At 56.3% G+C, this 115,343-nt stretch carries 99 protein-coding genes, 1 tRNA gene and 1 pseudogene (2 of these 101 only partly in view); 64 read left to right on the top strand and 37 right to left on the bottom strand.

Annotation, left to right across the window (positions count from 1 at the left end; translation table 11 throughout):
* On the top strand, window positions 1–18 hold the end of the coding sequence (locus A3466_RS19405; RefSeq protein ID WP_063451969.1) for an SDR family oxidoreductase. The gene continues 969 nt to the left of window position 1, outside the view; the window shows 18 of its 987 coding nt (coding positions 970–987); its start codon lies beyond the left edge, outside the window; its stop codon occupies window positions 16–18.
* Here A3466_RS19405 and A3466_RS19400 read toward each other — a convergent pair whose 3' ends face one another.
* The 7 genes from A3466_RS19400 to A3466_RS19370 all read right to left on the bottom strand — a co-directional run bounded on the left by A3466_RS19400 (window position 19) and on the right by A3466_RS19370 (window position 6,373).
* Window positions 19–1,644 carry an alpha-amylase family protein gene (locus A3466_RS19400; RefSeq protein WP_063451968.1) on the bottom strand — a complete coding sequence of 542 codons (1,626 nt, stop codon included), beginning with the start codon at window positions 1,642–1,644 and terminating at the stop codon, window positions 19–21. It abuts the gene before it with no gap.
* Between the two features lie 8 nt (window positions 1,645–1,652).
* The gene (gene cydB, locus A3466_RS19395; RefSeq protein ID WP_063451967.1) at window positions 1,653–2,663 is read right to left on the bottom strand and encodes a cytochrome d ubiquinol oxidase subunit II; all 1,011 of its coding nucleotides are present in this window, start codon (window positions 2,661–2,663) and stop codon (window positions 1,653–1,655) included.
* On the bottom strand, window positions 2,663–4,066 hold the full coding sequence (locus A3466_RS19390) for a cytochrome ubiquinol oxidase subunit I (RefSeq protein WP_003862857.1): 1,404 nt from the start codon (window positions 4,064–4,066) through the stop codon (window positions 2,663–2,665). Before A3466_RS19390 ends, cydB begins: the two co-directional genes overlap by 1 nt.
* A 70-nt stretch (window positions 4,067–4,136) precedes the next feature.
* Window positions 4,137–5,009, bottom strand: coding sequence for a manganese catalase family protein (locus A3466_RS19385; protein WP_063451966.1), 873 nt, complete (start codon window positions 5,007–5,009; stop codon window positions 4,137–4,139).
* Between the two features lie 17 nt (window positions 5,010–5,026).
* A complete protein-coding gene (locus A3466_RS19380) occupies window positions 5,027–5,533 on the bottom strand; it encodes a ferritin-like domain-containing protein (protein WP_063451965.1) in 507 nt (168 codons plus the stop codon).
* 63 nt (window positions 5,534–5,596) lie between these two features.
* Window positions 5,597–6,094, bottom strand: coding sequence for a ferritin-like domain-containing protein (locus A3466_RS19375; protein ID WP_063451964.1), 498 nt, complete (start codon window positions 6,092–6,094; stop codon window positions 5,597–5,599).
* A gap of 90 nt (window positions 6,095–6,184) precedes the next feature.
* Window positions 6,185–6,373 (bottom strand): general stress protein, encoded by a 189-nt coding sequence (locus A3466_RS19370; protein ID WP_022651794.1) that lies wholly within the window; start codon window positions 6,371–6,373, stop codon window positions 6,185–6,187.
* A gap of 453 nt (window positions 6,374–6,826) precedes the next feature.
* Between A3466_RS19370 and yjdI the strand changes: the two genes are divergently transcribed.
* The gene (yjdI, locus tag A3466_RS19365) at window positions 6,827–7,057 is read left to right on the top strand and encodes a 4Fe-4S mono-cluster protein YjdI (RefSeq protein ID WP_003862849.1); all 231 of its coding nucleotides are present in this window, start codon (window positions 6,827–6,829) and stop codon (window positions 7,055–7,057) included.
* A gap of 10 nt (window positions 7,058–7,067) precedes the next feature.
* The gene (locus A3466_RS19360) at window positions 7,068–7,340 is read left to right on the top strand and encodes a GNAT family N-acetyltransferase (RefSeq protein WP_063451963.1); all 273 of its coding nucleotides are present in this window, start codon (window positions 7,068–7,070) and stop codon (window positions 7,338–7,340) included.
* A gap of 33 nt (window positions 7,341–7,373) precedes the next feature.
* Here A3466_RS19360 and A3466_RS19355 read toward each other — a convergent pair whose 3' ends face one another.
* Both A3466_RS19355 and A3466_RS19350 read right to left on the bottom strand, forming a co-directional pair.
* Window positions 7,374–8,603, bottom strand: coding sequence for an amino acid permease (locus A3466_RS19355; protein ID WP_063451962.1), 1,230 nt, complete (start codon window positions 8,601–8,603; stop codon window positions 7,374–7,376).
* Between the two features lie 116 nt (window positions 8,604–8,719).
* Window positions 8,720–9,184 carry a multidrug/biocide efflux PACE transporter gene (locus A3466_RS19350; RefSeq protein WP_003862846.1) on the bottom strand — a complete coding sequence of 155 codons (465 nt, stop codon included), beginning with the start codon at window positions 9,182–9,184 and terminating at the stop codon, window positions 8,720–8,722.
* Window positions 9,185–9,285: 101 nt separating this feature from the next.
* Between A3466_RS19350 and A3466_RS19345 the strand changes: the two genes are divergently transcribed.
* The 3 genes from A3466_RS19345 to A3466_RS19335 all read left to right on the top strand — a co-directional run bounded on the left by A3466_RS19345 (window position 9,286) and on the right by A3466_RS19335 (window position 12,425).
* Window positions 9,286–10,152 carry a LysR family transcriptional regulator gene (locus tag A3466_RS19345; RefSeq protein ID WP_063451961.1) on the top strand — a complete coding sequence of 289 codons (867 nt, stop codon included), beginning with the start codon at window positions 9,286–9,288 and terminating at the stop codon, window positions 10,150–10,152.
* 92 nt (window positions 10,153–10,244) lie between these two features.
* A complete protein-coding gene (locus tag A3466_RS19340) occupies window positions 10,245–11,423 on the top strand; it encodes an acetyl-CoA C-acetyltransferase (RefSeq protein ID WP_063451960.1) in 1,179 nt (392 codons plus the stop codon).
* 318 nt (window positions 11,424–11,741) lie between these two features.
* Window positions 11,742–12,425: an oligogalacturonate-specific porin KdgM family protein gene (locus A3466_RS19335; protein WP_063451959.1), complete on the top strand. Its 684-nt coding sequence runs from the start codon at window positions 11,742–11,744 to the stop codon at window positions 12,423–12,425.
* Window positions 12,426–12,562: 137 nt separating this feature from the next.
* Here A3466_RS19335 and A3466_RS19330 read toward each other — a convergent pair whose 3' ends face one another.
* Window positions 12,563–13,738 (bottom strand): oligogalacturonate lyase family protein, encoded by a 1,176-nt coding sequence (locus A3466_RS19330; protein WP_063451958.1) that lies wholly within the window; start codon window positions 13,736–13,738, stop codon window positions 12,563–12,565.
* 300 nt (window positions 13,739–14,038) lie between these two features.
* Between A3466_RS19330 and kduI the strand changes: the two genes are divergently transcribed.
* The 3 genes from kduI (at window position 14,039) to araE (ending at window position 17,427) form a co-directional block, all read left to right on the top strand.
* Window positions 14,039–14,875, top strand: coding sequence for a 5-dehydro-4-deoxy-D-glucuronate isomerase (kduI, locus tag A3466_RS19325; RefSeq protein ID WP_063451957.1), 837 nt, complete (start codon window positions 14,039–14,041; stop codon window positions 14,873–14,875).
* Window positions 14,876–14,938: 63 nt separating this feature from the next.
* On the top strand, window positions 14,939–15,700 hold the full coding sequence (gene kduD, locus A3466_RS19320) for a 2-dehydro-3-deoxy-D-gluconate 5-dehydrogenase KduD (RefSeq protein WP_063451956.1): 762 nt from the start codon (window positions 14,939–14,941) through the stop codon (window positions 15,698–15,700).
* A gap of 311 nt (window positions 15,701–16,011) precedes the next feature.
* Window positions 16,012–17,427 carry an arabinose-proton symporter AraE gene (araE, locus tag A3466_RS19315; protein WP_063451955.1) on the top strand — a complete coding sequence of 472 codons (1,416 nt, stop codon included), beginning with the start codon at window positions 16,012–16,014 and terminating at the stop codon, window positions 17,425–17,427.
* A gap of 71 nt (window positions 17,428–17,498) precedes the next feature.
* Here araE and A3466_RS19310 read toward each other — a convergent pair whose 3' ends face one another.
* Genes A3466_RS19310 through A3466_RS19295 form a run of 4 tightly spaced genes read right to left on the bottom strand, consistent with a single transcriptional unit; the run spans window position 17,499 to window position 21,724 of the window.
* The gene (locus A3466_RS19310; protein WP_063451954.1) at window positions 17,499–18,785 is read right to left on the bottom strand and encodes an ABC transporter substrate-binding protein; all 1,287 of its coding nucleotides are present in this window, start codon (window positions 18,783–18,785) and stop codon (window positions 17,499–17,501) included.
* 13 nt (window positions 18,786–18,798) lie between these two features.
* Window positions 18,799–19,926 (bottom strand): ABC transporter ATP-binding protein, encoded by a 1,128-nt coding sequence (locus A3466_RS19305; protein WP_063451953.1) that lies wholly within the window; start codon window positions 19,924–19,926, stop codon window positions 18,799–18,801.
* Window positions 19,927–19,938: 12 nt separating this feature from the next.
* Window positions 19,939–20,841, bottom strand: coding sequence for a carbohydrate ABC transporter permease (locus tag A3466_RS19300; protein WP_063451952.1), 903 nt, complete (start codon window positions 20,839–20,841; stop codon window positions 19,939–19,941).
* Window positions 20,834–21,724, bottom strand: a complete 891-nt coding sequence (locus tag A3466_RS19295) for a carbohydrate ABC transporter permease (RefSeq protein ID WP_063451951.1) — start codon at window positions 21,722–21,724, stop codon at window positions 20,834–20,836. The genes A3466_RS19300 and A3466_RS19295 overlap by 8 nt, the downstream gene beginning before the upstream one ends.
* 544 nt (window positions 21,725–22,268) lie before the next feature.
* Here A3466_RS19295 and wzz(fepE) point away from each other — a divergent pair.
* Complete coding sequence (gene wzz(fepE), locus A3466_RS19290; RefSeq protein ID WP_063451950.1) at window positions 22,269–23,405, top strand: LPS O-antigen length regulator Wzz(fepE); 1,137 nt, start codon at window positions 22,269–22,271, stop codon at window positions 23,403–23,405.
* A 33-nt stretch (window positions 23,406–23,438) separates the two neighbouring features.
* Here the strand turns inward: wzz(fepE) and A3466_RS19285 are convergent, their stop codons facing one another.
* The gene (locus tag A3466_RS19285) at window positions 23,439–23,762 is read right to left on the bottom strand and encodes a cupin domain-containing protein (RefSeq protein WP_063451949.1); all 324 of its coding nucleotides are present in this window, start codon (window positions 23,760–23,762) and stop codon (window positions 23,439–23,441) included.
* A gap of 135 nt (window positions 23,763–23,897) precedes the next feature.
* On the opposite strand from A3466_RS19285, the gene A3466_RS19280 reads away from it, so the two are divergent.
* A complete protein-coding gene (locus A3466_RS19280; protein ID WP_063451948.1) occupies window positions 23,898–24,590 on the top strand; it encodes an aspartate/glutamate racemase in 693 nt (230 codons plus the stop codon).
* Here A3466_RS19280 and A3466_RS19275 read toward each other — a convergent pair.
* A complete protein-coding gene (locus tag A3466_RS19275) occupies window positions 24,585–25,511 on the bottom strand; it encodes a LysR family transcriptional regulator (RefSeq protein WP_063451947.1) in 927 nt (308 codons plus the stop codon). The two genes, A3466_RS19280 and A3466_RS19275, sit on opposite strands and share 6 nt — an antisense overlap.
* 120 nt (window positions 25,512–25,631) lie before the next feature.
* On the opposite strand from A3466_RS19275, the gene lysA reads away from it, so the two are divergent.
* Window positions 25,632–26,894, top strand: a complete 1,263-nt coding sequence (lysA, locus tag A3466_RS19270; protein WP_063451946.1) for a diaminopimelate decarboxylase — start codon at window positions 25,632–25,634, stop codon at window positions 26,892–26,894.
* On the opposite strand, the gene A3466_RS19265 is transcribed toward lysA, so the two are convergent.
* A complete protein-coding gene (locus A3466_RS19265) occupies window positions 26,864–27,901 on the bottom strand; it encodes a LacI family DNA-binding transcriptional regulator (protein ID WP_063451945.1) in 1,038 nt (345 codons plus the stop codon). The two genes, lysA and A3466_RS19265, sit on opposite strands and share 31 nt — an antisense overlap.
* A gap of 299 nt (window positions 27,902–28,200) precedes the next feature.
* On the opposite strand from A3466_RS19265, the gene A3466_RS19260 reads away from it, so the two are divergent.
* The 4 genes from A3466_RS19260 to A3466_RS19245 all read left to right on the top strand — a co-directional run bounded on the left by A3466_RS19260 (window position 28,201) and on the right by A3466_RS19245 (window position 32,286).
* Window positions 28,201–29,526 carry a PTS sugar transporter subunit IIC gene (locus A3466_RS19260; protein ID WP_006811828.1) on the top strand — a complete coding sequence of 442 codons (1,326 nt, stop codon included), beginning with the start codon at window positions 28,201–28,203 and terminating at the stop codon, window positions 29,524–29,526.
* A 7-nt stretch (window positions 29,527–29,533) separates the two neighbouring features.
* Window positions 29,534–30,961 carry a glycoside hydrolase family 1 protein gene (locus tag A3466_RS19255; protein ID WP_063451944.1) on the top strand — a complete coding sequence of 476 codons (1,428 nt, stop codon included), beginning with the start codon at window positions 29,534–29,536 and terminating at the stop codon, window positions 30,959–30,961.
* A 78-nt stretch (window positions 30,962–31,039) separates the two neighbouring features.
* The gene (locus A3466_RS19250) at window positions 31,040–31,813 is read left to right on the top strand and encodes a GntR family transcriptional regulator (protein WP_063451943.1); all 774 of its coding nucleotides are present in this window, start codon (window positions 31,040–31,042) and stop codon (window positions 31,811–31,813) included.
* Window positions 31,810–32,286, top strand: a complete 477-nt coding sequence (locus A3466_RS19245; protein ID WP_063451942.1) for a GNAT family N-acetyltransferase — start codon at window positions 31,810–31,812, stop codon at window positions 32,284–32,286. The genes A3466_RS19250 and A3466_RS19245 overlap by 4 nt, the downstream gene beginning before the upstream one ends.
* Here A3466_RS19245 and galR read toward each other — a convergent pair.
* Window positions 32,241–33,263, bottom strand: a complete 1,023-nt coding sequence (gene galR, locus A3466_RS19240; protein WP_063451941.1) for an HTH-type transcriptional regulator GalR — start codon at window positions 33,261–33,263, stop codon at window positions 32,241–32,243. The genes A3466_RS19245 and galR overlap by 46 nt on opposite strands.
* Window positions 33,264–33,880: 617 nt before the next feature.
* Here galR and aas point away from each other — a divergent pair.
* A complete protein-coding gene (gene aas / locus A3466_RS19235) occupies window positions 33,881–36,040 on the top strand; it encodes a bifunctional acyl-ACP--phospholipid O-acyltransferase/long-chain-fatty-acid--ACP ligase (protein ID WP_063451940.1) in 2,160 nt (719 codons plus the stop codon).
* The gene (lplT, locus tag A3466_RS19230; protein WP_063451939.1) at window positions 36,033–37,226 is read left to right on the top strand and encodes a lysophospholipid transporter LplT; all 1,194 of its coding nucleotides are present in this window, start codon (window positions 36,033–36,035) and stop codon (window positions 37,224–37,226) included. Before aas ends, lplT begins: the two co-directional genes overlap by 8 nt.
* Before the next feature lie 105 nt (window positions 37,227–37,331).
* On the opposite strand, the gene A3466_RS19225 is transcribed toward lplT, so the two are convergent.
* The 4 genes and pseudogenes from A3466_RS19225 to A3466_RS23745 all read right to left on the bottom strand — a co-directional run.
* The gene (locus A3466_RS19225) at window positions 37,332–38,372 is read right to left on the bottom strand and encodes an NADP(H)-dependent aldo-keto reductase (protein ID WP_063451938.1); all 1,041 of its coding nucleotides are present in this window, start codon (window positions 38,370–38,372) and stop codon (window positions 37,332–37,334) included.
* Window positions 38,373–38,503: 131 nt separating this feature from the next.
* A complete protein-coding gene (locus A3466_RS19220) occupies window positions 38,504–38,722 on the bottom strand; it encodes a YgdI/YgdR family lipoprotein (RefSeq protein ID WP_003862794.1) in 219 nt (72 codons plus the stop codon).
* 128 nt (window positions 38,723–38,850) lie between these two features.
* Window positions 38,851–39,543: a DNA mismatch repair endonuclease MutH gene (gene mutH / locus A3466_RS19215; protein ID WP_063451937.1), complete on the bottom strand. Its 693-nt coding sequence runs from the start codon at window positions 39,541–39,543 to the stop codon at window positions 38,851–38,853.
* A gap of 154 nt (window positions 39,544–39,697) precedes the next feature.
* A pseudogene (locus A3466_RS23745) lies at window positions 39,698–39,772 on the bottom strand (hypothetical protein); the annotation flags it as partial.
* Window positions 39,773–40,226: 454 nt separating this feature from the next.
* On the opposite strand from A3466_RS23745, the gene rppH reads away from it, so the two are divergent.
* The 12 genes from rppH (at window position 40,227) to recD (ending at window position 58,610) form a co-directional block, all read left to right on the top strand.
* The gene (gene rppH, locus A3466_RS19210; protein ID WP_063451936.1) at window positions 40,227–40,757 is read left to right on the top strand and encodes an RNA pyrophosphohydrolase; all 531 of its coding nucleotides are present in this window, start codon (window positions 40,227–40,229) and stop codon (window positions 40,755–40,757) included.
* 12 nt (window positions 40,758–40,769) lie between these two features.
* Entirely contained in the window at window positions 40,770–43,016 is a 2,247-nt protein-coding gene (gene ptsP, locus A3466_RS19205) for a phosphoenolpyruvate--protein phosphotransferase (protein ID WP_063451935.1), read from the top strand.
* A gap of 249 nt (window positions 43,017–43,265) precedes the next feature.
* A complete protein-coding gene (gene lgt, locus A3466_RS19200) occupies window positions 43,266–44,141 on the top strand; it encodes a prolipoprotein diacylglyceryl transferase (protein WP_063451934.1) in 876 nt (291 codons plus the stop codon).
* 6 nt (window positions 44,142–44,147) lie between these two features.
* A complete protein-coding gene (thyA, locus tag A3466_RS19195) occupies window positions 44,148–44,942 on the top strand; it encodes a thymidylate synthase (RefSeq protein WP_063451933.1) in 795 nt (264 codons plus the stop codon).
* A 184-nt stretch (window positions 44,943–45,126) separates the two neighbouring features.
* Window positions 45,127–45,591, top strand: coding sequence for a prepilin peptidase-dependent protein (locus tag A3466_RS19190; protein WP_063451932.1), 465 nt, complete (start codon window positions 45,127–45,129; stop codon window positions 45,589–45,591).
* Window positions 45,582–46,142, top strand: coding sequence for a prepilin peptidase-dependent protein (locus A3466_RS19185; protein ID WP_063451931.1), 561 nt, complete (start codon window positions 45,582–45,584; stop codon window positions 46,140–46,142). Before A3466_RS19190 ends, A3466_RS19185 begins: the two co-directional genes overlap by 10 nt.
* The gene (locus tag A3466_RS19180; protein ID WP_063451930.1) at window positions 46,139–46,537 is read left to right on the top strand and encodes a DUF2509 family protein; all 399 of its coding nucleotides are present in this window, start codon (window positions 46,139–46,141) and stop codon (window positions 46,535–46,537) included. The genes A3466_RS19185 and A3466_RS19180 overlap by 4 nt, the downstream gene beginning before the upstream one ends.
* A complete protein-coding gene (locus A3466_RS19175; protein WP_063451929.1) occupies window positions 46,522–46,845 on the top strand; it encodes a prepilin-type N-terminal cleavage/methylation domain-containing protein in 324 nt (107 codons plus the stop codon). The genes A3466_RS19180 and A3466_RS19175 overlap by 16 nt, the downstream gene beginning before the upstream one ends.
* A 12-nt stretch (window positions 46,846–46,857) precedes the next feature.
* On the top strand, window positions 46,858–50,232 hold the full coding sequence (gene recC / locus A3466_RS19170; protein ID WP_063451928.1) for an exodeoxyribonuclease V subunit gamma: 3,375 nt from the start codon (window positions 46,858–46,860) through the stop codon (window positions 50,230–50,232).
* Window positions 50,233–50,371: 139 nt separating this feature from the next.
* Complete coding sequence (ptrA, locus tag A3466_RS19165; protein WP_063451927.1) at window positions 50,372–53,254, top strand: pitrilysin; 2,883 nt, start codon at window positions 50,372–50,374, stop codon at window positions 53,252–53,254.
* Window positions 53,251–56,793 (top strand): exodeoxyribonuclease V subunit beta, encoded by a 3,543-nt coding sequence (recB, locus tag A3466_RS19160; protein ID WP_063451926.1) that lies wholly within the window; start codon window positions 53,251–53,253, stop codon window positions 56,791–56,793. Before ptrA ends, recB begins: the two co-directional genes overlap by 4 nt.
* Entirely contained in the window at window positions 56,790–58,610 is a 1,821-nt protein-coding gene (gene recD, locus A3466_RS19155; protein WP_063451925.1) for an exodeoxyribonuclease V subunit alpha, read from the top strand. The genes recB and recD overlap by 4 nt, the downstream gene beginning before the upstream one ends.
* Before the next feature lie 34 nt (window positions 58,611–58,644).
* Here the strand turns inward: recD and argA are convergent, their stop codons facing one another.
* Complete coding sequence (gene argA / locus A3466_RS19150) at window positions 58,645–59,976, bottom strand: amino-acid N-acetyltransferase (protein WP_006811807.1); 1,332 nt, start codon at window positions 59,974–59,976, stop codon at window positions 58,645–58,647.
* A gap of 227 nt (window positions 59,977–60,203) precedes the next feature.
* Between argA and amiC the strand changes: the two genes are divergently transcribed.
* On the top strand, window positions 60,204–61,457 hold the full coding sequence (amiC, locus tag A3466_RS19145; protein ID WP_063451924.1) for an N-acetylmuramoyl-L-alanine amidase AmiC: 1,254 nt from the start codon (window positions 60,204–60,206) through the stop codon (window positions 61,455–61,457).
* 88 nt (window positions 61,458–61,545) lie between these two features.
* Here the strand turns inward: amiC and A3466_RS19140 are convergent.
* Window positions 61,546–61,622, bottom strand: a tRNA-Met gene (locus A3466_RS19140).
* A gap of 208 nt (window positions 61,623–61,830) precedes the next feature.
* Here A3466_RS19140 and mltA point away from each other — a divergent pair.
* Together mltA and tcdA are read left to right on the top strand one after the other, a co-directional pair.
* Window positions 61,831–62,928, top strand: coding sequence for a murein transglycosylase A (gene mltA, locus A3466_RS19135; protein WP_063451923.1), 1,098 nt, complete (start codon window positions 61,831–61,833; stop codon window positions 62,926–62,928).
* Window positions 62,929–63,003: 75 nt separating this feature from the next.
* Entirely contained in the window at window positions 63,004–63,810 is an 807-nt protein-coding gene (gene tcdA, locus A3466_RS19130) for a tRNA cyclic N6-threonylcarbamoyladenosine(37) synthase TcdA (protein WP_006811804.1), read from the top strand.
* On the opposite strand, the gene csdE is transcribed toward tcdA, so the two are convergent.
* Both csdE and csdA read right to left on the bottom strand, forming a co-directional pair.
* A complete protein-coding gene (gene csdE / locus A3466_RS19125; protein WP_063451922.1) occupies window positions 63,801–64,247 on the bottom strand; it encodes a cysteine desulfurase sulfur acceptor subunit CsdE in 447 nt (148 codons plus the stop codon). The genes tcdA and csdE overlap by 10 nt on opposite strands.
* On the bottom strand, window positions 64,247–65,452 hold the full coding sequence (csdA, locus tag A3466_RS19120; protein ID WP_063451921.1) for a cysteine desulfurase CsdA: 1,206 nt from the start codon (window positions 65,450–65,452) through the stop codon (window positions 64,247–64,249). The genes csdE and csdA overlap by 1 nt, the downstream gene beginning before the upstream one ends.
* Before the next feature lie 191 nt (window positions 65,453–65,643).
* Here csdA and A3466_RS19115 point away from each other — a divergent pair, with 191 nt between their 5' ends.
* The 4 genes from A3466_RS19115 (at window position 65,644) to rlmM (ending at window position 68,666) form a co-directional block, all read left to right on the top strand.
* Complete coding sequence (locus tag A3466_RS19115) at window positions 65,644–65,871, top strand: YgdI/YgdR family lipoprotein (protein ID WP_015571738.1); 228 nt, start codon at window positions 65,644–65,646, stop codon at window positions 65,869–65,871.
* A gap of 349 nt (window positions 65,872–66,220) precedes the next feature.
* Window positions 66,221–67,138: a glycine cleavage system transcriptional regulator GcvA gene (gene gcvA, locus A3466_RS19110; RefSeq protein WP_063451920.1), complete on the top strand. Its 918-nt coding sequence runs from the start codon at window positions 66,221–66,223 to the stop codon at window positions 67,136–67,138.
* 39 nt (window positions 67,139–67,177) lie between these two features.
* A complete protein-coding gene (locus A3466_RS19105; RefSeq protein WP_003862756.1) occupies window positions 67,178–67,573 on the top strand; it encodes a DUF423 domain-containing protein in 396 nt (131 codons plus the stop codon).
* Window positions 67,566–68,666 (top strand): 23S rRNA (cytidine(2498)-2'-O)-methyltransferase RlmM, encoded by a 1,101-nt coding sequence (rlmM, locus tag A3466_RS19100; protein WP_063451919.1) that lies wholly within the window; start codon window positions 67,566–67,568, stop codon window positions 68,664–68,666. Before A3466_RS19105 ends, rlmM begins: the two co-directional genes overlap by 8 nt.
* 56 nt (window positions 68,667–68,722) lie before the next feature.
* On the opposite strand, the gene xni is transcribed toward rlmM, so the two are convergent.
* From xni to queF, 5 genes are all read right to left on the bottom strand, one after another.
* Window positions 68,723–69,478: a flap endonuclease Xni gene (xni, locus tag A3466_RS19095; RefSeq protein ID WP_063451918.1), complete on the bottom strand. Its 756-nt coding sequence runs from the start codon at window positions 69,476–69,478 to the stop codon at window positions 68,723–68,725.
* A gap of 112 nt (window positions 69,479–69,590) precedes the next feature.
* A complete protein-coding gene (locus tag A3466_RS19090) occupies window positions 69,591–70,958 on the bottom strand; it encodes an L-serine ammonia-lyase (RefSeq protein ID WP_022649219.1) in 1,368 nt (455 codons plus the stop codon).
* Window positions 70,959–71,020: 62 nt separating this feature from the next.
* Entirely contained in the window at window positions 71,021–72,310 is a 1,290-nt protein-coding gene (gene sdaC, locus A3466_RS19085; RefSeq protein ID WP_063451917.1) for an HAAAP family serine/threonine permease SdaC, read from the bottom strand.
* Window positions 72,311–72,814: 504 nt separating this feature from the next.
* Window positions 72,815–74,179, bottom strand: a complete 1,365-nt coding sequence (gene ppnN, locus A3466_RS19080) for a nucleotide 5'-monophosphate nucleosidase PpnN (protein ID WP_063451916.1) — start codon at window positions 74,177–74,179, stop codon at window positions 72,815–72,817.
* A gap of 116 nt (window positions 74,180–74,295) precedes the next feature.
* Window positions 74,296–75,138 (bottom strand): NADPH-dependent 7-cyano-7-deazaguanine reductase QueF, encoded by an 843-nt coding sequence (gene queF, locus A3466_RS19075; protein ID WP_063451915.1) that lies wholly within the window; start codon window positions 75,136–75,138, stop codon window positions 74,296–74,298.
* Between the two features lie 69 nt (window positions 75,139–75,207).
* Between queF and syd the strand changes: the two genes are divergently transcribed.
* The 8 genes from syd to A3466_RS19035 all read left to right on the top strand — a co-directional run bounded on the left by syd (window position 75,208) and on the right by A3466_RS19035 (window position 83,542).
* Window positions 75,208–75,753: a SecY-interacting protein gene (gene syd, locus A3466_RS19070; RefSeq protein WP_063451914.1), complete on the top strand. Its 546-nt coding sequence runs from the start codon at window positions 75,208–75,210 to the stop codon at window positions 75,751–75,753.
* Window positions 75,754–76,385: 632 nt separating this feature from the next.
* Entirely contained in the window at window positions 76,386–76,715 is a 330-nt protein-coding gene (locus A3466_RS19065) for a YqcC family protein (RefSeq protein ID WP_063451913.1), read from the top strand.
* Window positions 76,712–77,497, top strand: coding sequence for a tRNA pseudouridine(65) synthase TruC (gene truC / locus A3466_RS19060; protein ID WP_063451912.1), 786 nt, complete (start codon window positions 76,712–76,714; stop codon window positions 77,495–77,497). Before A3466_RS19065 ends, truC begins: the two co-directional genes overlap by 4 nt.
* Before the next feature lie 15 nt (window positions 77,498–77,512).
* A complete protein-coding gene (locus A3466_RS19055) occupies window positions 77,513–77,962 on the top strand; it encodes a flavodoxin (RefSeq protein WP_063451911.1) in 450 nt (149 codons plus the stop codon).
* A gap of 308 nt (window positions 77,963–78,270) precedes the next feature.
* Entirely contained in the window at window positions 78,271–79,626 is a 1,356-nt protein-coding gene (gudP, locus tag A3466_RS19050) for a galactarate/glucarate/glycerate transporter GudP (protein ID WP_063451910.1), read from the top strand.
* Entirely contained in the window at window positions 79,626–80,966 is a 1,341-nt protein-coding gene (locus tag A3466_RS19045; protein ID WP_063452024.1) for an enolase C-terminal domain-like protein, read from the top strand. Before gudP ends, A3466_RS19045 begins: the two co-directional genes overlap by 1 nt.
* A gap of 15 nt (window positions 80,967–80,981) precedes the next feature.
* Window positions 80,982–82,319 (top strand): glucarate dehydratase, encoded by a 1,338-nt coding sequence (gene gudD, locus A3466_RS19040; protein WP_063451909.1) that lies wholly within the window; start codon window positions 80,982–80,984, stop codon window positions 82,317–82,319.
* 77 nt (window positions 82,320–82,396) lie between these two features.
* Entirely contained in the window at window positions 82,397–83,542 is a 1,146-nt protein-coding gene (locus tag A3466_RS19035) for a glycerate kinase (protein ID WP_063451908.1), read from the top strand.
* 50 nt (window positions 83,543–83,592) lie between these two features.
* Here the strand turns inward: A3466_RS19035 and barA are convergent, their stop codons facing one another.
* Window positions 83,593–86,352 carry a two-component sensor histidine kinase BarA gene (barA, locus tag A3466_RS19030; RefSeq protein WP_063451907.1) on the bottom strand — a complete coding sequence of 920 codons (2,760 nt, stop codon included), beginning with the start codon at window positions 86,350–86,352 and terminating at the stop codon, window positions 83,593–83,595.
* Between the two features lie 57 nt (window positions 86,353–86,409).
* Here barA and rlmD point away from each other — a divergent pair, with 57 nt between their 5' ends.
* The 5 genes from rlmD (at window position 86,410) to eno (ending at window position 94,091) form a co-directional block, all read left to right on the top strand.
* Window positions 86,410–87,708, top strand: a complete 1,299-nt coding sequence (gene rlmD / locus A3466_RS19025) for a 23S rRNA (uracil(1939)-C(5))-methyltransferase RlmD (protein ID WP_063451906.1) — start codon at window positions 86,410–86,412, stop codon at window positions 87,706–87,708.
* 51 nt (window positions 87,709–87,759) lie between these two features.
* Complete coding sequence (gene relA, locus A3466_RS19020; protein WP_063451905.1) at window positions 87,760–89,991, top strand: GTP diphosphokinase; 2,232 nt, start codon at window positions 87,760–87,762, stop codon at window positions 89,989–89,991.
* Window positions 89,992–90,057: 66 nt separating this feature from the next.
* Complete coding sequence (mazG, locus tag A3466_RS19015; protein WP_063451904.1) at window positions 90,058–90,849, top strand: nucleoside triphosphate pyrophosphohydrolase; 792 nt, start codon at window positions 90,058–90,060, stop codon at window positions 90,847–90,849.
* A gap of 223 nt (window positions 90,850–91,072) precedes the next feature.
* A complete protein-coding gene (gene pyrG, locus A3466_RS19010) occupies window positions 91,073–92,710 on the top strand; it encodes a glutamine hydrolyzing CTP synthase (protein ID WP_063451903.1) in 1,638 nt (545 codons plus the stop codon).
* A gap of 82 nt (window positions 92,711–92,792) precedes the next feature.
* A complete protein-coding gene (gene eno, locus A3466_RS19005) occupies window positions 92,793–94,091 on the top strand; it encodes a phosphopyruvate hydratase (RefSeq protein ID WP_013098515.1) in 1,299 nt (432 codons plus the stop codon).
* Between the two features lie 52 nt (window positions 94,092–94,143).
* On the opposite strand, the gene A3466_RS19000 is transcribed toward eno, so the two are convergent.
* The gene (locus A3466_RS19000; protein ID WP_063451902.1) at window positions 94,144–94,968 is read right to left on the bottom strand and encodes a MurR/RpiR family transcriptional regulator; all 825 of its coding nucleotides are present in this window, start codon (window positions 94,966–94,968) and stop codon (window positions 94,144–94,146) included.
* Window positions 94,969–95,136: 168 nt separating this feature from the next.
* On the opposite strand from A3466_RS19000, the gene A3466_RS18995 reads away from it, so the two are divergent.
* From A3466_RS18995 to queE, 3 genes are read left to right on the top strand one after another with little or no spacing between them, the layout of a single operon-like run.
* Window positions 95,137–96,696 (top strand): PTS transporter subunit EIIC, encoded by a 1,560-nt coding sequence (locus A3466_RS18995; protein WP_063451901.1) that lies wholly within the window; start codon window positions 95,137–95,139, stop codon window positions 96,694–96,696.
* Entirely contained in the window at window positions 96,696–97,403 is a 708-nt protein-coding gene (locus A3466_RS18990; protein WP_063451900.1) for an N-acetylmannosamine-6-phosphate 2-epimerase, read from the top strand. Before A3466_RS18995 ends, A3466_RS18990 begins: the two co-directional genes overlap by 1 nt.
* A 54-nt stretch (window positions 97,404–97,457) precedes the next feature.
* The gene (gene queE / locus A3466_RS18985; protein WP_006811780.1) at window positions 97,458–98,129 is read left to right on the top strand and encodes a 7-carboxy-7-deazaguanine synthase QueE; all 672 of its coding nucleotides are present in this window, start codon (window positions 97,458–97,460) and stop codon (window positions 98,127–98,129) included.
* Between the two features lie 17 nt (window positions 98,130–98,146).
* Here the strand turns inward: queE and A3466_RS18980 are convergent, their stop codons facing one another.
* Window positions 98,147–99,544, bottom strand: a complete 1,398-nt coding sequence (locus tag A3466_RS18980) for an MFS transporter (protein ID WP_063451899.1) — start codon at window positions 99,542–99,544, stop codon at window positions 98,147–98,149.
* Between the two features lie 26 nt (window positions 99,545–99,570).
* A complete protein-coding gene (locus tag A3466_RS18975) occupies window positions 99,571–100,740 on the bottom strand; it encodes a M20 aminoacylase family protein (RefSeq protein WP_063451898.1) in 1,170 nt (389 codons plus the stop codon).
* Between the two features lie 172 nt (window positions 100,741–100,912).
* Here A3466_RS18975 and A3466_RS18970 point away from each other — a divergent pair, with 172 nt between their 5' ends.
* A complete protein-coding gene (locus A3466_RS18970) occupies window positions 100,913–103,267 on the top strand; it encodes a helix-turn-helix domain-containing protein (RefSeq protein ID WP_063451897.1) in 2,355 nt (784 codons plus the stop codon).
* On the opposite strand, the gene queD is transcribed toward A3466_RS18970, so the two are convergent.
* Window positions 103,252–103,617 carry a 6-carboxytetrahydropterin synthase QueD gene (queD, locus tag A3466_RS18965; RefSeq protein WP_006811776.1) on the bottom strand — a complete coding sequence of 122 codons (366 nt, stop codon included), beginning with the start codon at window positions 103,615–103,617 and terminating at the stop codon, window positions 103,252–103,254. The two genes, A3466_RS18970 and queD, sit on opposite strands and share 16 nt — an antisense overlap.
* A gap of 303 nt (window positions 103,618–103,920) precedes the next feature.
* On the opposite strand from queD, the gene cysJ reads away from it, so the two are divergent.
* From cysJ to cysH, 3 genes are read left to right on the top strand one after another with little or no spacing between them, the layout of a single operon-like run.
* Complete coding sequence (gene cysJ, locus A3466_RS18960) at window positions 103,921–105,726, top strand: NADPH-dependent assimilatory sulfite reductase flavoprotein subunit (RefSeq protein ID WP_063451896.1); 1,806 nt, start codon at window positions 103,921–103,923, stop codon at window positions 105,724–105,726.
* Complete coding sequence (gene cysI, locus A3466_RS18955; protein WP_063451895.1) at window positions 105,726–107,438, top strand: assimilatory sulfite reductase (NADPH) hemoprotein subunit; 1,713 nt, start codon at window positions 105,726–105,728, stop codon at window positions 107,436–107,438. The genes cysJ and cysI overlap by 1 nt, the downstream gene beginning before the upstream one ends.
* A gap of 15 nt (window positions 107,439–107,453) precedes the next feature.
* The gene (gene cysH, locus A3466_RS18950) at window positions 107,454–108,188 is read left to right on the top strand and encodes a phosphoadenosine phosphosulfate reductase (RefSeq protein WP_063451894.1); all 735 of its coding nucleotides are present in this window, start codon (window positions 107,454–107,456) and stop codon (window positions 108,186–108,188) included.
* 93 nt (window positions 108,189–108,281) lie between these two features.
* Here the strand turns inward: cysH and A3466_RS18945 are convergent, their stop codons facing one another.
* Window positions 108,282–109,325: an aminopeptidase gene (locus A3466_RS18945; protein ID WP_063451893.1), complete on the bottom strand. Its 1,044-nt coding sequence runs from the start codon at window positions 109,323–109,325 to the stop codon at window positions 108,282–108,284.
* Between the two features lie 237 nt (window positions 109,326–109,562).
* Here A3466_RS18945 and cysG point away from each other — a divergent pair, with 237 nt between their 5' ends.
* The 7 genes from cysG to ispD all read left to right on the top strand — a co-directional run.
* Window positions 109,563–110,921, top strand: coding sequence for a siroheme synthase CysG (gene cysG / locus A3466_RS18940; RefSeq protein WP_063451892.1), 1,359 nt, complete (start codon window positions 109,563–109,565; stop codon window positions 110,919–110,921).
* A gap of 9 nt (window positions 110,922–110,930) precedes the next feature.
* On the top strand, window positions 110,931–111,839 hold the full coding sequence (cysD, locus tag A3466_RS18935; protein WP_008499613.1) for a sulfate adenylyltransferase subunit CysD: 909 nt from the start codon (window positions 110,931–110,933) through the stop codon (window positions 111,837–111,839).
* 9 nt (window positions 111,840–111,848) lie between these two features.
* Window positions 111,849–113,273 carry a sulfate adenylyltransferase subunit CysN gene (gene cysN / locus A3466_RS18930; protein ID WP_063451891.1) on the top strand — a complete coding sequence of 475 codons (1,425 nt, stop codon included), beginning with the start codon at window positions 111,849–111,851 and terminating at the stop codon, window positions 113,271–113,273.
* Window positions 113,273–113,878, top strand: coding sequence for an adenylyl-sulfate kinase (cysC, locus tag A3466_RS18925; RefSeq protein WP_063451890.1), 606 nt, complete (start codon window positions 113,273–113,275; stop codon window positions 113,876–113,878). The genes cysN and cysC overlap by 1 nt, the downstream gene beginning before the upstream one ends.
* A 58-nt stretch (window positions 113,879–113,936) precedes the next feature.
* Window positions 113,937–114,263 carry a DUF3561 family protein gene (locus A3466_RS18920; protein ID WP_063451889.1) on the top strand — a complete coding sequence of 109 codons (327 nt, stop codon included), beginning with the start codon at window positions 113,937–113,939 and terminating at the stop codon, window positions 114,261–114,263.
* Window positions 114,264–114,342: 79 nt separating this feature from the next.
* Complete coding sequence (gene ftsB, locus A3466_RS18915; protein WP_003862095.1) at window positions 114,343–114,654, top strand: cell division protein FtsB; 312 nt, start codon at window positions 114,343–114,345, stop codon at window positions 114,652–114,654.
* A gap of 19 nt (window positions 114,655–114,673) precedes the next feature.
* Window positions 114,674–115,343 carry the 5' portion of a 2-C-methyl-D-erythritol 4-phosphate cytidylyltransferase gene (gene ispD / locus A3466_RS18910; protein ID WP_063451888.1) on the top strand. 41 nt of this gene lie beyond the right edge of the window, so only the first 670 of its 711 coding nucleotides appear in the window; its start codon is at window positions 114,674–114,676; its stop codon lies off the right edge, out of view.

Genomic DNA, 115,343 nt, shown 5'->3' with positions numbered 1-115,343 from the left:
CTTTCCCGGAGACGCTAATCAGCGCAACGCGGTACGATCGGTCCAGAACCAGCGGTAGCCGTAGCCGCTGAGGTTAAGCTCAACGGTTTTACCGCAAATCAACGCGTCGTCGTAGCGTTTGTCCGCCAGGCAGGCGGTCCAGGTGGCGTGTCGGATCCCTCTGGCGGTAAAATTAACGGGCTTATCGCTGAAATTAACGAAGGTCAGGATGCTGCGCGTATCGGTTTCGTAATAGATCCCCAGCACCGCATCGCTGTCGATAGTGATAAGGCGAAATGGCGCGACGCCGATTTCAGGGAACTCGGAGCGCGTATTGGCGATGTCGATAATGCGGTGCAGAAGCGAGCTGCGGTGCAACAGGGAGTCCGCCACGTTGATTTTCTGGTAGCGGTACGGACCGTGGTCAATGATCGGGGCGATAAAGGTATCCGGGTCGGCATCTGAGAAGCCGCCGCCTTGCGATCCGGCCCACTGCATCGGAGTGCGGACGGCGTAACGCTCTTCCAGATCCAAATCATCCCCCATGCCAATCTCATCCCCGTAGCGCATGACCGGTACGCCCGGCAGTGAAAATAAGACCGCATGGCAAAAGGCCAGCCGCTTTCGATCGCCATTAAGCATCGGCGCCAGACGGCGGCGGATCCCACGCTGATACACGCTCATCTCTTCATCCGGGGCAAAGGCATCAACGACGGTCTGCTTCGCTTTTTTTCCTATCCCTTCCAGGTCCAGCTCATCATGATTGCGCAGCCAGTTGGCGAAACAGCAGGAGTCTGGCGGCACAATCATCTTCTTTACCGCGTTGCGCAGCGGTCGCGCGCTTTTCTCCGCAAGGCTGACGTAGAAGTACTTATTGAGCCAGAAATTCAGCACCAGATTCAGCCGATCGTTCTGCCCAAAATACGCTTTGTAGGCTTCGACCTCCACGTCGACTTCGCCGAGCAGGATCGCGTCCGGGTTACGCTGCTCGATAAGACGGCGCAGGTGTTCCAGGATCCACAGCCCGCGTTTTTCATCCCCACGCCCGGCCTGTTTTGTCAGGTGCGACGCCGCATCCAGACGAAAGCCCGACACCCCGAGCTTTAGCCAGAAGATGATGATGTTCTCAACTTCCTTCAGCACCGCAGGGGAAGCCAGATTAAGATCCGGCTCGTGGCGATAGAACATATGCCGGTAGTATTGCCCCGCCTCGTCGTCCCATGTCCAGACGCTCTTTTCCACGCCAGGGAACATCGGGGGCGTATCGTCCTCGTCCGTGTCGGACCAGAGGTAATAGTCCCGGTAGGGTGACTGCGGGTTGCGGCGGGCCTGCTGAAACCAGGGATGCGCATCCGAGGTATGCTGGATCAGCAGTTCAATAATGACCTTCATCCCCAGCTCCCGCGCCTGCTCAATGAAGGCGATAATATCGTTGAGCTTGCCGAAGCGGGGATCGACCTGCAAATGGTCGCTCACGTCATAGCCTTCATCGAGAAAAGGTGTGAGGTAAAACGGGGTGATCCAGATAACCGTCGCGCCCATCCGGCGAATGTAGCGCAGCTTCGCGGCGATCCCGGCGATGTCGCCGCAGCCATCGCCGTTAAGATCGTAAAACAGGGCGGTATCAATCTGGTAAATAATGGCGCGTGTATGCCAGCCTGCCATAGCAATCCTTAGTGATAACCTTCGGTATCAGACACTTTGCCCCGGAAGACGTAGTAGCTCCAGGCGGTGTAAACCAGGATCACCGGAACGATGAGCAGCGTGCCGATCAGCATAAACAGCTGGCTGGCAGGCGGCGCGGAGGCTTCCCACAGGGTAATGTGCGGCGGAATAATGTGTGGCCACAGGCTGATGCCCAGCCCGCTAAAGCCGAGAAAGATTAAGCCCAGCGTCAGCAGGAACGGGCGGGCGTGGCTGTCGGGATTGCGCGTCAGCCGCCAGATCCACAGGCTGAATACCGCCACCAGTACAGGGACCGGCAGGAACCAGAAGAAGTTGGGCAGGGTGAACCAGCGCTCGGCGACAAACTGCCAGCCGAGTGGCGTCCAGATGCTCACCACCGCAATGACGGCGATCAGCGCCAGCAGCACGTGACGGGTCAGCTCGCGCATCCGGTTTTGCAGCGCCCCTTCGCTTTTCATGATTAGCCACGTGGTGGCCAGCAGGGTATAGGCGACAATTAAGCCCAGCCCGCAGAACAGGTTGAACGGCGTGAACCAGTCCAGCGAGGAACCGACAAAGCGTCGGCCTTCGACGTCAAAGCCGTTGATCATCGCGCCGACCACGATCCCCTGGCTGAAGGTCGCGAGCAGGGAGCCGCCAGCAAAGGAGTAGTCCCAGAACTTGCGGTGGGAAGGGGTTGCCTTGAAGCGAAACTCAAACGCGACGCCGCGGAAAATCAGCCCGATCAGCATGGCCGTCAGCGGGATGGTCAGGGCATCGATAATCACCGCGTAGGCCAGCGGGAACGCGCCGAACAGCCCCGCGCCGCCGAGAACCAGCCAGGTTTCATTTCCGTCCCAGACCGGGGCGACGCTGTTCACCATCACGTCGCGCTCTTTGGCATCTCCCACAAAGCTGAACAGCATGCCGATACCGAGATCGAAGCCGTCCATGATGATGTACATCAGCGTGGCGAAGACAATAATGGCAAACCAGATGACCGGGATATCGACGCCCATCAGATCTTCTCCTCTTCCGGAACGGACTCGGCGGCGGACAGCGGACGGGCAGGGGTGCCCGACGTGTTAGACGTCAGCGTGCCGACAGGCTGTGGCCCTTTCTTAATTAACCGGGCGAGATACACATAGCCCACGCCAAACACCGAACAGTAAACCACGATAAAGGCCAGCAGGCTGATGCTCATCTGCAACGTGCTGTGCAGAGACACCGCGTCTATCGTGCGCAGATAGCCGTAGACGACCCACGGCTGACGGCCCACCTCGGTGGTGACCCATCCGGCGAGCAGCGCGAGCAGTCCGGCTGGCCCCATGCAGAGGGCAAACCAGTGGAATGGCCGGGAGTGGTAAAGCCGACGGCGATAGCGCAGCCAGACGCTCAGCACGCCAAGCGTAATCATCAGCAGGCCCATGCCGACCATAATGCGGAAGGACCAGAAGACGATGAGCGAGTTCGGACGGTCCTCTTTCGGGAAATCTTTCAGCGCAGGCACCTGTTTATCCAGGCTGTGCGTCAGGATCAGGCTGCCGAGGGCCGGGATTTCAAGCCCGTATTTGGTGCGCTCTTCTTCCATATCCGGTACGCCAAACAGCAGCAGCGGGGTGGCCTCGCCCGGCGGATTTTCCCAGTGGCCTTCAATCGCGGCGATTTTGGCCGGCTGATGCTCAAGCGTATTCAGCCCGTGCATATCCCCGACCACGGCCTGAATAGGCGCGACCAGCAGCGCCATCCACATGGCCATGGAGAACATCTTGCGGATCGCGGGCGTATCGTTACCGCGCAGGAGATGCCACGCCCCGGACGCGCCCACAAACAAGGCGCTGCACAGGAAGGCGGCAATGGACATATGGATCAGGCGGTAAGGGAAAGAGGGGTTAAAGATGATGGCCAGCCAGTCTTCGGGAATAACCTGTCCGTTCTGGATACTGAAGCCCTGCGGGGTGTGCATCCAGCTGTTGGAGGCGAGGATCCAGAAGGTGGACATCAGCGTGCCCAGCGCCACCATGCAGGTGGCAAAGAAGTGCAGGCCGGGGCCAACCTTGTTCCAGCCGAACAGCATCACGCCCAGGAAACCGGCTTCCAGGAAGAAGGCTGTTAAAACTTCATAGGTGAGAAGGGGGCCGGTTATGCTGCCCGCGAACTGGGAAAAGCCGCTCCAGTTAGTGCCAAACTGGTAAGCCATCACCAGCCCGGAAACCACGCCCATGCCAAAATTCACGGCGAAAATCTTTAGCCAGAAGTGGTATAGCGAGCGCCAGACATCGTTTTTTGTGCGAAGCCACATGCCTTCGAGTACCACCAGATAGCTCGCAAGCCCGATGGTGATCGCAGGGAAGAGAATATGAAAAGAGACGGTAAAGGCGAACTGGATCCTGGCCAGATGAAACGCATCGAGCTCGAACATGCTCCGTACCTCTGGAACTGATAGCGCACATGGTATTGCCAGGCAGCCTCAGGCGGCCTGGCAAAACCGGTTACGGTTTTTTCTTACCCGCACCAAGCTCGGCGCCGGTAAGCGGATCGGCATCAGGATCGGATTTCGTGCGCGCGCACATCGCTTTGACCAGCGTGGCCTGCTCTGTTGTGAGCTTCACGCTTGCGCCACCGTCACCACCATCGACCGCTGGCTGAGGAGATTCCACGTAGTCGAAGTGCTTATCGCTGTTCCAGCTGCCGCGAACTTCTCCCCCCTCAGACATATTGTAGTACTTGTTGGTGTACTCTTCGATTGGCGGCAGTTTACCCGGTGGGAAATTGTTACGGATCGACTGGAGTGCCTTCTCAAATGAGAGCTGGTGCGCTGCCTCACGCGTCATTAAAAACGCCAGCGCATCTTTAACACCCGGATCGTCCGTTACGTTAATCAACCGCTCGTAGATAATCTTGGCGCGCGCCTCTGCCGCTATGTTAGAGCGCAGGTCGGCTGTGGGTTCGCCAATGGTATCTACATAGGCTGCCGTCCAGGGCACGCCCGCGGAGTTGGTCAGCGGCGTGCCGCCACCGTAGAGCAGGGAGGTGATATGACTGTCGTTGCCGTTCTCGGTCATGGACCGGTACAGCTCCGCTTCATTCTCAACGCCTTCCGCCAGCTCACCTTTCGCACCCTTATTCAGCATACCCACCAGGGTGCCGATAATTTCCAGGTGGCTTAACTCCTCGGTCGCGATATCCATCAGCATATCTTTACGACCGGGATCGTCGTCGCTCAGTCCCTGCGTAAAGTAACGACATGCCGCGGCAAGTTCGCCCTGTGGCCCGCCAAACTGCTCAAGCAGCAGGTTGGCCAGGCCCGGATTCGGTTCGGCTACGCGGACCGTGTATTGCAGCTGTTTTACGTGTCGAAACATAGGTTCTCCCTCTTCCGTTATTTTTTCGCTTCAACGCCGTCTGCGTCGGAACGCAGCAGGAACTGTTCCGTCGTCTGGGGAATATGTTGAATCAGCCAGTCCGCCATCTGGCGCTCTTCTTCCAGAATGGACTCAATGGCAGGAATGGAGGCGGTATCGCCCGCTTTTTTGGCCGCAGCCAGCAGGGAGGTGTAGCAGGCAATTTCAAACTGCTCAAAAACGTAGCCGCTGATAGAGCCTTTAACAATTTCATCGGAAGGGAACATGCCGCCAATGGACTGGCCAAGTGCCGCCATTTTGCTCATAGAGTCTTTGATGACCGAACGGGAAATATCGTTGCGGTCGAGAATTTCTTCCAGCACGGTAATTTGATGCTTAGTCTCATTAACGTGTTGTTCAATTCGTGCACGTAAGTCGGGATAATTATCAATACGGCTGGCCATTGATTCCAGCATTGATTCGGCTTGCTTTTCCATCGCATGGGCATCGCGTAGCCAATCATGGTAGTGTTCTACATGATTCATAATTAACTCCTGGTAGTTTATATTCTGGTTAATTTTTGGTGCTGATGCTCATCAAATTAGTATTTATCCTTTCTGGGCTTTTTGATTAATATTGCCGACAGCCAGATCGGTTAATTTGAGATCGGTTTCTTTTTCTTCTTCCAGCGTTTCGGCAAGAAGTTTAACGGCTTTTTTATAGCCTAATTGTTCTGCCAGGGTGGCCAGGGTGCCGTAGCTGGCAATTTCGTAGTGCTCGACTTTCTGCGCAGCGGCAATTAAGGCGGCATCACGAACTTCATTTTTCTCTGTGCTCTCAATCACTTCGTTGGCTTCTTCAATTAAGCCTTCCATCGCAACGCATTTCATGCGCTTGAGCTTGAGGCCAGATTCCTGCTCAATAATCTGATCGATACGTTCGATCTGTCCCTGCGTCTCTTCGAGGTGAGCCGTGAACGCGGCGCTCAGCTTCTCGCTGGATGCGGCGCGGGCTAATTTGCTCAACGCGCGGGTCAGCTGCTTCTCAGCGCTGTAGGTGTCGGATAACAGGTGTATAAATACATCTTCAACACTTTTCATATTCATATATTCGCTCCAGTGAAATAAAGGGAAGGTACTGCGAGCCGACGGGCCCGCAGCATGCTCTCGGTATATTTATAAGAGCTTTAAATAAGATCAGGAGTTGTCAGATTTACGGCCTCCGCCGTGACTGTTCTGTCCCCCTTTCTTACCCGCTTCAGATGCGCGTTGCGGATCGTTTTTGAAATTACCGCCGCTGTGCTGGCCGCCTTTACGTCCAGCTTCTGATGCTTTCTCACGGTCTTCAGCGAAATTACCGGAACCACCACGATGTTGCTCTGCCATATATCAACCCTCATGTTGCGTTTATGTCAGGAGATACGATAAGTAATTCGTATCAGTTGTCGTTCAGGAATTAACATTAGTCGTTATGTGAGAAGAGTCAAATTTCCTGTCTGGGTTGTTTTGCGCTATTTCCAGAGGGGCGGCGAAAATACCGCTTCGTTATGGATTTTGAAAATCGGAAGTAAATCCATTGCTTAGAGGGAAATAACTTGTGTCGTTAGGATTCCGCTTAGCTAATAATCTTAATGTGAACGCGGCGAGAATTATTACAAGAATTGACGTAGCGCAAAAATATATCTTGCTGACCAGCGTCTTTTTATTCGGAATAGTCTTAAGTGTGGAGCGAAATAACGAGTCGAAAACAACGTGTCCGATCGTCGTTTTTGACGTGGTCAGCCGGAACGGGTGAGGGTATGCTGCATTTGTCACCACAATAATTACAGAGGCAATGTCATGGATCAGGAGCTACTGGATGCGGGATACCGGGCCTACACCGGTGAGAAAATCGATGTCTACTTCAACACCGGGATCTGCAAACACTCGGGCAACTGCGTGCGTGGCAGCGCGGCGCTGTTCGACCTGAAGCGTAAACCGTGGATCGCACCGGATGAAGTGGATGCAGAAACTGTCGTACGCGTAATTGATACCTGCCCGAGCGGTGCGCTGAAGTACCGCCAAAAATAAGCGAGGAACCATGGATATTCTTGAAGGCCATAACAAGTTTTACGTCAACGACGCCGAAGGTAATCAGGTGGCGGAGATCGTCTTTGTCCCGACCGGCGAGCATCTGAGCATTATCGAGCACACCGATGTGGATCCGAGCCTGAAAGGGCAGGGTGTCGGTAAGCAGCTGGTGGCAAAAGTGGTGGAGAAGATGCGCGGTGAGAGCCGTAAAATTATCCCGCTGTGCCCGTTTGCGAAGCATGAATTTGATAACACGCGGGAGTATGACGATATTCGGGCGTAAAACCGATGCCCGGCATTGCGCCGGGCAGCGTACTCAACCGACAAACATCACCGACACGCACAGCATGCCAACAATCAGCGTCAGCAGGTTGCCGATGGAGCGGTACGGTTTTAGCGACGGGATCAGGTACGTCGACAGCGTCGGCATGATGAACAAAATCATGGCGATAAGCGGACCGCTGATGGCGTAAATCATCGAGATCGCGTTCGGGTTGATGCAGCAGACCGCAAAGGTAATCAACGACACGCCAAGAATGGAAACGGCGCGGTTAAAGGCGCGGCTTTTCTTCACCCCCACCTGATTCAGCGACGACCTCACAATCTCCGTTGCCCCTTCAATCACGCCAAAATAGGTGCCGAGGAACGATTTCGACATCGCAATAATCGCCACGATAATGCCGGAAATGCCCAGCCATGCCGGGGACGACGGCATCATCGACAGCGCGGACAGGATCGTCACCCCTTCCTCTTTTGCCGCCACGATATAGGACGGTGGAATCGAAAGCAGGCAGCTGAAGACAAAGAACAGCACGCTAAGGCAGATGATCAGGTACGCCACTTTCATGATTTTTTTGCATTTACCCATGGCCTCTTCACCGTATTTCTCGCGACGGTCTACGGCAAACGTCGAGATAATCGGGGTATGGCTAAAGGCGAAAACCATCACCGGTATGGAAATCCACACCTGATGCAGCGTGTGCCGATCGACGGCCATCTGGCTGGTCAGCAGCGACGGCTGCCAGCTGCCCGTCAGGTACAGCGAGACAAACAGGAAATAGGCAATCAGCGGGAAGACCAGGAATCCCATCACCTTAAGGGTAATGTGCCGCCCCATCAGGAAGATGAGGTTCAGGATCAGCACCACGCCAAAGCTCACCAGCATCCGCACGCCGGTATCCACCGTCATCCGTTTCGCCAGCTGCTCAGTGAGCGAGTTGGTTATCGCCACCGCGTAAATCAGCACCACAACAAAGAAGGCGACGAAATAGAGTGTGGTGATCAGGTTGCCGATCTTTTTACCGTAGTAGTGGGTCACGGCACCGGTGATCCCTTCACTGCCTTTCGTTTTCGATGACAGAATGAACTGCGCCAGCGCCTTGTGCGGCCAGTAGGTTAAGGGATACGCCACAAGGGCGGTGATCAGCAGGACAATCGCGCCAGCAGAGCCGAGCTGAATGGGCAAGAACAGGGTTCCTGCGCCCACGGCAGTGCCGTAGAGGGCGAAACTCCAGAGAGTCTCTTCTTTTGACCAAATTTTCGACATTAGAGCAACGTATCAACTATAAAACGAACAAAAAGGAGTGCAATTTACCATAATTATGCGTTGAGGTCGCCGTTGCTTCGCAGGTGAAGGGCCGGAGAACGCCTCCGGCCCGAGGATCATTCGCTTGCCAGCGCGCGTCGCTGCTGGCGCCGCTTGATGATTTTCTCCCGCAAAGTGTCGTACGCCCAGTTGTAGAACATGGTGTACGGCAGGAAGAACAGGAAGAAACCAATTTCCAGCGTGAATGCCTGAAGCAACGTCACTCCCAGCACGGCAGCAACGATGGTTACGCCAATCACGATAAAGCCGCATTCAAAACCCAGCGCATGCAGGGCGCGCACTTTCGCCGTGCGCTTCACCCGCTGTACGGGCCAGAAACGGTCGAAGCCAAAGTTGTAGATAATGTTCCAGAGCATTGCCGTGGTCGCCAGAATAATGGTAAGCCCTCCCATTTCCACCACCGAGCGCTGCATGAGCCACGCGGCCGTCGGGGCGAGGATCGCCGTAGCAATGCCTTCAAAACAGACGGCATGGAAGATCCGCTCCGGCAATTTACGTTGGAGTGCATCCTGATGTTGCATAGTTACCTCATGAATTCGCCAGTAGGGGCGTGAATGGCGCCTATTCTTATCGCTTAAGGTGATATATAAAAGATGGTATCCATCGATAAAGTAGATACTTCATGCGTTATTCTCCTGAAGCCCTGACCGCGTTTGTTGAAACCGTCGCCGCAGGTTCGTTTTCCGCTGCGGCTCGACGGCTGCGCAAAAGCCAGTCCACCATCAGCACCTCCATCGCCAACCTTGAAGCTGACCTGGGGTTTGAGCTGTTCGACCGTTCGGCGCGTCACCCGGTATTAACCCCCCAGGGTGAACAGGTGCTGGGCTATGTCCAGTCGATCCTCGCTGCCAGCGCGCGCCTCGACGAGCTGGCCGTATCCTTAACGGCGCAAACGGAGGCACGTTTTACCTTTGTTCTCTCCGATACGCTCAACCCGGCCGTGCTGGAAGAGATGATGAGCCAGTTCGACCGGCGTTTTCCGCACACGGAATTCGAGTGTCTGATTGGGGAAGAGGAAGACGTGATTGACCTGCTGCAAAAGGAGAGGGCGCAAATTGGCCTGACGGAAGCGCGCGACAGCTACCCGACCGATATTGGCGCGACCCGTCTGCCCGTGCAAACGCGGATGGCCATCTACGTCTCTGCCGGACATCCTCTGGCAGCGCAGCATGAGACGCAGGCGGACGAGCTGCACGGCTGGCGCGAGCTGCGGCTGAGTACCTATCTCGAACGGGAAGCCACCCTTGCGCGCGGGCCGGTCTGGTCCGCGCCGAATTATCTATTACTGCTGAGCATGGCGGTACAGGGCTTTGGCTGGTGCGCGTTGCCCTGCGCGCTGGTGGATGAATTTGCCGCATCGAAATCGCTGGTGCAGCTGAACGTGCCGGGCTGGCCGAGGTCGATTGCTATCGATCTGTTATGGAACAAACGAACCCCGCCCGGCGTCGCCGGAAGCTGGCTGCGCCAGTACTTGCAGGACGCACGCTAATCCTGTGACTAAACTCACTAATTTTAAACATTTGCGTTAATTGTTGATAACAATCCTCTACTATCGTCATGTCATTTTGCACAGAGGTCGTGATGAAAGATGTCGTTATAGTGGGTGCGTTACGTACGGCTATCGGCTGTTTTCAGGGAGCGCTTGCGCGTCACTCTGCGGTTGATCTTGGCAGCGTGGTGGTAAAAGCGCTGGTAGAACGCAGCGGGATTGCCGCACATGAAATTGATGAGGTGATCCTGGGCCAGGTGTTGACCGCGGGCGCGGGACAAAACCCTGCGCGTCAGGCGGCGCTGAAGGGCGGCCTGCCTAACACCGTTTCGGCGATCACCATCAACGACGTCTGTGGATCAGGTCTGAAGGCGCTCCATCTTGCGACGCAGGCCATCCAGTGCGGTGAAGCGGACGTGGTCATTGCCGGCGGGCAGGAGAACATGAGCCGCGCTCCGCACGTGCTGACCGACAGCCGGACCGGCGCGCAGCTCGGAAACAGCCAGCTGCTCGACAGCCTTGTTCACGATGGGCTGTGGGACGCCTTTAACGATTACCATATGGGCGTGACGGCGGAGAACCTGGCGCGGGAATACGGTATCAGCCGCGAGCTTCAGGATGCGTATGCCCTAAGCTCGCAGCAAAAAGCGCGCGCGGCGATCGATTCCGGGCGCTTTCGCGATGAAATTGTCCCGGTCAGCACCCTGCGCCAGAACGGCGAAGCGCTCATCGTTGATACCGACGAGCAGCCGCGCACCGATGCCAGCGCGGAAGGGCTGGCAAAACTCGATCCCGCCTTCGAAACGTTGGGTTCTGTGACGGCAGGCAACGCCTCTTCCATCAACGACGGTGCGGCGGCGGTGATGATGATGAGTGAAAGCAAAGCCCAGGAGCTGGCGCTACCGGTGCTGGCGCGCATCAAGGCGTTTGCCAGCGTGGGCGTTGATCCGGCGTTAATGGGGATTGCTCCGGTCTATGCCACGCGCCGCTGTCTGGAGCGGGCGGGCTGGCAGCTGAGCGACGTGGATCTGATTGAAGTCAACGAAGCCTTTGCTGCACAGGCAATCTCTGTCGGGAAAATGCTGGAATGGGATCCGCTACGGGTCAACGTTAACGGTGGGGCAATCGCGCTGGGTCATCCCATTGGCGCTTCTGGCTGCCGTATTCTGGTGTCTTTAGTTCACGAAATGAAAAAGCGTAACGCCCGAAAAGGAATTGCAACCCTCTGCATTGGCGGAGGGCAAGGGGTGGCGCTGGCTATTGAACGGTAATTTCCCTCTCTGCACACAGCAAGCCTCCCTACGGGAGGTTTTTTTTATCCCGCTGAATCCTTTTTTAATACATTTGCGTTCTTTCTTAAGCCCGCAATATTCATTGCGCGGTTAATTATTCGCATTGCGAAGTGCTTAGTGTGATCTCACTCCTGGAATTTACGTGTAATACGCCTTTTTTGTTGATGAGGTTCACGTCGATCTTTGCCAAAAAAAATGAAACAAATAATTTCGATCTTTGTCACTAAAATAGCGGTGCATAAAAAATAAACTCAAGTTTCATAAAAACGAAACAATATTTTAATTGAGGGTTTATTCATGTTAAAAAAATCTCTGGTCCTTGCCTCTCTTATTACCAGCACGTTTGCGGCCCACGCTGTGACCGTCGATCTGCGTCACGAATATATCGACAGCGGCTCGAATGCTGACCGTGTTGCCGTCTCGCACCGCTTTGATAATGGCTTCGGTTTTTCCGTTGAAGCGAAGTGGAAATCCGGCGGTGACAAGGCGGATCAGCCTTTTGCCGACGTGGTGGGGAACGGTCATGAAGATCAGATTAGCTGGCGCTGGAAAGCGACGGACAATATCGCCCTGACCCCTGCGTTTACGATTGAAAGCACAGACAGCCGCACCATTTATAAACCGAATCTGCATGTACAATATAGCTTCGATAATGGCTTCTACGTCGCCGCGCGTTACCGTTACGAATATACCCGCTACCCGTCAAGCTCAAATAAGGACGATGATAAAGTTAACCGTGGCGATGCGTGGGTCGGTTGGGTATTAGGTGACTGGCGTACCGAGCTAAATTATGTTTACGCGAAAAGCGCTGAAGGGATGGCCCGAAATAACAATAAAGATTATTCCAACGAATATAACGCCAAGCTGGCCTATAAATGGGATAAAAACTGGGCGCCGTATGTTGAGGTGGGTAACGTGGGGGTTAAAGAGACCGACGAACGACAGACCCGCTTCCGTGCAGGCGTGGCGTATTCCTTCTGATAATCCACCTTCTTCGCTAAAAACCGCCGGGTGGCGCTCACGCTTACCCGGCCTACAACTCTGTTAATCCACCTTCTTCGCAAAAAAAAGCCCTCCGAATCGGAGGGCAAGGCCAGTTACAGAAACATTTACTCAAATCAGGCATGCAACATTTCAGGTTGCTCGGGGAGTTTCGCGATATAGAGGGCTGGTTTGCCGTCTTTATCGGAACTGTACAGCACCGCTTTTTCGTCCGGCGTAAAGGACGGATGCGGGTGGGTTACCTGGCGGCTGTTCGCCACCGTAGCCCAGGAGGTATCGTGACGGGCGATACGGAAAAACGCTTTCTTCGCCACGTCAAAGGCATACAGATAAGGATCGTTATCAATGGTGTAGCCGCCGGTGTCTTTCACATCGACAGGCGTGCCGGAACCGTCGCCGACGAGCAGGGTGCCGTCAAAATTGCTCATCAGGTGCGAGCAGGCGGGCATGTTCATAACCGCTTCATTAATGCCGGTGTCCGGGTTGAAGCGGGAGATGGTGCGACCCTGCTGGCCCTTCAGATAAGAGACGTAGATCAGCGCGGAGCCGTCCGGCACCCAAAATTCATGCGTGCAGCTTTCACCTTCCGCGTGGGTTTTCACTTTCCGCACGTTGCTGCCGTCTTCGTTGACCAGCCACATGCGGGCGTCAACCAGGTCGTGCGGTCCTTCATGGCAGAAGGCCACAGTATTGTCATCGAACGGACGATAAATGGGATGCCCCAGCCAGATCTTCTCGTCATGAATGGTGGTGCTTTCACCCGTTTTCAGATCAACGCGCAGCAGGCGGCAGTGCGGTCCTTTGTGGAAAAAGTCGTGGAAAATTTTCCAGTCGTTGAGCGGGGTCCAGTCTCGTTTTGCAATTTCAATGCCCACCAGCCTGGTGCAGTCGCTGTTCGCAACCCAGGTACCGTATCCGACCCACTCTTCCGGGACGCGATACACTTCGCGCTCTGCCAGCGTCTGTAAATCCACCTCCAGCAGGGTGCGATCGTTCTTCACATAGTAGAAGGATTTATCGTCCGGGGAGAGGAAGCCGCCAAAAGTGTTATCCCCCGCGCCTTCAGTTAACTGTACCGCTTCGGCGTTTTTCAGGTCCAGCAGGTAATAGTTCCAGTGACCGTCGAACTCCCCGGCGAACAGCAGATGGCTGCCATCGTTAAAGAAGCACTTCTGGTAAAAGTAGTTGCGATGACAGGTTACTTCCGGTGGGGTCAGGCGGGTGACTTCCACGCCTGTATCCGGATCGCGGCTGACCTCGTAGTTCAGCTTGACCCGCATACCTTTAGCCATAATGCACTCCTTTGAACGCCTATTGTGGATTGAAAACTGGGTGTTAAATTATCAAAACAATGTTTCAGTGTGTGTGACTGACAGCGCAATTTATCAGTTTCATGGATAAGAAGACCGTCCTTATAGATTTATCGTGATCGAAACACCATTTCCGGCATAAATCCGCAGAAAAAATGAAACGATGTTTTAAATGCAATTGAAAACCGCTGTGGCAGGGGATAATATGTGCTCATCACGAAAACGGAACGTTGTTTCGTTAATTATCTTTGCCTTCGGGCACGATCCATTCTGGAGGTTGATGTGGAAGTCAGACAAAGCATCCACAGCGCGCACGCAAAAACGCTGGATACCCAGGGGCTGCGCGGTGAGTTTTTAGTTGAGCAGGTGTTCGAAGCCGATAAGTACACCATGGTCTACAGCCATATTGACCGCATTATTGTGGGCGGGATTATGCCGGTGGCGAACACCGTCTCCGTGGGCGGTGAAGTGGGCAAACAGCTGGGCGTGAGCTACTTCCTTGAACGCCGCGAGCTGGGCGTGATTAACATCGGCGGACCGGGCACCATTACCGTCGATGGTCAGTGCTACGAGATCGGCCACCGCGACGCACTGTACGTCGGTAAAGGCGCAAAAGAAGTGGTCTTTGCCAGCGTCGACGCCAGCAAACCGGCGAAGTTCTACTACAACTGCGCCCCGGCACACACCCACTACCCAACCAAAAAAGTGACGCCTGCGGACGTTTCCCCGGTGACCCTTGGCGATAACCTCACCAGCAACCGTCGCACCATCAACAAATACTTCGTTCCGGACGTGCTGGAAACCTGCCAGTTGAGCATGGGGCTGACCGAGCTTGCGCCGGGCAACCTCTGGAACACCATGCCGTGCCATACCCACGAGCGTCGCATGGAAGTCTACTTCTATTTCAACATGGATGAAGATGCCTGCGTGTTCCACATGATGGGACAGCCTCAGGAGACGCGCCATATCGTTATGCATAACGAGCAGGCGGTCATTTCGCCGAGCTGGTCTATCCACTCTGGCGTGGGAACGAAAGCCTATACCTTCATCTGGGGTATGGTCGGTGAAAACCAGGTCTTCGATGATATGGACCACGTCGCTGTTAAGGATCTGCGCTAGCCGCAGGCAGTTAAGCATAAATCTGCCTGTTGGTGACAGGCGCTGAACGATTAAGGAACAAACATGATTCTGGATGCATTTTCTCTGCAAGGTAAAGTGGCTGTCGTTTCCGGTTGTGATACCGGGCTGGGGCAGGGTATGGCGTTAGGCCTGGCGGAAGCGGGCTGTGATATCGTCGGGATTAACATCGTTGAGCCAACGGAAACCATCGAGCGCGTCACCGCGCTGGGCCGTCGTTTCCTGAGCCTGACCGCTGACCTGCGCAAAATCGACGGGATCCCTGAGCTGCTGGATCGCGCGGTGGCGGAGTTTGGTCATATCGATATTCTGGTTAACAACGCGGGCCTGATCCGTCGTGAAGACGCGATTAACTTCAGCGAAACGGACTGGGACGACGTCATGAACCTGAACATCAAGAGCGTGTTCTTTATGTCCCAGGCGGCGGCGAAGCACTTCATCGCGCAGGGTAAAGGCGGCAAAATCATCAATATCGCGTCGATGCTCTCCTTCCAGGGCGGCATCCGCGTGCCGTCTTACACCGCATCGAAGAGCGCGGTGATGGGGGTGACCCGTCTGCTTGCAAACGAGTGGGCGCAGCACAACATCAACGTCAACGCGATTGCGCCGGGCTACATGGCTACCAACAATACCCAGCAGTTGCGTGCGGATGAAGAGCGCAGCGCGGCAATCCTGGAGCGTATTCCTGCGGGTCGCTGGGGGCTGCCGAGCGATCTGATGGGGCCGGTTGTGTTCCTGGCGTCCCCGGCATCGGATTACATTAACGGCTACACCGTTGCCGTCGACGGCGGCTGGCTGGCACGTTAATTCATCCTGAATAAAGAACCTCTGCCCTCGGGCGGAGGTTTTTTTACGCCAAAATTGCCTTTATCCATATCCTTAAAGATGAAAAATCCATACTGAAAAGGAATGGATGACGGGTGTCACACATTTATTGCTTAGATATTAACTAATTAATAAAAAATAAGGATAAATCGCTCTGATTTGAAATTGTAATGTCCATCACAGATCGGTATGTCGTAGCGAAAAAATCCATATCTTCACCAGTTCCGACCTGACACTTTCTTCCGGTATCTCGTAATTTCACTTAACGAATTTCGCTGTTGAGGCAGGAAACTATGACATCTATAAATGACTCTACCCTTATGCCCGCTGCGTTGCGCGATACCCGACGCATGAACCAGTTTGTTTCTGTTGCGGCAGCCGTCGCCGGTTTATTGTTTGGCCTGGATATCGGCGTTATCGCCGGCGCGCTGCCCTTTATTACCGATCACTTTACGTTGAGTAATCGCCTGCAAGAGTGGGTAGTGAGCAGCATGATGCTGGGCGCGGCCATCGGCGCGCTCTTTAACGGCTGGCTGTCGTTCCGTCTCGGGCGCAAATACAGCCTGATGGTCGGGGCGATCCTGTTCGTTGCCGGCTCCATTGGCTCGGCGTTCGCCACCAACGTTGAAGTGCTGCTGCTGTCCCGTGTGCTGCTGGGCGTCGCGGTGGGTATTGCCTCCTACACCGCGCCGCTTTATCTCTCGGAAATGGCGAGCGAAAACGTGCGCGGGAAGATGATCAGCATGTACCAGCTGATGGTGACGCTCGGTATCGTACTGGCGTTTCTGTCGGATACGTACTTCAGCTATAGCGGTAACTGGCGGGCAATGCTTGGCGTGCTGGCGCTGCCTGCGTTGCTGCTGATTGTGTTAGTCATTTTCCTGCCGAACAGCCCGCGCTGGCTGGCGCAAAAAGGGCGCCACGTGGAGGCGGAAGAGGTGCTGCGCATGCTGCGCGACACCTCTGAAAAAGCGCGTGAAGAGATAAACGAAATCCGTGAAAGCCTGAAGCTGAAGCAGGGCGGCTGGTCCCTGTTTAAGGCTAACCGCAACGTACGCCGCGCGGTGTTCCTCGGCATGCTATTGCAGGCGATGCAGCAGTTTACGGGGATGAACATCATCATGTATTACGCCCCGCGCATCTTTAAAATGGCCGGTTTTACCACGACCGAACAGCAGATGATCGCCACGCTGGTGGTGGGGCTGACCTTTATGTTCGCGACCTTTATCGCGGTGTTCACCGTTGATAAAGCCGGACGCAAACCGGCGCTGAAAATTGGCTTTAGCGTGATGGCGCTCGGCACCCTGATCCTCGGCTACTGCCTGATGCAGTTTGATAACGGCACGGCGTCAAGCGGCCTCTCCTGGCTCTCCGTGGGTATGACCATGATGTGCATCGCGGGTTACGCAATGAGCGCCGCGCCGGTGGTGTGGATCCTGTGCTCTGAAATTCAGCCGCTGAAATGCCGCGACTTTGGGATCACCTGTTCCACCACCACTAACTGGGTGTCGAACATGATCATTGGCGCGACCTTCCTGACGCTGCTGGATGCGATTGGCGCGGCAGGTACCTTCTGGCTTTATACGGTACTGAACGTGGCGTTTATCGGTGTGACCTTCTGGCTGATCCCGGAAACCAAAGGCGTGACCCTGGAACATATTGAACGCAAGCTCATGAAAGGGGAGAAACTACGTAATATCGGCGTGTAATGTCATTGCCGGGTGACCCGGCCTACACGGTATCGTTGGCCCGGTAAGCGAAGCGCCACCGGGCTTTGTGTTTACCGCATCGCACGTCTCAAAATACGCTCAGCCTGACGCTGGAAGTCGGCGGCCGTCTCTTCCACGGTTTTCTGGCCGTAGTCGATATACTGCAAAGACGTACCGAACTGCGCCACAATCTGCGGATCGTCAAAGTATGGCGAGACGGTAAGCTTCGCCGGCAGCGACTGCGCCAGACGCAGGCCCGCCACGGAAGGATCGTCCTCTTTTATGGTGCCGTCTTCGGTCAGATACTGGACCGCTACTTTGCTCAGCGGCACGCCGCGCTCCAGGCCCAGCGTATCGACCCCCTCTTTGCTGTTGAGCAGGAAGTTAATCAGCTTCGCCGCTGCTTCCGGGTTTTTGGTCGATTTACCGATCGACAGCATCTGGGCTGGCTTGAAGAACAGGCCCGCGTCGCTGGCACCCGGCAGCATTGGATAGCTGCCCAGCTCCAGTTTTGCCGGCGGCTTCAGGTTGTCGAAATATTTGTTAATAGTGGAGTTCCACATGTAGGTGCCGCCCCATTCACCCTGGATCCACGGCTTCATCTCATACATGTTGCTTTTACCGAACGAGGCATAGTATTTGGTGTCCGGCATGACGTGGCTGTCGATCAGCTTTTTGTAGGTCTGGAAGAACTCCACCCACTGTTCTTTCGTGTAGCTGAACTTTTTGGTTTTCTCATCCACCGCAGGAACGTTGTACTTCTGGATCATGTACGAGTTCAGCAGCGCCAGCGTATCCTGGTGCTCCAGGATGACCGGGTAATACTGCTTGCCGAGCTTGCTCTCGAAGGTTTTACCGGCCGCCATCAGCTCGTCCCAGGTTTTCGGGTAGGCAATACCCGCTTTTTTCCAGGTCTCGTCATTGAAGTAGAACACGCGCGCCGTCACCGAAATTGGAATGCCGTTCAGCTTGCCGTCCACGGTAGTGGTTTGCAGCTCTTTGGGATCGAACTGGTTTAAGTCGATCACGTCCTTCATCTTGTTCAGATCGTAGAAGCCGTCACCGGTTTTGGAGAAGATCGGCAGCCAGTTCCAGTTCGTCTGCATTACGTCCGGCTCGGTGCCGCCCGCAATCTGGGTGGTCAGACGGGAGAGGTGACCGTCCCAGCCGGTGTATTCCGCCTTCACGTTGATGTCCGGGTTCTGTTTATGGAACTCTTCCAGCGCTTTCAGGGTAACCTGGTGACGGCCATTGCCGCCCCACCAGGACATCCGTAAATCCACATTCTGCGCCATCGATGGCAAAGCGGTCAGGCCCAGGGTCGCGGAGATTGCTGCGCTTAAAAGCACTTTTTTCATTTTTATCACTCCATCAGAGAGAGAGGTTCTGTTCAGTTTTTGCGTCAAAAATATGACATTTGTTCATATCAAACGTGAAATACACCTTACGATGAAGCCCCTTATCAATCATTGGCTTGGCTTCATCGGACGGGATCCTGGCGGTCAGTTCGTAGTCCGCGACTTTCAGGTACACAAAGAATTCGTGGCCCATATTCTCAACGCGCACCATCTCCCCGCTACAGCCGCCGTTCGGGAATGGCGCATCTGAAAGCGAGACAAACTCCGGGCGCACGCCGTAAAAAATCTCCTGACCTGCATAAGCGGCGACTTTCTCCTGCTTCTCCGCGTTCAGCGGCATGGTTTCATTGCCGATGGCGATGTGCAGCTGGCCCGCTTTTTCGATCAGCACGCTCCTGCGAATATTCATCTCCGGCGCGCCGATAAAGCCCGCCACGAACATGTTCTTCGGCTTGTGGTAGAGGTTGTCCGGCGTATCCACCTGCATGATGTGACCGAGCTTCATCACGCAGATGCGGTCGCCCATGGTCATCGCTTCGGTCTGGTCGTGGGTCACATAAACGGTGGTGGCCGGTTTTCCGGACTTCTTCAGCTGCTTGTGCAGGTCGGAAATACGAATACGCATTGAGGCGCGCAGCTTGGCGTCGAGGTTTGAAAGCGGCTCATCGAACAGGAACACGTCCGGCTTTTTCACAATCGCACGGCCTACCGCTACGCGCTGCGCCTGGCCGCCGGAAAGCTGGCGCGGCAGACGGTCGAGCAGCTCTTCCAGCTCAAGAATTTTGGCGGCTTCATTCACCTGAGACTCAATCTGATCTTTCGGCAGCTTGCTCAGCTTGAGGCCAAAGGCCAGATTCTCGCGCACCGTCATGTGCGGATAGAGGGCGTAGTTCTGGAACACCATTGCAATACCGCGCTCCTTCGGCGCGAGGTTGTTCACGATCCGGTCGCCGATGCGCACCTCGCCGCCGCTGATGGTTTCCAGCCCCGCCAGCATGCGCAGGGTAGTGGATTTGGCGCAGCCGGATGGCCCGACGATCACCATGAATTCCCCTTCGGCGATTTTCAGATCGATAGCGTGTACCGCTTTAAAACCGTTGGAGTAGACCTTTTCCAGCTTGTTAAAAATGACTTCAGCCATGGTATTTCCCTCTTAACCTTTAATTCCGCTGCTGGTGACGCCCTGTACGAAGTAGCGCTGTGCCAGGAAGAAGACAATGATGGATGGCAGAATGGAGATGCTCGCCATTGCCAGAATTTCGTTCCACGGCGCGCCTTCGGTGACGTCGATGGACATTTTCAGCGCCAGTGCGATGGGGTATTTATCCACGCTGTAGACGTAAATCAGCGGCCCGATAAAGTCGTTCATGGACCACATAAACTGGAACAGGGCGACGGAGATAATGGCCGGCTTCAGGATCGGCACCACCACGTACCACAGCACCTGAATGGAGTTACAGCCGTCGATTTGCGCCGCCTCTTCCATGTCACGCGGGACGCCGCGCAGGAACTGGATCAGCATGAAAACAAAGAATCCCTGCGTGGCGAAGGCCAGCGGCAGGTACAGCGGCATGTAGCTGTTCAGCATGCCCATCTCACGGAACATCAGGTACTGCGGGATCAGCAGCACGGTGCTGGGCAGCAGCATGGTAGTGATGAGCGTGGCGAACCAGAACTTCTTCCACGGGATTTCGAAGCGGGCAAAGCCGTACGCCACAATGGTGGAGGAGATAATGGTCAGGATCACCTTCGGAATTACGTACTTAAAGGTGTTCAGCATGTAATGGCCGAAGGTGTACTCGGTGCCGGTTTTCCATCCGTTGACGAAGCCATCCCAGGTGGCGTGGGCGGGCCACAGGCTCAGGGTGGTGAAGATCTCGTGGTTCGGTTTGAACGACGCTGAGAACATCCATACCAGCGGGTAAAGCATCAGCAGGCCGACAAACAGCAGGATCGCGTAGCGAACCATGGCGTTGATTTTCTCTCTGCGCAGCGTGCGGGCCACTTCGCGCTCCGCAACGCTTCTTGCCGTGGAAAGTTGTTGAATATCAGCCATTTTTGCCCCCTTTATCGGCGGAGTAGAACACCCAGTATTTCGACGACTTAAAGGCGATACCGGCGAAGACGGCCACCACCAGGAATAGCACCCACGCCAGCGCCGCTCCGTAGCCCATATCGAAGTACTTGAACGCGGTGTCGTAGATGTAGAGCGAGAACAGGTAGGTGGAGTAGGTCGGCCCGCCGCCGGTGATCACGTACGGCCCGGTAAATTCCTGGAACGCCTGCGTGGTCTGCATGATGAAGTTGAAGAAGATCACCGGCGTAATCAGCGGCACGGTCACTTTCATGAACATTTGCCATTTAGACGCGCCGTCGATCATCGCCGCTTCGTACTGGGACTGCGGTACGTTTTGCAGCGCGGCCAGGAAGATGACCATCGCGGAACCGAACTGCCAGACGCGCAGCAGGGTAACGGACATCAGCGCCAGCGACGGTTCTCCCAGCCAGTTCACCGGGTCAAAACCCAGTACGCCGATAAAGCTGTTAAGCAGGCCATCGATCGCAAATAAGGCGCGCCACAAGACGGCAATGGCGACGGAACTGCCGAGGATCGACGGAATATAGTAGGCCGTCCGGAAAAATCCGATGCCGCGTAATTTAAAGTTCAGAACAAAGGCAATCCCTAAAGCAAAGGCGAGCTTCAACGGGATAGTCAGAAATACGTAGGCAAAGGTCACGCCCATGGATTTCCAGAAGAGCGTGTCTTCGGTAAACATATAGCGATAGTTTTCGATGCCGTTAAACACCGGCGGGCTCATCAAATCGTAATCCGTAAAGCTGAGGAAAAACGACGAGACGAAGGGGAATGCCGTAAAGAGTATCAACCCGATGATGTAGGGTGATATCCATGCGAGCCCCAGCAGCTTGTTTTCATTCATACATACCTACCTGGCAATCAATGGTTTAATGCGGAATCTGCTTTGTTACATTTTCCCACGCCCGCACTGCGCGGCATGAGAGATGAAATTCAGGATGCAATGTCTGGTGGTGGCAAAACAGTAGATTGTTTTTTAACGTTTTTTAGTTTTCATTGTTGCTGGGAACGCTTTGGGTTTTAAAAGAGCTGAACCGGCGTTCTTGGATACTAAAACATCGTTTTATTTTATATTATTGCGATTTATTTCTGCGTCATGCGCTTAATGGTGGAAATGTGATCGGCGTCGAAACGCTGTTTCAATATAGTGAGGGAGGTGGCATTTTTGACTTTTTACGGACGATCGCCCCAGAGACTGACGAGGAGATATGAAGCAAAATCGGGAGCGGGAATAACAATAGTCACGCAGCGTGGCTAACTACCAGATCTGATAGCAGGTCTACAGATGTATCAATTCGGCATTCAGATAATTCTTACATTCTTGTATGATTTGTTATACCGGAACCAGTCAGGCAGAATTTCACTGCATCCCTAAAAGAAGAACAGTTATGTCAGCGATGGATTTCAAACAACATACGGATCTCAACTTTCCTCAATATGCTCCCCCGGCGGTCAGCACTAAAGAAATAGATCTTCTGGGTCTGCTGGACGTCCTGCTGGCAGCAAAAAAACGCATCGTCACCATTGTGTTCGCATTTGCACTGGTCGGCCTGGCAATCGCCTTCCTGATACCGCAAAAATGGACCAGTAAAGCGGTCATTACGCCAGCGGAACAGACGCAGTGGAGCTCGCTGCGCCAGATGATGGTGGCGCTACAGGTGCTTGATGTGGATGTGAAAATCACCCGTGCGGATGTGTTTAATCTGTTTATCAAAAAGTTTCAGTCCCAGTCCCTGCTTGAAGAGTACATGAAGAGCTCGCCTTACGTGATGGCTCAGCTCGATGGCGCCGAGGTTGACCCGCTGGAGCTGCATCGCGCGGTGGTCAATATTGCCGAAAAGATGAAGGCCATTGATAACACCCAGGAAAAGAATGCCGATAAAGCACCGTACCTTTCCTGGACGTTAAGCTTCACGGCCCCAACGGCAGAGGACGCGCAGAAAGTGCTGAACGGGTATATTCAGTACATCTCCCGCATCGTCGAGCAGGAGACCATGCAAAACATCCGCGATCAGCTGATCCTGAGAACCAAAACGGTTCAACAGCAGCTAGAGCTGGATCGGGTTCGTCTGACCAATATCCACAATACCAACCTGCAACGCCTCAACTACTCGCTGGAAGTGGCGAACGCGGCAGGGATCAAAAAGCCGGTCTACAGCAATGGACAGGCAGTGAAAGACGATCCGGATTACTCCGTTGCGCTCGGTGCGGACGGGATTGCGCAGAAGTTGCTGATTGAAAAAAATCTGAAGGACGTTTCTGAGCTGAACGCCGATTTCCAGAACCGCGAATACTATCTGGCACAGCTGCAAAAACTCTCGTTCGAAGATGTGAGCCTGGAGCCATTCAAATACCAGCTTTCTCCTTCTGTGCCGGTGAAAAAAGATGGTCCGGGCAAAGCCCTGATCGTGCTGCTGGCGTCTATTCTGGGCGGACTGCTTGCCTGTGGCGGCGTGCTGCTGCGCGAGGCGATGAGCTCCCGCAACCCGCTGCCGGAACAGCTTCCTGAGCCGGTGACGGAGTAACATCAAAAAAGGCGCTCAAATGAGCGCCTTTTTTTATTTCAGGAAATCTTCGCGTACCGGCGTAAACGTATCCAGCAATGTACCGGGTTTCAGGCAGACGCAGCCGTGCATCACGTGCGGCGCTTTATAGAGAGTGTCGCCCGCCGTCACCACATGCTTCTCTTCCCCAATCGTAAATTCAAATTCGCCCGAAAGAACGTAGGTGAGCTGTTCATGCGGGTGGTTATGCATCGGGCCAATCGCCCCTTGCTCAAAATTCACTTCCACCGCCATCATCCTGCCGTCGTGCGCCAGAATACGGCGCGTCACGCCATTACCCAGATCGTCAAGCGTGGTCTCTTTATGGAAAATAAACATATTTTCGCCCTGTTATGTAATGAAACAATGTTTCATTTAACTTATCTCACCCACGCATAAAAGGAAACGATTAGCCAAATAACTGGAAAGGCGATCACAAGTTTGCTTCACTGGGTGAAACGCACAGGAGGAAAGATGAAAACGATCGGTCTGTTAGGGGGCATGAGCTGGGAATCAACGATCCCGTACTACCGCCTGATTAATGAAGGTGTCAAACAGCGTCTGGGCGGTTTGCATTCGGCCAGCCTGCTGCTGCACAGCGTGGATTTTCATGAAATCGAAGCCTGCCAGTCGAGCGGGGAGTGGGATAAAGCCGGGCAGATGCTGGCGGACGCCGCGCTTGGGCTGGAGCGTGCGGGGGCGCAGGGTATTCTGCTGTGTACCAATACCATGCATAAGGTGGCGTCACATATTGAAGACCGCTGCTCGCTGCCGTTTTTACATATCGCGGATGCCACCGGGCGAGCCATACTTACTGCCGGCATGACGCGCGTGGCGCTGCTGGGGACGCGATACACCATGGAGCAGGACTTTTACCGCGGGCGGCTGAGCAGTCAGTTCGGGATAGAAAGCCTGATCCCGGAGGAGGCTGACCGGGCACGCATTAATCAGATTATTTTTGATGAGCTCTGCCTCGGTACCTTCTGCGAACCTTCTCGCGCCTGGTACGTCAGCGTGATTGAGAAACTGGCCCAGCAGGGGGCGGAAGGGGTAATTTTCGGCTGTACCGAAATCGGCCTGCTGGTGCCGGCGGATCAAAGCCCGATATCGGTATTCGATACCGCCGCCCTTCACGCCGCCGATGCGGTGGAGTTTATGCTGTCATAAGGGTTTTTGCAGGTCAGGTAAGCGAAGCGCCACCTGACGCGCGTGCGCAATCAGGTGTTCACTGAAGGCATCCACCAGCGCTGAGGCGGGGCGGTGCAGGGGGCGGATCAGGCTTACGGTAAAGGAAACGGAAACGCTAAACCGGCGCAGGATCACTCCGCTGCTGGCGTAATCCATCGCCGTGAGCGGGTTCACCACCGAAATACCCACGCCCGCGCGCACCATCGCGCAAATCGATGCCGCGCTGTGCGTTTCCACCACCAGCCGCCGCTTCACCTGATGTTCGGCAAACAGGCCGTCCAGAAGCTGCCGGTAGCTGTCGGTCTGCGACAGGCTGATATAGTTTTCGCCGTGGAAATCCGCCGGCGTCAGCACCGCTTTGTGGCTAAGCGGATGGCCGACAGGCAACACGCAGACCTCATCCAGCGAGAGCAGCTCCGTGCGCTCCGTGCCCGCGGGCGTCACGAGGGTTTCGGTCAGACCCAAATCGTGGCGTTGGGCCGAAAGCCACTCCTCCAGCAGCGGCGACTCCTGCGGCACGATGGTCAGGCTGACCTCCGGATAGCGGGCCAGAAACGGCTGTAACAGCACCGGCAGAAATGACTGGGAAAAGACCGGCAGGCAGACGATGGACAGCTCGCCCTGGCGAAACTCCCTCAGGCTCTCCGCCGCGCTCACGATCCTGTCCAGGCCGTACCAGGAGCGCTGAACTTCCTCAAACAGACGTAACCCCTGCACCGTCGGATGCAGTCTGCCGCGCGCGCGTTCAAACAGCTTCAGCCCCAGCACCTTTTCAAAGCGCGCCAGCTCGCGGCTGACCGTGGGCTGCGAGGTGTGCAGCATCTGCGCGGCTTCAGTGAGATTGCCGGTGGTCATCACCGCATGAAAAATCTCGATATGGCGTAGGTTAACGGCGGGCATAGGGCACCTGGTGTCTGAGCGTTATCCATATCATTTTTGCATAGACTCACCATAAAACGATATTTTTTATTCTCTTCAGGCTATGGCGTAATAATAAAAAACAGATTTCCGGAGACGACCATGCCACGCCCGCTCAACCAGACCGAAACCGATTTGAACGCCGATAACCTGCTGCGCCTGCCTGCCGAATTCGGCTGTCCGGTGTGGGTCTACGATGCGCAGATTGTCCGCGAGAAGATCGCCGCGCTGCATCAGTTTGACGTGGTGCGTTTCGCGCAGAAGGCCTGCTCCAATATTCACATCCTGCGCCTGATGCGCGAGCAGGGCGTAAAGGTTGACTCCGTATCGCTGGGTGAAATCGAACGTGCACTGGCGGCGGGGTTTGATCCCAAAGCCGACAGCGACGCGATCGTCTTTACCGCCGACCTGATTGACGACGCCACTCTGGCGCGCGTGCACGAGCTGCAAATCCCGGTCAATGCCGGTTCGGTGGATATGCTGGAGCAGCTTGGGCAGGTCTCTCCTGGCCATCGCGTCTGGCTGCGCATCAACCCGGGATTTGGTCACGGTCACAGCCAGAAAACCAACACCGGGGGCGAAAACAGCAAGCACGGGATCTGGTATGCCGATATGCCTGCGGCGCTGGAAGTTTTACAACGCTACGATCTTAAGCTGGTGGGTATTCACATGCACATTGGGTCCGGCGTGGATTACGGCCACCTTGAGCAGGTCTGTGGCGCCATGGTGCGTCAGGTGATCGATTTTGGTCAGGATCTGGAGGCGATCTCCGCCGGCGGCGGGTTGTCCATTCCCTATCGTGAAGGGGAAGAGGCGATCGACACGGATCACTACTACGGGCTGTGGAGCGCCGCGCGCGACAGCATCGCCGCCCATCTGGGCCACGCGGTGAAGCTGGAAATTGAGCCGGGTCGTTTCCTGGTCGCCGAAGCCGGTGTGCTGGTGGCGCAGGTGCGTAGCGTGAAGGAGATGGGAAGCCGTCATTTTGTGCTGATTGATGCTGGCTTTAACGACCTGATGCGTCCGTCCATGTACGGTAGCTATCACCACATCACGGCGCTGGCCGCCGATGGCCGCGATCTGGTCAACGCGCCGCGCATCGACACCGTGGTTGCCGGCCCGCTGTGCGAATCCGGCGACGTCTTTACTCAGCAGGAAGGCGGGAAAGTCGAAACCCGTTCGCTGCCAGAGGTAAAACCGGGAGATTATCTGGTGCTGCATGATACCGGTGCGTACGGGGCGTCGATGTCTTCAAACTACAACAGCCGCCCGCTGCTGCCGGAAGTGCTGTTTGATAACGGCGTGGCGCGGCTGATTCGCCGTCGCCAGACCATTCAGGAGCTGCTGGCGTTAGAGCTGGTCTGATTAAACCAGGGGCCCGTTGTCACCGAATCGCGTAAGACCAGCGTGCCGGTGAACGGCGGGATCGCCTCAACCGGCTGGTTTTTTGCCAGCCGGATCGCCTGGTCGATCGCCGTGACGATCATATTATCGATCGGCAGATACACCGACGACAGGGCTGGCTCCAGCCACTTTGCGCTGGGGGCATCGTCAAAACCAAACAGCGAAATATCCTGCGGGATCTTCAGCCCGGCCTGGTGCAATGCTTTGGAGGCGCCCAGGGCCATATCATCGTTACAGGCAAACAGGGCGCTGAACGGCGTCTTTTCCGCAATCAGCTCTTTGCACAGCTCGTAACCCCGCGTCATGCCCGCATCGCCGTATTTAATCCGCCGCTCGTCGAGACGAATACCGTGCTTCTCCAGCGCCTTACGGTAGCCCATCAGCCGCGCTTTACCCGTTGGGGTGTGGATCGGGACGGTGATACAGGCGATCTCCCGATGGCCCTGGCTTATCAGGTAATCCACCGCTTTGAAGGCCGCGTCCTGCTGTTCAAAGAATACGCAGCGATCCGCCGCCTGGGTCACTTCACGGTTAATGATCACCAGCGGCGTCTGCACGCTGTTAATCAGCTTCAGGATTGTCTTTTCGCTCATGTAACGCGTGTACAGTACGATGGCGTCGCACTTGCGGTCGGCGAGCATCTGCACCGCCTGTTCTTCCTGTTCGGGAGCATCGTGGCCGTCGGTGACAATCAATTGTTTACCGTGCGTTTCGGTCTGCCGCGACGCCTGCTGTAGCAAACGCCCAAAGTAAAAACCGTCGAAGGTCGAGACGACCAGACCAATGCTGTTGCTGGTCTGGTTAGCCAGCGAACGCGCGAGAAAGTTCGGACGATAGCCCAGCTCCTCCATCGCGCGAAATACCTGCTGACGCGTGCTCTCTTTAACCTGACCTGTGCCGTTCAGCACGCGCGAAACGGTGGCCTTCGACACGCCCGCACGCAGTGAGACATCCAGCATTGTTGCCATTCGAAATTCCTGTTTCCACGTAATGGTTTGCAGTTTAACACAGACCATCCGGCGCATAAGCGACGTGGGGAGGGCAAAACCCCATAACGATCACGCTTTTCGGTAACGATCTTCACTCGCGGAATAAATACCTGCCATTGGTATACCAAAATGGTGATAAATCGCAATCTGGAATACCTCTGGCGTCGTTGAGAGCTTAATCACAGAACAAAGCGGCTGCTGACGCTATTTTTGGCATACCAATAGTATCCGGCTGTACACCTTATTCAATAAAAGCCCTTTTACTGAGGTATTACCCTATGGCATTTCAGGAAAAACTGATCGACGCTCTGGGCAGTTTTGCCACCACCTTCAACAGCTATCGCTATATCCAGGCGATTAAGTCTGCGTTTATCACCTTAATGCCGGTCATCATTGTGGGGGCGTTCTCGGTACTGATCTCCAATATGGTGCTGGATCCGAAAAACGGCCTGGCAAGCTTTCAGTCGCTATCATTTCTCGCGGCGTTAAAGCCGATCACCAGCGCGCTTAACTATGCCACGCTGAACTTTCTTAACATCGGCGCGGTGTTTTTAATCGGGATTGAGCTGGGGCGTATTAACGGCATTAAATCCCTGTTCCCCGGCCTCCTGGCGGTGATCTGCTTTATCTGCGTGACGCCGACGACGGTGGAAATGCTGGTGGACGGCGAGATGCACGTGGTGAAAGACGTGCTGCTGCGCCAGTTCTCCGATACCCGCAGCCTGTTCCTCGGCATGTTTATCGCCATCCTGTCGGTGGAGATCTACTGCTGGCTGGAAAACCGTAAGGGACTGAAAATCAGGATGCCGGACACGGTGCCGCCAAACGTCGCCGCGTCGTTCTCCGCGCTGATCCCGGCCATTATCACCACCACCGCCATTGCGACCTTTGGCTTCGTGTTCCATCAGGTTACCGGTATGTATCTCTACGACGCGGTTTACCAGGTGGTGCAACAGCCGCTGGAGCGGGTGGTGCAAAGCCTGCCTGGGATCCTGCTGCTGATGTTTGTCGCCCAGCTGTTCTGGGTGATTGGTATTCACGGCAACCAGATGATCAAGCCGATCCGCGAGCCGCTGCTGCTGGGGGCGATCACCGTCAACATGAGCGCGTTCGAGCAGGGTAAAGAGGTGCCAAACATCATCACCATGCCGTTCTGGGACGTCTATATGAGCATCGGCGGTTCCGGCCTGACCATCGGCCTGCTGATCGCGGTGATGATTGCCACCAAACGTAAAGAGATGAAGGAGATCGCCAAGCTGTCCATTGGGCCAGGCATTTTTAACATCAACGAGCCGGTGATCTTCGGTATGCCAATCATGCTCAACCCGATCCTTGCTATCCCGTTCATCATCACGCCGCTGGTGACGGGCTCCATTGGCTACTTTGCCACCGTGACCGGGTTTGCCGGTAAAGCCGTGGTGATGGTGCCCTGGACCACGCCGCCGCTGATCAACGCCTGGCTGTCCACCGCTGGCTCCATGGGGGCGGTGATCACCCAGTTTATCTGCATCGTGACCGCGGTGATTATCTATCTGCCGTTTGTGAAAATTGCCTCGCGCCGCGCAGAGCAGGCCGCGCTGCAACAAGCCACCGATAACGCATGAGGATATGATGAGCACAAAACAGATAGCCATACCGCAGGACTTTATTCTGGGCGCAGCGGCATCGGCCTGGCAGACCGAGGGCTGGAGCGGCAAAAAGCCGGGGCAGGATTCGTGGATCGATCTCTGGTACAAGAACGATCGTAACGTCTGGCACAACGGCTATGGTCCGGCGGTGGCCACCGATTTTATCAATCGCTTCCGCGAAGACGTGGCGCTGATGAAGCAGGCGGGCCTGACGCACTATCGCACCTCCATCAACTGGTCGCGCTTTTTAACCGACTATGAAAACGCGACGGTAGACGAGGAGTACGCCGCGTACTACGACGCGCTGTTCAATGAAATGCACCGTCAGGGCATTGAGCCGATGATTTGCCTGGAACACTACGAGCTGCCGGGCGTGCTGCTGGAGACCTACGGCGGCTGGGCGTCGAAGCACGTCGTCGAGCTGTTTGTGCGCTACGCGGAAAAGGTGTTTGAGCGCTTTCACGGCAACGTTACCCGCTGGTTTACCTTCAACGAGCCGATTGTGGTCCAGACGCGCGTCTACCTCGACGCGCTGCGCTGGCCCTATGAGCAGAACACCAGCACCTGGATGCAGTGGAACCACCATAAGATTCTGGCGACGGCAAAAGTGGTCAAGCTGTTCCGTGAGAAAGGTTATGACGGCACGGTGGGCTGTATTCTCAACCCGGAGGTGACCTACCCGCGCTCGCGCGCGCCGCATGACGTGCGGGCGGCAGAGATGTACGATCTGTTCTATAACCGCGTTTTTCTCGATCCGCTGGTCCACGGGCGCTATCCGCAAGCGCTCTTTACCCTGCTGGCGCAGCATCAGGTGCAGTGGGACTACACGGCTGACGAGCTGGCGCTGATTGCCGACAACACCGTTGACGAGCTGGGGATCAACCTCTATTACCCGCACCGGGTAAAAGCCCCGTCCCGCGCCTGGCACCCGGAGACGCCGTTCCACCCGGCGTACTACTACGAGCCGTTCGAACTGCCCGGGCGCAGAATGAACCCCTCCCGTGGCTGGGAAATTTATCCGCGCATCATCTACGACATGGCGATGCGGATCAAACAGGGCTACCGCAATATCGACTGGTTCGTGGCGGAGAGCGGGATGGGCGTGGAGAATGAAGCGCAGTTCCGCAATCGCGACGGCATTATTGATGACGCGTACCGCATCGCGTTTATCAGCGAACATCTCTACTACACGCTGCTGGCGCGCGAGGCAGGCGCGAACTGCCACGGCTATATGCTGTGGGCCTTCACCGATAACGTCTCTCCGATGAACGCGTTTAAAAACCGCTACGGGCTAATTGAAATCGACCTTGAGAACCATCGCGCCCGGCGGGCAAAAGCATCGGCCTCCTGGTTCCGCCAGCTGCGCGAGACGCGCGTGCTCACGCTGAGCGTTGACGATGAATGGAAGTAAGCCTTCTGGTAAAATAGTGCACAAACTGGCCGGAAGGACGTCCGGCCCGCGCATTAACTGAAAAACACAGGTGAAAACGTGGATAAGGCTGTCATCCTGCCGGAAAAAAAACAGTACCAGGAAATTGGCGAGGATTTACGTGCGCAAATTATCCAGGGGCATTATCCCGTGGGATCGCGCCTGCCGCCGGAGCGCAATATCGCCGAGACATATGGCGTGAGCCGCACCATCGTACGCGAGGCGCTACTGATGCTGGAGCTTCAGGGGACGGTGGATATTCGCCAGGGGTCTGGCGTTTACGTGATGCGCATTCCGGAGGAGCATGAGAACGAGGAAGAACGCTTTCTGAACAGTGACGTTGGCCCGTTTGAAATACTCCAGGCGCGTCAGCTGCTTGAAAGCAACATTGCTGCCTTTGCCGCAAAAATGGCAACCCGCGCGGACATCGACAACCTGCGCCGCATTATCGAGCAGGAGCAGCGGGCGATTGCCATCGACGATCGCAGCCAGGACAACAATAAAATGTTCCACCTGGTGCTGGCGGGGGCCACCCAAAACCAGATGCTGCTGGCGACGGTTGAGAGCGTCTGGCATCACATGGACAGCAGCCCGCTGTGGCAGCAGTTCAACGGTCATATCGCCAGCCGCGCCTGGCGCCTGAAGTGGCTCGGCGACAGGCAAACCATTCTCGCTGCGCTCCGCCGCCGCGACGTGATGGGGGCCTGGCAGGCCATGTTCCAGCATCTTGAGAACGTTAAAAAGAGCCTGCTTGAGCTGTCAGACGAAGACGCGCCAGATTTTGACGGCTACCTCTTCGAATCGGTTCCCCTTTTCCAGGGGAAGCTGGTGTGAAGATCCTGCCGCTTTACGCTGCTCCGCAGTTTACAGGACAGGTAATCGACTGGATCTGGGAAGCGTTTGGTGAAGGATTGCCGCGCGCCTTTTTCCAGAGCATCGTCGAGCACAGCCTGACGCCGGGCGCGTTACCGCTCACCTTTATTGCCATTGAGAACGATCGGCTGCTGGGCACCGTTGGGCTGTGGCGCTGCGATTTGATTTCCCGGCAGGATCTTCATCCATGGCTGGCTGCGCTGTATGTCGATGAAGCGGCCCGGGGAAAAGGGCTGGCGGGAAAACTTCAGGAGCATGTGAAGGGCTATGCGCGACGCGCCGGGTATCACGAGCTGCATCTCTGGTCTGCCTGCCGCGACTTCTACGAACGTTACGGCTGGCACTACATCGGCGATGCGCTGGAATACCCGGATAAAACCGTCCATCTTTATCGCTGTTCGCTCGCGGCTTCAACGGGCGAAACCACCGAGTGACGGCGCACTAAGGTTGGGCTGAACAGGTGAGTAATTTCCGGCGGCGGGCGATGCTCGGCCAGCGCTAACGCCAGTTCTGCCGCCTGCGTTGCCATGGTTACAATCGGGTAACGCACGGTGGTCAGGCGAGGGCGCACGTAGCGCGACACCAGCACATCATCAAAGCCAATCAGCGAAATTTCTGCCGGCACGTCAATCCCGTTATCGTTTAACACGCCCATTGCGCCTGCGGCCATGGAATCGTTGTAGCTGGCCACGGCGGTGAAATTTCGCCCGCGTCCCAGCAGCTCGGTCATCGCCTGCTCGCCGCCGCTCTCATCCGGTTCACCGTACGCCACAAGGCGATCGTTGCAGGGCAGACCGGCTTCGCGCAGCGCGTCGTAATAGCCCTGAAGGCGATCTTCCGCATCGGAAATCGGATGGTTGGAGCACAGATAACCGATACGGGTATGTCCCTGCTGAATCAGATGACGGGTTGCAAGCCATGCGCCGTAACGGTCGTCAAGCGCCACGCAGCGGGTTTCAAAACCGGGAATAATACGGTTGATCATCACCATCCCCGGCATCTGTTTCATCAGGTGAATCAGCTCGGCATCGGGGATCATTTTGGCGTGTACCACCAGCGCTGCACAGCGATGGCGAATCAGCTGCTCAATGGCCTGGCGCTCTTTTTGTTCATTGTGGTAGCCATTACCAATCAGCAGAAAATTACCGGTGTGATAAGAGACCTGTTCTACGGCTTTGACCATCGCGCCGAAAAAAGGGTCGGACACATCCCCAACCACCAGCCCGATGGTTTCTGTTGACTGCTGGGCAAGGGCACGCGCGTTGGCGTTAGGGTGATAATTCAGGTTTTCCATGGCGTCCTGCACGGCCTGGCGCGATGCATCACTGGCTTTAGGGGAGTTGTTGATCACGCGGGAGACGGTCGCGACGGAAACACCCGCCAGACGAGCTACATCCTTAATTGTCGCCATTCAATACCTTCTTATAGGGGTAAGCGTTTACACACTAACTAGTGTTGCGGAAAAGCGGCGCGCATTCAAGGGGACCGGGTGAGCGTCCTCTGCTAACGTGATGCAGAACATCCCTCGCGGTGTAATCGTTACACGGTCAGTCATGTCTGAATAATGTCAATCTGAACCTTTAGTTACACTTTGCCTCAGGCTGTTGCGATTGTCCGTTAGCAACGATGCGCCGTGAATTGCTAGAGTCGAGATCCCAGAGGTATTGATAGGTGGAATCAGCTTCGGTTGATTAACACGATTTACACCAACCTGCGTTTTACGCAGGTTTTTTTTTGCCTGTAAGTTCAACCTGTAACAGCAACAGAGAATATTCACACCTGGTTGCACTTCGGCTCATTCCCTTGCGTTTTCCCGCTGGCGAAGCGTACCGCCAGAGACCACAATCAAGATCCCAGAGGTATTGATTGGTGAGAATTCTTAGTACGTTTTCGTACTCTTCTCTTGCACCAACCTGCGCGGATGCGCAGGTTTTTTTTCGCCTCTGTATTTGCTATCGCTCCCTTACTACTTCTCGTGTAATCTGCCACCATTTATACCTTTCACACTGGCTGGCAAAGGGAGTTGAAATGCTTTTTGGGTTCTTCCGCACACTGTTCCGCGTCCTGTTTCGCATCCGCGTAACGGGCGATACGCAAGCGCTCTATGGCGAGCGTGTTCTCATCACTCCGAATCACGTCTCCTTTCTTGATGGCGTATTGCTGGCGCTGTTTTTGCCCGTCCGTCCCGTCTTCGCGGTGTACAGCTCCATCAGTGAAAAATGGTACATGCGCTGGCTCAGGCCGCTGATTGATTTTGTGCCGCTCGACCCAACCAAACCGATGATGATTAAACATCTGGTGCGTCTGGTTGAGCAGGGACGCCCGGTCGTCATCTTCCCGGAGGGGCGTATTTCCGTGACGGGCTCCCTGATGAAAATTTATGACGGGGCCGGTTTTGTCGCGGCGAAGTCACGCGCCACCGTCGTGCCGTTGCGCATTGAGGGGGCTGAATTGACCTTTTTCAGCCGCCTGAAAGGGCTGGTGAAGCAGCGCCTGTTCCCGAAAATTACGCTGCACATTTTACCGCCAACGTCTCTGCCGATGCCCGAGGCACCGCGGGCGCGTGACCGCCGTAAAATCGCCGGGGAGATGCTGCACCAGATTATGATGGAAGCGCGCATGGCCGTTCGCCCGCGCGAAACGCTGTATGAATCGTTGCTGTCGGCGCAGTATCGTTACGGCGCGAAGAAAAACTGCATTGAAGACATCAACTTTACGCCGGATACCTACCGTAAGCTGTTGACCAAAACGCTGTTTGTCGGGCGCATCCTCGAGAAGTACAGCAAACGGGGCGAAAAGATCGGCCTGATACTGCCGAACGCGGGTATCAGCGCGGCGGTGATCTTTGGTGCCGTCTCCCGGGGCCGCATTCCGGCAATGATGAACTACACGGCGGGCGTGAAGGGACTCTCCAGCGCGATTTCCGCGGCACAAATCAACACCGTCTTTACCTCCCGCCAGTTCCTGGATAAAGGTAAGCTGTGGCACCTGCCGGAACAGCTGACCCAGGTGCGCTGGGTGTTCCTGGAAGATCTGAAAGCAGACGTCACGACAGCCGATAAGCTGTGGATTTTTGCCCATCTGCTGATGCCGCACCTGGCGCAGGTCAAGCAGCAGCCGGAAGACGATGCCATCATCCTCTTTACCTCCGGCTCTGAAGGCAACCCGAAAGGCGTGGTTCACAGCCATAAAAGCATCCTGGCTAACGTCGAACAGATTAAAACTATCGCCGACTTTACCGCCAACGATCGCTTTATGTCGGCGCTGCCGCTGTTCCACTCTTTTGGCCTGACCGTGGGGCTCTTCACGCCACTGCTGACCGGTGCCGAAGTGTTCCTCTACCCAAGCCCGCTGCACTACCGCATTGTGCCGGAACTGGTTTATGACCGTAACTGCACCGTGCTGTTCGGCACGTCCACTTTCCTCGGAAACTACGCGCGTTTCGCCAACCCGTATGATTTCTTCCGCGTGCGCTACGTGGTGGCGGGGGCGGAAAAACTCCAGGACAGCACGCGCCAGATTTGGCAGGACAAATTTGGCCTGCGCATTCTGGAAGGCTATGGCGTGACGGAGTGTGCGCCGGTGGTATCCATCAACGTACCGATGGCGGCAAAACCAGGAACGGTTGGCCGCATTCTGCCGGGGCTGGATGCGCGGCTGCTGGCGGTGCCGGGCATTGAAGACGGCGGACGCCTTCAGCTTAAAGGGCCGAACGTCATGAACGGCTATCTGCGCGTGGAAAATCCGGGTGTGCTCGAAGCGCCGACGGCCGAGAACGTCAATGGCGAGGTTGAAACGGGCTGGTACGACACGGGCGATATCGTGCGCTTCGACGATCAGGGCTTCGTGCAGATTCAGGGACGGGCAAAACGCTTCGCCAAAATCGCTGGTGAAATGGTCTCTCTTGAAATGGTAGAGACGCTGGCGACCGCGGTCTCTGCGGAGAAAATGCATGCGACCGTGGTGAAAAGTGATGCCAGTAAAGGCGAGGCGCTGGTGCTCTTTACCACCGACGCTGAACTGAAGCGTGACGTGCTGCTCAGGTATGCGCGCGAACACGGTATTCCCGAGCTGGCGGTGCCCCGCGATATTCGTTACCTCAAACAGTTACCGGTGCTGGGCAGCGGTAAACCCGATTTCGTGACCCTGAAGGGCATGGTTGAAGAGGCGGAACAGCAAAATGCATGAGTCAGTACACACTAACACTTCAATCTGGTCGAAAGGCATGATGGCGGTTATCGCCGCTCAGTTTCTTTCCGCGTTCGGCGATAACGCGTTGCTGTTTGCCACGCTGGCATTGCTGAAAGCTGAGTTTTATCCCGACTGGAGCCAGCCGATCCTACAGATGGTGTTTGTGGGTGCTTACATTGTATTTGCGCCGTTTGTCGGCCAGGTGGCGGACAGCTTCCCGAAAGGTCGGGTCATGATGTTTGCCAACAGCCTTAAGCTTCTGGGCGCGGCAAGTATCTGCTTTGGTATCAACCCGTTTGTCGGCTACACGCTGGTGGGCATTGGCGCGGCCGCTTACTCTCCGGCGAAATATGGCATTCTGGGGGAACTTACTACCGGTGATAAGCTGGTGAAGGCGAACGGCCTGATGGAGTCCTCCACCATTGCGGCGATTCTGCTGGGTTCGGTGGCTGGCGGCGTACTGGCCGACTGGCACGTGCTCGCCGCGCTTGGCATCTGTGCCCTGATGTACGGCGGCGCGGTGATCGCCAACCTGTTTATCCCTAAACTGGCAGTGGCGCGTCCGGGACAATCCTGGCGCTTTGGGCCAATGACCGGCAGCTTCTTTAATGCCTGCCGCGTGCTGTGGCGCAACGGTGAAACGCGCTTCTCGCTGATGGGGACCAGCATGTTCTGGGGCGCCGGCGTCACGCTGCGTTTCCTGCTGGTGCTGTGGGTACCGGTGGCGCTGGGGATAACAGATAACGCCACGCCGACCTACCTGAATGCCATGGTTGCCGTCGGGATTGTTGTCGGGGCCGGGGCTGCGGCCAAACTGGTAACGCTTGAAACTGTTGCGCGCTGCATGCCTGCGGGGATCCTGATCGGCGTCGGCGTTCTGTTCTTCTCCCTGCAACATGCCATATTGCCTGCCTATGCCCTGCTGTTACTGATCGGCGTGTTAGGCGGTTTCTTTGTGGTGCCGCTCAACGCGCTTTTGCAGGAGCGCGGCAAGCAGACCGTGGGGGCTGGCAACGCCATTGCGGTGCAAAACCTTGGCGAAAACATGGCGATGCTGCTGATGCTGGGGATCTACTCGCTGGCGGTAAAAGCGGGCGCGCCGGTCGTGGCAATCGGAGTGGGGTTTGGCGCACTGTTTGCGCTGGCGATTACCGGGCTGTGGGTCTGGCAGCGTCGGCGGTGATATCTTTGCCGGGTGGTGACTCCGCCTGACCCGGCCTACGTTTCGTGATATTGGCAGATTTTGTAGGCCCGGTAAGGCAACGCCGCCACCGGGCAAAACGTCAACTTAAGGTGCCGGGTAAGTATAAACCTGATGCACCGCTTCAATCTCCGCTAACACCTCTTCGCTGAGGGTCAGGTGGAAACTCTCTATATTGGTTTTCAGCTGCGCCATTGTCGTCGCGCCCAGCAGGGTACTGGCGACGAACGGCTGCCGACGCACGAAGGCCAGCGCCATCTGCGCCGGATCGAGCCCATGACGCTTTGCGATATCCACATACGCCGCAACGGCTTTTTGCGTCTGTTCACCGCTATAGCGGGTGAAGCGGCTGAAAAGCGTGTTACGCGCGCCAGCCGGTTTCGCGCCGTTCAGGTATTTGCCCGTCAGGGTACCGAAGCCCAGGCAAGAGTAGGCGAGCAGCTCCACCTCTTCGTACTGCGTCACTTCCGCCAGACCCACTTCATAACTGCGGTTCAGCAGGCTGTACGGGTTCTGAATGGTCACGATGCGCGGCAGATCGTGTTTATCGGCCAGATGCAGATAGCGCATCACGCCAAACGCCGTCTCGTTGGAAACGCCGATGTAGCGGATCTTGCCCGCGCGCTGACATTCCGTAAGCGCTTCCAGCGTTTCCAGCAGAGTAACGGCCGGAGCACTCTCGTTCCAGGTGTAGCCGAGCTTGCCGAAGCAGTTTGTCGGACGCTGCGGCCAGTGCACCTGATAAAGATCGAGATAGTCGGTTTGCAGGCGCTTGAGGCTGGCATCCAGCGCGGCACGGATATTCTTGCGATCGAGGATCTGGTTAGGGCGGATCCCGGCATCGTTATTACGGGAAGGGCCGCTAACCTTAGAGGCGAGAACCAGCTTTTCGCGATTGCCACGTTTCGCCAGCCAGTTACCGACGTACGTTTCGGTAAGGCCTTGTGTTTCCGGGCGTGGAGGAACAGGGTACATCTCCGCCACGTCAATCAGGTTAATGCCCTGGCTGACGGCGTAATCGAGTTGTGCATGGGCATCGGCTTCGCTGTTTTGTTCACCAAATGTCATGGTGCCCAACCCCAGTTGGCTGATCTCCAGAGCGCTGTGGGGGATACGGTGATAATGCATAGCCGGTTTCCTTTTTAGACATAGAGACTGCGTCAGGAACCTCCCGACAAAGGAATATAAACATGGCAGAGGGAAGGCAAAAGGGGAAGGAAAAAATCAAAAAGGCCAGCAAGCTACTGACCTTTATTTGTTTATCGCTCGATGATCTGGGATACTTCGTCGCGATTAATTTGCATTTGGTTGCCTTCGCGATCGCGGTAACTCACCAGACCGGTATCGTCGTCGACTTCGGGTTTGCCATCGGTCAGGATCATGCGACCATCTTTCGTTGACATGACATAGTCGCTGCTACAACCCGATACCGCAAACGCTAAACCGACTGCTGAGATAATTACTGCCCATTTTTTCATCGTTCTCATCCTCACCTGGCTCGTATCAAATCATAGTGTAGTAATAACCTGATATTACGACAGGTGAAAGGGGGGAAATCTTAAAAAGGAGGAGATTATGTTAGCCGGAGCGCAAAATTGGTAAAAAACTATGTTTTCAACAGGAAGTGTCGTGCCAGCAGCGCCCCGGTGAAATTCTTTTTAAGATAGAAACCGCGCGGCAGCGTCAGGATCGGTTCGCCCCGTGCGCCTACCGCTTCAGTGAGCGCTTTGCTGTTGGCGGCTTTTGGACGGAGTTGCAGCACTTCGCCATGCCGGGCGGTGATCCGCTCAACCTGTCCCAGCACAATCATATCCATCAGCTCTTCCCAATCCTCGGAAAGCTGCCTCTCCTCTTCTTCATCCGGACTCCAGAGCAGCGGGGCGCCAACGCGACGTTCTGCCAGCGGGATCTGCCTGTCGCCCTCAACGGGTACCCACAACACCCGCTTCAGCTTATGCCTGACGTGGCTGGTTTCCCAGGTCACTCCGCTGTTACCCGTCAGCGGCGCCACGCAGACAAAGGTCGTTTCCAGCGGCCGCCCCTGGCTATCGACAGGGATTGTTTTCAGCTCAACGCCCAGCGCCGCAAAATCTTGCTCGGGTTTACTGCCCGCGCTTGCGCCCAGCCAGCGTTCAAGCAACACGCCGATCCAGCCTTTATCGCGCTTCAAATCGTTAGGTATCGTTAACCCCGCCATCACGGCCAGCTCACCCAGTGAATAACCTGCCAGACGCTGTGCCTGCTGGAGCAACTGGGCTTCACTGACGGGAGGGGAGAGCAGTGGGGCGAGAGAATGCATGCTAACAACCTTTTGGTTAAAAAATGAGCTGATATTTTATCCCTTGTGGATAGAGTTTACCTTTTTCTGAGTACATATTCCATGTGGTTGGTTTTTATCAGGTTTTTTAGAATAAAAAGCAGTGTGGCACGGCTAAAAAACAGGTTGTTCAATTCTGGTCACTGACAATAAACAGGATCTTACACCATGTTATCCACAGAAAAATGGGATAACTGGGTATAACCGCCACTACTGTTTCAATTTACAGCCTTGACGTGCGATGAAAATCGAATTTTCACACAAATTGTGCCTAACTTATTGGCACAATCTGTGGATAAAACCGACGCTGTTCGATCTTTCATCAGCAGGAGGATCTTTGATGTGACGATCGTCACGTTAATCGCCTTTAATGCCCTGCATTTGACTATAATGTTATGTATTTAAATGCTTTATTGTGAAGGGCGTAAATGGGCGTTTCGTCGGTCTACAAGGTTGTTCATCGGTAATTCCGTACTTCTTCACAACTATATCCACAGAAAAGGTGAATAAAAATGGTCTCAGTCACCCTCATCTGTTTATAAGTCCTCACAAATTTGTGAGTTATTCAAATGTTATTAGGTTGCAGGCCTGTAAGAGAGTGGTTTACCGCCTCCCTGTAGTGTGAAACAATCATTCATATATCAGATTTAGTTTGGGGTAGTCCGGTGATTGATGACGATGGCTACCGCCCAAACGTAGGAATAGTAATTTGTAATCGTCAGGGTCAGGTGATGTGGGCCCGGCGATATGGTCAGCACTCCTGGCAGTTCCCGCAAGGCGGGATCAATCCTGGAGAGTCCCCAGAACAAGCGATGTACCGGGAGCTGTTTGAAGAGGTTGGTTTAAGCCGCAAAGATGTTCGCATCCTGGCTTCGACCCGCAACTGGTTGCGTTACAAGTTACCGAAACGTTTGGTGCGTTGGGACACAAAGCCGGTTTGTATCGGCCAGAAACAGAAGTGGTTTCTTTTGCAGTTGGTGGGCAACGATTCAGATATCAATATGCAAACCAGCAGCACGCCGGAGTTTGATGGCTGGCGCTGGGTAAGCTACTGGTATCCGGTTCGTCAGGTCGTGTCTTTTAAGCGCGATGTTTACCGTAGGGTGATGAAAGAGTTCGCAAGTGCCGTTATGCAGCTTCAGGAGACGCCTCCTAAGCCTCAGAGCGCACCTGCCTGGCGACGTAAAAGAGGTTAAGCTACGCAAATCATGCTCACCCGCTTGCGAGAAATAGTTGAAAAGGTTGCCAGTGCGCCTCGCCTCAACGAGGCGCTGAATATCCTGGTGACGGACATCTGTCTTGCGATGGAAACCGAAGTCTGTTCGGTCTATCTGGCCGACCATGACCGACGTTGTTACTACCTGATGGCAACCCGCGGTTTAAAAAAACCACGGGGACGCACCGTCACGCTCGCGTTTGATGAAGGTATTGTTGGCCTGGTCGGACGACTGGCGGAGCCAATCAACCTTGCCGATGCGCAAAAACACCCCAGCTTCAAATATATCCCCTCCGTAAAAGAGGAGCGTTTCCGCGCTTTTCTTGGCGTACCGATTATTCAGCGCCGTCAGCTGCTTGGCGTGCTTGTTGTTCAGCAGCGAGAGTTGCGCCAGTACGACGAAAGCGAGGAGTCCTTCCTCGTCACGCTGGCAACGCAGATGGCGGCGATCCTCTCCCAGTCCCAGCTGGCCGCCCTTTTTGGCCAGTATCGGCATACGCGTATCCGGGCGCTTCCGGCCTCGCCGGGCGTCGCTATCGCCGAAGGCTGGATGGATGCCACGCTACCGTTGATGGAGCAGGTCTACGAAGCCTCTACGCTGGATGAAGCGCTTGAGCGCGAGCGGCTTACCGCCGCGCTGGAAGAGGCGGCAAATGAGTTTCGTCGCTACAGCAAACGCTTTGCCGCTGGTGCGCAAAAAGAGACGGCGGCCATTTTCGATCTTTATTCACACCTGCTTTCCGATGCGCGCTTGCGCCGTGAGCTGTTTGCCGAGGTCGATAAAGGTTCGGTGGCAGAGTGGGCGGTTAAAAAGGTCATCGAAAAATTTGCCGAACAGTTTGCGGTGCTGACTGACGGTTATCTGAAAGAGCGAGCCGGTGATTTACGCGCGCTTGGGCAACGTCTGCTTTTCCACCTCGATGATACCATTCAGGGGGCGAATGCCTGGCCAAGCCGGTTTGTGCTGGTGGCCGATGAACTCTCGGCGACGACGCTGGCGGAATTACCGCAGGACAGGCTGGCGGGCGTGGTGGTGCGCGATGGCGCTGCTAACTCCCATGCCGCTATCATGGTGCGCGCGCTCGGTATCCCGACCGTTATGGGCGCGGATATTCAGCCCTCCGTGCTGCATCGCCGCACGCTGGTGGTGGACGGATATCGCGGTGAGCTGCTGGTTGATCCTGAGCCGGTTCTCCTCCAGGAGTACCAGCGCCTTATCAGCGAAGAGAATGAATTAAGCAAGCTGGCGGAGGATGACGTCAACCTGCCCGCGCAGCTCAAAAGCGGTGAGCGGGTAAAGGTGATGCTCAACGCTGGCTTAAGCCCCGAGCACGAAGAAAAGCTCGGCAGCCGCATCGACGGCATTGGCCTTTACCGCACCGAAATCCCGTTTATGCTGCAAAGCGGCTTCCCTTCAGAAGAGGAACAGGTTGCGCAGTATCAGGGCATGTTGCAGATGTTTAACGACAAACCCGTAACGTTGCGCACCCTGGACGTCGGCGCGGATAAACAGCTGCCCTACATGCCCATCAGCGAGGAGAACCCCTGCCTCGGCTGGCGTGGGATCCGCATTACCCTCGATCAGCCGGAAATCTTCCTTATTCAGGTTCGTGCGATGCTGCGCGCCAACGCGGCCACGGGGAATCTCAGCATTTTGCTGCCGATGGTCACCAGTATTGACGAGATCGACGAAGCACGGCGGTTGATAGAACGCGCCGGGCGCGAAGTGGAAGAGATGATCGGCTATGCGATCCCGAAACCGCGTATCGGCGTGATGCTCGAAGTGCCCTCAATGGTCTTTATGCTGCCGCAGCTGGCGACCCGCGTCGATTTTATCTCCGTCGGCACCAACGACTTAACGCAATACATTCTGGCGGTCGATCGCAACAACACCCGCGTTGCCAGCATCTACGACAGCCTGCATCCGGCGATGCTTCGTGCCCTGGCGATGATCGCCCGTGAGGCTGAACAGTACGGTATTGATCTGCGCCTGTGCGGTGAAATGGCCGGAGACTCTATGTGCGTCGCGATCCTGGTTGGTCTGGGGTATCGCCATCTGTCGATGAACGGCCGCGCCGTAGCGCGCGTGAAGTATTTGTTGCGTCATATTGACGTCAATGATGCCCGCGAGCTGGCCGAGCGCAGCCTTGATGCGCAGCTGGCAGCCGAGGTTCGTCACCAGGTGGCGGCATTTATGGAACGACGCGGTATGGGCGGCCTGATCCGCGGTGGTCGCTAACGCCTTTCCCCTCTTCTACAGGGCTGAGGGATCCCCACAAATGAATGCGAGCAGCTAACAATTCCCTCGCCCCTTTGGGGAGAGGGCCAGGGTGGGAGGACCTGTCCTATACACATCTTTTACATCTCAGGCGCATCCTCCGCGCCTGCCTTATGCTATGATTCGCAACTTTGGAGCACCTGCCAACGGCGGGAATGCAATTCAGCCGCTGTCCACTTTCAGCGGAATAACAACATCTTGTGGTGACAGATGAACAGTGGTTATCTGCATTTTCCGGAATTTGATCCGGTAATTTTCTCAATAGGACCCGTAGCGCTTCACTGGTACGGTTTGATGTACCTGGTGGGCTTCGTATTTGCCATGTGGCTTGCTGGCCGTCGCGCCAGTCGTCCCGGCAGCGGCTGGACGAAGAACGAAGTGGAAAACCTGCTTTATGCTGGCTTCCTCGGCGTGTTCCTGGGCGGTCGTATCGGCTATGTTCTGTTCTACAACTTACCGGTATTCCTGAACGATCCGCTCTATCTGTTCCGCGTCTGGGACGGCGGCATGTCCTTCCACGGCGGGCTGATTGGTGTGATCCTGGTCATGGTGATCTTCGCCAAACGCACCAAACGTAACTTCTTCCAGGTGGCTGATTTTATTGCGCCGTTAATTCCGTTTGGGCTGGGCGCAGGGCGTCTGGGCAACTTCATCAACGGTGAGCTGTGGGGGCGTGTCGATCCGAGCGTGCCGTTTACCATGCTCTTCCCGGGCTCGCGCGCAGAGGATATCGCACTGCTGCCTTCGCATCCTGAGTGGCAGTCTGTTTTCGATACCTACGGCGTTCTGCCGCGCCATATGTCTCAGCTTTACGAGCTGGCGCTGGAAGGCGTGGTGCTGTTTATCATCCTGAATCTGTACATCCGCAAACCGCGCCCAATGGGGGCTGTCTCTGGTCTGTTCCTGATTGGCTATGGCGCATTCCGTATCATCGTCGAGTTCTTCCGTCAGCCGGATGCGCAGTTTACCGGCGAATGGGTACAGTACATCAGCATGGGGCAGATCCTCTCCATCCCGATGATTGTCGCGGGTGCCATTATGATGATTTGGGCGTATCGTCGTCGTCCACAGCAACAACTTTCCTGAGGAACCATGAAACAGTATCTTGAATTGATGAAAAAAGTGCTCGACGAGGGCACGCCGAAAAACGACCGCACCGGCACCGGTACGCTCTCTATTTTTGGCCACCAGATGCGCTTCAATCTGCAAGAAGGCTTTCCTCTGGTGACGACGAAGCGCTGCCATCTGCGCTCGATCATTCATGAACTGCTCTGGTTCCTGCAAGGCGATACCAACGTTGCTTATCTGCATGAAAACAATGTCTCCATCTGGGACGAGTGGGCAGACGAAAACGGCGACCTGGGGCCGGTCTATGGCAAGCAATGGCGCGCGTGGCCTACCCCGGACGGCCGCCATATCGACCAGATCACGACCGTCATGAACCAGCTGAAGAATGACCCGGACTCGCGTCGTATCATTGTTTCTGCCTGGAACGTTGGGGAGCTGGACAAAATGGCGCTGGCACCGTGCCATGCCTTCTTCCAGTTCTACGTGGCGGACGGCAAGCTCTCCTGCCAGCTCTATCAGCGCTCCTGCGACGTGTTCCTCGGCCTGCCGTTTAACATCGCCAGCTACGCGCTGTTAGTGCACATGATGGCGCAGCAGTGCGATCTTGACGTGGGCGATTTCGTCTGGACGGGCGGTGATACCCATCTCTACAGCAATCATATGGAACAGACGCATCTCCAGCTGACGCGTGAACCGCGCGCGCTGCCGAAACTGGTGATCAAACGTAAGCCGGATTCGATCTTCGATTACCGTTTTGATGACTTCGAGATTGTGGGCTACGACCCGCATCCCGGCATTAAAGCGCCTGTCGCCATCTGATACGGCGGATCCTGACACAACCGGTGCTCTTGAGCGCCGGTTTTTTTTCGCGCTCGTTTTGTTTTTCGAGCCTGTTTCCAGAGATGATGCAATGCGTTGCAACAGACGACATTCTCTTGAAAGCGGCTCGTAATGTACTGGTTTGACGCTCGCGCCTTTTCTGCCTTTCCGCCACACTCCCGCCATGAAAAACGAACATGGCTTTACGCTTATCGAAACCCTTGTCGCCATCTCGCTGGCCGTGATCCTCAGCGCGACGGGACTTTATGGCTGGGACAGCTGGCAACAGCGGCAGCGGCTCTGGCAGACAGCCTGTCAGGTACGTGATTACCTGGTGTTCTTGCGAAACGACGCAAATCGTCACAATAGCGAGCACAGGATCGCACTTCACGCTAACGGGAATCAGCCTTGCCTTATCAGCGCTGTGGTCCCGGGCTGCGACAGCGGCGGCCCGTTCGTGATGAAACCGTTATGGCCGGAGGTCACGCTGAGCGACGTCACGCCTGCGCTGGGATTTTACGGCTTAAGGGATACCGCATGGGCCGGGCATATTCGTGTGCGGAGCCGCGCCGGTGCGTGGTGGGTTGTTGTCGCAAATAGTGGGCGTATCAGGCTGTGTAATGCCGCAGGAGAAAGTCTATGCCAGTAAAACAAAAAGGGTTCTCCCTTCTGGAGGTCCTGATTGCGATGACGATAAGCAGCATTCTGTTACTCAGCACGTCACGGTTTTTACCGGGGCTACAGCGGGGTGTTTTACTGCAATCCGGGCAACGGGAGCTGGAAGATGAGGTGTGGCAACGTCTGCTTGCAATCGGTAAACAGCTCCAGCGAGCAGGATATTGTGCAGGGCATTGTCAGGGGCAAGGGTTAATCATCGGCAGGCAAAGGCGCTGTGCAATTGTGCAGTGGGATGCAAACAGCAACGGTCAGTGGGATACCTCTGTGTCAGAAAATGACAGCACGGGATTTCGGCTTGAAGCCGGTGCACTTGAAACGCTGCGGGGCGCGACGTCCTGTGAAGGTAAGGGATGGGATAAACTCACCGACCCCGATCGGATCCTGATAGAGCAGTTCATGATCACCAAAACCGACCATGCTGGTTATGCACCAGTAATCAATGTCGAGCTGCGCGCCCGGCGCAAAGGTGAACTGACCACACCCTTTTCAGCCCACCACACCGTAACGGGGTTTAATCTGTGAATCGTCAGCGGGGCATGTCATCGCTGGCGCTGGTCCTGCTGTTGCTGGTGCTCGGCACGCTGATCCTCACCGGATTAAACCAGCAGCTGAAAACTTTTAACGCGTTGGTGAGTAATGAGAGTCTGTCCGTTCGCCAGCAGGCTGCCGTGCAGTCTGCGCTGGAGTGGGGACGCGTTCAGCGCTGGGCTTTACGGCCAGAGGTTCAGTGCAAGCAGACGCAGCGTTGGCGGGTCTGTTTAAGGCTGCTCAGGGATCGGGCTTTGCTTATTGCCGGAATTGACGATCTGTTGCTTTGGCAGGGCGGAGAAATCACGGAAGGACAAATACGCTTTTCTGCCCACGGCTGGAGCGATTTCTGCCCCCTTAAGGAAAAAGCGCTATGTCAGTTACCCTGAGCAGACAAAAAGGATTTAGCATGGTTGAGGTTTTGCTGGCAATGATGTTGCTGGTTGTGGTTGTGACGGCGTTATCCGGATATCATCGCGCGCTGGCGGCCCGGTATGCGGCGCTTAGCCAGTATCGTCAGCTATGGCATCATGCGTGGAATCAGTCGCAGATCTCAACGTCGACGCTCCCGCCGGGCTGGCAGGTCATTCGGGGGCAGACAACACAGACCGGATGTGTCAGCATCACGGTCACACTTATTTCTCCTATGGGGCGGCAGGGCGCGTTGACGCGTCTGCATTGCCCGGTTAGCCGGTAGTCGGGAGCGTTTATGCTAAGGGTTTACCACTCAAATCGTCTGGATGTGCTGGAAGCACTGATGGAGTATATCGTTGAGCAAGAGCGTCTCGACGATCCGTTTGAGCCAGAAATGGTGCTGGTGCAGAGCACCGGTATGGCGCAGTGGCTGCAAATGTCCCTTTCGCAGAAGTTTGGCATTGCGGCGAACATCGATTTTCCGCTGCCCGCGAGCTTTATCTGGGAGATGTTTGTTCGCGTCCTGCCGGATATTCCCGAGCAGAGCGCTTTCAACAAACAAAGCATGGCCTGGAAACTGATGACGCTGCTGCCGGACATGCTGGAGCATGAAGAGTTCGCCATGCTGCGCCACTACCTGAATGATGACACCGACAAGCGCAAACTGTTTCAACTGGCCTCACGTACCGCCGACCTCTACGACCAGTATCTGGTTTACCGTGCAGAATGGCTGATTCGCTGGGAAGCGGGAGAATTAGTCGATGGGTTGCCGGAAGCGCAAATCTGGCAGGCGCCGCTCTGGAAAGCGCTGGTCGAGCATACCGAGCAGCTCGGTCAGCCTAAATGGCACCGTGCTAACCTGTACGATCGCTTTATCTCAACGCTTGAGAACACCGCAGAACGACCAGCCCGTTTGCCGTCACGCGTGTTCATTTGCGGTATCTCCGCGCTGCCGCCGGTTTACCTGAACGCGCTCAAAGCGCTCGGTAAGCATACTGATATCCATATCCTTTTTACCAACCCGTGTCGGCACTACTGGGGAGATATTCAGGATCCGCGCTGGCTTTCACGGCTGGTCACCCGCCAGCGAAAACGCCTCTTTGAGGAACGTGCCGTGCCGCTGTTTAAGGACACTGAAAACGCGGCGCAGCTTTTCGATGAAGAGGGGATTCAGAACCTGCCGAACCCGCTGCTTGCCTCGTGGGGCAAGCTGGGGCGCGACTATATTTATCTGCTTTCAGATATCACCTCCTCGGGAGAGGGGGACGTGGATGCGTTTGCGGATATCACGCCGGACAGCCTGCTGCACAATATTCAGCTCGATATTCTGGATTTAGAAAACCGTGCCGTTGCCGGGATCACTGCCGAGGAGTTTGCGCGAAGCGATAAGAAGCGAAAACTGGATCCTGACGATCGTAGTATCGCGATCCACGTTTGCCATAGTCCACAGCGTGAAGTTGAAGTTCTACATGACCGCCTGCTGGCCATGTTGCAGGACGATCCAACCCTGACACCGCGCGATATCGTGGTGATGGTGGCGGATATCGACAGCTATAGCCCGTTTATTCAGGCGGTATTTGGCAGCGCAACGGGTGACCGCTATCTGCCCTACGCGATCTCAGACCGCCGCGCTCGTCAGTCACACCCGGCGCTTCAGGCCTTTATCAGCCTGCTTTCGCTGCCCGATAGCCGGTTCATCTCTGAGGATGTGCTGGCATTGCTGGATGTGCCTGTTCTGGCCGCACGTTTCGACATTAACGAAGAGGGATTGCGCTACCTGCGTCAGTGGGTGAACGAATCCGGCGTCCGCTGGGGAATTGACGATGACAACGTTCAGGAGTTCGAGCTTCCACCCACCGGCCAGCACACCTGGCAGTTTGGCCTTACCCGCATGCTGCTGGGGTATGCGATGGAGAGCATCCACGGCGAATGGAATGACGTGCTGCCGTACGATGAGTCCAGCGGGTTAATCGCGGAACTGGTAGGTCACCTGGCCTCGCTGCTGATGCAGCTCAACCGCTGGCGCCGCGCGCTGATGCAGCCCCGCCCGCTTGAAGAGTGGCTGCCGGTTTGCCGCGACATGCTGAATGATTTCTTCCTGCCGGACAGCGAAACAGAGGCCGCCATGGCGCTTATCGAGAAGCAGTGGCAGGCCATCGTGGATGAAGGGGTAAATTCGCACTATCACGAAGCGGTTCCCCTTTCGCTTCTGCGCGATGAGCTGACGCAACGCCTTGACCAGGAGCGCATCAGCCAGCGCTTCCTTGCAGGGCCGGTGAATATCTGCACCCTGATGCCGATGCGTTCAATTCCCTTCAAAGTGGTCTGCCTGCTTGGCATGAACGACGGTATTTATCCACGCGCGCTGCCCCCTCTGGGCTTTGATCTCATGAGCGCACAGCCGAAGCGGGGCGACCGCAGCCGCCGCGATGATGACCGTTATCTTTTCCTTGAGGCGCTGATGTCCGCGCAAAGCAGGCTCTATATCAGCTATATCGGGCGTTCAATTCAGGATAACAGCGAGCGTTTCCCGTCGGTGCTGGTGCAGGAGCTGGTGGACTACATTGGACAGAGTCACTATCTGCCGGGCGATGAAGCCTGCAACTGCGACGAAAGTGAACGTAGGGTGAAAGCGCATATCACCTGTCACCATAGCCGTATGCCGTTTGATCCTGTCAATTACGTTCCTGATGAACTGCAAAGCTACGCCCGTGAGTGGCTTCCCGCCGCGAAGAACGAGGGAACACCGCAAACCGATTTTATTCAGGCGCTCGAACCGCTCGCCATAGACACCCTCACGTTTGAGCAGCTACAGCGCTTTTGGGCGCATCCGGTTCGGGCTTTTTTCCAGCAACGCTTGCAGGTGAACTTCCGTTCGGAAGAGAGCGAAATCCCCGATGCGGAACCGTTTATTCTTGATGGGCTGGAGCGGTTTAAACTTAATTCCCAGCTTCTGAATGCGCTGGTTGACGAAGAAGATGCCAGCAAACTGTTCAGACGTTTCAGGGCGTCGGGATTACTTCCGTATGGCGCGTTCGGCGAAATCGTCTGGGATGCCCAGTGCGAGGAGATGCAAGCGCTTGCTGACCGGGTTATCGCGTGTCGGCAGCCGGCGAGCAGCATTGAAATCGATCTCGATTGTAACGGTATCCACCTCAGCGGCTGGCTCACGCACGTGCAGTCTGACGGGCTGCTGCGCTGGCGCCCCTCCATGCTCAGCGTTTCACATGGCCTGCAACTCTGGCTCGAACACCTTGTCTACTGTGCGAATGGTCACGAAGGCGAAAGCCGGTTGTTTGTACGTAAGGACGGCGAGTGGCGCTTCCCGCCCATGAAGCCTGATCAGGCGTTGACGTATCTGTCGCTTTATATTGAAGGCTACCGTCAGGGCATGAACAAACCACTACTTTTACTGCCTGAAAGTGGGGGGGCGTGGATAAAAGCCTGTTACGACGCGCAGAATGATGCCATGTTAACGGATGAGGCTTCGCTCCAGAAAGCGCGCAGCAAGTTTTTGCAGGCCTACGAAGGGAACATGATGGTACGTGGCGAGGGCGACGATGTCTGGTATCAGCGTTTATGGCGAACGCTGGAGCCAGAATACTTCGACATTATCACGGAAGAGGCGCAACGCTACCTGTTACCGTTGTACAAATTTAATCAGTCCTGAGCGCTGTATAAAAATTGCGCAGCATGAGGTGTTCATTTATGATGCACCTCTTATCACGGACTGATGTACCCAGAGAAAGAGATGCTGGCGTGTCCAGCACGCACGTTGTTAATGATGTAGCCGTGATAAAGAGGTCGTAATGCCAGGCAGCACCTTGTTAAAAGCGTTTGTTTTGTTTATCGCCCTTTGGGCTCCCGTCACTCAGGCCGATTCCGGTTGGCAACCCGTCCAGGAAACAATCCGTAAGAGCGAAAAGGACACCCGTCAGTATCAGGCGATTCGTCTTGATAACGGGATGACCGTGCTGCTGGTTTCCGACCCTCAGGCGGTGAAATCGCTCTCCGCGCTGGTTGTGCCGGTGGGTTCGCTGGAAGATCCTGAAGCCCATCCGGGACTGGCGCACTACCTTGAGCACATGACGCTGATGGGCTCTAAAAAATACCCACAGCCGGACAGCCTGTCTGAATTTCTGAAAATGCATGGCGGCAGCCACAACGCCAGTACCGCGCCGTATCGCACCGCGTTTTACCTGGAAGTGGAAAATGATGCGCTTGATGGCGCGGTCGACCGTCTGGCGGATGCCATCGCCGCACCGCTGCTGGATAAAAAATACGCCGACCGGGAACGCAACGCCGTTAACGCCGAACTGACCATGGCGCGCACGCGAGACGGTATGCGCATGGCGCAGGTCAGCGCAGAAACCATCAACCCGGCGCACCCGGGTTCGCGCTTCTCAGGCGGCAATCTTGAAACGCTGAGCGACAAACCGGGTAGCCCGGTGCTCGATGCGCTGCATGCGTTTCGCGACAAATACTACTCCGCCAACCTGATGAAAGCGGTGATCTACAGTAATAAACCGTTGCCAGCGCTGGCAAATATGGCGGCGCAAACCTATGGCAGGGTGCCAAATAAAAATATTGAGCGGCCGCAGATTAACGTGCCGGTTGTCACGGACGCGCAAAAAGGTATCGTTATTCACTATGTCCCGGCCTTGCCCCGCAAGGTCTTACGCGTTGAATTCCGTATTGATAACAACACGGCGCAGTTCCGCAGCAAAACCGATGAGCTGGTGACCTATCTTATCGGCAACCGCAGCCCGGGCACGCTCTCTGACTGGCTGCAAAAGCAGGGGCTGGTGGAAGGTATTCGCGCTGACTCCGATCCCGTCGTAAACGGTAACAGCGGCGTGCTGGCAATCTCCGCGACGCTGACCGATAAAGGGCTGGCTCACCGTGACGATGTCGTTGCGGCCATTTTTAGCTATCTCTCTCTGCTGCGCGAGAAAGGCGTCGATAAACGCTACTTTGATGAGCTGGCGCACGTGCTGGATCTCGATTTCCGCTATCCCTCTATCACGCGTGACATGGACTACGTTGAGTGGCTGGCAGATACCATGATCCGCGTGCCCGTGGAACATACGCTGGATGCGGTAAATATTGCCGACCAGTATGACGCCGGGGCGCTCAAAGCGCGTCTGGCGATGATGACCCCACAGAATGCCCGCGTCTGGTATATCAGCCCGAACGAACCGCACAACAAAACGGCCTACTTCGTGGATGCTCCGTATCAGGTTGAAAAAATCAGCGAACAGACCTTCGCGGGCTGGCAGAAAAAGGCGGGTGAGATTGCGCTGAAGTTGCCGGAGCTTAACCCCTACATCCCGGATGATTTCACGCTGATCAAACCCGCAAAGGCGTATCCGCACCCGGAACTGATTGTTGATGAGCCGACGCTGCGGGTGGTGTACACCCCGAGCCGCTATTTCGCCGACGAGCCAAAAGCGGATGTCAGCGTGGTACTGCGCAACCCGAAAGCAATGGATAGCGCCAGAAATCAGGTGCTGTTTGCGCTGAACGATTATCTGGCCGGTATTGCCCTCGATCAGCTCAGCAACCAGGCAGCCGTTGGCGGCATCAGCTTCTCGACCAACGCCAATAACGGCCTGATGGTGAATGCCAACGGCTATACCCAGCGTTTGCCGCAGCTGTTCCAGGCGTTGCTGGAGGGCTATTTCAGCTACACGCCTACGGAAGAACAGCTTGAGCAGGCTAAGTCCTGGTATGCGCAGATGATGGACTCTGCGGAGAAGGGGAAAGCCTACGATCAGGCGATTATGCCAGCGCAGATGCTGTCGCAAATTCCTTATTTCCAGCGCGAAGATCGCCGCGCGTTACTGCCCTCTGTGACCTTAAAAGAGGTTCTGGCTTACCGTGATGCGCTGAAAACCAATACCCGTCCGGAGTTCCTGTTTGTGGGCAATATGAGCGAAGAACAGGCTAAAACGCTGGCGCAAAACGTCCGTACGCAGCTGGGTTCAAAAGGCGATGAGTGGTGCCGTAACCAGGACGTGCTGGTAGAGAAAAAGCAAAACGCGATCTTTGAAAAAGCGGGGAGCAGCACCGATTCCGCGCTGGCCGCAGTGTTTGTACCTACCGGTTATGATGAATTTACCAGCTCTGCCCAGAGCGCCGTGCTTGGACAAATTATTCAGCCATGGTTCTACAACCAGTTGCGCACCGAGGAGCAACTGGGCTACGCGGTGTTCGCTTTCTCCATGAACGTTGGCCGCCAGTGGGGGCTGGGCTTCCTTCTGCAAAGCAGCGACAGGCAACCCGCTTACCTGTGGCAGCGCTATCAGGCGTTCTTCCCGCAGGCGGAAGCAAAACTGCGGGCTATGAAGCCGGAGGAGTTTGCCCAGATCCAGCAGGCCGTTATCGCGCAGGTGATGCAGCCGCCGCAGACGCTGGGCGAAGAAGCCTCGCAGCTGAGCAAAGATTTCGATCGCGGTAATATGAAATTTGATTCGCGTGATAAAATAGTGGCCGAAATAAAACAGCTGACGCCACAGAAGGTTGCCGATTTCTTCCACCAGGCGGTGGTAAAACCGCAGGGTATGGCCATCCTGTCTCAGGTCTCTGGTAGCCAGAACGGGAAAGCGGACTACGTAAAATCGAAAGAGTGGACCGTCTGGAAGAGCGTCAGCGCACTACAGCAGTCTATGCCCTGGAGTAAAAAAGAATGACCCATACCGCTGAGCCGCTTGATCCCTTAAGTTTACCTCTACAGGGCGAGCGATTGATTGAAGCCTCAGCGGGAACGGGAAAAACCTATACCATCGCCGCGCTCTATCTGCGTCTGCTGTTAGGGCTCGGCGGCAGCGCCGCTTTTTCACGCCCGTTAAGCGTGGAGGAGCTACTGGTGGTCACCTTCACCGAAGCGGCCACTGCCGAGCTGCGTGGCCGTATTCGCAGTAACATTCATGAACTGCGCATCGCCTGTCTGCGCCAGACCACGGATAACCCCCTCTACGCGAGCCTGCTGGACGAGATCGCCGATAAGCAACAGGCTGCGCAATGGCTGCTACTGGCCGAACGGCAAATGGACGAGGCATCCGTCTTCACTATTCACGGTTTTTGTCAGCGTATGCTGAGCCTGAATGCGTTTGAATCCGGCATGCTCTTTGAGCAGCAGCTTATTGAAGATGAATCCGAGCTTCGCTATCAGGCCTGCGCGGATTTCTGGCGTCGTCACTGCTATCCGTTGCAGCGCGACATTGCCGAAGCGGTTCACGCCCTCTGGAAAGGTCCGGAAGATCTTCTTCGCGCCATTGACCGTTACCTGCAAGGCGAAGCGCCGGTCATCAAATCCCCGCCGCCTGCCGATGAAACGCTCGCCTCGCGCCATGAAAAGATTGTCGCCAAAATTGCCGCGCTTAAGCAGAAGTGGAATGAGTCGGTCGGTGAAATTGATGCGATCATCGAAAACTCAGGCATCGACAGACGCAAGTTCAACCGTGGGAATCAGGGGAAGTGGATCGAAAAGATCAGCGCCTGGGCCCAGGAGGAGACGCGGGGCTACCAGCTTCCGGACGCACTGGAAAAATTTTCGCAGCGCTTTTTGACCGAGCGGACTAAAGCCGACGGCATTGTGCCCGAGCATCCCCTGTTTGTGGCGATTGAAGCGCTGCTTGCTGAGCCATTAACGCTCAACGATCTGATGATCACCCGCGCCATGACGGAGATCCGCCAGGCCGTCGCGCGGGAAAAACGTCGCCGGGGCGAGCTGGGATTCGATGATATGCTGAGCCGCCTGGACGAGGCGCTGTCCAGCGAGAATGGTGAAGCGCTCGCCAGCGCGATCCGTACCCGATTCCCGGTGGCGATGATTGACGAATTTCAGGACACCGACCCCCAGCAGTACCGCATTTTTCGCCGCATCTGGCGACAGCAGCCCGACACTGCCCTGCTGTTGATAGGCGATCCTAAACAAGCAATTTATGCCTTCCGCGGGGCCGATATCTTCACCTATATGAAAGCCCGCAGCGAGGTCGTCGCACACTACACGTTAGACACGAACTGGCGCTCCGCGCCGGGGATGGTTGAGAGCGTCAATGCGCTATTCAGCCGCATGGAGTCGGCGTTCATGTTCAATGAAATCCCTTTCATGCCGGTGAAATCTGCCCCTAATAACGCGACCTTACGCTTTGAAGTCAGCGGTGCGGTGCAACCCGCCATGACCTTCTGGCTGCTTGAGGGGGAAGGCTATGGTGTTGCCGACTATCAGGCAGCGATGGCCCAGCACTGCGCCGCGCAAATCCGTGACTGGCTGAGCGCAGGCGCGCGCGGCGAGGCGTTGCTGTGGAAGGGGGAACAGGCAAATCCTGTTAAAGCCTCTGATATCACCGTGCTGGTGCGCAGCCGTCAGGAATCGGCGTTGATCCGCGATGCGCTTACGCTGCTTGATATTCCTTCCGTGTATCTTTCTAACCGCGACAGCGTGTTCGACACGCTGGAAGCCCAGGAAATGCTCTGGCTGCTTCAGGCGGTGCTGGCGCCGGAGCGCGAAAATACGCTTCGAAGCGCGCTGGCCAGTTCAATGCTGGGGTTGAACGCACGGGATATCGACGTGCTTAACCATGACGAAAACGCATGGGATACGGTAGTGGAAGAGTTTGTCCATTACCGTGAGCGCTGGCAAAAACGCGGCGTCATGGCGATGCTGCGCGAGCTGATGACGCGGCGTCAGATTGCCGAAAATATGCTGGCGACATCCGGCGGTGAAAGGCGTCTGACCGATATTTTACATATTAGTGAACTGTTGCAGGAAGCGGGTACCCAGCTTGAAAGTGAACATGCCCTCGTGCGCTGGCTGGCGCAGCAAATTGCCGATCCCAACAGCAACGCCTCAAGCCAACAGATGCGTCTTGAGAGCGATAAGCATCTGGTGCAAATCGTCACCATTCACAAATCGAAAGGTCTCGAATATCCGCTGGTCTGGCTGCCCTTCATCGCGAACTACCGCGTTCAGGATCAGGCCTTTTACCATGACCGCGAGACTTTCGATGCGGTGCTCGATCTCAGCAAAGCGGAAACCAGCGTTGAGCTGGCTGAAGCGGAGCGTCTGGCGGAGGATTTGCGCCTGCTATACGTTGCGCTGACCCGTTCTGTCTGGCATTGCAGCCTGGGCGTCGCGCCCGTATTTCGCCGTCGCGGAGAAAAAACGGGGGAGAGCGATTTCCATTTAAGCGCGTTAGGGCGGCTTATTCAGCGTGGCGAGCCGAAAGATGCGGCGGGGCTACGCCACTGCATTGAGTCGCTTTGCGGTGACGATATCGCGCTACATATCCCGACTCTGCCAGACAATAGCCGCTGGCAAATGGCGCAAGAGACCGCCACCGATCTTAACGCGCGCCAGATCACGCGGGTGCTTGCTGATGACTGGCGAGTCACCAGCTATTCTGGCCTGCAACAGCACGGGCAAAGTATTGCGCAGGATCTCATGCCGAAGCTGGACGTGGATGCCGCAGGAGTGGGAGAGGTGCCGGTTGAGCCGACGTTAACCCCGCATCAGTTCCCGCGCGGCGCGTCGCCGGGCACCTTTTTACATAGCCTCTTTGAGGAGCTGGATTTCACCCAGCCTGTCAGTGAGGAGTGGGTGCTGAGGATGCTACAGAGCGGAGGCTATGACGCGCACTGGCAGCCCGTTCTCACTGACTGGATCAACGCCATTTTGCAGGCGCCGCTGACGGAGCAGGGCTTCTCGCTTCGCCAGTTAACGGCCAAAAATAAGCAGGTTGAGATGGAGTTTTATCTGCCTGTCGAAGGTCCGCTTAAGGCCGACGCGCTCGATGCGCTCATCCGTCAGTACGATCCGTTGTCGGCCGGCTGCCCGCCGCTGAACTTCCGTCAGATACAGGGCATGCTGAAAGGGTTTATCGACCTGGTCTTCCGTCACGAAGGGCGTTACTACCTGCTGGACTACAAATCCAACTGGCTGGGCGAGAACAGCGAAGCCTATACCCAACAGGCGATGGCAGCAGCCATGCAAATGCATCGCTACGATCTGCAATATCAGCTCTATAGCCTGGCGCTGCACCGCTATTTGCGCCACCGTATTGCGGATTATCGCTACGACGATCATTTTGGTGGCGTCATTTATCTGTTCTTACGCGGGGTCGACGCTGCCGATCCGCACTCCGGGATCTTCAGAACCCGTCCGGACGCCGAACTGATTGATAAAATGGATAACCTGTTTGCAGCAAACGCGGAGGAGATGGCATGACGATGCAGGACTTATTGCTGGATGCGGTAGAGCAACGCGTGCTGCGTCAGCTGGACGTGCAGTTTGCCATGATGATTGCCGCTGACCAGCCCGCCGTGATGCTTGCCGCTGCCCTTTTGAGTAAAGACGCCGGAGAGGGACATGTGTGTCTGCCGCTCTCGCGTCTGGTGATTGACGAAAAAATGCCCCCTGTCCTCCAGTCTTGCTTTGCGCTGCTGGGGGAGACGGTAGACTGGCCGAAAATTTTGTGCGAATCATCGGCCGTCGGGCCGGGAGAAAACCAGGCACCGCTGATCCTCTCGGGTGAGCGCTTGTACCTGAATCGCCTGTGGCGAAACGAGCTGACGGTTGCGCGTTTCTTTAGTGAGACCAACGCGCCGCTTCCCTGCGATGAAGCGCAGCTTCGCCAGACGCTGGACAGTCTGTTTGACTCTGGTGAAGCCACTGACTGGCAGAAAGTGGCGGCGGCTGTCGCCCTGACGCGACGGATTTCGGTGATTTCCGGCGGCCCGGGGACCGGGAAAACCACAACCGTAGCAAAACTGCTGGCCGCCCTGATCCAGCTTTCAGGCGAGCAGCGATGCCGTATTCGTCTGGCGGCGCCCACCGGGAAAGCCGCGGCGCGTCTGACCGAATCTCTGGGCGGCGCGATGCAACGGCTGCCGCTGACGCAGGAGCAGCTTGCGCTTTTCCCGGGTGAAGCAAGTACGCTGCACCGTCTGCTCGGCGCTCAGCCGGGTAGCCAGCGTCTGCGCTACCATGCGGGCAATCCGCTGCATCTTGACGTGCTGGTGGTGGATGAAGCCTCTATGATCGACCTGACCATGATGTCGCGCCTGATCGATGCTCTGCCGCCGCATGCGCGCGTGGTTTTCCTGGGCGATCGCGACCAGCTCGCCTCCGTTGAAGCCGGGGCGGTACTGGGAGATATCTGTACCTACGCCAGCTATGGTTATACCGCCGCGCGGGCGCAGGAGCTTGCCCGCCTGACCGGCTGCTCGCTTGAGCCCGATCGCTCACCCGTCGCGGGCGCGCTGCGCGACAGCCTGTGCCTGCTGCAAAAAAGCTACCGCTTTGGCAGCGACTCCGGCATCGGCCAGCTGGCGGCGGCGGTAAACCGTGGGGATCGGCATGCCACGCGCACGGTGTTTGACGGTTCCTTCACTGACATAGAAAAGAAATCGCTGCAAAGCGGGGAAGAGTATCAGGCAATGCTTGAGGAGGCTCTCCAGGGTTACCAGCGTTTTCTGAGCTGTGTGCAGCAGCGCAGTCAGCCCGAGCAGGCCATCGCCGCATTTGGCGAATACCAGCTTCTGTGCGCACTACGTGAAGGGCCGTTTGGTGTCGCGGGTCTGAACGACAGGCTGGAACAGCTGCTTGTGCAGAAACGCAAAATTAACCGCCAGCTGCATTCGCGATGGTATGAGGGCCGGCCAGTGATGATCTCCCGCAACGACAGTGCGCTGGGGCTGTTCAACGGGGATATCGGCATTGCGCTCGATCGTGGCAACGGTCTGCGCGTGTGGTTCCAGCTGCCGGACGGCAGCGTGAAGTCAGTTCAGCCCAGCCGCCTGCCGGAGCATGAAACGGCATGGGCGATGACGGTACACAAATCTCAGGGCTCCGAGTTCAACCATGCGGCGCTGATCCTGCCGACACAGCTTTCACCGGTCGTAACCCGTGAGCTGGTCTACACCGCCATTACCCGTGCGCGCCAGCGTCTGTCGCTGTATGCGGATGAACGCGTGCTGGGACAGGCGATTGCCACCCGCACCGAGCGCAGAAGCGGATTAAGCGCGATATTTGAATCTGCCTGAATGAACGCCCTTTCCAGCAGGAGAGGGCTACCAGTCACCCCAGGTCCGCCATTAATACCTTCGAGCGGCGCTGATAGTTGTACATCTCTTTCTTACTTTCCGGCAGTGAATCAATATCCACCGGCGTGAAGCCGCGTTCCTGGAACCAGTGAATGCTGCGGGTGGTGAGCACGAACAGCTTGCTCAGACCCATCTGGCGCGCCTGTGCCGCCACGCGTTCAAGCAGCAGTTCGCCCCGGGAGGAGCTACGGTAATCCGGGTGCACGGCGACGCACGCCATTTCTCCAATCTGCTCTTCCGGGAACGGATAAAGCGCCGCACAGGCAATGGTCAGGTTATCGCGCTGGATGATGGTGAACTTGTCGATCTCCATCTCCAGCTGCTCGCGGGAGCGGCGAACCAGAATGCCCTGCTGCTCCAGCGGCCGGATCAGCTCCAGAATGCCGCCGATGTCGTTGATGGTGGCACGGCGGATCTGCTCGGCGCTCTCCATCACGATCTGCGTACCAATACCGTCCCGGGAGAACAGCTCCTGCAACAGCGCGCCGTCTTCCTGATAGCTGATCAGGTGGCTACGGCGCACGCCGCTGCGGCACGCTTTGACGGCACCGCGCAGAAAACGCACCGTACCGGAATAGTAATCGCCTTGTGCTTCCAGCGCTTCGACGCGTGCCTGAGCTTCATTCGGAAAAAGTTCTGGCACAATTACGCCCTCATCATTCACGACGCCCTGTGAAGAGCAAAACCCAATCATTTTCTCGGCTTTCAGCTTGATGGCCAGTTGGGTGGCAATCTCTTCCGAGGTCAGATTAAAACTTTCACCCGTTACGGAGACGGCAACAGGGCCCATCAGAACGATCGCGCCATTGTCTAACTGACGGTGAATGGCTTCTTCATCAATACGGCGGATGCGGCCGCTGTGGCAGTAGTCCACGCCATCGTCCACGCCGAGCGGCTGAGCAATGATAAAATTGCCGCTCACCACGTTGATATGCGCGCCCTGCAACGGCGTGTTATTCAGGCTCATCGACAGGCGGGCGGTAATATCGAGCTGCAACAGGCCCGCCGCCTGTTTGACCAGTTCGAGGGTTTTCGCATCCGTCACGCGGGTATGCTTGTGGTAAATCGGCTCATGGTGATGGGCGGCGAGGTTGGCTTCGATTTGCGGACGTGCGCCATACACCACCACCAGACGTATGCCGAGGCTGTGCAGCAGGCCAATATCATTGACGATGCTGGAAAAGTTTTCATGCTCAATGGCTTCGCCGCCAAGCATGATGACAAACGTTTTTCCCCGATGGGTGTTGATATAGGGAACAGAATGGCGGAATCCCTGGACCAGTTCGGTTCTGCGTTCCTTAACCATGACACAACCCTTAATGAATGTTTATTCGTAATTTCTGTATTTTTATTCGATTGTGGCCGTCCGTGCAAGCCTAAATTTTCTGCGACCCACAGAAAATGATAAGTAATCCGTGCGTTAGCGTATGATTGTTTACCCTTTTATAGATGACAGTTTATGCGTCATTCGTTAAAGTTTTCGGTCAATTCAGACGTTTTATTCATTAATCAGTTTTATTGCTCGGGAGAAGCATGTCGGGATCCAATTCAGCAATAAGCCGCCGCCGCCTGTTAAAAGGGGCCGGGGCGATGTGGTTGCTTAGCGTCAGCCAGGTGGGTCTTGCCGCCACAAGCCAGATAGTCGCGGTGCGCGTCTGGCCGTCGTCGACCTATACGCGCGTGACGGTTGAATCCAACCGCGTGCTGAAATATAAGCAATTCGCCCTCAGCAATCCTGAACGTGTGGTGGTTGATCTCGAAGGTGTGAACCTCAACTCCGTGCTGAAAGGCATGGCGGCTCAGATCCGCGGCGACGATCCGTTTATCAAATCGGCGCGCGTCGGGCAGTTCGATCCGCAAACCGTGCGCATGGTGTTTGAGCTGAAGCAGAACGTGAAGCCGCAGCTCTTTGCCCTTGCGCCTGTTGCCGCCTTTAAGGAGCGTCTGGTGATGGATCTCTATCCGGCGAATGCAACGGATATTCAGGATCCGCTCCTGGCACTCCTTGAGGATTACAACAAAGGCGATCTCGACAGGCAGGTTCCACCAGCGCAAAGCGGGCCGAAGCCGGGCAGGGCGGGGCGCGACCGACCGATTGTGATCATGCTCGATCCTGGCCACGGCGGGGAAGATTCCGGCGCTGTCGGGAAGTATCGCACCCGCGAAAAAGATGTGGTGCTGCAAATTGCCCGTCGTCTGAAGGCGTTAATCGACAAAGAGGGCAATATGCGCGCCTACATGACGCGCAACGAAGATGTCTTTATCCCGCTGAAGGTCCGCGTGGCGAAAGCACAGAAGCAGCGTGCGGATCTGTTTGTCTCTATTCACGCGGATGCCTTCACCAGCCGCCAGCCGAGCGGCTCGTCGGTATTTGCCCTGTCAACAAAAGGGGCGACCAGTACCGCCGCGAGATACCTGGCGGATACGCAGAACGCCTCGGATTTAATCGGTGGGGTGAGCAAAAGCGGCGATCGTTACGTCGACCATACGATGTTCGATATGGTGCAGTCGCTGACCATTACCGACAGCCTGAAGTTTGGTAAAGCGGTGCTGGGCAAGCTGGGCCGGGTCAATAAGCTGCACAAAAACAGCGTCGAGCAGGCCGGATTTGCGGTACTGAAAGCGCCGGATATTCCGTCCATACTGGTCGAAACCGCGTTTATCAGTAACGTGGAAGAGGAACGCAAGCTCAAGACGGCTAAATTCCAGCAGGAAGTGGCGGAGTCGATTCTGGCGGGTATCCGGGCCTATTTCTCAGATGGAGAAACGCTGGCGCGGCGAGGGTAGGGCATCATGCCGGGTATCTTGCCCGGCATTATCACAAACGGCAGATACAAAAAAACACCCTTAAGGGTGTTTATTGTTTTAGAAGTGTTGGTTGCGGGGGCCGGATTTGAACCGACGACCTTCGGGTTATGAGCCCGACGAGCTACCAGGCTGCTCCACCCCGCGTCCGTGGAAGCGCACTATACTCGGATAGGTTTGTGATGCAACCCCTTTTTCGCATAATTCATTATTTTGTATGCAAAATGAACGGGAATAGCCACTTTGGACTATTTTTTGTCCAGAATTTACCAAAGGGAAGGCGATTGCATTTCATTCATTCGGTGGGTTTGTTATCTTCATCACGCGGAAATGGGCAACTAAAAGACGAGATATAATGAAAGGACGTTGGGCGAAGTATCTGATGACAGGCGCAATGGTAGCGATTCTTGCGGCCTGCTCTTCCAAACCGACCGATCGCGGTCAACAGTATAAAGACGGGAAGTTATCCCAGCCTTTCTCTTTAGTTAACCAGCCCGATGCCGTGGGGGCTCCAATCAATGCCGGGGATTTCTCCGAGCAGGTGTACCAGATCCGCAAAGCGTCACCGCGCCTGTATGGCGCACAGAACAACGTTTATAGTGCCGTGCAGGACTGGCTGAAGGCGGGCGGTGATACGCGCAATATGCGCCAGTTTGGTATTGATGCCTGGCAGATGGAAGGGGCGGATAACTACGGTAACGTCCAGTTTACCGGCTACTACACGCCGGTTGTCCAGGCGCGACACACGCGTCAGGGCGAATTCCAGTATCCGATTTACCGTATGCCGCCAAAACGCGGTCGTCTGCCGTCTCGCGCCGAGATCTACGCCGGCGCGCTTAGCGAAAATTACGTGCTGGCCTACAGCAACTCGCTGATGGATAACTTCATCATGGACGTGCAGGGCAGCGGTTATATTGATTTTGGCGACGGTTCGCCGCTGAACTTCTTTAGCTACGCCGGGAAAAACGGCCATGCCTACCGCAGCATCGGTAAGGTGCTCATCGACCGTGGTGAAGTGAAACGAGAAGACATGTCGATGCAGGCGATCCGCGAGTGGGGCGAAAAGCACAGCGAAGCGGAAGTGCGTGAACTGCTCGAGCAGAACCCATCGTTTGTTTTCTTCAAGCCGCAAAACTTTGCGCCGGTGAAAGGGGCGAGCGCCGTACCGCTGATTGGCCGCGCCTCGGTGGCTTCGGATCGTTCGATTATCCCGGCGGGCACCACGCTGCTGGCGGAAGTGCCTCTTCTCGACAACAACGGCAAGTTCAACGGCAAGTATGAGCTGCGCCTGATGGTGGCGCTGGACGTGGGCGGAGCGATTAAAGGCCAGCACTTCGATATTTATCAGGGCATCGGCCCGGATGCCGGGCATCGTGCAGGCTGGTATAACCATTACGGACGCGTGTGGGTGCTGAAGACTGCGCCGGGTACCGGAAACGTATTCAGCGGCTGATTGTGGTATTCTGAGCACAAGACGGATTACGGTTCAGGGTGAGGAATACCTCACCCTTTTTACATCTGAGGTTTTATGTCTGTGGTAATCAGCGATGCCTGGCGCCAGCGTTTCGGCGGCACGGCACGGTTATATGGTGAAAAAGCCCTGCAACTGTTCGCGGATGCGCATGTCTGCGTGGTGGGCATTGGTGGTGTGGGTTCGTGGGCGGCAGAAGCGCTGGCGAGAACCGGCATTGGCGCAATTACGTTGATTGATATGGATGACGTCTGCGTCACTAACACTAACCGTCAGATCCACGCCCTGCGGGATAACGTCGGTCTGGCGAAGTCTGAGGTGATGGCGGAGCGTATTCGCCTCATCAACCCGGAGTGCCGCGTAACAGTGATTGACGACTTTGTGACGGCAGATAACGTCGCGGAATACATGAGCAAAGGCTACAGCTACGTCATTGACGCCATCGACAGCGTGCGCCCTAAAGCGGCGCTGATCGCTTACTGCCGTCGCTATAAGGTGCCGCTGGTGACCACCGGCGGGGCGGGCGGACAAATCGATCCGACTCAGATCCAGGTGGCGGATCTGGCGAAAACCATTCAGGATCCGCTGGCCGCTAAGCTGCGCGAGCGCCTAAAAAGCGACTTCAACGTGGTGAAGAACAGTAAAGGCAAGCTGGGCGTGGACTGCGTATTCTCCACCGAAGCGCTGGTTTATCCGCAGGCGGATGGTTCGGTCTGTGCCATGAAAAGCACGGCGGAAGGGCCAAAGCGGATGGACTGCGCCTCTGGGTTCGGTGCGGCCACCATGGTGACCGCCTCCTTCGGCTTTGTGGCGGTCTCTCACGCCCTGAAGAAGATGATGGCGAAGGCGGAACGTCAGGCCTGAGCCTGACGTGCGGCATCCAGCACCGCGTCGTTGAGCGCGATCAACCCCTGACCGCGCGAGGCGCTAAGCTGCGCGCGAAGGCCCAGCTCATCAAACAGCGCCAGCGGAGAATGCGCCAGCAGATCTGCGGCGCGTTTCCCTTCGACGGCGGTCAGCAGCACTGCCAGCAGGCCGCGAACAATGCGTCCCTCGCTGTCGCCGAAGAAATGCAGCTTCTCACCGGATACGCTAAACCCAAGCCAGACGCGGTTCTCGCAGCCAGCGATCTCCTTCGCCTGTGACTTCAGATCGTCTGACAGGGTGGGCAGCTGTTTACCCAGCAGGATCAGCTGACGGTATTTATCCTCCCACTGCGTGAGCGGGGCGAAGGTCTGTTTCAACGTCTCTTCAGTGATAACGGTGCCGAACGGGTGCCCGGCTAAGGCTGAATGTGTCATTAATCCACCAGTAATTCCAGGGCGCGGTCGACGGCGGAAACCAGCGCGTCGACGTCGCTTTTTGTGTTGTACGGTGCAAACGAGGCGCGCAGGGTGCCGCTCACGCCCATGGCTGCCAGCAGCGGCTGGGCGCAGTGCTGTCCGGCACGCAGGGCAATGCCGTACCCGGCAAGCAGCGTCACCATGTCGCTATGGTGTACGCCCGCGAAGTCAAAGGCGAGCAGGCTGGAGTCCTGTACGCGGAACGAGCGAAACCCCGGGCGTTTTTTAAGCTCTTCTTCCGCCAGCGTCGCCAGGCCCCGGCTCCAGCTTTCAGCCTGAACCACGTCCGTTTCTGTGAGCCATTCGAGCGCCGCGCTCAGGCCGATAACCCCGGCCACGTTCGGCGTACCGGCTTCCAGGCGATAAGGTATATCCTGAGTTTTAAAGCCGTCGAAGGTCACTTCGGTAATCATCTTGCCGCCGCCGAGCCACGGCGTCATCCGGGCCAGCAGTTCAGGTTTACCGTACAGCGCGCCGATACCGGTTGGCCCGTACAGCTTGTGCCCGGAGAACGCATAGAAATCGATATCCAGCGCCTGAACGTCAGCCGGGAAATGCACCACTCCCTGCGCGCCGTCGACCATCACCATCACGCCGCTGGCATGGGCAATTTTAATGGCGCGCGCCAGATCCGGGCAGCCGCCGGTGACGTTGGACATCTGCCCCAGCGCCAGAATACGGCTGCGCGGCGTCATCAGCTCGGACAGACGCGCCACGTCCGGCAGAAGGTCTGCACCCAGCGGGAGCTTTACAACGCGTGCACCGGTTTGTTCAGCTACCATCAGCCACGGCACCAGATTGGCGTGGTGTTCTGCCTCGCTGACAATGATTTCATCTCCGGCCTGCAACAACGGACGCGCGTAGCATTGCGCCACCATGTTAATGGCCTCGGTGGTGCCGCGCGTCCAGACGATGTTCTTACCGCTGTCGGCATTGATCAGGCGCGCGACCTGATCCCGTGCGGCTTCGTATTGCGCCGTCAGGCGCTGCGCTTCGGCATACTGGCTGCGGTGCACGTTCCCGGCGCTCAGGCTGTAAAACTGGCGGGTTGCCTCAATCACCGCCTGCGGCTTAAGGGCCGTGGCGGCGCTATCAAGATAAATACCGGCATCGGCCAGCGCGGGAAACTGTGCGCGAAACTGCGCAGGACTGAAAGCGTTCATGGAATTCCTCATATCGATTCTTCGATCGTCGCGCAAATTTATCGACAGGGCAAGGAAGTTGATATCTATCAGATTTGTCTGCTTATCCTGGCGAGTCTGAAAAAGCAGGTTATGCTAAATAGTGTTAGGCGGATGTTTTAGCCTGTTATAAATCGAGGTTTGAATAGCATTAATTGCTAAAGGAGATAATCATGAAAAAGACAGCTGCAATCATTTCTGCCTGTGCGTTGACCTTTGCCCTGAGCGCCTGTTCTGGTAATAACTATGTAATGCATACCAACGATGGTCGATCTATCGTCTCTGAAGGGAAACCGACAACCGATAATGATACCGGGATGATTTCATACAAAGATGCTAACGGGAACAAACAGCAGATCAACCGCAGTGACGTGAAAGAGATGAAAGAAATCGAGCATTAATAGCGAGATAAGCGAAAAAAAAGCACCGCAAGTTGGCGGTGCTACATTAATCACTATGGACAGACAGGGTAAATGTACAGGAAGTGAAAAATTGGTAGCGTTGCTACCGTGGTCTGAATCGCAGACCAATTGCAAACACAACAACACAACATCACAACCGTAAGCCAAAAGCCCTTCAGAACACGCATTCCAAAAAAACTTTTCGTTCCGGCTCAGGAAGTGCCGCCACTATAGGTATTTGCTGGTAGTTCCTCAACGGACAAATTATAATGGCTCAGATAAAAAAAACTAATAGGTTAAACGTTGTTTCCTATATGTTAAATCTCGTTAACATCTAAGCCAGATCACCATGTCCAAGCGATTGCCACCCCTTAATGCATTACGTGTTTTTGATGCCGCAGCACGCCACCTCAGCTTCACCCGCGCAGCCGATGAGCTTTTTGTGACGCAGGCCGCAGTAAGTCATCAAATCAAGTCTCTGGAGGATTTTCTGGGGCTTAAGCTGTTCCGTCGCCGCAACCGTTCGTTGCTGTTGACCGAAGAGGGGCAAAGCTATTTTCAGGATATTAAAGAGATTTTTTCCCAACTGACGGAAGCCACCCGCAAGCTTCAGGCCCGGAGCGCAAAAGGTGCCCTCACAGTCAGTTTATTGCCCAGTTTTGCCATTCAATGGCTGGTGCCGCGACTCTCAAGCTTTAACTCAACTTATCCGGGAATCGATGTCCGAATCCAGGCCGTCGACCGTCAGGAAGACAAGCTGGCAGATGATGTGGACGTGGCGATTTTTTACGGTCGCGGCAACTGGCCGGGCTTGCGTGTAGAGAAATTATACGCAGAATATTTGCTGCCGGTCTGTTCGCCGCTGCTGCTGACGGGGGACAAGGCGCTCAAAACGCCCGCCGATCTGGCGAAACATACGCTTTTGCACGATGCCTCGCGTCGCGACTGGCAAACTTATACCCGTCAGTTAGGTCTTAGTCATATAAACGTGCAGCAGGGGCCCATTTTTAGCCACAGCGCAATGGTGCTACAGGCTGCCATTCACGGGCAGGGCGTGGCGTTGGCAAACAACGTCATGGCCCAGTCCGAAATTGAGGCAGGCCGTCTGGTTTGCCCGTTTAACGATGTTCTGGTCAGCAAGAATGCATTTTATCTGGTTTGTCATGACAGTCAGGCAGAACTGGGTAAAATAGCCGCTTTCCGGCAGTGGATACTGGCGAAAGCGGCAAGCGAGCAAGAAAAATTCCGCTTCAGGTATGAACAATAACGTTTGTGTGCCGGGCACGCATTAATTCAGGACTTAAACATGACCAGCCGATTCATGCTGATTTTCGCCGCAGTAAGTGGCTTTATTTTTGTAGCTCTGGGCGCGTTTGGCGCGCATGTGTTAAGCAAATCTCTGGGCGTTGTGGAGATGGGCTGGATCCAGACCGGCCTTGAATATCAGGCGTTCCACACGCTGGCAATATTTGGGCTGGCGGTGGCGATGCAACGCCGCATCAGCATCTGGTTCTACTGGAGCAGCGTCTTTCTGGCGCTGGGTACCGTACTGTTCAGCGGCAGCCTCTACTGCCTGGCGCTGTCGCATTTACGCCTGTGGGCGTTTGTTACACCTGTCGGCGGCGTCAGCTTCCTGGCGGGGTGGGTATTAATGTTTATCGGAGCTATCCGTCTGAAACGCAAGGGCGTTGTTCATGAATAAGGTTGTTTTATATTGTCGCCCGGGGTTTGAGAAAGAGTGCGCCGCGGAAATCACCGATAAAGCGGGTAAGCGTGAAGTCTTCGGATTTGCTCGCGTCAAAGAGAACGCGGGCTATGTGGTATTTGAATGCTATCAGCCTGATGATGCCGACAAGCTGGCGCGCGAGCTGCCGTTCAGCTCGCTGATTTTCGCCCGCCAGATGTTTGTCGCGGGCGAACTGCTGAAAGATCTCCCGCCGGACGATCGCATCACGCCGATTGTGGGCATGTTACAAGGCGTGGTGGAGAAGGGCGGCGATTTACGCGTGGAAGTGGCCGACACCAACGAAAGCAAAGAGCTGATGAAGTTCTGCCGTAAGTTCACCGTGCCGCTGCGCGCGGCGCTGCGCGATGCGGGCGTGCTGACAAACTACGAAACGCCAAAGCGTCCGGTCGTGCATATCTTTTTTATTGCGCCAGGGTGTTGCTACGCTGGCTACTCGTATACCACCAACAACTCGCCGTTCTTTATGGGGATCCCGCGTCTGCGCTTCCCGGCGGACGCACCGAGCCGTTCAACCCTGAAGCTGGAAGAGGCGTTCCACGTCTTTATCCCGGCCGACGAGTGGGACGAACGCCTGGCAAACGGCATGTATGCGGTCGATCTCGGGGCGTGCCCTGGCGGCTGGACCTATCAGCTGGTGAAACGCAACATGTGGGTTTCATCTGTGGATAACGGCCCAATGGCGCAAAGCCTGATGGATACCGGGCAGGTCACCTGGCTGCGCGAGGACGGTTTCCGCTATCGCCCGAACCGCAACAACATCTCCTGGATGGTGTGCGACATGGTAGAAAAACCGGCGAAAGTCGCGGCGCTGATGGCCTCCTGGCTGGTAAACGGCTGGTGTCGTGAGACGATTTTCAACCTCAAGCTGCCAATGAAAAAGCGCTACGAAGAGGTATCGCAGAACCTCGCCTATATTCAGCAGCAGCTGGACGAACATGGCATTAACGCGGAAATCCAGGCCCGACAGCTGTATCACGATCGTGAAGAAGTGACGGTGCACATTCGTCGCTGGTGGGCGGCCGTGGGCGGGCGTCGCGACGAGCGATAACGTCTGTAATGCCCGGTGGCGCTACGTTTACCGGGCATACAAAACCGTGAATCGTTTTAATGCTCTAACCTCAACTGCTGCAAATTCCCGTCCAGCCGTAAATCCGTCTGTAGCGTCGCCACCTCGCGGCAGATAAACGCCATCTCTTTGTGTGCCTCCAGCTTCTTGCACCACTTTTCCGGTACCTCATCCAGCCGGGCGTAAATGCCCTCCAGGTTTTGAAACTCCGTCAGCAGCTGTGCGGCACTTTTTGGTCCAATGCCGACGACGCCCGGTACTTTGGAGCTGCTAATTCCCGCCAGCCCCCAGTAGTCAGGCAGCTGTTCCGGCGAGACGCCAAACTCCCCGGCAATAAATGGCGCGTCCAGCCAGCGTTTCTGGAAATAGTCGCGGATACGGATCGTGGGAGAGAGCAGCTGGCAGTAACCTTTGTCGGTTGAAACGATGGTCGCCTGATGCCCGGCGCTCGCGACTTTCACCGCCAGCGTTGCGGCCAGATCGTCAGCCTCGTTGCCGTGCGCGCCCCAGCAGGGAACCCCGCGTTGTTCGAAGGCGGCGCGAATAACGGGCATTTCGGCGTGCAGATCGTCCGGCATCGGCGCGCGTCCGGCCTTGTAGTCAGGGAGACGCTGATGTCGCCAGCCGCTGTTGCGTGCTTCGTCGTCAAACACGGCCACGACGTGCGTCGGCTCGCTGTGGCGAATAAGCTGCTCCAGCGCGTGCAGGCAGGTGTCCTTGCAGGGTGTGCCCTGGACCGCATGGATCCGGCGAATCAGGTTGAGCGCGTCGACGATAAGTAAATGAACAGCCACAGATATTCTCCCTTAAAGCTAATGGATAAAGGGTATCACTGTCGGCAGGGGGAAACGAATAGCTTGAGGGAAAACAGGAAGAAGCCTCGCAAAACGAGGCTTCCTGACCGGCTTAATCGCAGGTGACGATCTTCATCGCCAGGCCACCGCGGGAGGTTTCGCGGTATTTGGCGTTCATGTCTTTACCGGTTTCGTACATGGTTTCGATAACTTTATCGAGACAGACGCGCGGTTCGCTGGTGCGGCGCAGCGCCATACGTGCCGCGTTCACCGCCTTCACGGAGGCAATCGCGTTACGCTCGATGCAGGGCACCTGTACCTGTCCACCGACCGGGTCGCAGGTCAGCCCCAGGTTATGCTCCATGCCGATTTCCGCAGCAATACAGACCTGCGCAGGGCTTGCGCCCAGCAGTTCAGCCAGACCCGCCGCAGCCATAGAACAGGCTACGCCTACTTCACCCTGACAGCCCACTTCCGCACCGGAAATGGAGGCGTTCATCTTGTACAGAGAGCCAATCGCACTGGCAACCAGCATATAGCGCGCCAGTGAGTTTGCGTTCACTTCGCGGATAAACTTGTCGTAATACGCCAGTACCGCCGGAACAATCCCGCACGCGCCGTTGGTTGGCGCAGTCACCACGCGACCACCCGCAGCGTTCTCTTCGTTCACTGCCAGCGCGAACATGTTGATCCAGTCGACGACGGCCATCGGGTCGGTGGTGGTTTTGTCGGTGCTGACCAGCATGCGGCGCAGCGCAGCCGCACGACGCGGAACGCGCAGTTTACCCGGCAGTACGCCTTCGGTGGTGATCCCGCGCTCAATACCGCTGCGCATCACTTCCCAGACGTTAGCGAAGTGCTGTTCCAGCTCCTCTTTGCTGTGCAGGGCCAGCTCGTTTTTCATCATCAGGCCGGAGAGAGAAAGCCCCGTCTCCTGGCAGTGACGCTGTAAATCGGCCGCGTTTTTGTACGGGTACGGCACCTCAACGGCGGAACCGTTGGTTTGACCAAAATGGTCTTCGTCGACTATAAACCCGCCGCCGATGGAGTAATACGTCTGGCTGTAAACCGCTTTATCGCCGACCAGCGCGGTAATGCGCATGCCGTTTTCGTGCAGCGACAGGTTATCCGCATGGAAATTCATGCAGTGGTCAACCGGGAATTCAACCTCATGCTCGCCGTTGGCCAGCAGCAAACGACCGTGGGTGTTCACGTCCTGGATAAAGCCAGGAATTGAATCAATATCAACGGTATCCGGCAGGTTACCCGCCAGGCCCATGATAATGGCAATATCGGTATGGTGGCCTTTACCGGTCAGGGAAAGGGAACCGTATACATCGACAACCACGCGGGTGATGTCGTGCAAAATGCCGCGTGCAATCAAGTCATCCGTGAATTGTTTACCGGCTTTCATTGGTCCGACGGTGTGAGAGCTGGAAGGACCAATACCGATTTTGAAGATATCGAATACGCTAATCATGATGCGTCCATTGCTTCAGTCAGAGGGGAGGAGTGCGCCGTCCGCAGACGGCGCAGGAGGTATTAGCTGAACAGCGAGTAGAAAATAGCGGAGATGGCAATCAGACCCATCACAACAACGAAGACGTTGCTGATATGGCCGCTGTATTTGCGCATCGCAGGCACTTTCTGAATCGCGTACATCGGCATCAGGAACAGGATCATCGCGATAATCGGGCCGCCCAGGGTTTCAATCATGCCCAGAATGCTTGGGTTCAGGGTGGCAACCGCCCAGGTGGTCACCAGCATGAACAGCGCGGTGATTTTGTTCAGACGGTTGATTTCAATGCTCTTGCCCTTACCGCGCAGAGATTTAATCACCATACCGTTGAAGCCTTCACGTGCGCCCAGGTAGTGGCCCAGGAAGGATTTGGTGATGGCGATAATCGCGATAATCGGTGCCATCCACGCAATCAGCGGTGCGTTAAAGTGGTTTGCCAGGTAAGACAGAATAGAGATGTTCTGCTCTTTCGCCGCCGCCAGATCCGCCGGGGAGAGGCTCAGCACGCAGCTGAACACGAAGAACATTACGGTCAGTACCATCATGATGTGTGCGCGAGCCAGGATGCTGGAGCACTTCTTCTCTGCGCCGTCGCCGTACTCTTCACGCTTCGCTACCGCGAAGGAGGAGATGATGGGTGAGTGGTTGAAGGAGAACACCATTACCGGGATTGCCAGCCACAGGGTCAGCAGCAGACCGTTACCGGTTGCGGATGCGCTGCTCAGAGACAGGGTTTCCAGGGCAGCACCGTTCCACTGTGGGATCAGGTACAGCGCCAGCAGCATCAGGGCCGCAACAAACGGGAATACCAGCACGCTCATCGCTTTCACAATCATCTGCTCGCCGAAGCGCACGATGGTCATCATACCAACGATCAGGATCAGGGAGAGGATCGCGCGCGGCGGCGGGGTCATCTGAAGCTGATGCATCATAAAGCTTTCAACGGTGTTGGTGATAGCGACGCTATAAACCAGCAGAATTGGGTAAATCGCGAAGAAGTAGAGCAGCGTAATCAGCTTACCTGCGCCGACGCCGAAGTGTTCTTCAACGACTTCAGTGATGTCTTCACCCGGGTTTTTACCGGACAGCACGAAGCGGGTCAGGCCGCGGTGTGCAAAGAAGGTCATCGGGAAAGCGATGATTGCCATGATGATCAGCGGGATCAGACCGCCGACGCCCGCGTTGATAGGAAGGAACAGTACACCAGCGCCGATTGCCGTGCCGTAAAGGCCAAGCATCCACATGGTATCCGTTTTGCGCCAACCGCTTCGGGAATCAATCGAAGCAACGGTGCTGGTTTGAGTGGTTTCCATCTGTATCTCCTGGAGGAAGCAAATTGTCAGGTTTTTAGTCAAATCCGATGAAAAAGTGCCTGACGGTAATATGAAATTCGTTCAGTGACGGTTTTTTAATAATTTTTGCCCGTAACTATTGGCGGGCGGAAAGATACATTCTAGTTATGAATCTATCAGTGATCGCGATCCCAAATGCAATAATCCACTTATGATGTGGGCATCTTTAGACCAATTATCTGTTAAAAAAACATCAAAGAGAATTTACGGGCGCGAAGGCTACCATTAACAACATGTTTTAGAGAAGGCTGGTCCGCGAGATAGGTGTCTTTCGCTGTAAAGAAATGGGATTTTAGTATTTTCTGGCGGGTAATTTTGATTAAGGCTGATTATTTACGGTTTCAGAAACCAGGTAATCGTTTGCGCGGGCGTCAGATTTGCTCATTACATTTAAAAGCGCTATGAATTGCATCACTAATAAAAAAGCCGGATGACGATCCGGCTTGAGTGGAAGGAAATGACGCTTTACTTGATGATTTCGTAACACGGAATATAGGCGGAGCCTGGAAGCTTCATGCGGTGCTGGGCGACAAAGCCCTGCAACATGTCATCCATACGGCGCATCATCTCCGGGTCACCGTGGATTTTATACGGCCCGAACTCTTCAATCGCGCGGATCCCCACCTCTTTCACGTTCCCCGCTACAATGCCGGAGAAGGCGCGACGCAGGTCGGCAGCCAGCACTTCCACCGGCTGATCCGGATAGAGTTTCAGGTTCGCCATGTTCTCATGCGACGGCTCGAAGGGGATCTGGAGATCCGGTGCGATACGAATGGACCAGTTAAAGCTGTAGGCATCCCCGGTATCACGACGGTTCTCTTTCACCAGCGGCATCGCTTTTTTCATCTGACGGGCCACTTCTGCGGCATCGTCAATGATAATGCGGTAGTGACGGCGCGCGTCTTCACCCAGCGTATGCACGATAAACTCGTCCAGCACGCGGAAGTAGTCGGCGCTCTCTTTCGGACCGGTCAGGATCAGCGGCAGAACCTGGTCTTTGTTGGCCGGGTTCATCAGGATCCCCAGCAGATAAAGCAGCTCTTCCGCCGTGCCTACGCCGCCCGGGAAGATGATGATGCCGTGCGCGATACGGACAAACGCCTCAAGACGCTTTTCGATATCCGGCATGATAATCAGTTCGTTAACCAGCGGGTTAGGCGGCTCAGCGGCGATGATCGACGGCTCGGTCATGCCGATAAAGCGACCATCTTTATAGCGTTGCTGCGCGTGTCCTACTGCCGCGCCTTTCATCGGCGCTTCCATCGCGCCAGGACCGCAACCAGTACAGATGTTCAGCTCGCGCAGGCCGAGCTGAGTCCCCACGCGGCGGGCGTACAGGTATTCGGTTTCGTTAATGGAGTGACCGCCCCAGCAAACGACCATATTCGGCGCCTCGCCCACGTGCAGGGCACGGGCGTTACGCAGAATGGAAAAGACCAGGTTGGTGATATGAACGGAGCTTTCCAGGTCAAGATGCTGGAAACGACCGGCGTTGCTGATCTGTCCGTTAACAAACAGAATATCGCGCAGCACGGCAAACAGGTTGGCCTGAAGTGAGCGAATAATACGCCCGTCGACAAAAGCGTCCTCCGGCGGGTTGATCACTTCCAGCTTCACACCGCGCTCGCGGCGCAGCACGTTGATATCGAAACTTTCGAAGCGAGACAGCAGTTCTTTACTGTTGTCGGTCAGGCTTCCGGAGTTCAGTACGGCAAGTGAACAGTTACGAAACAGTTGATAAAGGTCGCTACTGGCGGTGCGTTTAAGCATGTCCACTTCCAGCTGCGACAACATATCCATAGAGCCAAGCGGGCTAATATGTGTAATCAAGTGAGCTCCTTATGGGACGATTATCGTCTTTCCCTGTTGATTACAATAGCCCTGGCTTATGACGTTTCACAACACCTCGGGCGGAATACCGCCCGCATATTGTGAAAATATTTATCTTACTGGCGCACCAGCCGTCCGGTGGCAGGCACAAAATCGGTATTGGTACGCCACGGATTGATATCCAGACCCCCACGACGGGTATAGCGGGCATAAACGCTCAGCTTTTCAGGCTGGCAGAAACGCTGGATGTCATTGAAGATGCGTTCCACGCACTGCTCGTGGAATTCGTTGTGGTGGCGGAACGACACCAGGTAACGCAGCAGCTTTTCCCGGTCAATTTTCGGGCCGCGATACTGAATCTGAACGGAGCCCCAGTCCGGCTGGTGGGTAATGAGGCAGTTGGATTTGAGAAGGTGGCTGACCAGCGTCTCGTCCACACGCTTTCCGCTCGCCGCGTTTTCGAGGTAGTCGGCACTAAATTCATAGCTCTCTATCTCAATATCCTGGTCGTCGATGCAGTCGCCGTGGAAATGGGCGATGGGCTGTCCTTCCAGCTCGTGCAGACGGTATAACGAGACGGACACGTTCCCCTGCGCGCAGGCGGCTAAATCCCGCTCCAGCGTTTGCTGAACCTCGTCCCAGCTGTTGAATCGGGTCTGGTTGAAGCTGTTGAGATAGAGTTTGAAGCTTTTGGACTCGACCAGGTTCACGCTGGCGTAGTCCAGCTCAACGTGGCCCACGGCCACCTGCGGCAGCCCGCGCGCGTTCAGCCAGGAGAGTTCATACAGCGTCCAGATGTCGCCGCCAACAAACGGCAGCGCATCGGCGTGAAGGCCAAGCGGATCGCGGTTCAGGCTGCGCGGCACGCCCTGAAGCAGGCTTGCGTCGTAGGTGTCGCGGTAATCGGTCGATTTACCCAGCGTTAAGCCCGTTAACGCCTGATGATTTTCGTAAGACATGTTTCATAGCCACTTTACAGGTAAACTTAGGGGCTGAGTTTATCCTGTCTTACAAGAAGAGAGAAATCGGTGGATATCGAAACTGCAAATGCCCTGACTGCCTTCACGACCCGCTATTGCGATGCCTGGCATGAAAAGCGGGGGACGTGGCCGCAAAGCACTGAATTATATGGCGTGCCGTCACCATGCATTATCGCTTCACAGGATGATTACGTACTCTGGCAACCGAAACCGTTCGCGGGCGAGCACAACGTAAATGCGGTTGAACGCGCCATGGACATTGTGGTACAACCTGCGCTTCATGCGTTTTATACCACGCAGTTTGCCGGGGATATGACGGCATGCTTTGCACGACAGCCGCTGACGCTGCTGCAAACCTGGAGCGAAGACGATCTTCAGCGCGTTCAGGAAAACCTCATTGGTCACCTGGTCACGCAAAAACGCCTTAAGCTCTCTCCGACTCTCTTTATTGCGACGCTCGACAGTGAACTGGACGTCATTTCTGTCTGCAACCTCTCTGGCGAGGTGATTAAAGAGACGCTCGGCACCCGCAATCGCGACGTTCTCGCACCTTCACTTGCGGATTTCCTCACCCGCCTTGAGCCGCTTCTGTAATCCATGATGCTACTGGGCGTGTGAGAGATCTCTTACACGCTCTGTGAGACATCGCCGAAACAATTAGCATTGTCTTATGGATTTAAGATTAATATTAACTTTTCTTTCAACAGGTTAGCGATTTCCTTAATCGATAACGCCCGTTTCGCCTGGCTTACACTGCGCACAAGGTGGGTTGTAAGACGACGCAGAATAGCGGATTCTATCTCTGTCGACAGGATGCCGACGCAAGAAACGAACATCAGGATGATGGCGTTTCTTATCAGGGACACGTCAGGACGACGCCGCAGGAAGGCTTCAGGATGAAGCAAAGTGGATCACGCAGGATGCGTAAGGGACACCTCCAGGAAGGAGAACGAGAGCCGGTCAGGATGGTCGGTGGGTCAGGATGGCCAGGACGTTTCAGGATGAAACCTACACATCAGGACGATGTGAGCAGGAAGCAAAAGGTAAAGGGATGACCAGGCCTTCGGGCATCAGGAAAAGTTGTCACGGATGAGCAGGGAGCACGTATTGTAGCTGGAATGCTGCGAAACGAACCGGGAGCACTGTTTTTACAGTGCTCCCTTTTTTTATTTCTGTCTTCCGCAATGCTATGCTTCGCGCCATTCCGTTTTTCAGTTGAGGTTACTATGACGCATCACGATAGCGTTCGTGCGCAATTGCACGCCATCGAAGCCCTTATGCGCCAGCATCAGCTGTGGCAGGAAAATGCGCCGCAGCCAGAAGCGTTCGCCAGCACCCAACCGTTTTGTCTGGATACGCTGTCCCCGTTCGAATGGCTCCAGTGGGTGTTAATTCCGCGCATGCACGCGCTGCTGGAAGGGGGACACGCGTTGCCCCAGGCGTTTGCCGTCTCTCCCTATTACGAAATGGCGCTGGAGGCGACCCACCCGGCGCGCGACGTTATGCTGGTTGAGCTGGAAAAGTTGGATACCCTTTTCGCCGGTGACGATGCATGACGCTTGAGATCCTGTATCAGGATGAGTGGCTGGTGGCGGTGAATAAACCGTCCGGCTGGCTGGTGCACAGAAGCTGGCTCGATCGCGATGAGAAAGTGGTGGTGATGCAAACCGTGCGTGATCAAATTGGTCAGCACGTCTTTACTGCCCATCGTCTTGATCGGCCAACCTCTGGCGTTCTACTGATGGGACTTTCCAGCGAGGCCGGGCGCCGGCTGTCGCAGCAGTTTGAACAGCACCAGATCCAGAAGCGCTACCACGCCATTGTGCGCGGCTGGCTGATGGATTCCGCTACGCTGGATTATCCGCTGGTGGAGGAACTGGATAAAATCGCCGATAAATTTGCCCGCGAGGATAAAGGCCCGCAGCCTGCGGTGACGGAGTATCGCGGTATGGCGACCACAGAACTGCCGGTGGCGACCAGCAAATTTCCTACCACGCGCTACGGTCTGGTTGAGCTTTTGCCTAAAACCGGGCGCAAGCACCAGCTTCGCCGCCACCTTGCACACCTGCGCCACCCGATTATCGGCGACAGTAAGCACGGCGATCTGCGCCAGAACCGTAGTGCGGCAGAGCATTTTGGCTGTAAGCGGCTGATGCTGCACGCCAGCGAGCTGCGCCTGATGCATCCGTTTACCGGCGAACCGCTGATTATTCGTGCGGGGCTGGATGAGGTCTGGATGCAGGCGCTGTCACAGTTTGGCTGGCTGGGACAACTCCCCGAAAATGAAAGGGTTGAGTTTGCCGCAGGCAACGTTCAGGATGAACAGCAAGCGCAATAATGACGGGAGCAAAGCATGGCTGAAGTAGGTATTTTTGTCGGCACGATGTACGGCAACTCGCTGCTGGTGGCGGAGGAAGCGGAAGCAATCCTCGTCAATCAGGGTCATAAAGCCACGGTCTATGAAGATCCGGAGCTGGCAGACTGGGAAAAGTACGCCGATAAATACATTCTTATCGTGACCTCGACCACGGGGCAGGGCGATTTGCCGGACAGCATCATGCCGCTTTTCCTGGGGATTAAAGATCGGCTTGGCTACCAGCCGGACGTGCATTACGGCATCATCGCGCTGGGTGACAGCTCGTATGCAAACTTCTGCGGCGGCGGTAAGCAGTTCGATGCGCTGTTGCAGGAACAGAGCGCGCAGCGCGTCGGCGAGATGCTGCTGATCGACGCCGGCGAGCACCCTGAACCGGAAAGCGAGTCAAATCCCTGGGTTGAACACTGGGCCACGCTGCTGAACTGACCCTGTGTAATACGAACCCTAGGCCGGGTAAGGCGTAATCGCCACCCGGCAACGAAGCCGCACCAAATCCTCAATTCCGTGAAGTATCTTCCATCACTTTGGGCTTATGCCCCAAACCACGTTCCCTGCATCCTTCAATGTTGTGTTCCTGCACGGTGAGAGAACGCATCACTCCTTCATATACTTTTCTCGTCACTATAAAACGGCTTGATGCCGTACCAAAACCAAATACAAATCTCTCATTCTGATTACCCTACAGGTGCTGTACAGAATGAACCAGGCGAAAGCTATGTTTCAGGAGTGCAACAATGAGTACATTAAGCCACGCGGCGAGCAGCGCTGAGAAGCGCACCAACGCTCGCTACTGGATAGTGGTGATGCTGTTTATCGTCACGTCTTTCAACTACGGCGACCGCGCAACGTTATCCATTGCCGGCTCTGAGATGGCAAAAGACATCGGGCTCGATCCGGTGGGTATGGGTTATGTTTTCTCCGCGTTTTCATGGGCCTACGTTATCGGCCAAATCCCTGGCGGCTGGCTGCTTGACCGCTTCGGCTCAAAACGAGTCTACTTCTGGTCCATCTTTATCTGGTCGATGTTCACCCTGTTGCAGGGCTTCGTGGATATCTTCAGCGGCTTCGGCATCATCATTGCGCTCTTTACCCTCCGCTTCCTGGTGGGCTTAGCGGAAGCGCCGTCTTTCCCCGGTAACAGCCGCATCGTGGCCGCCTGGTTCCCGGCGCAGGAGAGGGGAACGGCGGTAGCCATCTTTAACTCGGCGCAATACTTTGCAACGGTCATTTTCGCGCCCATTATGGGCTGGCTGACGCATGAAGTGGGCTGGTCACACGTCTTCTTCTTCATGGGCGGGCTGGGGATCGTCATCAGCTTCATCTGGCTGAAGGTGATCCACGAACCAAACCAGCACCCGGGCGTGAACAAGAAAGAGCTGGACTATATTGCGGAAGGCGGGGCACTGATCAACATGGATCAGAAAACCCAAAAGGCTAAGGTCCCGTTCAGCCAGAAATGGGCGCAGATCAAGCAGCTCGTCGGCTCACGTATGATGATCGGCATCTATCTCGGCCAGTACTGCATTAACGCCTTAACCTACTTCTTCATCACCTGGTTCCCGGTTTACCTGGTGCAGGCGCGCGGCATGTCGATTCTGAAGGCGGGGTTTGTCGCCTCCGTACCGGCCATCTGTGGCTTTGTAGGCGGGGTCCTTGGCGGAGTTATTTCCGACTGGCTGATGCGTCGTACCGGCTCGCTGAACATTGCGCGTAAAACGCCCATCGTGCTCGGGATGCTGCTCTCCATGACCATGGTGTTCTGTAACTACGTCAGCGCGGAGTGGATGATCATCGGCTTTATGGCGATGGCCTTCTTCGGTAAGGGTATTGGCGCGCTGGGCTGGGCTGTGATGGCAGACACCGCGCCGAAAGAGATCAGCGGCCTGAGCGGCGGTCTGTTCAACATGTTTGGCAACATTTCCGGCATTGTCACCCCAATCGCTATCGGGTACATCGTCGGCACCACTGGCTCGTTCAACGGCGCGCTGATTTATGTTGGCGTCCATGCCCTGGTGGCGGTACTCAGTTACCTGGTGCTGGTGGGCGATATCAAACGTATCGAACTGAAACCTGTTGGGGAGCGCGGATGATGACAACGCAATCAAGCCCTATCGTAACGGAGATGAAGGTCATCCCGGTGGCGGGGCAGGACAGTATGCTGCTCAACATTGGCGGCGCGCATAACGCCTGGTTTACCCGCAACATCGTGGTGCTGACCGACAGTGCAGGAAATACCGGCGTCGGGGAAGCGCCCGGCGGAGAGGTGATTTACCAGACGCTGGTCGACGCCATCCCACAGGTGGTTGGGCAGGAGGTCGCCCGCCTGAACAAGGTGGTTCAGCGCGTGCATAAGGGCAACCAGTCGGCGGATTTTGATACCTTCGGAAAAGGCGCCTGGACCTTTGAACTGCGGGTTAACGCAGTGGCGGCGCTGGAGGCGGCTCTCCTTGATTTACTGGGCAAGGCGCTGAACGTGCCCGTCTGCGAGCTGCTGGGGCCTGGCAAACAGCGTGATGCGGTAACGGTGCTGGGCTATCTGTTCTACATTGGCGACCGGACTAAAACCGATCTGCCGTATCTGGAACGCTCGCCGGGCAGCCACGAGTGGTATCACCTGCGTCATCAGGAAGCGCTCACCGCTGAGGCGGTGGTACGCCTGGCAGAGGCGGCGCAGGATCGCTACGGCTTTAAGGACTTCAAGCTGAAAGGCGGCGTCCTGCCGGGTGAGCAGGAGATTGACAGCGTACGGGCGCTGAAAAAACGCTTCCCGGAGGCGCGCATCACCGTCGATCCGAACGGCGCATGGCTGCTCGATGAAGCTATCGCGCTGTGCAAAGGGCTGGGCGACGTGCTGACCTACGCGGAAGATCCGTGCGGCGCGGAGCAGGGCTTCTCTGGCCGCGAGGTGATGGCGGAATTCCGCCGCGCCACCGGACTCCCGGTCGCAACCAACATGATCGCCACCAACTGGCGCGAAATGGGGCACGCGGTGATGCTGAATGCGGTGGACATTCCGTTGGCAGACCCGCACTTCTGGACCCTTTCCGGCGCGGTGCGCGTGGCGCAGCTGTGCGATGAATGGGGACTCACCTGGGGCTGCCACTCCAATAACCATTTCGACATTTCGCTGGCGATGTTTACCCACGTTGGCGCGGCGGCGCCGGGCAACCCGACCGCCATCGACACCCACTGGATCTGGCAGGAGGGCGAAGCGCGCCTGACCAAAAATCCACTTGAAATCAAAAACGGCACCATTGCCGTACCGGATGCGCCGGGGCTGGGCGTGGAGCTTGACTGGGATCAGATCCACAAGGCGCATGAAGCGTATAAAAAATTGCCGGGCGGCGCGCGCAACGACGCGGGCCCGATGCAGTACCTTATCCCCGGCTGGACATTTGACCGTAAGCGCCCTGTTTTTGGACGTCACTGAAAAAAGGATCGAACGATGAGCACATTTTCTACTCCTGTCGTTACCTCCATGCAGATTATTCCCGTCGCGGGACATGACAGCATGTTGATGAACCTGAGCGGCGCACACGCGCCGTTCTTCACCCGTAATATCGTGGTGATCAAGGACAACTCAGGACACACCGGTGTGGGTGAAATCCCGGGCGGGGAGAAGATCCGCAAAACGCTGGAGGACGCCATTCCGCTGGTGGTGGGTAAAGCGCTGGGCGAGTACAAAAATGTGCTGACCAGCGTGCGTAACACCTTTGCCGATCGCGATGCGGGTGGCCGTGGTCTGCAAACGTTTGATCTTCGCACCACTATCCACGTGGTCACAGGCATTGAAGCCGCGATGCTGGATTTGTTAGGCCAGCATCTGGGCGTCAACGTTGCCTCCCTGCTGGGGGACGGGCAGCAGCGCAGCGAAGTGGAAATGCTCGGTTACCTGTTCTTTATCGGCAACCGCAACCTCACCCCGCTGCCGTACCAGAGCCAGCCGGACGAAAAATGCGACTGGTATCGCGTGCGCCACGATGAAGCGATGACGCCGGACGCGGTGGTGCGTCTGGCGGAAGCGGCGTATGAAAAATATGGCTTCAACGACTTCAAACTGAAGGGCGGCGTGCTGGCCGGTGAACAAGAGGCGGAGGCGATTACCGCGCTGGCGAAGCGTTTCCCGCAGGCGCGCGTCACGCTGGATCCGAACGGCGCCTGGTCTCTTGATGAAGCGATCGGCATTGGCAAGCAGCTCAAGGGCGTGCTGGCCTACGCGGAAGATCCGTGCGGTGCAGAGCAGGGTTTCTCCGGACGTGAAGTGATGGCGGAGTTCCGTCGCGCCACCGGACTGCCAACCGCCACGAACATGATCGCAACCGACTGGCGTCAGATGGGGCACACGCTCTCGCTGCAATCGGTGGATATTCCGCTGGCAGATCCGCACTTCTGGACGATGCAGGGCTCGGTTCGCGTGGCGCAGATGTGCCACGAGTTTGGCCTGACCTGGGGCTCGCACTCCAACAACCATTTCGACATTTCGCTGGCGATGTTCACCCACGTGGCGGCCGCTGCGCCGGGCAGCATTACCGCCATCGACACCCACTGGATCTGGCAGGAGGGCAACCAGCGTCTGACCAAACGACCATTTGAGATCAAGGGGGGCATGGTGCAGGTTCCCGCCACGCCGGGTCTGGGCGTTGAGCTGGATATGGATCAGGTCATGAAAGCGCACGAGCTGTATCAGAAACACGGCCTGGGCGCACGTGATGATGCGCTGGCGATGCAGTACCTGATCCCTGAGTGGTCATTCGACAATAAACGTCCGTGCATGGTACGATAAGCGCATTGGGACCGCTCCCATGAGCGGTCCCTTACGTGGTGTATGCTTAACGTAACTAACATGCGTAAGGATGGCTTATGAAAATTGTTATCGCTCCGGACTCGTATAAGGAAAGCTTGAGCGCGCTTGAGGTGGCGACAGCGATAGAGGTCGGTTTTCGCGAAATCTTCCCCTCAGCGGAATACGTCAAATTACCGGTTGCCGATGGTGGCGAAGGGACGGTGGAGGCCATGGTGGCCGCCACGCAGGGGCGCCTTGTCCATATTCCTGTTACCGGGCCTTTGGGTGAACGCGTGGAAGGGTTTTTCGGGTTATCCGGAGACGGGAAAAGCGCGTTTATCGAAATGGCGGCCGCGAGCGGCCTGGAGCTTGTTGCTCCGGCAAAGCGTAACCCGTTAATCACCACCTCGTGGGGTACCGGGGAACTCATCCGTCATGCCCTGGACGCGGGCGTTAAGCATATCATTATCGGCATTGGGGGCAGCGCGACCAATGACGGTGGCGCGGGCATGGTGCAGGCGCTGGGGGGAAAACTGCTGGATGCTAAAGCGCAGCATGTTGGGCCGGGCGGCGGTGAACTGGCTAGCCTTGCTCATATCGATCTCAGCGGGCTGGACAAGCGGCTGGCATCCTGCCGAATCGAAGTGGCCTGCGATGTGACCAACCCTCTGATCGGCGAGGCTGGCGCGTCTGCGGTATTCGGGCCTCAGAAAGGGGCGACGTCGGAAATGGTCAGGACGCTGGACGACGCGCTTGCGCATTTCGCAAAAATCATCGCCCGGGATCTGGATATTGACGTTTTAAACCTGGCGGGCGGCGGTGCGGCTGGCGGGATGGGGGCGGCGCTGTACGCTTTTTGCGGTGCGCAGCTTCGTCAGGGCATTGAGATTGTCACCGATGCGCTGCATCTTGATGAACAGGTCGCGAACGCCGATCTGGTGATCACGGGCGAAGGGCGTATCGACAGCCAGACGATCCACGGCAAAGTGCCCGTTGGCGTAGCGAGAGTCGCGAAACGCTACAACAAACCGGTTATCGGCATTGCTGGCAGCCTGACGGCGGACGTTGGCGTGGTGCATGAGCACGGGCTGGATGCCGTATTCAGCGTGATTTACACCATCTGTTCCCTGGAGGACGCGCTGGAAAATGCGCAACAGAACGTGCAGATGGCCGCAAGGAATATTGCGGCGGTCATGAAGGTGGGGCAGGGTATTTCGCGTTAACGATCGTGCTCCTGTAGGCCCGGTAAGCGAAGCGCCACCGGGCTATTGTCTTAGTTCCCCAACACCTTCATCGCTTCCCGCGTCACGTTGTCCATCTCGTCCAGCAGCTCCAGAAATTCCGGTTCAAGATCTGATTCCGGCGTACCCGCGCGGAGCTGCTGTTCAAGCAGCTGGCAGAGATTTTTCAGCCGCGGCACACCGCTGTAGCCGCAGCTGCCGTGCAGTTTATGGATAGCCTCCAGCAGCCCTTCAGGGTTTTCACCCACCAGCTGTTCTTCTACCTTATTTCGAATCTCAGGCAGGAAGTCCACCAGCATTTGCAGCATCTCGCGCGCCAGATCGGCTTTGCCCGCCGCCTGCCGCAGCGCCAGTTGCCAGTCAAACGTGGCATTCTGGTTGACGCTGATTTCCGGTGATTCAGCTGAAATGGTGTATGTCCCGCCAATGTGACCCGGCTTGTAGCGCAGCAGCAGGCTATGCAGCTTCTCTTCGTCGATCGGTTTCGCCAGATAATCGTTCATGCCCGCACCCAGCAGCTTCTCTTTTTGTCCCGCCATCGCGTGCGCCGTCACGGCAATCACCGGCGTCTGCTGCTGGTGCGGAAGCTGGCGAATCAGCTCGCAGGCGCGGATGCCATCCATGCCCGGCATCTGAATGTCCATCAGGATCAGGTCAAACTGCATCTGTTTGGCCTGCTCTACGGCTTCGGCGCCGCTGGTACACAGCTCAACATGCTGAACCTGATCCTCAAGCAGCACGCCAATTAGCTTCAGGTTGGCCGGGTTATCGTCCACAGCCATCACCGTCATCGGGAGCTTACGTTCGTCGTTCGCCAGCGGCAGGGGCTGATTCGTCAGACGACAATATTCGGTCAACGCGGGTAACAGCCGTGTGGCGGTGAGGGGTTTCAGCAGACACGCCGCCGCCCCGTCGTTTTTCAGCTCTTCGGCATTAAGCTGGGCGTGGCACGGCAGAGCCAGCAGCAGGTAGTCCGTCATTGAGGCCGCCTTCGCCAGGCGTTCCTGCTGCATGGTGAGCTCTCCGGTAAACGTCACCGGAATACCCATCAAAAGGATATCGTAATGATCGTTCGCCAGCGCGGAGAAGGTCGGGCTGTAAACCACCTCCAGCGGCGTAGTGCTTAACACATCCAGCGTACACTGCGCTGCGGCGGCATTCGGTTCCACATAGGCAAGACGCATCCCTTTCAGGCAGTCGGTGACCGGACCGTCGGTCTGGACGTTCGGATTAAGGTCGAGATTGATATGGAACCAGAAGGTCGAGCCCCGGTTAGGCTGGCTGTGGAAGGAGATATCGCCTCCCATCTCTTTCACCAGCTTTTGGGTGATCACTAGCCCCAGGCCCGTTCCGCCGTGACGACGGGAAATGCTCGCATCGGCCTGGCGGAACGCCTGGAACAGACGCGACTGATCGCGCTCCGGAATGCCGATGCCGGTATCCCGGATCTGCACCTCAATCTGGACCTTGTTATTACTGAGCGCCCGTTTTTCGACCAGAATGTCAATGTTGCCGCTCTCGGTGAATTTGATCGCATTGCCCACCAGATTGGTGATGACCTGTTGCAGGCGGAGTGGGTCGCCAATAACGTTATCCGGCACGTCGTTTTTGATATTGAGCGTCAGCTCCAGCCCCTTATCATGCGAGGAGTGGGCAAGCAGCGTGACCACGTCATCCAGGGTGCTGCGCAGCGGGAACGGAATACTCTCCAGAATCAGCTTGCCCGCTTCCAGCTTCGAGAAGTCCAGCACGTCGTTAATGATGGTCAGCAGGTTGTTGGCCGATCGTTCAATGGTATGCAGGTGGTCACGCTGGGTTGGATTCAGCTCGCTTTTAAGCGTCAGGCGGGTGAAGCCGATCACCCCGTTCAGCGGCGTTCGCAGCTCGTGCGACATGTTCGCCAGGAACTCAGACTTAATACGAGCCGCCTCCTGAGCGCGTTTTTTCGCCAGATCCAGCTCCACGTTCTGGATCTCCATCTGCTCCAGCGTTTCGCGCAGGTCGGAGGTTGCCTGATCAACGTTGTGCTGCATCTCTTCATGATAGGCCGCCAGCGACATCGCCATCGAGTTGATGCCATTTTTTAGCATATCGAGCTCGCCGAGCATAAAGCCTTCCACGCGGCTGTCGAGCTGACCCCGGCGGATCCGGTCAACGGTATTCACCATGTTGCGGATAGGCCCCGTGACGTCGCGCATCAATCGCCAGCCGAAGATCAGCGCAATGCCGATACAGAACAGCATCATCACGCCGGAAATGAATATTTCTTTGTACTGCTGGAGCCGCACCGACTTGAGATCCAGCTCCAGCGCTACGTATCCCAGCATATTATTGCTGGACTTCGCATCTGACTGGGCTGATTCATCGGGTGAATAGCTTTCCGAGATAATCGGCGTGCGCAGGATCATGATATCGCCGCGCCTCAGGACCGTGAGATGACGCGGGAAGGGAGTACCTTCCGGGATTTTCAGCGACGTGGGATCCAGATGAAAATTCGAGGTAACGAACAGGCGGTTATGTTCGTCGTAAACGGAAATGGCGCGCACGATCTCTGAATGTCGGCGGTGCAGCACGCTGATTAACTGACCAATGGATTCGCGGTTTTGCAGGTTCATGCCGTACTCGCTGGAGACGGCCAGGGGTTCGATAATGCTGGCCCCGGCATCTTCAAGCTGCCTCTGCAAATCGTTATAGCGATGCACCACAAAGAAAATGCTCAGCAGCAAACCGATGAGAACGGTAGGAGCGAGGATCAAAATCATCATGCGTGCGCGCAGGCTGTAGTTGGTCATGGAGTTCCGTTATGGGACAATCAGGCTAATTATGTTTATTTGAGAACAATCTCGGCGATGGCGCAATTCTACTCTGCAAAACGACGCGTGACGACGCGTCAGATCATAACTGTTGAAGCCACGGACCTCGATCCTTTCGGTCAGGGGGTGGCGCGCCATAACGGCAAGACGCTATTCATCACCGGTTTGCTGCCCGGAGAACGCGCAGACATTACGCTGACGGAAGACAAACGCCAGTATGCGCGCGGCCAGGTTAAGCGCCGTCTTAACGTTAGCCCGGAACGCGTGACGCCTCGCTGCCCCCATTTTGGCGTCTGCGGTGGCTGTCAGCAACAGCATGCCAGCACAGAATTACAGCAAAAAAGTAAAAGCAGCGCGCTGGCCCGCCTGCTAAAACATGACGTCAGTGACATCGTGTCTGACCAGCCGTGGGGCTACCGTCGCCGTGCTCGCCTGAGCCTCAGCTATCAGCCAAAAACCGAACGGCTGGAGATGGGGTTTCGCAAGGCTGGCTCCAGCGATATCGTCTCCATCACGCAGTGCCCTGTTTTGGTGCCCCAACTTGAGGCGCTGCTGCCGGATGTGCACCACTGTCTTGCATCGCTGGACGGGGTGCGTTCGCTGGGGCATGTCGAACTGGTGCTGGCCAACAGCGGCCCGCTGATGGTGCTGCGCCACACCGCGCCGCTCTCACCGGACGATCGCGAAAAACTGGAACGCTTTTCGCATTCTCATGAGCTTGCGCTTTTCCTTGCGCCGCAAAGCGAGATACTTGAGCAGGTCAGCGGAGAAGCGCCCTGGTATGCGTCAGACGGACTACGCTTAACGTTCAGCCCGCGGGATTTTATCCAGGTCAACGACGGCGTAAACCAGCAGATGGTGGCGAATGCGCTGGCATGGCTTGACGTACAGCCCACCGATCGGGTGCTCGATCTGTTCTGCGGTATGGGGAACTTTACCCTGCCGCTGGCCCGCAAAGCAGCAAGCGTGGTCGGCGTGGAGGGGGTTGAGGCGCTGGTGGCGAAAGGCCAGGAGAACGCCCGGCAGAACGGCTTGCAAAATGTGACATTCTTTCATCAAAATCTTGAGGATGATGTCACGCGGCAACCGTGGGCTAAGCAGGGCTTTGATAAGATCCTGCTTGATCCGGCGCGCGCGGGTGCGCCGGGTGTGATGCAGCATATAATTAAACTCGCGCCTGAGCGCGTGGTCTATGTTTCCTGTAATCCGGCGACGCTCGCCCGTGACAGTGAAGCATTATTGAGCGGGGGTTACCAGATTCGGCGTCTGGCAATGCTGGACATGTTCCCGCACACTGGACATCTGGAATCGATGGTGTTGTTCGAGCACATCTAATGAGTTTGGCTTGTCGACTTCGACAGGCCCTTGTCCCTAAAGGAGAGGACGATGGTTGCGGTAAGAAGTGCACATTTAAATAAAGCTGGTGAGTTTGACCCTCAAAAATGGATCGCAAGTCTGGGGATTTCCAGCCAGCAGTCGTGTGAACGCTTAACCGAAACCTGGGCCTATTGTTTACGCACAACGCAGGGGCATCCGGACGCTGAACTGCTGTTGTGGCGCGGCGTGGAGATGGTCGAAATTCTGTCCATGCTGAACATGGATATCGAAACGCTACAGGCCGCACTGCTGTTCCCCCTGGCGGATGCGAACGTGGTGACGGAAGACGTGCTGCGTGAAAGCGTCGGCCAGTCCGTCGTGGCGCTGATCCACGGCGTGCGCGATATGGCCGCCATCCGTCAACTGAAGGCCGCGCAAACGGATTCTGTCTCTTCCGAGCAGGTGGATAACGTCCGCCGGATGCTGCTGGCGATGGTGGATGATTTCCGCTGCGTGGTGATCAAGCTGGCGGAACGGGTAGCCCATCTGCGCGAAGTGAAGGATGCGCCGGAAGACGAGCGCGTCCTGGCCGCCAAAGAGTGTACGAATATCTATGCGCCGCTGGCGAACCGCCTGGGTATCGGGCAACTGAAGTGGGAGCTGGAAGATTACTGCTTCCGCTACCTGCATCCGGCGGAATACAAACGCATTGCAAAACTGCTGCACGAACGCCGCATCGACCGCGAGCACTATATCGATGAATTTGTCAGCGGGCTGCGCCAGTCAATGAAAGAGGAGAATGTGCGCGCCGAGGTCTACGGGCGTCCGAAGCACATCTACAGCATCTGGCGCAAAATGCAGAAGAAACACCTCGCCTTTGACGAGCTGTTCGACGTGCGCGCCGTACGTATCGTGGCGGAACGTTTGCAGGACTGCTACGCCGCGCTGGGGATCGTGCACACCCATTTTCGCCATCTGCCGGACGAGTTCGACGACTATGTCGCGAACCCGAAACCGAATGGCTATCAGTCCATCCACACCGTGGTGCTCGGCCCTGGCGGCAAAACGGTGGAAATTCAGATCCGTACCAAACAGATGCACGAAGACGCCGAGCTGGGCGTGGCGGCGCACTGGAAATACAAAGAGGGCACCTCCGGCGGCGGTCGCTCCGGTCACGAGGATCGTATCGCCTGGCTGCGTAAGCTGATTGCGTGGCAGGAAGAGATGGCCGACTCTGGCGAAATGCTCGATGAAGTGCGCAGCCAGGTCTTCGACGATCGCGTCTACGTCTTTACCCCGAAAGGGGATGTGGTGGATTTACCGGCAGGCTCCACGCCGCTCGATTTCGCCTACCACATTCACAGCGACGTGGGGCACCGTTGCATCGGGGCGAAGATCGGAGGGCGCATCGTACCGTTTACCTACCAGCTACAGATGGGTGACCAGATTGAAATCATCACCCAGAAGCAGCCAAACCCAAGCCGCGACTGGCTTAATCCGAACCTCGGTTACGTTACCACCAGCCGCGGGCGCTCTAAAATTCACGCCTGGTTCCGCAAGCAGGATCGGGACAAGAATATCCTTGCCGGTCGCCAGATCCTTGACGACGAGCTGGAGCATATCGGGATAAGCCTGAAAGAGGCGGAGAAATTCCTGCTGCCGCGCTACAACTTCAACGAGCTGGACGAGCTGCTGGCGGCCATTGGCGGGGGTGATATTCGCCTGAACCAGATGGTCAACTTCCTGCAAGCGCAGTTCAACAAGCCAAGCGCGGCAGAGCAGGATGCCGCAGCGCTGAAGCAGCTCCAGCAGAAAACCTACGCTCCGCAGCAGCGCAGCAAGGATAATGGCCGCGTGGTGGTCGAAGGGGTGGGTAACCTGATGCACCATATTGCCCGCTGCTGCCAGCCTATCCCGGGGGACGATATTGTCGGCTTCATCACGCAGGGGCGCGGGATCTCGATTCACCGCTCCGACTGTGACCAGCTTGCAGAGCTGCAATCGCATGCGCCGGAACGTATCGTGGAAGCCGTCTGGGGGGAAAGCTACTCGGCCGGCTACTCGCTGGTGGTGCGCGTTACCGCCAACGACCGCAGCGGCCTGCTGCGCGACATCACCACTATTCTCGCTAACGAGAAGGTTAACGTGCTGGGCGTTGCCAGCCGCAGCGATACCCGCGAGCAGCTTGCCACTATCGATATGACCATCGAAATCTACAACCTCCAGGTGCTGGGCCGCGTGCTCGGCAAACTGAACCAGGTGCCGGATGTGATTGACGCGCGTCGTCTGCACGGTGGCTAACCATCCTTTTCTGTAGGCCGGGTAAGGCAACGCCGCCACCCGGCATTTTGACATCAGGACAGAACTATGACTCAAATCGACCGCCTGCTAGGCATCATGAAACGTCTTCGCGACCCGGAAAACGGCTGCCCGTGGGACAAAGAGCAGACTTTCGCCACCATCGCGCCTTACACGCTGGAAGAGACTTACGAAGTGCTGGACGCGATTTCGCGCGAAGATTTCGACGACCTGCGCGGCGAGCTGGGCGATCTGCTTTTCCAGGTGGTGTTCTACGCCCAGATGGCGCAGGAAGAAGGGCGCTTTAACTTTGACGATATCTGCGCCGCTATCAGCGACAAGCTGGAGCGTCGTCATCCGCATATCTTTGGCGACGCCACCGCAGGCAACAGTGCGGAAGTGCTGGCGCGCTGGGAGCAGATTAAAAGCGCCGAACGCGCTGAAAAATCCCAGCACTCGGCGCTGGACGACATTCCCCTGAGCCTGCCCGCGCTGATGCGCGCCCACAAAATTCAAAAGCGCTGCTCGGCGGTTGGATTTGACTGGCACTCTCTTGGCCCGGTGCTGGAAAAAGTGCACGAAGAGATCGACGAAGTGATGCACGAAGCGCAGCAGGCCGTTGTGGATGAAGCAAAGCTGGAAGAGGAGATGGGCGATCTGCTGTTTGCAACCGTCAACCTTTCTCGCCATTTAGGGGTAAAAGCGGAAACCGCGCTGCAAAAAGCCAACCTGAAATTCGAACGACGCTTTCGTGAAGTAGAGCGGATTGTGGCCTCGCGTGGCCTGGAAATGAGCGGCATTGACCTCGAGGCGATGGAAGAAGTCTGGCAGGAAGTAAAACGCCAGGAACATGATCTCTAACGAAATTTTGCGATCAAGCGCAATTTGTGTGATTTTTTAAATGACAAGCGCTTGATTTGCGTCAAAAACATTTACCCAAAAGGGGCTATTTTCTCACTCCTTATGTTTGTCATGGCCTGGGAAGGAGACGGAGAATGAAAGTTTGTGGCGCTCGTCGTGTTCGGGTATACTACTTTCCCGTCCTGGTTATTCCATCGTTTCACCCTAACTTCTCAGGTTCAGCATGACAACGAACTATATTTTTGTGACCGGCGGGGTCGTATCCTCTCTGGGTAAAGGCATTGCCGCAGCCTCCCTCGCAGCCATTCTTGAAGCCCGTGGCCTCAATGTGACCATGATGAAACTGGATCCGTACATCAACGTCGATCCTGGCACCATGAGCCCAACCCAACACGGGGAAGTGTTCGTTACTGAAGACGGCGCTGAAACCGATCTGGATCTTGGCCACTACGAGCGTTTCATCCGTACCAAAATGACCCGTCGTAACAACTTTACGACTGGCCGCATCTACTCCGACGTGCTGCGTAAAGAGCGCCGCGGTGACTATCTGGGCGCAACCGTGCAGGTTATCCCACACATCACTAACGCTATCAAAGAACGCGTCCTCGCCGGTGGCGAAGGGCACGACGTTGTGCTGGTTGAAATCGGCGGTACTGTAGGGGATATCGAATCCCTGCCGTTCCTCGAAGCGATTCGTCAGCTGGCGGTAGATATTGGACGCGAACACGCGCTGTTCATGCACCTGACGCTGGTGCCATACATGGCAGCCGCGGGTGAAGTGAAAACCAAACCGACTCAGCACTCCGTTAAAGAGCTGCTCTCTATCGGTATTCAGCCAGACATCCTGGTTTGCCGCTCCGATCGCGCTATTCCGGCGAACGAACGTGCGAAAATTGCATTGTTCTGTAACGTGCCTGAAAAAGCCGTTATTTCAATGAAAGACGTCGATTCCATTTATAAAATCCCGGGCCTGTTGAAATCTCAGGGTCTGGACGATTATATTTGTAAACGATTCAGCTTGAACTGTCCGGAAGCTAACCTGTCTGAATGGGAGCAGGTGATTTACGAAGAAGCCAATCCGGGCGGCGAAGTGACTATCGGTATGGTCGGTAAGTACATTGAACTGCCGGACGCCTATAAGTCAGTTATCGAAGCGCTGAAGCACGGTGGTCTGAAGAATCGCGTCTCCGTGAACATCAAGCTGATTGATTCGCAGGATGTTGAAACGCGCGGCGTCGAAATTCTGAAAGATCTGGACGCTATCCTCATCCCTGGCGGCTTTGGCTACCGCGGTGTTGAAGGCAAGATCGCCACTGCACGCTATGCGCGTGAAAACAATATTCCATACCTCGGCATCTGCCTGGGTATGCAGGTTGCGCTGATCGAATTTGCGCGCAACGTAGCGGGAATGGAAAACGCGAACTCTACGGAATTTGTGCCAGACTGTAAGTACCCTGTCGTGGCGCTGATTACGGAATGGCGCGACGAAGACGGTAACGTCGAAGTCCGTACCGAGAAGAGCGATCTGGGTGGCACCATGCGTCTTGGCGCACAGGCCTGCCAGCTGTCCGACGATAGCGTAGTTCGCCAGCTCTACGGCGAGCCGGTCATCACCGAGCGCCATCGTCACCGCTATGAAGTCAACAACATGTTGTTGAAACAAATTGAAGCTGCGGGCCTGCGTGTTGCGGGCCGCTCCGGGGACGATCAGTTAGTCGAGATCATCGAAGTGCCTAACCATCCGTGGTTCGTTGCTTGCCAGTTCCACCCGGAATTTACTTCAACGCCGCGTGACGGACATCCGCTGTTTGCCGGCTTTGTGAAAGCCGCCAGCGAGTACCAGAAGCGTCAGGCGAAGTAAAAAAAGTTAGAACGGCAACGCGTACCCCTGGTACGCGTTGTTTGTCTGGAGTTTTAGTTTAACTTGTACTGAGGAAAATCTAATGTCCAAAATCGTTAAAGTCATCGGTCGTGAAATCATCGACTCCCGTGGTAACCCGACCGTTGAAGCCGAAGTTCATCTGGAAGGTGGTTTCGTCGGTATGGCAGCAGCTCCATCAGGTGCTTCTACAGGTTCCCGCGAAGCGCTGGAACTGCGTGATGGCGACAAATCCCGTTTCATGGGCAAAGGCGTACTGAAAGCGGTTGGCGCTGTTAACGGTCCTATTGCTCAGGCTATCATTGGCAAAGATGCCAAAGATCAGGCTGGCATCGACAAGATCATGATCGATCTGGACGGTACTGAAAACAAATCTAACTTCGGTGCGAACGCAATCCTGGCGGTTTCCCTGGCGAACGCCAAAGCAGCCGCGGCTGCTAAAGGTATGCCACTGTTCGAGCACATCGCTGAACTGAACGGCACCCCAGGCAAATACTCCATGCCTGTACCAATGATGAACATCATCAACGGTGGTGAGCACGCAGACAACAACGTTGATATTCAGGAATTCATGATTCAGCCAGTTGGCGCGAAAACCCTGAAAGAAGCGGTTCGTATGGGTTCTGAAGTGTTCCACAACCTGGCTAAAGTTCTGAAAGCTAAAGGTATGAACACTGCTGTTGGTGACGAAGGTGGCTACGCGCCAAACCTGGGTTCTAACGCAGAAGCACTGGCTGTTATCGCTGAAGCGGTTAAAGCAGCAGGCTACGAGCTGGGCAAAGACATCACCCTGGCGATGGACTGCGCGGCATCTGAATTCTACAAAGACGGTAAATACGTTCTGGCTGGCGAAGGCAACAAAGCGTTCACCTCCGAAGAGTTCACTCACTTCCTGGAAGACCTGACCAAACAGTACCCAATCGTGTCTATCGAAGACGGTCTGGACGAGTCTGACTGGGATGGTTTTGCTTACCAGACCAAAGTACTGGGCGACAAAATCCAGCTGGTTGGTGACGATCTGTTCGTAACCAACACCAAGATCCTGAAAGAAGGCATCGAGAAAGGCATCGTTAACTCCATCCTGATCAAATTCAACCAGATCGGTTCTCTGACCGAAACGCTGGCTGCGATCAAAATGGCGAAAGACGCTGGCTACACCGCTGTTATCTCTCACCGTTCTGGCGAAACTGAAGACGCGACCATTGCCGACCTGGCTGTTGGTACCGCTGCTGGCCAGATCAAAACCGGTTCTATGAGCCGTTCTGACCGTGTTGCTAAATACAACCAGCTGATTCGTATCGAAGAAGCGCTGGGCGAAAAAGCACCATACAACGGCCGTAAAGAGATCAAAGGTCAGGCATAAGCCTGAGCTTTCATTTCAATAAAAAAACCCGCTTCGGCGGGTTTTTTGTTTTCTATAACAGAAGCGGTAGCGTTGCGCTGGCCGTTTGCTGACTCACGTCGCCGTAACGGCCATCGATGGCGATAAGGGAAGTGGTAAGCAGCTCGATAAGCAGCATGACGCCAACTTTGGCATTCAGCGCACCCGCGCTCAGCGGCCCCTCGGGCTTTGCCGCAACCAGCAGCATATCGCTGAGGGACGCCAGCGGACTGCGTGGCGTATTGCTGAGCGCCAGCACCTGCACGCCGCGTTTGCGGGCTAGCTTCACGACGTGGAGTAAATCGCGGGTCGATCCCGAACTTGAGATAGCGACCACCAGCGTCTCGTCAGACAGCGTTGCCGCATTCATGGCGGCGCGATGCATATCGCTAAACAGCTGCGCGGGTTTGCCCAGCCGCAGGAGCTTGTAATGCAGATATTCCCCGAGGATCGCGCTGGCGGCCACCCCGTAAATCTGCACCGACCGCGCCTGATGCAGCGCCTGCGCGGCCTTTTCCAGCAGCGCTCTGTCGAGGAGCCTGGCGGTATCCTGTAGGGCCTGCACGGATTCATCCACGACGTTATCGATTTCATCCCCGGCCTGACGTGCGGGCTGGCCCTGCTGAATATCCAGCGCCAGCGCCATTTTAAATTCGTTATATCCCTTACAGCCCAGCGTCCGGCACAGGCGCGTCACGCTGGCTTCGCTGGTGTGACTTTCGCGCGCCAGTTCGGTGATCGTCAGGTACAGCACCCGCGCAGGATCGTTGAGAACAAACTCCCCCAGCTTTTGTTGCGTCGGGCTGTATCCGGAAGCCTCCTGGCGTAACTTCAGCAGCAGGTTTTCATGGTCTGACATGCTAGATCCTTAATGCGTTTCTCTGTCGACTAGTGTGGCGGAAATCGGGGGAGAGATGCCAGCAATTTCGAAAAAGTATGATCCACCTCCTGGATTTTTGATGATAATTTTCACTTTTAATTTTTATTGTGATAAAAATTTTCATCATTGCACCAGAGGATAAAAAAAATGATGCACATGTTCAGCGGCGCTTCTTCCGGCGGATGGTTTGAAAAAGCGCAGCGCTTCGGTAAATCGTTTATGCTGCCCATCGCCGTTTTGCCGGCGGCGGGGCTATTACTGGGGATCGGCGGGGCGCTGTCGAACCCCAATACCCTCACGGCCTACCCATTTTTAAACGTGGGCTGGCTACAGGCCATCTTCACCATCATGAGCAGTGCGGGTTCGATTGTGTTTGCGAACCTGTCCGTGCTGTTCGCCGTTGGGGTTGCCGTTGGGTTAGCGAAAAACGATAAAGGCACGGCGGGGCTGGCGGCCCTGCTCGCGTTTCTGGTGATGAACGCCACCATCAACGCCCTGCTGATCCTGACCGGAAAGCTGGCTCTTGAAAATCCGGGTGCCGCAGGGCAGGGCATGACGCTGGGCATTCAGACGCTGGAAACCGGCGTGTTTGGCGGCGTGGTTATTGGTCTGGTGACCTGCGCGCTACACCATCGGTTTAACAAAATCGCGCTTCCGCAGTTCCTGGGCTTCTTTGGCGGCTCGCGCTTTGTTCCGATTATCAGCTCGCTGGCGGCGATACTCGTCGGGGCGCTCATGACCGTTGTCTGGCCGCACTTCCAGAAGCTGATCTTTGGCCTCGGCGGTCTGGTGGATGCCACCGGCTATCTGGGCACCCTGCTGTACGGTTTTATCCTGCGGATGCTTGGCCCGTTTGGTCTGCACCACATCTTTTATCTGCCGTTCTGGACCACCGCGCTCGGCGGCAGTGAAATCGTTAACGGACACCTGGTTGAGGGGACGCAGCGTATCTTCTTCGCTCAGCTCGCCGACCCGAACACCCAACACTTCTATGAAGGCACGTCGCGCTTCATGTCCGGGCGCTTTATCACGATGATGTTTGGCCTGCTCGGTGCCTGCCTGGCGATGTACCACACGGCTAAACCTGAGAACAAAAAGCGCGTAGCCGGGCTGCTGCTGTCAGCGGCGTTAACCTCTTTCCTGACGGGCATTACCGAGCCCATCGAGTTCTCATTCCTGTTTATTGCGCCGGTGCTGTACGTCATTCATGCGCTGTTTGACGGGCTGGCGTTTATGCTCGCGCACATGCTGCATATCACCATCGGGCAAACCTTCTCCGGCGGCTTTATTGACTTTGTGCTGTTCGGCATTTTGCAGGGGGAGGCGAAAACCAACTGGATGTTCGTCCCGCTGGTGGGCGTGCCGTGGTTCTTCCTCTACTACGTTACCTTCCGCTATCTGATTAACCGCTTTGATTTCGCCACGCCGGGCCGTGAAAGGGAGGCGGTGGCCGACGCCGAAGCCTTACCGCAAAGCGAGCGCGCCGCAGCGGTGATCGCCGGGCTGGGCGGCAAAGACAATCTTGAAGACGTTGACTGCTGCGCCACGCGCCTTCGGGTCACGGTAAAAGAGGGCAGCAGGGTGAATGAAGCGGCCCTGAAAGCGACCGGCGCGCGCGGCGTCATCGTACGAGGTAACGGCGTTCAGGTCATCTATGGCCCGCACGTCACCATCATCAGGAACGAAGTGGAAGAGATGTTATCGTAATGAAAACTATACTGAATACCCTGAAGGGGACGCTGGTTGTCTCCTGTCAGGCGCTGGAAAACGAACCCTTACACAGCCCGTTTATTATGTCGCGAATGGCGCTGGCGGCGGCGCAGGGCGGGGCCGCTGCGATCCGCGCCAACAGCGTGGTGGACATTGAGGCGATCAAAGGGCTGGTTTCGCTGCCGGTTATCGGCATCATCAAGCGGGACTATCCCGATAGCGAGGTGTTTATCACCGCGACGATGAAAGAGGTGGATGAGCTGATGGCGGTCGCGCCGGACATCATCGCGCTGGACGCGACCGCCCGTAAGCGCCCCGGCGGGGAGACTCTGGAGACGCTGATCGGGCAGATCCGCGCCCGTTACCCCTCGCTGCTGCTGATGGCTGATATTTCCACCGTGCAGGAGGCCGTGACCGCGCAGGCGCTTGGTTTTGACTGCATCGGCACCACGCTCTACGGCTACACGGCGGAAACGGCGGGCCATTCGCTTCCGGAGAATGACTGCGCATTTCTGAAAGCGGTGCTGGCTGCCGTTACGATTCCGGTGATTGCAGAAGGCAACGTGGACACCCCCGAGCGTGCGGCAAAATGCCTAGCGCTGGGGGCGCATACGGTGGTTGTCGGGGGCGCAATCACCCGGCCACAGCAAATCACCGGACGTTTTATGGCAGCGATAGGCGCGCAAAGCACCGATGGAGCATGATCATCCGGCGGGGATCTGCGATACTTATCGTTTATCCCCTTAACTGAGAAGATTATGCAGTACCCGATTAACGAGATGTTCCAGACCCTGCAAGGCGAGGGTTACTTTACCGGCGTTCCCGCTATTTTTATACGTTTACAGGGATGCCCGGTTGGCTGCGCCTGGTGTGATACCAAACATACGTGGGATAAGCTCGCAGATCGGGAAGTGTCGCTGTTCAGCATTCTGGCGAAAACCAAAGAGAGCGATAAATGGGGGGCGGGCAGTGCCGAAGATCTGCTGGCCATTATTGGTCGTCAGGGCTGGACGGCGCGCCACGTGGTGATCACCGGCGGGGAACCCTGCATTCACGATCTGATGCCGCTCACCGAGCTGCTCGAAAAGAACGGCTATAGCTGCCAGATCGAAACCAGCGGCACCCATGAAGTGCGCTGCTCCCACTCAACGTGGGTAACGGTTTCACCGAAGGTGAATATGCGCGGCGGTTACGACGTGCTATCGCAGGCGCTTGAGCGCGCGGATGAAATTAAGCACCCGGTAGGGCGCGTGCGCGACATCGAGGCGCTGGATGAACTGCTGGCAACGCTGACGGACGAAAAGCAGCGCGTGATTGCGCTTCAGCCCATCAGCCAGAAAGACGATGCGACCCGTCTGTGCATTGAAACCTGTATCGCCCGCAACTGGCGGCTGTCGATGCAGACGCACAAATATCTGAACATTGCCTGATACTTCCGTGGCCCCGCTTAACGCGGGGCTTTTGACGTTGGCAGTAATGCCCAGGTCACGACGGCCGACCCAAGGCAAATCGCACTGTTGAAAAGTAAGGCATACTGCGCGGCGCTGGCCGCTCCCATCGGCAGCCATAGGGCGTACAGCGATGCGGTGACCGCAATCCCCATAGCCCCGCCCAGAGAACTGCCCATCTTATAGATCCCTGAAGCCACGCCCACTTTATTTTCAGGCGCATTCATCACCGCCGTGTCCGTTGAGGGTGTGGCGTAACATCCTAGCCCCAGCCCGAATAAAATGTTGCTCAGAAAAACGGTGACAATGTAGACCTCTTTGCTTAAAAAGGTGCATGAAATTAACGTGATACCCGTTGCGGTCAGCAGCGGGCCGGTCATCATCGGTAGCCTCGCGCCGTAGCGCTGAAGCAGTTTTTCACCCACCCGGATCATCGCCAGTACGGTGACCAGATACCCCAGCGTCATCATGCCGGTCTGTAGCGGTGACAGATGATGCCCTTGCTGTAACCAGATGCTGGCGATCATCATGGTGCCAATGCAGCCGTTGAGCAGGAAATTTGAGCATACCGAGGCGCTGTAGGCCCGGTTTTTAAACAGGGCAAAGTCAATCAGCGCCGCATCGCCTTTCCGTCGCCCGGTAATGACAAAGCACATCAGTGCAATCACTGCGCCAGACAGCACCAGAAGCGATACACCGCTGCTCCAGCCCCAGCCGTGTCCTTTGCTGATAAACAGATTAAAGAGCACCAGCATAAGAACAAAACTCACCAGGCCGCTGATATCCAGCTTGTGTCGACACGCATCAGGGCTGCGGCTTTCCGGGGTGGCGCGGATAAGCAATAGCGCGGCCAGAGCCACCACCATGGAGAAAATAAAAATCCAGCGCCAGCCCAGCGTGGTGGCGATGGCACCCCCCACAAACGAGCTCAGGCCACTGCCGCCCCAGGAGCCGATAACCCAAAAGCTGATAGCGCGCTGGCGTGCTTTACCGTCATACCAGGTCTTAATCAGCGCCAGCGTGGCGGGCATGATGCAGGCCGCTGACAGCCCCTGTATCGCTCTTCCCAACAGAAACAGGACGGGCTCCCATGAAATGAACAGCAGACCGCTCCCGATAATGCTCAGGAACAGGCCCGTCATGGTCAGGCGCACGCGCCCAAACTTATCGGCAAACCCACCGCAGGCAACGACGAAGCAGCCACTGAACAACGCGCTCAGGCTGACGGCGAGCGTGAGGGTTTCGAGGGCAATATCGAGGCTATTCTGCATGGCCGGAACAACGTTGATAACCGACTGGGCAAAGAGCCAGAATGTCAGAACGCTCATGACGATACCGGCCAGCAGCCGATCGTTACCGGCGTAGGCGGAGGTGCCTGTCAGGGAAACGGTACTCATAATGTGCCCTCCCGGGAAGGTGCGAATCAGCGCAGATAGTATTCGGTCAGTGCGGCCCACAGCGCCGCGCCGGTGAGGAGAATGTTGTCGTTAAAGTCGTAGCCCGGGTTATGCACCATGCAGCGGTCAGGCTCATCCCCGGCGCCAAGCGTGAAATAGCACCCATTGGGATTTTTCTCGAGCATGAATGCAAAGTCCTCGCTGCCCATAAACGCATTCACCTCCGCGACGGAATCCTGACCGAACAGATCGGTGGCGACGCTGCGCACCATCTCGTTGGCTTGCGGATTGTTTTTCAGCACCGGGCTGCCGTTAATGTGACGGATGGTGGCCGTAGCATTGAAGCTTTCCGCCTGCGCAACGGCAATATCATGGATGCGCTGTAGCACGGTTTGCCGCACGCGTTCATCCAGCGTGCGCACGGTCAGTTTCATCAATACCTTGTCGTTGATAATGTTGGGTGCATGCCCGGCCTGAATGCTGCCTACGGTAACGACGGCAGGCTGGAAGGGGGTGATGTTGCGCGAAACAATCGACTGCAAAGCGACAGTGATATGGCAGGCAACCAGAGTGGCATCAACGGTATGTTCTGGCACCGCGCCGTGACCACCCACGCCGTTAACCTCAATATGTAGGGTGTCGGAAGAGGCCATCATGGCGCCATCGCGCAGACCAATTTTTCCGACGGGCTGTGACGGCATATTGTGCAGGCCAAAAATATGGTCGCAGGGGAACAGATCAAACAAGCCGTCCTCCAGCATGACGCGTCCGCCATACAGAAGCTCTTCCGCCGGCTGAAAAATAAGGTGCAGCGTGCCGTTAAAATTGCGGGTGCGTGCCAGGTACTCCGCTGCATACAGGAGCGTAGTGGTATGACCGTCATGACCGCAGCCGTGGAATTTACCTTCAACGGTGCTGCTCCACGCCTTGCCGCTGTTTTCCTGCATTGGCAGTGCGTCCATATCGGCGCGCAGGCCCAGGCGTTTATGCCCGTTACCCACCTTCAGCGTGCCGACCACGCCGGTTTTGGCCAGGCCTCGATGGACCTCATAACCCCATTCCTGGAGCAGCGCCGCCACGCGATCGCTGGTGTTGTGCTCTTCAAAACCAATTTCAGGATGCTGATGAAAATAGCGGCGTAGTTCAGTGAACTGAGCTTCGTTGCCGCGCAGGGCTTCGATGATTGGATGTGTCATTTTTGTTATCCCTTTTCTGCCAAACGGTGATAATTTCGAGTCTATGACGATCGTACCGCCTGAAAATGCCCTTTTTTGTTGTAAATCGACGGTTTTATTTTGATTCTTTTTCATACAATTCAGTTATGACAAAAAAGAGCAGGTCATTATTTGTCTTTGGTGAGGAATGAGGATGGAGCAGCGGGGAGATGAATTCCGGGTTGAGATTCAGGACATTCGCCAGTGCGTGGAGGATGAAGGCGATACGCTGACGTTGCTCTGGGTGCTGGAAGGGCGGGCAGAGCTGAGCACCGATGTGGGGCGTGAGATCCTGGAGGCCAATACCCTTGCCATCATCAACCGTCATCGGCGCTGGCAGCTCACGAGTGAAATGGCCAACGTCACCCTGCGCGTGACCCTTTCCGGGCGCTGGGTCGTCCAGCTCTGCAAGGATTTTTTTGCCCATGATTATGCCGTACCGGCAGAAGCCGGAGGCGTCTGGCCGCAGTGCGATGCGCTTCGCGATCTGTTGCGCCAGCTTCTGGTGGTCACGCTCATCAACGATCCGCACCGCTACCGGCTGGAGGCGTACCGCTGGCTGAGCGAGGTATTGCTGTTGCTGACCAGCCGGTTTCAGCAGCCCGCCCGTATGCTGCCCCGTGAACTTTCCTCTGCGCACAGTAAACGCATCGCCCGGGTGATAGAGCGAATCAATGCCAGTTATACCCGCCGCATTACGCTCGCGGAAATCGCCGCGAGTGAATATGTCTCTGAAGCCTGGCTTTCTCGTCTCTTTCGAAAGGAGGTGGGGAGCAGTTTCATGCAGTACATCACCGCCCTGCGGCTGGAAAAGGCGGCTGATGCTCTGCGCCTGACCAATCGGCCGCTGCACCAGATTGCGCTTGAGCAGGGGTTCGCCAGCACGCGCATGATGAGCGATCGGTTTCGGCATGCTTACAATATGTCCCCGGGTGAGTTTCGAAAGGCCCGACGCCAGCACCCTGAGGCCACACGCATTCGTACGGACAGGCGTGAGCAGCACTATCCGGTCCCCGTGGACAAACTGTTCAGCCTGCTCAATGAACCGGTGGCGCGCGGCTGGGGATCCTCGACGCTCATCGTTCACCCGCAGCAGGAGCAGAGTCTGGATCTGGAGCTGCTTAATCCTCTCTCCGCGTCGCTGCGTCGTATGCGGGTGGTTATTACCCTGCGCGAGCTCGACGATTTGCTGCGTGAGGACGTTCGTCATAATCTGGAGGCCATCGGTGAGACCCTGACCATTGAGGGAATTGATATCGCCGAGCCTTTTCTGAGCAGCCGTCTGTTTGCCGCCGGATGGGATGACGCGCAGAGGGCGGGCTACGCCTGCTGGTACAATCTGCATCAGATCTTCACCTGGCTGGCAAAAAAGCAGTGGACGGTGCTGCTCCACACCGGCGTAACGACCCGTCGCGATCTTCTTACCCGCTTTTTACAGCGGTCAGTTAATCATTTTTCGCCTGAGGTCACCGCGGGCTGGCACTTTGTGATGCACTGGTCAGCACAGGCGAGTGAGGAGGCCCGGGAACAGGTCTGGCTGGCGCAGCAAAAGGTATTACGAACCTGGCTGCCACAGGCAAAGTTTGGTTTATGGCACCGTTTTTCACCCGTCAACGCGGGCGTGGGCGACGATACCCTGTTCAGCTCAGCCATTCTGATGCAGGCCGATTTTCTTGCCTGTTCGGCCGATGCCAATGAACTTCTCGATCCGGCGCAGCGGGAGCCAACCGATCTCTCCTCCACGGAAAATTATCCGATACTGAAGATCCGCCAGATCCTCGCCGCCCTTCGCCTGCGCAAATGTTCGCTTCCGGTCTGGCTTCTCTCCTGGAATACCCTCACCGGCAGTACGCGGGCGACAAACGGCTGGTTTTTTCGGGGGGCGCTGCTGATGCAGAACCTGATCGGACTTTCGGAGCAGGTCTGGCTGGCGGGATTCTGGCTTGATTCGGGTCTTCAGGGCGAAGCCCGCGCGAACGACACCATTGATACATCAAGCCTTGCGCTACAGTATAACCATGGTCTGCCGCGTCCTGTTTATTGGGTACTCTGGCTCTGGCAACGTCTGCGGGGCGAGGTGCTGGTAAACGACGGGCGTGTTCTGCTCACGCGCCATCACAATGGTTACCAGCTGCTGCTGCGCAATGTGGTAGTTTTTAATCCGCTCCTTTCCAGTGAAGAAGCCTTCATCCAGCGCTTTCGCCAGCAGTATCATTTACACCTGAAGGGAATGCGCGGGAAATGGCGAATCAAGTGCCATCTTTTTGATCGGCACAACGGCGCGCTCTATCCATTGCTTGAAGGGGTCGGCAGCGAAAGCGGCCCTGACGAAGAGATGTGGCGCTGGATAGCCCATAAAGCGCGTCCAACGCTTTCCGTACGCGATGAACGGCTCTTTGACGGCTGGCAAATGACGGAATCACTGGAGAGTAATGCGCTGGTGCTCTACGAGTTTACCCCGCTCGTGCCTCTTGAGGGCGACACGGAGGAGATTCACTCCCCGCGATAGACGCAGCCTGCGGTACAGGTCTCTTTGATCATGACCGCGCTCAGCAGCGGCACCAGCGGCTTCATCTGATCCCAAATCCATTTCGCCAGCACTTCGCTGGTTGGGTTTTCAAGGCCCGGAATATCATTCAGGTAGTAGTGATCAAGACGATCGTAGGTCGGCTTAAACGCGGCTTTCAGTTCGGCGAAGTCCATGATCCAGCCCGTATGGGGATCGACTTCACCGGTGATTTCAAGACGCACCATAAACGAATGTCCGTGCAGGCGGCCACATTTGTGCCCGGCAGGAACGTGTGGAAGGTGGTGTGCGGCTTCGAAGGTGAAATCTTTAAACAGTGTGGTGGACATCATAGCTCTCAGGAATGCGGAAAAAACCGCCGCATAGTACCGGAAAGCACAATTTTTATCATTAACTAAAACGGCTCTGAACGGTCACCGCCTTGTATTCCCGGTGTTTATCGGCTTTTGTTGTTTTATTTCAGTTATTTATTTAATCGCTTTTATCGTTAAGAACGATAACTAAAACAGGTTAGTCCATTTCGTTATTTATTATTTCCATCCCTTCTTTAATTGTTATTATCCCCGCCGTTAACCTTATCTTCAGTTTGGATTTATTCGCTTAAAGTCCGCTTTGCTACTGGAACATAACGACGCATGACAACACAGGCCACACCTTCAAATTTGCTTCCCCTAAACCCGGAGCAGCTGGCGCGCCTACAGGCCGCGACTTCCGATTTTTCACCCACCCAGCTCGCCTGGGTTTCCGGCTATTTCTGGGGAATGTTGAACCAGCAGCCGGCTGCCGTGGCTGGCGTACCGCCAACTGCCGTTGAAATTCCTGCCATTACGCTGATCTCTGCCTCGCAAACGGGCAATGCCCGTCGCGTGGCCGAAGCGCTGCGTGATGACCTGCTCGCCGCGAAGCTGAACGTAAACCTGGTGAACGCCGGGGATTATAAATTCAAACAAATCGCGTCAGAAAAGCTGCTGGTGGTCGTCGCCTCAACGCAGGGGGAAGGTGAGCCTGCGGAAGAAGCCGTCGCGCTGCACAAGTTCCTGTTCTCGAAAAAAGCGCCAAAGCTGGAGGGCACGGCCTTTGCCGTGTTCGGCCTCGGCGATACGTCCTATGAATTCTTCTGCCAGTCCGGTAAAGACTTTGACAGCAAGCTGGCGGAGCTGGGCGCCGAGCGCCTGCTTGATCGCGTAGACGCTGATGTGGAATACCAGGCCGCCGCCGCCGAATGGCGCGCGCGCATCGTTGAGGTGCTGAAAGCCCGCGTCCCGAAAGAGACGCCAGCGCAGGCTGCCGTTACCGCAGCGGGCACCGTCAACGAGATCCACACCAGCCCTTACACCAAAGAGAGTCCGCTGACGGCGAGCCTGTCGGTGAACCAGAAAATCACCGGCCGCGATTCGGAAAAAGATGTGCGCCATATTGAGATCGATCTTGGCGACGCCGGCGTGCGCTATCAGCCTGGCGACGCGCTGGGCGTTTGGTATCAGAACGATCCGGCGCTGGTGCAAGAGCTCGTCGAACTGCTGTGGCTGAAAGGCACCGAGCCGGTCTCCGTAGAAGGCAAAACGCTGCCGCTTTCCGAGGCGCTCCAGTGGCATTTCGAACTGACGGTCAATACCGCCAACATCGTGGAAAACTACGCCACCTTAACGCGCAGCGAGTCCCTCCTGCCGCTGGTGGGGGATAAGGCGAAGTTACAGCATTACGCCGCGACAACCCCGATTGTCGATATGGTGCGTTTCTCCCCGGCACAGCTGGATGCCGACGCGCTGATTGGCCTGCTGCGTCCGCTGACGCCGCGCCTTTACTCCATCGCCTCCTCTCAGGCTGAAGTGGAAAGCGAAGTCCACATCACCGTCGGCGTGGTGCGTTACGATATCGAAGGCCGCGCGCGGGCGGGCGGGGCGTCGAGCTTCCTTGCCGACCGTGTGGAAGAAGAGGGCGAGGTGCGCGTCTTTATCGAGCACAACGACAACTTCCGCCTGCCGGCGAACCCGGAAACGCCGGTGATCATGATTGGTCCGGGCACCGGCATTGCGCCGTTCCGCGCCTTCATGCAGCAGCGAGCCGCAGACGGCGCACCGGGTAAAAACTGGCTGTTCTTCGGCAACCCGCACTTTACCGAAGATTTCCTCTACCAGGTGGAGTGGCAGCGCTACGTCAAAGAGGGCGTACTGACCCGCATCGATCTGGCCTGGTCCCGCGATCAGAAAGAAAAAGTTTACGTACAAGACAAACTGCGCGAACAGGGCGCAGAGCTGTGGCGCTGGATCAATGACGGTGCCCACATTTATGTCTGCGGCGACGCCAATCGCATGGCGAAGGACGTTGAGCAGGCACTGCTGGAAGTGATTGCCGAATTCGGCGGTATGGATGCCGAAACGGCGGATGAATTTTTAAGTGAGCTGCGCGTAGAGCGCCGTTATCAGCGAGATGTCTACTAATGAGCGAAAAACATCCTGGCCCACTGGTGGTCGAAGGCAAACTGACTGATGCCGAGCGCATGAAGGTAGAGAGCAACTACCTGCGCGGTACCATTGCCGAAGATTTGAATGACGGCCTGACCGGCGGTTTTAAAGGTGACAACTTCCTGCTGATCCGTTTCCACGGGATGTACCAGCAGGACGACCGCGATATTCGCGCCGAGCGTGCGGAACAGAAGCTGGAGCCGCGTCACGCAATGCTGCTGCGCTGCCGTCTGCCGGGGGGAGTGATCACCACCAAACAGTGGCAGGCGATCGACAAATTTGCGGGTGAAAACACGATTTATGGCAGCATTCGCCTGACCAACCGTCAGACCTTCCAGTTCCACGGCATTCTGAAGAAGAACGTGAAGCCGGTTCACCAGATGCTGCACTCCGTGGGCCTGGACGCGCTGGCGACCGCCAACGACATGAACCGTAACGTGCTCTGCACCTCGAACCCATACGAGTCCGAGCTGCACGCCGAAGCGTATGAGTGGGCGAAGAAAATTTCCGAGCATCTGCTGCCGCGCACCCGCGCCTACGCGGAGATCTGGCTCGATCAGGAGAAAGTCGCCACCACCGACGAAGAACCGATCCTCGGCCAGACCTATCTGCCGCGTAAGTTCAAAACCACGGTGGTGATCCCGCCGCAGAACGACATCGATCTGCACGCCAACGACATGAACTTCGTGGCGATCGCCGAAAACGGCAAGTTGATCGGCTTTAACCTGCTGGTGGGCGGCGGTTTGTCCATCGAGCACGGTAACAAGAAAACCTACGCCCGCACCGCGACCGAGTTCGGCTTCCTGCCGCTGGAACACACGCTGGCCGTGGCGGAAGCGGTGGTCACTACCCAGCGCGACTGGGGTAACCGTACCGACCGTAAAAACGCGAAAACCAAGTACACTCTGGAGCGCGTGGGCGTTGAAACGTTCAAAGAGGAAGTGGAGCGTCGCGCGGGCATCACGTTTGAGCCGATCCGCCCTTATGAATTTACCGGCCGCGGCGATCGCATCGGCTGGGTGAAAGGCATCGACAATAACTGGCACCTGACGCTGTTCATCGAAAACGGACGTATTCTGGATTATCCGGGCCGTCCGCTGAAAACCGGCCTGCTGGAAATCGCGAAGATCCACAAAGGCGAGTTCCGTATCACCGCTAACCAGAACCTGATCGTCGCCAGCGTGCCGGAAAGCGAAAAGGCGAGAATTGAAGAGCTGGCGCGCGAGCACGGGTTGATGAACGCGGTGAAGCCGCAGCGTGAAAACTCAATGGCCTGCGTATCGTTCCCGACCTGTCCGCTGGCGATGGCCGAAGCCGAGCGCTTCCTGCCGTCATTCACCGACAAAGTGGAAGCGATTCTGGAAAAACACGGTATTCCGGACGAGCATATTGTTATGCGCGTGACGGGTTGCCCGAACGGCTGTGGTCGCGCGATGCTGGCCGAGCTGGGGCTGGTGGGTAAAGCGCCGGGTCGCTATAACCTGCACCTGGGCGGTAACCGTATCGGCACGCGTATCCCGCGTATGTTCCGCGAGAACATCACCGAGCCGGAAATTCTCGATTCCCTCGACGTGCTTGTCGGGCGCTGGGCAAAAGAGCGCGAAGCGGGTGAAGGCTTCGGGGACTTTACGGTGCGTGCGGGCATCATTCGCCCGGTGCTCGATCCCGCAAGGGATTTCTGGGAATAACCACGAGAGGTTCTTATGTCCGTACTCGATCTAAACGCCCTTAATGACCTGCCAAAAGTCGAACGCATTCTGGCGCTGGCAGAAACTAACGCTCACCTTGAAAAGCTGGACGCCGAAGGGCGCGTGGCGTGGGCGCTGGAAAACCTGCCGGGAGACTATGTGCTCTCGTCGAGCTTTGGCATTCAGGCGGCGGTCAGCCTGCATCTGGTGAATCAGATCCGTCCGGACATACCGGTGATCCTCACCGATACCGGCTACCTGTTCCCGGAAACCTACCAGTTTATCGACGAGCTGACGGACAAGCTCAGGCTGAACCTCAAAGTCTACCGCGCAACGGAAAGCGCGGCCTGGCAGGAGGCGCGCTACGGCAAGCTGTGGGAGCAAGGCGTTGAGGGCATTGAGAAATACAATGAGATCAACAAAGTTGAGCCGATGAACCGGGCGCTGAAAGAGCTGAACGCCCAAACGTGGTTTGCCGGCCTGCGCCGGGAGCAGTCCGGGAGCCGGGCAACGTTGCCGGTGCTGGCGGTGCAGCGCGGCGTGTTCAAAGTGCTGCCGATCATCGACTGGGATAACCGGACGGTGTATCAGTACCTGCAAAAACACGGACTCAAGTACCATCCGCTATGGGATGAGGGCTACCTGTCCGTGGGCGATACCCACACCACGCGCAAATGGGAGCCGGGAATGGCGGAAGAAGAGACGCGATTCTTCGGGCTGAAGCGCGAGTGCGGGCTGCACGAAGGGTAATGTTTTTTCGCCCGGTGGCGCTGCGCTTACCGGGCCTATAACGGCACGAAACGTAGGCCCGGTAAGGCGTAGCCGCCACCGGGCTTAACGACATCAGGCTTTGCCCGCTTTCGCCAGCTCCTTCACCAGCGGCAGCATCACTTTCACGACATCCCGGCTGCGGTGCTCAATCCGCTGCGGCAGCGTTTTATCAATGTGCTGTTGATTATCCAGCCGCACGTCATGCCAGCTGGTCCCGTCCGGGAACGCTTTCGATTTAGCGCGCTGCTGATAGCCATCCTTTTTACCCAGCGCCCAGTTCGTCGCCTCGACGTACAGCACCGGGATGCCGGCCTTATCAAACACTTCACCGTCATTACAGCAGCCCGTGCCTTTTGGATAATCCGGGTTACCGCCCGGGTTTGTTGCGGCATAGACGCCATGCGAACGGGCAAGCGCCAGCGCGCGGTCGCGGGTGAGTTTACGCACGCTGCTTGGCGTGCTCTGTCCGCTATTAAAATAAAGCTTATCTCCCACGATCAGATTATCGAGGTTAATCACGAGCAGCGTATTTTTCTTCTCCGCAGGGCTCATGCGTTTGAGGAGATTCTCAGCGCCGAGTTTTCCTTCTTCTTCGCCGCTGGTCGCCACAAAGCGAATGCTGTATTCCGTAGGAATATTCTTCAGGCGTTCGGCCAGCTCAAGCATGACGCCCAGCCCTGCCGCATTGTCATCCAGTCCCTGAAGCGTCAACCCGCCGAGGTTATTGTCAATATCGGCGTCGCTCATCGGGGCGTAGGTATCAAGATGCGCCATGATGATAATCTGCTCAGCCGCTTTCCCCTCATGCGCCGCAATCACCGTGCTGCCGGTCACGTTATGCCAGTTTTGCGTTTTATTCCGTGAGGTAAAGATATAGCGGCTGTGAAAAGCGCGAATGTTGCTTTCGTAGCCCATATCCGCAAACTGCTGACGAATATAGTCTGCCGAGAGCATCTCGGCTGGGGTGCCGGTCATGCGGCCCGGAAAGACAGTCGCAATATGCCGCGCCTGCATACTGGCTATTTCACCGTAAGATTGATTTTTTGCCTGAGCCGGAAGGATAAAGCAAACGCCGAGCGCCAGGGCAACGAATCGGTGGCGCATTGCGGAAAACATAGTGAGTCCTTAAAAACAGAGCAAAATTTTAACCCGCATAGTATGAAACTGTGATCGGGTAGACACAATTTGAATTGCTCTTAAATGCCCGAAATTTCGCGTGTTAAGCACTTTTTGATATTTGCTTTTCCATGGCGTTATTCCATTGAGTAACTACTCATTCCAATTCGTAATTTCATTCGATCTAAGCCGCCCCCTATAGTCCCCTTATTCCTTGTTGTTAGCGAGTTGTTGCCTGTGGACTATCTCCCCCTTTTTGCCGCCCTGAAAGACCGACCGGTACTGGTTGTCGGGACGGGTGAAATTGCCGATCGCAAAATCGCGTTTTTGCAGCGCGCAGGGGCGCAGGTGCAGGTCGTAGAAGAGGCGGATTTTGAAGCGTCACAGATAGACAGCGTAGTGCTGGTCATTGCGGCAACCGAAGATCGGGCGCTCAATCGCCGCATCTCCGACGCCGCCCAGGCCCGTCACCGTCTGGTTAACGTGGTAGACGACCAGCCGCTGTGTTCATTTATCTTCCCGTCGATTGTTGACCGCTCGCCGCTGCTGGTGGCGATCTCCTCCGGCGGTACCGCACCGGTGCTGGCGCGCGTGCTGCGGGAAAAAATCGAAGCGCTGCTGCCGACCAGCCTCGGACGCATGGCGGAGAAAGCCAGCTACTGGCGCAGCCACCTGAAAACCCGTCTCACCAGCGTGGCGGAACGCCGTCGCTTCTGGGAGCGCGTTTTTCGCGGACGCTTTGCCAGCCTGATGCATGCCGGCAACGAGACGGCGGCGCAGCAAGTCCTCGAGGATGAGCTGGATAACCCCGGCAGTACGGGCGGGGAGATCATTCTGGTGGGCGCCGGGCCGGGCGATGCCGGGCTGCTGACGCTGCGTGGCCTCCAGGTGCTTCAGGATGCGGACGTGGTGTTCTACGACCACCTGGTCACCGACGGCATCCGCGAGCTGATCCGCCGGGACGCGGAGCAAATTTGCGTCGGCAAACGCGCCGGCGAGCACTCGGTGCCGCAGCACGACACTAACCAGATGCTGATTGCCGCCGCGAAAGCGGGCAAGACCGTGGTGCGCCTGAAAGGGGGCGACCCGTTTATCTTCGGTCGTGGTGGCGAAGAATTGCAGGCGGCAGCCGAAGCGGGCGTTCCGTTTCAGGTGGTCCCCGGCATTACGGCGGCATCTGCCGTCACGGCCTATGCCGGTATTCCGCTGACCCATCGCGATTACGCCCAGAGCGTAACCTTCGTGACCGGGCACTATAAAGCTGACAGCACGCCGTTTGACTGGTCGCATCTGGCCCAGAGTCGACAAACGCTGGCGATTTATATGGGCACGATGAAGGCGGCAGACATCAGCGAACAGCTTATTCAGCACGGTCGCGATGCGACGACGCCGGTAGCCGTGATCTCCCGCGGAACACGCGTCGATCAGCACGTCGCTATCGGCACATTACAAGACCTTGCAACCCTGGCGAAAGATGCCCCAATGCCCGCCCTGATCGTGGTGGGAGAGGTGGTGCAGCTGCACAGCACCCTCGCCTGGTTCCAGCACACAACCGACACAGAAGGCTTCGGGTCTTCTGTTATCAATTTGGCTTAAGGAACGGTTATGGACCAAAAACGACTGACTCACCTGCGGCAGCTTGAAGCGGAAAGCATCCATATTATCCGCGAAGTGGCTGCCGAGTTTTCTAACCCGGTGATGATGTATTCCATCGGTAAAGATTCCAGCGTCATGCTGCACCTGGCGCGTAAAGCGTTTTATCCGGGCACGCTGCCGTTTCCGCTGCTGCACGTGGATACCGGCTGGAAATTCCGCGAGATGTACGAGTTTCGCGACCGTACCGCGAAGGCCTACGGCTGCGAGCTGCTGGTGCACAAAAACCCGGAAGGGGTGGCGATGGGTATCAACCCGTTCGTGCACGGCAGCGCCAAGCATACCGACATCATGAAAACCGAAGGGCTGAAGCAGGCGCTGAATAAATACGGTTTCGATGCGGCCTTCGGCGGCGCGCGCCGCGACGAGGAGAAATCCCGCGCCAAAGAGCGAATCTACTCCTTCCGCGACCGCTTCCACCGCTGGGACCCGAAAAACCAGCGCCCGGAGCTGTGGCACAACTACAACGGCCAGATCAACAAGGGCGAAAGCATTCGCGTCTTCCCGCTCTCCAACTGGACCGAGCTGGATATCTGGCAATACATCTATCTGGAAAATATTGAAATCGTTCCGCTGTATCTGGCCGCCGAGCGTCCGGTGCTGGAGCGCGACGGCATGCTGATGATGATCGACGACGATCGTATTGATTTACAGCCGGGCGAAGTGATCAAAAAACAGATGGTCCGTTTCCGTACTCTCGGCTGCTGGCCGTTGACCGGCGCGGTGGAATCCAACGCGCAGACGCTGCCGGAGATCATCGAGGAGATGCTGGTGTCGACCACCAGTGAGCGACAGGGCCGCGTGATTGACCGCGACCAGGCAGGCTCCATGGAGCTGAAGAAACGTCAGGGTTATTTCTAAGGAGCCGCCATGAACATGACTATTGCCCAACAAATTGCCGATGAAGGCGGCGTGGAAGCTTATCTGCACGCCCAACAGTACAAAAGCCTGTTGCGTTTCCTGACCTGCGGCAGCGTTGATGACGGGAAAAGTACCCTGATTGGCCGTCTGCTGCACGACACGCGCCAGATTTACGAAGATCAGCTCTCTTCCCTGCACAACGACAGTAAACGTCACGGTACCCAGGGCGAAAAACTCGATCTGGCGCTGCTGGTGGACGGCTTGCAGGCGGAGCGCGAGCAGGGCATCACCATTGATGTGGCCTATCGCTACTTCTCCACCGAGAAGCGCAAGTTTATTATCGCCGACACCCCGGGACATGAGCAGTACACCCGCAACATGGCAACCGGCGCCTCCACCTGCGACCTGGCGATCCTGCTGATTGACGCCCGCAAAGGCGTGCTGGATCAGACCCGTCGTCACAGCTTTATCTCTACGCTGCTGGGGATCAAACACCTGGTGGTGGCGGTCAATAAAATGGACCTGGTGGACTACAGCGAAGCGCGATTCGACGAGATCCGCCAGAGCTACCTGACCTTTGCTGAACAGCTGCCGGGCAACCTGGATATTCGCTTCGTGCCGCTCTCAGCGCTGGAAGGGGATAACGTCGCCTCTCAGAGCGCGAAGATGCCGTGGTACAGCGGCCCAACGCTGCTGGAAGTGCTGGAAACCGTTGAAATTCAGCGCGTGGTTGAGACCCAGCCGATGCGCTTCCCGGTGCAGTACGTTAACCGCCCGAACCTCGATTTCCGCGGCTTCTCGGGCACCATTGCGTCCGGCTCCGTCAACGTGGGCCAGCGCGTGAAGGTGCTGCCGTCCGGCGTGGAATCGGCCATTGCCCGTATCGTTACCTTTGATGGCGATCTGGACGAAGCCGGGGCAGGTGAAGCGGTGACGCTGGTACTGAAAGACGAGATTGATATCAGCCGTGGCGATCTGCTGGTTGATGCGCAGGAAACGCTGGCGGCGGTGCAGGGCGCGTCCGTGGACGTGGTGTGGATGGCGGAACAGCCGCTGACCGCAGGCCAGAGCTACGATATGAAAATTGCCGGGAAGAAAACCCGTGCACGCGTGGACGGCATTCAGTTCCAGGTTGACATCAACAACCTGACCCAGCGCGACGTAAGTGAGCTGCCGCTGAACGGCATCGGCCTGGTGGACCTGACCTTCGACGAGCCGCTGGTGCTGGATCCGTATCAGCAGAACCCGGTGACGGGCGGGCTGATCTTTATCGACCGCCTGACGAACGTCACCGTCGGTGCCGGGATGGTGCGCGAGCCAAACGCGCAGGCTGCCATGGCCACTGAGTTCAGCGCGTTTGAGCTGGAGCTTAACGCGCTGGTGCGTAAGCACTTCCCGCACTGGGGCGCACGCGATCTGCTGGGAGGCAAGTAATGGCTGCCCATGATGAGAACGTCGTCTGGCATCCTCATCCGGTCACCGTCGCCCAGCGCGAACAGCTCCACGGTCACCGTGGGGTTGTGCTGTGGTTTACCGGGCTGTCTGGCTCCGGTAAATCCACGGTGGCAGGCGCACTGGAAGAGGCGCTGCATCAGCAGGGAGTAAGCACCTATCTGCTGGACGGCGACAACGTGCGTCACGGCCTGTGCAGTGATTTGGGGTTCAGCGATGATGACCGCAAAGAGAACATTCGTCGGGTGGGAGAGGTCGCCAGCCTGATGGCGGATGCCGGGCTGGTGGTGCTGACGGCGTTTATCTCGCCGCACCGCGCTGAACGTCAGATGGTGCGTGAGCGCGTGGGGCAGAATCGCTTCATCGAGGTGTTTGTGGATACGCCGCTTGAGATCTGCGAAGCGCGCGATCCAAAAGGACTGTATAAAAAAGCCCGTGCGGGAGAGCTGCGAAACTTCACCGGTATTGACGCGGTTTACGAAGCGCCTGAATCCCCTGAGATTCATCTGGAAGGCCAACAATTGGTAACAAATTTAGTAAGCCAATTGTTAGACCTGCTCAGACGGGACGATATTATCAGATCCTGAGACGGTATCGTTCGGGAGCTGTCTTCCCGAGCGATGAGTCACGGTCACAGGATTAGCTATGCGCAACAGTGAAAACTACATTATTACCACCGGGTCGGAACCGTTAACGACCGACGACGAGACGACCTGGTCCTTTCCTGGGGCGATTGTCGGCTTCTTGTCGTGGTTACTGGCGCTGGGTATCCCGTTTTTGATCTACGGTGGAAATACACTCTTCTTCTTCCTCTATACCTGGCCTTTCTTCCTCGCGCTGATGCCCGTTGCGGTGGTTGTCGGCGTTGCGCTGCACTCCCTTTTTAACGGCAAGCTCCTGTATAGTACCCTCATCACTATTGCCACCGTTGTGGTCATCTTTGGTCTGCTGTTTTTATGGCTGATGGGCTAACTTACGGCATAATTAAAACCCCGCAGTAGAGTCCAGCGGAAAGTTATGGGATGATGATGCCGTTTTTTCAGGGGGCAGGATGGGTAAACTAACGCTGCTGTTGCTGGCTTTGCTGGTCTGGCTGCAATATTCGCTGTGGTTCGGCAAAAACGGACTGCACGACTACAGCCGGGTGAGCGATGACGTCGCGGCACAGCAGGCGACAAACGCCAAACTTAAAGCGCGTAACGATCAACTTTTTGCTGAAATTGATGACCTCAATGGCGGCCAGGAGGCGATTGAGGAGCGCGCACGCAATGAACTCAGTATGACTAAGCCGGGCGAAACGTTTTATCGTCTGGTTCCGGATGCGTCTAAACGCAATCAGGGCTCCGCACAAAACAATCGATAATCAGGCCCAGGATTACGACATGGCAGCAACTTTTTCGGACGTCTGTGCCGTGGTGCCGGCCGCAGGTTTTGGCCGGCGCATGCAGACAGAGTGTCCCAAGCAGTACCTCTCAATTGGTGATAAAACGATCCTCGAGCACGCCGTGGCGGCGCTGCTGGCGCATCCTCGGGTGACGCGCGTTGTGATTGCCATCAGCCCCGGCGATGCGCGTTTTGCGCAGCTTCCGCTGGCAAATCATCCTCAGATTACCGTTGTTGACGGCGGCGCCGAGCGGGCCGACTCCGTTCTGGCGGGCATTCAGGCTGCCGGACACGCGCAGTGGGTGCTGGTCCATGACGCGGCACGTCCGTGCCTGCATCAGGACGACCTGGCACGCCTGCTTGCGCTGAGCGAAACCAGTAAAGTGGGCGGTATTCTGGCCGCGCCGGTGCGTGACACCATGAAGCGTGCCGAACCGGGTAAACCGGCGATTGCGCACACCGTTGAGCGCGTTGATTTATGGCACGCGCTGACGCCACAATTTTTCCCCCGCGAATTACTCCACGACTGCTTAACGCGTGCGCTTAAAGAAGGTGCGACCATTACGGACGAAGCCTCGGCGCTGGAGTATTGCGGTTTCCACCCCACGCTTGTTGAAGGGCGCGCTGATAATATAAAAGTGACGCGCCCGGAAGACTTACAGCTCGCGG

It is taken from the genome of Enterobacter genomosp. S, assembly GCF_001631805.1.
GTDB classification, from domain to species: Bacteria; Pseudomonadota; Gammaproteobacteria; order Enterobacterales; family Enterobacteriaceae; genus Enterobacter; species Enterobacter quasihormaechei.
The sequence above is the reverse complement of the archived record's forward strand: the minus strand, read 5'-3'. Positions and strand labels throughout refer to the sequence as shown.

Coding starts and splice junctions, on each gene's coding strand:
- A3466_RS19400 (WP_063451968.1), bottom strand. CDS start 1,644: ATGGCAGGCTGGCATACACGCGCCATTATTTACCAGATTGATACCGCC.
- cydB (WP_063451967.1), bottom strand. CDS start 2,663: ATGGGCGTCGATATCCCGGTCATCTGGTTTGCCATTATTGTCTTCGCC.
- A3466_RS19390 (WP_003862857.1), bottom strand. CDS start 4,066: ATGTTCGAGCTCGATGCGTTTCATCTGGCCAGGATCCAGTTCGCCTTT.
- A3466_RS19385 (WP_063451966.1), bottom strand. CDS start 5,009: ATGTTTCGACACGTAAAACAGCTGCAATACACGGTCCGCGTAGCCGAA.
- A3466_RS19380 (WP_063451965.1), bottom strand. CDS start 5,533: ATGAATCATGTAGAACACTACCATGATTGGCTACGCGATGCCCATGCG.
- A3466_RS19375 (WP_063451964.1), bottom strand. CDS start 6,094: ATGAATATGAAAAGTGTTGAAGATGTATTTATACACCTGTTATCCGAC.
- A3466_RS19370 (WP_022651794.1), bottom strand. CDS start 6,373: ATGGCAGAGCAACATCGTGGTGGTTCCGGTAATTTCGCTGAAGACCGT.
- yjdI (WP_003862849.1), top strand. CDS start 6,827: ATGGATCAGGAGCTACTGGATGCGGGATACCGGGCCTACACCGGTGAG.
- A3466_RS19360 (WP_063451963.1), top strand. CDS start 7,068: ATGGATATTCTTGAAGGCCATAACAAGTTTTACGTCAACGACGCCGAA.
- A3466_RS19355 (WP_063451962.1), bottom strand. CDS start 8,603: ATGTCGAAAATTTGGTCAAAAGAAGAGACTCTCTGGAGTTTCGCCCTC.
- A3466_RS19350 (WP_003862846.1), bottom strand. CDS start 9,184: ATGCAACATCAGGATGCACTCCAACGTAAATTGCCGGAGCGGATCTTC.
- A3466_RS19345 (WP_063451961.1), top strand. CDS start 9,286: ATGCGTTATTCTCCTGAAGCCCTGACCGCGTTTGTTGAAACCGTCGCC.
- A3466_RS19340 (WP_063451960.1), top strand. CDS start 10,245: ATGAAAGATGTCGTTATAGTGGGTGCGTTACGTACGGCTATCGGCTGT.
- A3466_RS19335 (WP_063451959.1), top strand. CDS start 11,742: ATGTTAAAAAAATCTCTGGTCCTTGCCTCTCTTATTACCAGCACGTTT.
- A3466_RS19330 (WP_063451958.1), bottom strand. CDS start 13,738: ATGGCTAAAGGTATGCGGGTCAAGCTGAACTACGAGGTCAGCCGCGAT.
- kduD (WP_063451956.1), top strand. CDS start 14,939: ATGATTCTGGATGCATTTTCTCTGCAAGGTAAAGTGGCTGTCGTTTCC.
- araE (WP_063451955.1), top strand. CDS start 16,012: ATGACATCTATAAATGACTCTACCCTTATGCCCGCTGCGTTGCGCGAT.
- A3466_RS19310 (WP_063451954.1), bottom strand. CDS start 18,785: ATGAAAAAAGTGCTTTTAAGCGCAGCAATCTCCGCGACCCTGGGCCTG.
- A3466_RS19305 (WP_063451953.1), bottom strand. CDS start 19,926: ATGGCTGAAGTCATTTTTAACAAGCTGGAAAAGGTCTACTCCAACGGT.
- A3466_RS19300 (WP_063451952.1), bottom strand. CDS start 20,841: ATGGCTGATATTCAACAACTTTCCACGGCAAGAAGCGTTGCGGAGCGC.
- A3466_RS19295 (WP_063451951.1), bottom strand. CDS start 21,724: ATGAATGAAAACAAGCTGCTGGGGCTCGCATGGATATCACCCTACATC.
- A3466_RS19285 (WP_063451949.1), bottom strand. CDS start 23,762: ATGTTTATTTTCCATAAAGAGACCACGCTTGACGATCTGGGTAATGGC.
- A3466_RS19280 (WP_063451948.1), top strand. CDS start 23,898: ATGAAAACGATCGGTCTGTTAGGGGGCATGAGCTGGGAATCAACGATC.
- A3466_RS19275 (WP_063451947.1), bottom strand. CDS start 25,511: ATGCCCGCCGTTAACCTACGCCATATCGAGATTTTTCATGCGGTGATG.
- lysA (WP_063451946.1), top strand. CDS start 25,632: ATGCCACGCCCGCTCAACCAGACCGAAACCGATTTGAACGCCGATAAC.
- A3466_RS19265 (WP_063451945.1), bottom strand. CDS start 27,901: ATGGCAACAATGCTGGATGTCTCACTGCGTGCGGGCGTGTCGAAGGCC.
- A3466_RS19260 (WP_006811828.1), top strand. CDS start 28,201: ATGGCATTTCAGGAAAAACTGATCGACGCTCTGGGCAGTTTTGCCACC.
- A3466_RS19255 (WP_063451944.1), top strand. CDS start 29,534: ATGAGCACAAAACAGATAGCCATACCGCAGGACTTTATTCTGGGCGCA.
- galR (WP_063451941.1), bottom strand. CDS start 33,263: ATGGCGACAATTAAGGATGTAGCTCGTCTGGCGGGTGTTTCCGTCGCG.
- aas (WP_063451940.1), top strand. CDS start 33,881: ATGCTTTTTGGGTTCTTCCGCACACTGTTCCGCGTCCTGTTTCGCATC.
- lplT (WP_063451939.1), top strand. CDS start 36,033: ATGCATGAGTCAGTACACACTAACACTTCAATCTGGTCGAAAGGCATG.
- A3466_RS19225 (WP_063451938.1), bottom strand. CDS start 38,372: ATGCATTATCACCGTATCCCCCACAGCGCTCTGGAGATCAGCCAACTG.
- A3466_RS19220 (WP_003862794.1), bottom strand. CDS start 38,722: ATGAAAAAATGGGCAGTAATTATCTCAGCAGTCGGTTTAGCGTTTGCG.
- mutH (WP_063451937.1), bottom strand. CDS start 39,543: ATGCATTCTCTCGCCCCACTGCTCTCCCCTCCCGTCAGTGAAGCCCAG.
- ptsP (WP_063451935.1), top strand. CDS start 40,770: ATGCTCACCCGCTTGCGAGAAATAGTTGAAAAGGTTGCCAGTGCGCCT.
- lgt (WP_063451934.1), top strand. CDS start 43,266: ATGAACAGTGGTTATCTGCATTTTCCGGAATTTGATCCGGTAATTTTC.
- thyA (WP_063451933.1), top strand. CDS start 44,148: ATGAAACAGTATCTTGAATTGATGAAAAAAGTGCTCGACGAGGGCACG.
- A3466_RS19190 (WP_063451932.1), top strand. CDS start 45,127: ATGAAAAACGAACATGGCTTTACGCTTATCGAAACCCTTGTCGCCATC.
- A3466_RS19185 (WP_063451931.1), top strand. CDS start 45,582: ATGCCAGTAAAACAAAAAGGGTTCTCCCTTCTGGAGGTCCTGATTGCG.
- A3466_RS19175 (WP_063451929.1), top strand. CDS start 46,522: ATGTCAGTTACCCTGAGCAGACAAAAAGGATTTAGCATGGTTGAGGTT.
- recC (WP_063451928.1), top strand. CDS start 46,858: ATGCTAAGGGTTTACCACTCAAATCGTCTGGATGTGCTGGAAGCACTG.
- ptrA (WP_063451927.1), top strand. CDS start 50,372: ATGCCAGGCAGCACCTTGTTAAAAGCGTTTGTTTTGTTTATCGCCCTT.
- recB (WP_063451926.1), top strand. CDS start 53,251: ATGACCCATACCGCTGAGCCGCTTGATCCCTTAAGTTTACCTCTACAG.
- recD (WP_063451925.1), top strand. CDS start 56,790: ATGACGATGCAGGACTTATTGCTGGATGCGGTAGAGCAACGCGTGCTG.
- argA (WP_006811807.1), bottom strand. CDS start 59,976: ATGGTTAAGGAACGCAGAACCGAACTGGTCCAGGGATTCCGCCATTCT.
- amiC (WP_063451924.1), top strand. CDS start 60,204: ATGTCGGGATCCAATTCAGCAATAAGCCGCCGCCGCCTGTTAAAAGGG.
- mltA (WP_063451923.1), top strand. CDS start 61,831: ATGAAAGGACGTTGGGCGAAGTATCTGATGACAGGCGCAATGGTAGCG.
- tcdA (WP_006811804.1), top strand. CDS start 63,004: ATGTCTGTGGTAATCAGCGATGCCTGGCGCCAGCGTTTCGGCGGCACG.
- csdE (WP_063451922.1), bottom strand. CDS start 64,247: ATGACACATTCAGCCTTAGCCGGGCACCCGTTCGGCACCGTTATCACT.
- csdA (WP_063451921.1), bottom strand. CDS start 65,452: ATGAACGCTTTCAGTCCTGCGCAGTTTCGCGCACAGTTTCCCGCGCTG.
- A3466_RS19115 (WP_015571738.1), top strand. CDS start 65,644: ATGAAAAAGACAGCTGCAATCATTTCTGCCTGTGCGTTGACCTTTGCC.
- gcvA (WP_063451920.1), top strand. CDS start 66,221: ATGTCCAAGCGATTGCCACCCCTTAATGCATTACGTGTTTTTGATGCC.
- A3466_RS19105 (WP_003862756.1), top strand. CDS start 67,178: ATGACCAGCCGATTCATGCTGATTTTCGCCGCAGTAAGTGGCTTTATT.
- rlmM (WP_063451919.1), top strand. CDS start 67,566: ATGAATAAGGTTGTTTTATATTGTCGCCCGGGGTTTGAGAAAGAGTGC.
- A3466_RS19090 (WP_022649219.1), bottom strand. CDS start 70,958: ATGATTAGCGTATTCGATATCTTCAAAATCGGTATTGGTCCTTCCAGC.
- sdaC (WP_063451917.1), bottom strand. CDS start 72,310: ATGGAAACCACTCAAACCAGCACCGTTGCTTCGATTGATTCCCGAAGC.
- queF (WP_063451915.1), bottom strand. CDS start 75,138: ATGTCTTACGAAAATCATCAGGCGTTAACGGGCTTAACGCTGGGTAAA.
- A3466_RS19065 (WP_063451913.1), top strand. CDS start 76,386: ATGACGCATCACGATAGCGTTCGTGCGCAATTGCACGCCATCGAAGCC.
- truC (WP_063451912.1), top strand. CDS start 76,712: ATGACGCTTGAGATCCTGTATCAGGATGAGTGGCTGGTGGCGGTGAAT.
- A3466_RS19055 (WP_063451911.1), top strand. CDS start 77,513: ATGGCTGAAGTAGGTATTTTTGTCGGCACGATGTACGGCAACTCGCTG.
- gudP (WP_063451910.1), top strand. CDS start 78,271: ATGAGTACATTAAGCCACGCGGCGAGCAGCGCTGAGAAGCGCACCAAC.
- A3466_RS19045 (WP_063452024.1), top strand. CDS start 79,626: ATGACAACGCAATCAAGCCCTATCGTAACGGAGATGAAGGTCATCCCG.
- gudD (WP_063451909.1), top strand. CDS start 80,982: ATGAGCACATTTTCTACTCCTGTCGTTACCTCCATGCAGATTATTCCC.
- A3466_RS19035 (WP_063451908.1), top strand. CDS start 82,397: ATGAAAATTGTTATCGCTCCGGACTCGTATAAGGAAAGCTTGAGCGCG.
- barA (WP_063451907.1), bottom strand. CDS start 86,352: ATGACCAACTACAGCCTGCGCGCACGCATGATGATTTTGATCCTCGCT.
- rlmD (WP_063451906.1), top strand. CDS start 86,410: ATGGCGCAATTCTACTCTGCAAAACGACGCGTGACGACGCGTCAGATC.
- relA (WP_063451905.1), top strand. CDS start 87,760: ATGGTTGCGGTAAGAAGTGCACATTTAAATAAAGCTGGTGAGTTTGAC.
- mazG (WP_063451904.1), top strand. CDS start 90,058: ATGACTCAAATCGACCGCCTGCTAGGCATCATGAAACGTCTTCGCGAC.
- pyrG (WP_063451903.1), top strand. CDS start 91,073: ATGACAACGAACTATATTTTTGTGACCGGCGGGGTCGTATCCTCTCTG.
- eno (WP_013098515.1), top strand. CDS start 92,793: ATGTCCAAAATCGTTAAAGTCATCGGTCGTGAAATCATCGACTCCCGT.
- A3466_RS19000 (WP_063451902.1), bottom strand. CDS start 94,968: ATGTCAGACCATGAAAACCTGCTGCTGAAGTTACGCCAGGAGGCTTCC.
- A3466_RS18995 (WP_063451901.1), top strand. CDS start 95,137: ATGATGCACATGTTCAGCGGCGCTTCTTCCGGCGGATGGTTTGAAAAA.
- A3466_RS18990 (WP_063451900.1), top strand. CDS start 96,696: ATGAAAACTATACTGAATACCCTGAAGGGGACGCTGGTTGTCTCCTGT.
- queE (WP_006811780.1), top strand. CDS start 97,458: ATGCAGTACCCGATTAACGAGATGTTCCAGACCCTGCAAGGCGAGGGT.
- A3466_RS18980 (WP_063451899.1), bottom strand. CDS start 99,544: ATGAGTACCGTTTCCCTGACAGGCACCTCCGCCTACGCCGGTAACGAT.
- A3466_RS18975 (WP_063451898.1), bottom strand. CDS start 100,740: ATGACACATCCAATCATCGAAGCCCTGCGCGGCAACGAAGCTCAGTTC.
- A3466_RS18970 (WP_063451897.1), top strand. CDS start 100,913: ATGGAGCAGCGGGGAGATGAATTCCGGGTTGAGATTCAGGACATTCGC.
- queD (WP_006811776.1), bottom strand. CDS start 103,617: ATGATGTCCACCACACTGTTTAAAGATTTCACCTTCGAAGCCGCACAC.
- cysJ (WP_063451896.1), top strand. CDS start 103,921: ATGACAACACAGGCCACACCTTCAAATTTGCTTCCCCTAAACCCGGAG.
- cysI (WP_063451895.1), top strand. CDS start 105,726: ATGAGCGAAAAACATCCTGGCCCACTGGTGGTCGAAGGCAAACTGACT.
- cysH (WP_063451894.1), top strand. CDS start 107,454: ATGTCCGTACTCGATCTAAACGCCCTTAATGACCTGCCAAAAGTCGAA.
- A3466_RS18945 (WP_063451893.1), bottom strand. CDS start 109,325: ATGTTTTCCGCAATGCGCCACCGATTCGTTGCCCTGGCGCTCGGCGTT.
- cysD (WP_008499613.1), top strand. CDS start 110,931: ATGGACCAAAAACGACTGACTCACCTGCGGCAGCTTGAAGCGGAAAGC.
- cysN (WP_063451891.1), top strand. CDS start 111,849: ATGAACATGACTATTGCCCAACAAATTGCCGATGAAGGCGGCGTGGAA.
- cysC (WP_063451890.1), top strand. CDS start 113,273: ATGGCTGCCCATGATGAGAACGTCGTCTGGCATCCTCATCCGGTCACC.
- A3466_RS18920 (WP_063451889.1), top strand. CDS start 113,937: ATGCGCAACAGTGAAAACTACATTATTACCACCGGGTCGGAACCGTTA.
- ftsB (WP_003862095.1), top strand. CDS start 114,343: ATGGGTAAACTAACGCTGCTGTTGCTGGCTTTGCTGGTCTGGCTGCAA.